105 protein-coding genes, 1 tRNA gene, 1 pseudogene and 1 riboswitch (2 of these 108 only partly in view) are annotated in these 113,627 nt (G+C 60.4%); of the genes and pseudogenes, 64 read left to right on the forward strand and 43 right to left on the reverse strand.

Annotated elements, in window-relative coordinates:
• Positions 1-59: transfer RNA gene (locus KOL70_RS01720), tRNA-Lys, on the forward strand (it extends 17 nt beyond the left edge of the window).
• Between the two features lie 416 nt (positions 60-475).
• Here the strand turns inward: KOL70_RS01720 and KOL70_RS01725 are convergent.
• Entirely contained in the window at positions 476-1,936 is a 1,461-nt protein-coding gene (locus tag KOL70_RS01725; RefSeq protein ID WP_215480927.1) for an AlkA N-terminal domain-containing protein, read from the reverse strand.
• A 158-nt stretch (positions 1,937-2,094) separates the two neighbouring features.
• On the opposite strand from KOL70_RS01725, the gene KOL70_RS01730 reads away from it, so the two are divergent.
• The 3 genes from KOL70_RS01730 (at position 2,095) to pnuC (ending at position 4,543) form a co-directional block, all read left to right on the forward strand.
• Positions 2,095-2,610: a methylated-DNA--[protein]-cysteine S-methyltransferase gene (locus KOL70_RS01730; RefSeq protein ID WP_021508524.1), complete on the forward strand. Its 516-nt coding sequence runs from the start codon at positions 2,095-2,097 to the stop codon at positions 2,608-2,610.
• A 126-nt stretch (positions 2,611-2,736) separates the two neighbouring features.
• The gene (nadA, locus tag KOL70_RS01735; RefSeq protein WP_215480112.1) at positions 2,737-3,798 is read left to right on the forward strand and encodes a quinolinate synthase NadA; all 1,062 of its coding nucleotides are present in this window, start codon (positions 2,737-2,739) and stop codon (positions 3,796-3,798) included.
• Positions 3,799-3,823: 25 nt separating this feature from the next.
• Positions 3,824-4,543, forward strand: a complete 720-nt coding sequence (gene pnuC, locus KOL70_RS01740; protein WP_215480928.1) for a nicotinamide riboside transporter PnuC — start codon at positions 3,824-3,826, stop codon at positions 4,541-4,543.
• Here pnuC and zitB read toward each other — a convergent pair.
• From zitB to KOL70_RS01760, 4 genes are all read right to left on the reverse strand, one after another.
• The gene (gene zitB, locus KOL70_RS01745; RefSeq protein WP_021508521.1) at positions 4,540-5,496 is read right to left on the reverse strand and encodes a CDF family zinc transporter ZitB; all 957 of its coding nucleotides are present in this window, start codon (positions 5,494-5,496) and stop codon (positions 4,540-4,542) included. The genes pnuC and zitB overlap by 4 nt on opposite strands.
• Positions 5,471-8,551, reverse strand: a complete 3,081-nt coding sequence (locus tag KOL70_RS01750; RefSeq protein WP_215480113.1) for an ATP-binding protein — start codon at positions 8,549-8,551, stop codon at positions 5,471-5,473. Before KOL70_RS01750 ends, zitB begins: the two co-directional genes overlap by 26 nt.
• Positions 8,533-9,117, reverse strand: coding sequence for a response regulator transcription factor (locus KOL70_RS01755; RefSeq protein WP_021508519.1), 585 nt, complete (start codon positions 9,115-9,117; stop codon positions 8,533-8,535). The genes KOL70_RS01750 and KOL70_RS01755 overlap by 19 nt, the downstream gene beginning before the upstream one ends.
• Positions 9,118-9,220: 103 nt before the next feature.
• Complete coding sequence (locus KOL70_RS01760; RefSeq protein WP_088516301.1) at positions 9,221-9,577, reverse strand: YbgS-like family protein; 357 nt, start codon at positions 9,575-9,577, stop codon at positions 9,221-9,223.
• Positions 9,578-9,874: 297 nt separating this feature from the next.
• On the opposite strand from KOL70_RS01760, the gene aroG reads away from it, so the two are divergent.
• A complete protein-coding gene (gene aroG / locus KOL70_RS01765) occupies positions 9,875-10,927 on the forward strand; it encodes a 3-deoxy-7-phosphoheptulonate synthase AroG (RefSeq protein WP_021508517.1) in 1,053 nt (350 codons plus the stop codon).
• 63 nt (positions 10,928-10,990) lie between these two features.
• Here aroG and gpmA read toward each other — a convergent pair whose 3' ends face one another.
• The 6 genes from gpmA to modE form a co-directional block, all read right to left on the reverse strand.
• Positions 10,991-11,743 carry a 2,3-diphosphoglycerate-dependent phosphoglycerate mutase gene (gpmA, locus tag KOL70_RS01770; protein ID WP_010616013.1) on the reverse strand — a complete coding sequence of 251 codons (753 nt, stop codon included), beginning with the start codon at positions 11,741-11,743 and terminating at the stop codon, positions 10,991-10,993.
• 152 nt (positions 11,744-11,895) lie between these two features.
• A complete protein-coding gene (gene galM, locus KOL70_RS01775; protein WP_058757860.1) occupies positions 11,896-12,930 on the reverse strand; it encodes a galactose-1-epimerase in 1,035 nt (344 codons plus the stop codon).
• On the reverse strand, positions 12,924-14,072 hold the full coding sequence (galK, locus tag KOL70_RS01780) for a galactokinase (protein ID WP_058775295.1): 1,149 nt from the start codon (positions 14,070-14,072) through the stop codon (positions 12,924-12,926). Before galK ends, galM begins: the two co-directional genes overlap by 7 nt.
• Positions 14,073-15,119: a galactose-1-phosphate uridylyltransferase gene (gene galT / locus KOL70_RS01785; RefSeq protein ID WP_215480114.1), complete on the reverse strand. Its 1,047-nt coding sequence runs from the start codon at positions 15,117-15,119 to the stop codon at positions 14,073-14,075.
• 262 nt (positions 15,120-15,381) lie between these two features.
• A complete protein-coding gene (gene modF, locus KOL70_RS01790) occupies positions 15,382-16,854 on the reverse strand; it encodes a molybdate ABC transporter ATP-binding protein ModF (protein ID WP_215480115.1) in 1,473 nt (490 codons plus the stop codon).
• Between the two features lie 76 nt (positions 16,855-16,930).
• Positions 16,931-17,713, reverse strand: coding sequence for a molybdenum-dependent transcriptional regulator (gene modE / locus KOL70_RS01795; protein WP_150361773.1), 783 nt, complete (start codon positions 17,711-17,713; stop codon positions 16,931-16,933).
• A 117-nt stretch (positions 17,714-17,830) separates the two neighbouring features.
• Here modE and KOL70_RS01800 point away from each other — a divergent pair, with 117 nt between their 5' ends.
• The 4 genes from KOL70_RS01800 to modC all read left to right on the forward strand — a co-directional run bounded on the left by KOL70_RS01800 (position 17,831) and on the right by modC (position 20,637).
• Positions 17,831-17,989, forward strand: a complete 159-nt coding sequence (locus KOL70_RS01800; RefSeq protein WP_021508511.1) for an AcrZ family multidrug efflux pump-associated protein — start codon at positions 17,831-17,833, stop codon at positions 17,987-17,989.
• A 127-nt stretch (positions 17,990-18,116) separates the two neighbouring features.
• Positions 18,117-18,890, forward strand: coding sequence for a molybdate ABC transporter substrate-binding protein (gene modA / locus KOL70_RS01805; protein ID WP_021508510.1), 774 nt, complete (start codon positions 18,117-18,119; stop codon positions 18,888-18,890).
• Positions 18,887-19,579 carry a molybdate ABC transporter permease subunit gene (gene modB / locus KOL70_RS01810; protein ID WP_104092706.1) on the forward strand — a complete coding sequence of 231 codons (693 nt, stop codon included), beginning with the start codon at positions 18,887-18,889 and terminating at the stop codon, positions 19,577-19,579. Before modA ends, modB begins: the two co-directional genes overlap by 4 nt.
• Positions 19,579-20,637: a molybdenum ABC transporter ATP-binding protein ModC gene (modC, locus tag KOL70_RS01815; protein WP_021508508.1), complete on the forward strand. Its 1,059-nt coding sequence runs from the start codon at positions 19,579-19,581 to the stop codon at positions 20,635-20,637. The genes modB and modC overlap by 1 nt, the downstream gene beginning before the upstream one ends.
• A gap of 107 nt (positions 20,638-20,744) precedes the next feature.
• Here modC and KOL70_RS01820 read toward each other — a convergent pair whose 3' ends face one another.
• Entirely contained in the window at positions 20,745-21,563 is an 819-nt protein-coding gene (locus KOL70_RS01820; protein ID WP_058757854.1) for a pyridoxal phosphatase, read from the reverse strand.
• Between the two features lie 148 nt (positions 21,564-21,711).
• Here KOL70_RS01820 and pgl point away from each other — a divergent pair, with 148 nt between their 5' ends.
• The gene (gene pgl, locus KOL70_RS01825; RefSeq protein WP_215480116.1) at positions 21,712-22,707 is read left to right on the forward strand and encodes a 6-phosphogluconolactonase; all 996 of its coding nucleotides are present in this window, start codon (positions 21,712-21,714) and stop codon (positions 22,705-22,707) included.
• A gap of 78 nt (positions 22,708-22,785) precedes the next feature.
• Here the strand turns inward: pgl and KOL70_RS01830 are convergent, their stop codons facing one another.
• Together KOL70_RS01830 and bioA are read right to left on the reverse strand one after the other, a co-directional pair.
• The gene (locus KOL70_RS01830) at positions 22,786-23,262 is read right to left on the reverse strand and encodes a kinase inhibitor (RefSeq protein WP_021508505.1); all 477 of its coding nucleotides are present in this window, start codon (positions 23,260-23,262) and stop codon (positions 22,786-22,788) included.
• 67 nt (positions 23,263-23,329) lie between these two features.
• On the reverse strand, positions 23,330-24,622 hold the full coding sequence (gene bioA / locus KOL70_RS01835; RefSeq protein WP_215480117.1) for an adenosylmethionine--8-amino-7-oxononanoate transaminase: 1,293 nt from the start codon (positions 24,620-24,622) through the stop codon (positions 23,330-23,332).
• Between the two features lie 88 nt (positions 24,623-24,710).
• On the opposite strand from bioA, the gene bioB reads away from it, so the two are divergent.
• The 4 genes from bioB to bioD are packed head-to-tail and all read left to right on the forward strand — an operon-like array spanning position 24,711 to position 28,298.
• The gene (bioB, locus tag KOL70_RS01840) at positions 24,711-25,742 is read left to right on the forward strand and encodes a biotin synthase BioB (protein ID WP_058757850.1); all 1,032 of its coding nucleotides are present in this window, start codon (positions 24,711-24,713) and stop codon (positions 25,740-25,742) included.
• A complete protein-coding gene (bioF, locus tag KOL70_RS01845) occupies positions 25,743-26,894 on the forward strand; it encodes an 8-amino-7-oxononanoate synthase (protein ID WP_215480118.1) in 1,152 nt (383 codons plus the stop codon).
• The gene (gene bioC, locus KOL70_RS01850) at positions 26,875-27,630 is read left to right on the forward strand and encodes a malonyl-ACP O-methyltransferase BioC (RefSeq protein WP_058757848.1); all 756 of its coding nucleotides are present in this window, start codon (positions 26,875-26,877) and stop codon (positions 27,628-27,630) included. Before bioF ends, bioC begins: the two co-directional genes overlap by 20 nt.
• Complete coding sequence (gene bioD / locus KOL70_RS01855; protein ID WP_215480119.1) at positions 27,627-28,298, forward strand: dethiobiotin synthase; 672 nt, start codon at positions 27,627-27,629, stop codon at positions 28,296-28,298. The genes bioC and bioD overlap by 4 nt, the downstream gene beginning before the upstream one ends.
• Positions 28,299-28,340: 42 nt before the next feature.
• On the opposite strand, the gene KOL70_RS01860 is transcribed toward bioD, so the two are convergent.
• Positions 28,341-29,057, reverse strand: coding sequence for an ABC transporter ATP-binding protein (locus tag KOL70_RS01860; RefSeq protein ID WP_021508499.1), 717 nt, complete (start codon positions 29,055-29,057; stop codon positions 28,341-28,343).
• A gap of 918 nt (positions 29,058-29,975) precedes the next feature.
• Here KOL70_RS01860 and uvrB point away from each other — a divergent pair.
• Complete coding sequence (gene uvrB / locus KOL70_RS01865) at positions 29,976-31,997, forward strand: excinuclease ABC subunit UvrB (RefSeq protein ID WP_021508497.1); 2,022 nt, start codon at positions 29,976-29,978, stop codon at positions 31,995-31,997.
• Positions 31,998-32,027: 30 nt separating this feature from the next.
• Here the strand turns inward: uvrB and yvcK are convergent, their stop codons facing one another.
• The gene (gene yvcK, locus KOL70_RS01870) at positions 32,028-32,930 is read right to left on the reverse strand and encodes a uridine diphosphate-N-acetylglucosamine-binding protein YvcK (protein WP_021508496.1); all 903 of its coding nucleotides are present in this window, start codon (positions 32,928-32,930) and stop codon (positions 32,028-32,030) included.
• A gap of 194 nt (positions 32,931-33,124) precedes the next feature.
• Positions 33,125-33,261, forward strand: a riboswitch (molybdenum cofactor riboswitch).
• Here yvcK and moaA point away from each other — a divergent pair.
• The 7 genes from moaA (at position 33,250) to KOL70_RS01905 (ending at position 37,892) form a co-directional block, all read left to right on the forward strand.
• Positions 33,250-34,236, forward strand: a complete 987-nt coding sequence (gene moaA, locus KOL70_RS01875) for a GTP 3',8-cyclase MoaA (RefSeq protein ID WP_058781280.1) — start codon at positions 33,250-33,252, stop codon at positions 34,234-34,236. Its footprint overlaps the riboswitch before it by 12 nt.
• A 17-nt stretch (positions 34,237-34,253) precedes the next feature.
• Positions 34,254-34,769 carry a molybdenum cofactor biosynthesis protein B gene (gene moaB, locus KOL70_RS01880; protein WP_215480120.1) on the forward strand — a complete coding sequence of 172 codons (516 nt, stop codon included), beginning with the start codon at positions 34,254-34,256 and terminating at the stop codon, positions 34,767-34,769.
• A 2-nt stretch (positions 34,770-34,771) separates the two neighbouring features.
• Positions 34,772-35,257, forward strand: coding sequence for a cyclic pyranopterin monophosphate synthase MoaC (gene moaC / locus KOL70_RS01885; RefSeq protein WP_058757847.1), 486 nt, complete (start codon positions 34,772-34,774; stop codon positions 35,255-35,257).
• Complete coding sequence (gene moaD / locus KOL70_RS01890) at positions 35,250-35,495, forward strand: molybdopterin synthase sulfur carrier subunit (protein WP_021508492.1); 246 nt, start codon at positions 35,250-35,252, stop codon at positions 35,493-35,495. The genes moaC and moaD overlap by 8 nt, the downstream gene beginning before the upstream one ends.
• A gap of 2 nt (positions 35,496-35,497) precedes the next feature.
• Positions 35,498-35,950, forward strand: a complete 453-nt coding sequence (moaE, locus tag KOL70_RS01895) for a molybdopterin synthase catalytic subunit MoaE (protein ID WP_021508491.1) — start codon at positions 35,498-35,500, stop codon at positions 35,948-35,950.
• Positions 35,951-36,032: 82 nt separating this feature from the next.
• Complete coding sequence (locus tag KOL70_RS01900) at positions 36,033-37,127, forward strand: DUF1615 domain-containing protein (RefSeq protein WP_215480121.1); 1,095 nt, start codon at positions 36,033-36,035, stop codon at positions 37,125-37,127.
• A gap of 57 nt (positions 37,128-37,184) precedes the next feature.
• Complete coding sequence (locus tag KOL70_RS01905) at positions 37,185-37,892, forward strand: Bax inhibitor-1/YccA family protein (RefSeq protein ID WP_021508489.1); 708 nt, start codon at positions 37,185-37,187, stop codon at positions 37,890-37,892.
• A gap of 136 nt (positions 37,893-38,028) precedes the next feature.
• On the opposite strand, the gene KOL70_RS01910 is transcribed toward KOL70_RS01905, so the two are convergent.
• From KOL70_RS01910 to KOL70_RS01920, 3 genes are read right to left on the reverse strand one after another with little or no spacing between them, the layout of a single operon-like run.
• Complete coding sequence (locus KOL70_RS01910) at positions 38,029-38,994, reverse strand: lysylphosphatidylglycerol synthase domain-containing protein (protein ID WP_021508488.1); 966 nt, start codon at positions 38,992-38,994, stop codon at positions 38,029-38,031.
• Entirely contained in the window at positions 38,994-40,238 is a 1,245-nt protein-coding gene (gene clsB / locus KOL70_RS01915) for a cardiolipin synthase ClsB (protein ID WP_215480122.1), read from the reverse strand. Before clsB ends, KOL70_RS01910 begins: the two co-directional genes overlap by 1 nt.
• Positions 40,235-40,996 (reverse strand): endonuclease/exonuclease/phosphatase family protein, encoded by a 762-nt coding sequence (locus KOL70_RS01920; RefSeq protein WP_021508486.1) that lies wholly within the window; start codon positions 40,994-40,996, stop codon positions 40,235-40,237. Before KOL70_RS01920 ends, clsB begins: the two co-directional genes overlap by 4 nt.
• A 176-nt stretch (positions 40,997-41,172) precedes the next feature.
• On the opposite strand from KOL70_RS01920, the gene KOL70_RS01925 reads away from it, so the two are divergent.
• From KOL70_RS01925 to KOL70_RS01940, 4 genes are all read left to right on the forward strand, one after another.
• Entirely contained in the window at positions 41,173-41,565 is a 393-nt protein-coding gene (locus KOL70_RS01925; RefSeq protein WP_021508485.1) for a YbhQ family protein, read from the forward strand.
• Between the two features lie 237 nt (positions 41,566-41,802).
• Entirely contained in the window at positions 41,803-43,209 is a 1,407-nt protein-coding gene (gene rhlE, locus KOL70_RS01930; RefSeq protein ID WP_021508484.1) for an ATP-dependent RNA helicase RhlE, read from the forward strand.
• Between the two features lie 4 nt (positions 43,210-43,213).
• Complete coding sequence (gene dusC / locus KOL70_RS01935) at positions 43,214-44,176, forward strand: tRNA dihydrouridine(16) synthase DusC (RefSeq protein WP_058775305.1); 963 nt, start codon at positions 43,214-43,216, stop codon at positions 44,174-44,176.
• Positions 44,177-44,350: 174 nt separating this feature from the next.
• Positions 44,351-45,550 carry an MFS transporter gene (locus tag KOL70_RS01940; protein ID WP_021508482.1) on the forward strand — a complete coding sequence of 400 codons (1,200 nt, stop codon included), beginning with the start codon at positions 44,351-44,353 and terminating at the stop codon, positions 45,548-45,550.
• Here the strand turns inward: KOL70_RS01940 and KOL70_RS01945 are convergent.
• Positions 45,534-47,141, reverse strand: a complete 1,608-nt coding sequence (locus tag KOL70_RS01945) for an inorganic phosphate transporter (RefSeq protein ID WP_215480123.1) — start codon at positions 47,139-47,141, stop codon at positions 45,534-45,536. The two genes, KOL70_RS01940 and KOL70_RS01945, sit on opposite strands and share 17 nt — an antisense overlap.
• A 166-nt stretch (positions 47,142-47,307) precedes the next feature.
• Between KOL70_RS01945 and KOL70_RS01950 the strand changes: the two genes are divergently transcribed.
• Positions 47,308-48,333, forward strand: coding sequence for a transporter (locus KOL70_RS01950; protein ID WP_058769476.1), 1,026 nt, complete (start codon positions 47,308-47,310; stop codon positions 48,331-48,333).
• Positions 48,334-48,431: 98 nt separating this feature from the next.
• Here the strand turns inward: KOL70_RS01950 and KOL70_RS01955 are convergent, their stop codons facing one another.
• Together KOL70_RS01955 and KOL70_RS01960 are read right to left on the reverse strand one after the other, a co-directional pair.
• The gene (locus tag KOL70_RS01955; protein ID WP_058775308.1) at positions 48,432-49,544 is read right to left on the reverse strand and encodes a L,D-transpeptidase family protein; all 1,113 of its coding nucleotides are present in this window, start codon (positions 49,542-49,544) and stop codon (positions 48,432-48,434) included.
• Between the two features lie 199 nt (positions 49,545-49,743).
• Positions 49,744-51,558 carry a glycoside hydrolase family 15 protein gene (locus tag KOL70_RS01960; RefSeq protein WP_058781285.1) on the reverse strand — a complete coding sequence of 605 codons (1,815 nt, stop codon included), beginning with the start codon at positions 51,556-51,558 and terminating at the stop codon, positions 49,744-49,746.
• A gap of 118 nt (positions 51,559-51,676) precedes the next feature.
• Here KOL70_RS01960 and KOL70_RS01965 point away from each other — a divergent pair, with 118 nt between their 5' ends.
• On the forward strand, positions 51,677-52,456 hold the full coding sequence (locus KOL70_RS01965) for an SDR family oxidoreductase (RefSeq protein WP_058757839.1): 780 nt from the start codon (positions 51,677-51,679) through the stop codon (positions 52,454-52,456).
• Here KOL70_RS01965 and KOL70_RS01970 read toward each other — a convergent pair.
• Positions 52,453-53,028: a DedA family protein gene (locus tag KOL70_RS01970; protein WP_021508476.1), complete on the reverse strand. Its 576-nt coding sequence runs from the start codon at positions 53,026-53,028 to the stop codon at positions 52,453-52,455. The two genes, KOL70_RS01965 and KOL70_RS01970, sit on opposite strands and share 4 nt — an antisense overlap.
• 164 nt (positions 53,029-53,192) lie before the next feature.
• Here KOL70_RS01970 and KOL70_RS01975 point away from each other — a divergent pair, with 164 nt between their 5' ends.
• From KOL70_RS01975 to KOL70_RS01985, 3 genes are all read left to right on the forward strand, one after another.
• Positions 53,193-53,780 (forward strand): Yip1 family protein, encoded by a 588-nt coding sequence (locus tag KOL70_RS01975; protein ID WP_059011173.1) that lies wholly within the window; start codon positions 53,193-53,195, stop codon positions 53,778-53,780.
• Between the two features lie 226 nt (positions 53,781-54,006).
• The gene (gene pbpG, locus KOL70_RS01980; protein WP_215480124.1) at positions 54,007-54,945 is read left to right on the forward strand and encodes a D-alanyl-D-alanine endopeptidase; all 939 of its coding nucleotides are present in this window, start codon (positions 54,007-54,009) and stop codon (positions 54,943-54,945) included.
• A 224-nt stretch (positions 54,946-55,169) separates the two neighbouring features.
• Entirely contained in the window at positions 55,170-57,611 is a 2,442-nt protein-coding gene (locus tag KOL70_RS01985; protein ID WP_215480125.1) for a DUF3772 domain-containing protein, read from the forward strand.
• A gap of 102 nt (positions 57,612-57,713) precedes the next feature.
• Here KOL70_RS01985 and dld read toward each other — a convergent pair whose 3' ends face one another.
• Entirely contained in the window at positions 57,714-59,423 is a 1,710-nt protein-coding gene (dld, locus tag KOL70_RS01990; RefSeq protein ID WP_058781288.1) for a D-lactate dehydrogenase, read from the reverse strand.
• 155 nt (positions 59,424-59,578) lie between these two features.
• On the opposite strand from dld, the gene bglX reads away from it, so the two are divergent.
• On the forward strand, positions 59,579-61,876 hold the full coding sequence (gene bglX, locus KOL70_RS01995; RefSeq protein WP_215480126.1) for a beta-glucosidase BglX: 2,298 nt from the start codon (positions 59,579-59,581) through the stop codon (positions 61,874-61,876).
• A gap of 160 nt (positions 61,877-62,036) precedes the next feature.
• On the forward strand, positions 62,037-62,918 hold the full coding sequence (locus KOL70_RS02000) for an oxygenase MpaB family protein (protein ID WP_021508470.1): 882 nt from the start codon (positions 62,037-62,039) through the stop codon (positions 62,916-62,918).
• On the opposite strand, the gene KOL70_RS02005 is transcribed toward KOL70_RS02000, so the two are convergent.
• Positions 62,909-63,202: a hypothetical protein gene (locus KOL70_RS02005; RefSeq protein ID WP_215480127.1), complete on the reverse strand. Its 294-nt coding sequence runs from the start codon at positions 63,200-63,202 to the stop codon at positions 62,909-62,911. The two genes, KOL70_RS02000 and KOL70_RS02005, sit on opposite strands and share 10 nt — an antisense overlap.
• Before the next feature lie 226 nt (positions 63,203-63,428).
• Between KOL70_RS02005 and KOL70_RS02010 the strand changes: the two genes are divergently transcribed.
• Positions 63,429-64,538 carry a suppressor of fused domain protein gene (locus KOL70_RS02010; protein WP_215480128.1) on the forward strand — a complete coding sequence of 370 codons (1,110 nt, stop codon included), beginning with the start codon at positions 63,429-63,431 and terminating at the stop codon, positions 64,536-64,538.
• Between the two features lie 51 nt (positions 64,539-64,589).
• On the opposite strand, the gene KOL70_RS02015 is transcribed toward KOL70_RS02010, so the two are convergent.
• Together KOL70_RS02015 and KOL70_RS23780 are read right to left on the reverse strand one after the other, a co-directional pair.
• Complete coding sequence (locus KOL70_RS02015) at positions 64,590-65,300, reverse strand: LysR substrate-binding domain-containing protein (protein WP_371824663.1); 711 nt, start codon at positions 65,298-65,300, stop codon at positions 64,590-64,592.
• A gap of 9 nt (positions 65,301-65,309) precedes the next feature.
• A pseudogene (locus KOL70_RS23780) lies at positions 65,310-65,483 on the reverse strand (LysR family transcriptional regulator); the annotation flags it as partial.
• 118 nt (positions 65,484-65,601) lie between these two features.
• On the opposite strand from KOL70_RS23780, the gene KOL70_RS02020 reads away from it, so the two are divergent.
• The 3 genes from KOL70_RS02020 (at position 65,602) to idi (ending at position 69,132) form a co-directional block, all read left to right on the forward strand.
• Positions 65,602-66,318 (forward strand): sulfite exporter TauE/SafE family protein, encoded by a 717-nt coding sequence (locus KOL70_RS02020; RefSeq protein WP_371824650.1) that lies wholly within the window; start codon positions 65,602-65,604, stop codon positions 66,316-66,318.
• A gap of 191 nt (positions 66,319-66,509) precedes the next feature.
• Entirely contained in the window at positions 66,510-68,405 is a 1,896-nt protein-coding gene (locus tag KOL70_RS02025) for a methyl-accepting chemotaxis protein (protein ID WP_215480131.1), read from the forward strand.
• Positions 68,406-68,598: 193 nt separating this feature from the next.
• Complete coding sequence (gene idi, locus KOL70_RS02030) at positions 68,599-69,132, forward strand: isopentenyl-diphosphate Delta-isomerase (RefSeq protein WP_058757829.1); 534 nt, start codon at positions 68,599-68,601, stop codon at positions 69,130-69,132.
• 31 nt (positions 69,133-69,163) lie between these two features.
• Here idi and KOL70_RS02035 read toward each other — a convergent pair whose 3' ends face one another.
• Entirely contained in the window at positions 69,164-70,630 is a 1,467-nt protein-coding gene (locus KOL70_RS02035; RefSeq protein ID WP_215480132.1) for an MFS transporter, read from the reverse strand.
• A 217-nt stretch (positions 70,631-70,847) separates the two neighbouring features.
• Between KOL70_RS02035 and KOL70_RS02040 the strand changes: the two genes are divergently transcribed.
• From KOL70_RS02040 to KOL70_RS02055, 4 genes are read left to right on the forward strand one after another with little or no spacing between them, the layout of a single operon-like run.
• A complete protein-coding gene (locus tag KOL70_RS02040) occupies positions 70,848-71,756 on the forward strand; it encodes an ABC transporter substrate-binding protein (protein WP_058775319.1) in 909 nt (302 codons plus the stop codon).
• A 3-nt stretch (positions 71,757-71,759) separates the two neighbouring features.
• On the forward strand, positions 71,760-72,926 hold the full coding sequence (locus KOL70_RS02045; RefSeq protein WP_215480133.1) for an ABC transporter permease subunit: 1,167 nt from the start codon (positions 71,760-71,762) through the stop codon (positions 72,924-72,926).
• Positions 72,919-73,854 (forward strand): ABC transporter ATP-binding protein, encoded by a 936-nt coding sequence (locus KOL70_RS02050; protein ID WP_021508457.1) that lies wholly within the window; start codon positions 72,919-72,921, stop codon positions 73,852-73,854. The genes KOL70_RS02045 and KOL70_RS02050 overlap by 8 nt, the downstream gene beginning before the upstream one ends.
• Positions 73,854-74,585 (forward strand): ABC transporter permease, encoded by a 732-nt coding sequence (locus KOL70_RS02055; protein WP_215480134.1) that lies wholly within the window; start codon positions 73,854-73,856, stop codon positions 74,583-74,585. The genes KOL70_RS02050 and KOL70_RS02055 overlap by 1 nt, the downstream gene beginning before the upstream one ends.
• A gap of 167 nt (positions 74,586-74,752) precedes the next feature.
• Here KOL70_RS02055 and KOL70_RS02060 read toward each other — a convergent pair whose 3' ends face one another.
• Positions 74,753-75,487 (reverse strand): MerR family transcriptional regulator, encoded by a 735-nt coding sequence (locus KOL70_RS02060; protein WP_031279872.1) that lies wholly within the window; start codon positions 75,485-75,487, stop codon positions 74,753-74,755.
• Positions 75,488-75,639: 152 nt separating this feature from the next.
• Here KOL70_RS02060 and KOL70_RS02065 point away from each other — a divergent pair, with 152 nt between their 5' ends.
• Both KOL70_RS02065 and KOL70_RS02070 read left to right on the forward strand, forming a co-directional pair.
• On the forward strand, positions 75,640-76,203 hold the full coding sequence (locus KOL70_RS02065) for a helix-turn-helix domain-containing protein (protein WP_215480135.1): 564 nt from the start codon (positions 75,640-75,642) through the stop codon (positions 76,201-76,203).
• Positions 76,200-76,718, forward strand: a complete 519-nt coding sequence (locus tag KOL70_RS02070) for a GNAT family N-acetyltransferase (RefSeq protein ID WP_021508452.1) — start codon at positions 76,200-76,202, stop codon at positions 76,716-76,718. Before KOL70_RS02065 ends, KOL70_RS02070 begins: the two co-directional genes overlap by 4 nt.
• A 166-nt stretch (positions 76,719-76,884) precedes the next feature.
• Here the strand turns inward: KOL70_RS02070 and KOL70_RS02075 are convergent, their stop codons facing one another.
• Positions 76,885-77,856: a LysR family transcriptional regulator gene (locus KOL70_RS02075; RefSeq protein ID WP_021508451.1), complete on the reverse strand. Its 972-nt coding sequence runs from the start codon at positions 77,854-77,856 to the stop codon at positions 76,885-76,887.
• 156 nt (positions 77,857-78,012) lie between these two features.
• On the opposite strand from KOL70_RS02075, the gene argH reads away from it, so the two are divergent.
• The 7 genes from argH to KOL70_RS02110 are packed head-to-tail and all read left to right on the forward strand — an operon-like array spanning position 78,013 to position 85,028.
• Positions 78,013-79,440 carry an argininosuccinate lyase gene (argH, locus tag KOL70_RS02080; protein WP_215480136.1) on the forward strand — a complete coding sequence of 476 codons (1,428 nt, stop codon included), beginning with the start codon at positions 78,013-78,015 and terminating at the stop codon, positions 79,438-79,440.
• A 9-nt stretch (positions 79,441-79,449) separates the two neighbouring features.
• Positions 79,450-80,328 (forward strand): amino acid ABC transporter permease, encoded by an 879-nt coding sequence (locus tag KOL70_RS02085; protein WP_021508449.1) that lies wholly within the window; start codon positions 79,450-79,452, stop codon positions 80,326-80,328.
• A gap of 13 nt (positions 80,329-80,341) precedes the next feature.
• Entirely contained in the window at positions 80,342-81,106 is a 765-nt protein-coding gene (locus tag KOL70_RS02090; protein WP_058757819.1) for an amino acid ABC transporter ATP-binding protein, read from the forward strand.
• Positions 81,107-81,124: 18 nt separating this feature from the next.
• A complete protein-coding gene (locus tag KOL70_RS02095; RefSeq protein ID WP_021508447.1) occupies positions 81,125-81,946 on the forward strand; it encodes an ABC transporter substrate-binding protein in 822 nt (273 codons plus the stop codon).
• Between the two features lie 11 nt (positions 81,947-81,957).
• Positions 81,958-82,803 carry a polysaccharide deacetylase gene (locus KOL70_RS02100; RefSeq protein ID WP_215480137.1) on the forward strand — a complete coding sequence of 282 codons (846 nt, stop codon included), beginning with the start codon at positions 81,958-81,960 and terminating at the stop codon, positions 82,801-82,803.
• Positions 82,796-83,683, forward strand: a complete 888-nt coding sequence (locus KOL70_RS02105; protein ID WP_215480138.1) for a polysaccharide deacetylase — start codon at positions 82,796-82,798, stop codon at positions 83,681-83,683. The genes KOL70_RS02100 and KOL70_RS02105 overlap by 8 nt, the downstream gene beginning before the upstream one ends.
• Positions 83,667-85,028, forward strand: coding sequence for an MmgE/PrpD family protein (locus KOL70_RS02110; protein ID WP_215480139.1), 1,362 nt, complete (start codon positions 83,667-83,669; stop codon positions 85,026-85,028). Before KOL70_RS02105 ends, KOL70_RS02110 begins: the two co-directional genes overlap by 17 nt.
• A gap of 246 nt (positions 85,029-85,274) precedes the next feature.
• Here the strand turns inward: KOL70_RS02110 and KOL70_RS02115 are convergent, their stop codons facing one another.
• Positions 85,275-86,360: an iron-containing alcohol dehydrogenase family protein gene (locus KOL70_RS02115; protein ID WP_215480140.1), complete on the reverse strand. Its 1,086-nt coding sequence runs from the start codon at positions 86,358-86,360 to the stop codon at positions 85,275-85,277.
• A 128-nt stretch (positions 86,361-86,488) separates the two neighbouring features.
• On the opposite strand from KOL70_RS02115, the gene KOL70_RS02120 reads away from it, so the two are divergent.
• From KOL70_RS02120 to ybiB, 3 genes are all read left to right on the forward strand, one after another.
• Positions 86,489-87,385, forward strand: coding sequence for a LysR family transcriptional regulator (locus KOL70_RS02120; RefSeq protein ID WP_104187046.1), 897 nt, complete (start codon positions 86,489-86,491; stop codon positions 87,383-87,385).
• 54 nt (positions 87,386-87,439) lie between these two features.
• Positions 87,440-89,575: an ATP-dependent DNA helicase DinG gene (gene dinG, locus KOL70_RS02125; RefSeq protein ID WP_215480141.1), complete on the forward strand. Its 2,136-nt coding sequence runs from the start codon at positions 87,440-87,442 to the stop codon at positions 89,573-89,575.
• 71 nt (positions 89,576-89,646) lie between these two features.
• On the forward strand, positions 89,647-90,615 hold the full coding sequence (ybiB, locus tag KOL70_RS02130; protein ID WP_215480929.1) for a DNA-binding protein YbiB: 969 nt from the start codon (positions 89,647-89,649) through the stop codon (positions 90,613-90,615).
• Between the two features lie 113 nt (positions 90,616-90,728).
• On the opposite strand, the gene KOL70_RS02135 is transcribed toward ybiB, so the two are convergent.
• The 3 genes from KOL70_RS02135 to hutH (KOL70_RS02145) form a co-directional block, all read right to left on the reverse strand.
• Positions 90,729-91,886, reverse strand: a complete 1,158-nt coding sequence (locus KOL70_RS02135; protein WP_215480142.1) for a M20 aminoacylase family protein — start codon at positions 91,884-91,886, stop codon at positions 90,729-90,731.
• A 467-nt stretch (positions 91,887-92,353) separates the two neighbouring features.
• Complete coding sequence (gene hutU, locus KOL70_RS02140) at positions 92,354-94,039, reverse strand: urocanate hydratase (RefSeq protein WP_215480930.1); 1,686 nt, start codon at positions 94,037-94,039, stop codon at positions 92,354-92,356.
• 10 nt (positions 94,040-94,049) lie between these two features.
• Positions 94,050-95,603 carry a histidine ammonia-lyase gene (gene hutH, locus KOL70_RS02145; protein WP_215480143.1) on the reverse strand — a complete coding sequence of 518 codons (1,554 nt, stop codon included), beginning with the start codon at positions 95,601-95,603 and terminating at the stop codon, positions 94,050-94,052.
• 319 nt (positions 95,604-95,922) lie between these two features.
• Between hutH (KOL70_RS02145) and hutC the strand changes: the two genes are divergently transcribed.
• On the forward strand, positions 95,923-96,678 hold the full coding sequence (gene hutC, locus KOL70_RS02150; protein WP_021508436.1) for a histidine utilization repressor: 756 nt from the start codon (positions 95,923-95,925) through the stop codon (positions 96,676-96,678).
• On the opposite strand, the gene KOL70_RS02155 is transcribed toward hutC, so the two are convergent.
• Together KOL70_RS02155 and KOL70_RS02160 are read right to left on the reverse strand one after the other, a co-directional pair.
• Positions 96,662-97,198 carry a HutD family protein gene (locus KOL70_RS02155; RefSeq protein ID WP_215480144.1) on the reverse strand — a complete coding sequence of 179 codons (537 nt, stop codon included), beginning with the start codon at positions 97,196-97,198 and terminating at the stop codon, positions 96,662-96,664. The genes hutC and KOL70_RS02155 overlap by 17 nt on opposite strands.
• Positions 97,195-98,550, reverse strand: a complete 1,356-nt coding sequence (locus KOL70_RS02160; RefSeq protein ID WP_215480145.1) for a formimidoylglutamate deiminase — start codon at positions 98,548-98,550, stop codon at positions 97,195-97,197. Before KOL70_RS02160 ends, KOL70_RS02155 begins: the two co-directional genes overlap by 4 nt.
• An 84-nt stretch (positions 98,551-98,634) precedes the next feature.
• Here KOL70_RS02160 and hutI point away from each other — a divergent pair, with 84 nt between their 5' ends.
• The 7 genes from hutI (at position 98,635) to hutH (KOL70_RS02195) (ending at position 105,592) form a co-directional block, all read left to right on the forward strand.
• Complete coding sequence (hutI, locus tag KOL70_RS02165) at positions 98,635-99,849, forward strand: imidazolonepropionase (protein WP_058769503.1); 1,215 nt, start codon at positions 98,635-98,637, stop codon at positions 99,847-99,849.
• Positions 99,846-100,637, forward strand: coding sequence for an N-formylglutamate deformylase (gene hutG / locus KOL70_RS02170; RefSeq protein ID WP_215480146.1), 792 nt, complete (start codon positions 99,846-99,848; stop codon positions 100,635-100,637). Before hutI ends, hutG begins: the two co-directional genes overlap by 4 nt.
• Positions 100,638-100,985: 348 nt before the next feature.
• Positions 100,986-101,837, forward strand: a complete 852-nt coding sequence (locus KOL70_RS02175; protein WP_058769505.1) for a transporter substrate-binding domain-containing protein — start codon at positions 100,986-100,988, stop codon at positions 101,835-101,837.
• Positions 101,838-101,849: 12 nt separating this feature from the next.
• A complete protein-coding gene (locus KOL70_RS02180; RefSeq protein WP_031279871.1) occupies positions 101,850-102,569 on the forward strand; it encodes an ABC transporter permease in 720 nt (239 codons plus the stop codon).
• Positions 102,570-102,580: 11 nt separating this feature from the next.
• Complete coding sequence (locus KOL70_RS02185; RefSeq protein WP_215480147.1) at positions 102,581-103,309, forward strand: ABC transporter permease; 729 nt, start codon at positions 102,581-102,583, stop codon at positions 103,307-103,309.
• Position 103,310: 1 nt separating this feature from the next.
• Positions 103,311-104,111 carry an ABC transporter ATP-binding protein gene (locus tag KOL70_RS02190; protein WP_215480148.1) on the forward strand — a complete coding sequence of 267 codons (801 nt, stop codon included), beginning with the start codon at positions 103,311-103,313 and terminating at the stop codon, positions 104,109-104,111.
• The gene (gene hutH / locus KOL70_RS02195) at positions 104,108-105,592 is read left to right on the forward strand and encodes a histidine ammonia-lyase (protein ID WP_215480149.1); all 1,485 of its coding nucleotides are present in this window, start codon (positions 104,108-104,110) and stop codon (positions 105,590-105,592) included. The genes KOL70_RS02190 and hutH (KOL70_RS02195) overlap by 4 nt, the downstream gene beginning before the upstream one ends.
• A gap of 33 nt (positions 105,593-105,625) precedes the next feature.
• Here hutH (KOL70_RS02195) and KOL70_RS02200 read toward each other — a convergent pair whose 3' ends face one another.
• Entirely contained in the window at positions 105,626-106,255 is a 630-nt protein-coding gene (locus tag KOL70_RS02200) for a flavin reductase family protein (protein WP_215480150.1), read from the reverse strand.
• Between the two features lie 179 nt (positions 106,256-106,434).
• Between KOL70_RS02200 and rlmF the strand changes: the two genes are divergently transcribed.
• Positions 106,435-107,361, forward strand: a complete 927-nt coding sequence (rlmF, locus tag KOL70_RS02205; RefSeq protein WP_215480151.1) for a 23S rRNA (adenine(1618)-N(6))-methyltransferase RlmF — start codon at positions 106,435-106,437, stop codon at positions 107,359-107,361.
• A gap of 66 nt (positions 107,362-107,427) precedes the next feature.
• Here the strand turns inward: rlmF and glnQ are convergent, their stop codons facing one another.
• The 5 genes from glnQ to rhtA form a co-directional block, all read right to left on the reverse strand.
• On the reverse strand, positions 107,428-108,150 hold the full coding sequence (gene glnQ, locus KOL70_RS02210; RefSeq protein WP_021508424.1) for a glutamine ABC transporter ATP-binding protein GlnQ: 723 nt from the start codon (positions 108,148-108,150) through the stop codon (positions 107,428-107,430).
• Positions 108,147-108,806 (reverse strand): glutamine ABC transporter permease GlnP, encoded by a 660-nt coding sequence (gene glnP / locus KOL70_RS02215; protein ID WP_021508423.1) that lies wholly within the window; start codon positions 108,804-108,806, stop codon positions 108,147-108,149. The genes glnQ and glnP overlap by 4 nt, the downstream gene beginning before the upstream one ends.
• A gap of 86 nt (positions 108,807-108,892) precedes the next feature.
• Positions 108,893-109,639 carry a glutamine ABC transporter substrate-binding protein GlnH gene (gene glnH / locus KOL70_RS02220; RefSeq protein ID WP_021508422.1) on the reverse strand — a complete coding sequence of 249 codons (747 nt, stop codon included), beginning with the start codon at positions 109,637-109,639 and terminating at the stop codon, positions 108,893-108,895.
• A gap of 311 nt (positions 109,640-109,950) precedes the next feature.
• Positions 109,951-110,454 (reverse strand): DNA starvation/stationary phase protection protein Dps, encoded by a 504-nt coding sequence (gene dps / locus KOL70_RS02225; RefSeq protein WP_021508421.1) that lies wholly within the window; start codon positions 110,452-110,454, stop codon positions 109,951-109,953.
• A gap of 295 nt (positions 110,455-110,749) precedes the next feature.
• Positions 110,750-111,658, reverse strand: a complete 909-nt coding sequence (gene rhtA, locus KOL70_RS02230; protein WP_166709838.1) for a threonine/homoserine exporter RhtA — start codon at positions 111,656-111,658, stop codon at positions 110,750-110,752.
• A 504-nt stretch (positions 111,659-112,162) separates the two neighbouring features.
• Between rhtA and ompX the strand changes: the two genes are divergently transcribed.
• On the forward strand, positions 112,163-112,675 hold the full coding sequence (ompX, locus tag KOL70_RS02235; RefSeq protein WP_031279869.1) for an outer membrane protein OmpX: 513 nt from the start codon (positions 112,163-112,165) through the stop codon (positions 112,673-112,675).
• A 146-nt stretch (positions 112,676-112,821) separates the two neighbouring features.
• On the opposite strand, the gene KOL70_RS02240 is transcribed toward ompX, so the two are convergent.
• On the reverse strand, positions 112,822-113,016 hold the full coding sequence (locus KOL70_RS02240) for a hypothetical protein (RefSeq protein WP_021508417.1): 195 nt from the start codon (positions 113,014-113,016) through the stop codon (positions 112,822-112,824).
• A gap of 264 nt (positions 113,017-113,280) precedes the next feature.
• Between KOL70_RS02240 and mntR the strand changes: the two genes are divergently transcribed.
• Positions 113,281-113,627, forward strand: the 5' portion of a protein-coding gene (mntR, locus tag KOL70_RS02245) for a manganese-binding transcriptional regulator MntR (RefSeq protein ID WP_021508415.1). It continues 112 nt past the right edge of the window; the window shows 347 of its 459 coding nt (coding positions 1-347); its start codon is at positions 113,281-113,283; its stop codon lies beyond the right edge, outside the window.

The raw sequence follows: 113,627 nt of genomic DNA on the forward strand, positions 1-113,627 counted from the left end.
GGTAGAGCAGTTGACTTTTAATCAATTGGTCGCAGGTTCGAATCCTGCACGACCCACCAGTTATGTAGAAAGGCGCCCTAAAGGCGCCTTTTTGCTTTTTTACGTTTTTTACAGTGTTAGATGGGTTGCTTTGAGATTGTGCACCGGCCAGATAAGGCGGGGCGGATCGCAAAGGAACCTCACATCCCTGTGGATCGGCCTCGCCATCCATGGCTCGGACGCTTCGCTCCTCCGCACCCGCCTTTTCTGGCTGTCAGGCATTTCAGCTGCTTTAGTTTTGCAGCGCTTTCAGCAAGGCGCAGAGAGTTAATATGAAGCCGAAGGGTACGGAGCGGTGGAGTAAAGCTTCCGGCGCATGGATGCGCCGGCAGAGCCTACAGGGATGTATTTACGGCGACTTTACGCAACCGCTCCGTACCTTTTGGCTGAAAGCACTATTACAGTTATTCTGGCAACCACATCATGCCAAATCTCACTACCGCTTTTCCAGCGTCAGGCTCTTCCAGATATGCAGCACCGCGTAACTGCGCCATGGACGCCACACCTGCGACATCTGCTCTGCGACCTTTGCGCTCACGCCGCCGAGATTATTGCGGATCGCAATGTCCTCTTTCGGGAAGGCATCCGGCCAGCGCAGGGCGCGCATGGCGATATAACTCGCTGTCCATGGCCCGACACCCTTCAGCGCCAGCAACTGCTGCTGCACCACGTCCGGATTAACCGCGCCATTGAAGCGCAGCGCTCCTGAGGCGCAGGCCCCGGCCAGTGCCTGGATCGCCTGCGCGCGGGCGCTCACAATGCCGAGGCTGGCGATATCATCGAGGGTGGCAGCAGCCAGTGATTCGGCCTCTGGCGGTAAGCGGGAGAGCGCAGGCCACGGTGTGGTGAGGGGTGCGCCAAAACGCTCCGCCACGCGACTGCTCAGCGTCGTCGCGGCTTTCACCGTCACCTGCTGGCCGAGGATGGCGCGGACCGCCAGTTCGAAGCCGTCAAACGCACCAGGAACGCGCAAACCCGGATAGCGCGCCAGACTCGCAGCTAATAGCGGATCCTGGCTGAGCTGCTCGCTGATGCGCTGTGGCTGGGCATCCAGATCAAAAAGATCGCGCAAGCGGCGCAGCAGGGCAGGCAGCACCGGCGTCAGCGTGGTGGTAAATTGCACCTTCAGCGCCTGCTTTTCCGGCAAATGGCTAATGCGCACCCAGCCACGACACTGACCGAGCGCCACAGTACGATGATAAACGCCCTCGCTGACCCACTCGACTTGCTTCATCACGCGCTGTTGCAGGAAATCGAGGATGGCGTCCCAGTCATAAGGAGGCCGGTAGCTGAGGCGCAGTTCGGCGCTCTCCTGCTCACCATTCAGGGCTTCCGTCTGAATCTGCTTACGCAGACGCGAAGGCGTCATGCGATAGCGAGCCTGAAACACGTCGTTAAAACGGCGCAGGCTGCGAAAACCGCTGGCATAGGCAATTTCGGTCACCGGCAATGCAGTTTCAGTCAGTAGCTGCTTCGCCAGCAGCATGCGCCGGGTTTGCCGCAGTTCAAGTGGCGACACGCCCAGCTCCTGCTGAATCACCCGTCTTAGCTGGCGTTCACTCAGGTCAAACTCGCTGGCGATCTCAGCCAGCGTCTCCTGTTCTTCCAGTAAGCCTTCTTCGATACGGCGAATCAGCCGGTCGGCGATGCGATGATGGCTATCGACCGGTGCCGAACCAGGTGCCAGCTCGGGACGACAGCGCAGGCAGGGGCGAAAGTGCGCCTTTTCAGCCGCTTCGGCACTGGTGAAAAACAGGCAGTTTTTCTGCATCGGCGCTTTCACCGGACAGATCGGACGGCAGTAAATACCGGTGGAGGTCACGCCGACAAAAAATACCCCGTCGAAACGGCTGTCGCGCGCCGTCAGCGCCTGATAGGCAATTTCAGGATCAAACATCATCGTCTCCGGCAAATAAACACCATCGTCGCGCAGGTGCGAATGGAAAACTGGCTGCTTTCGGACAGCTAACCAGTTTATGCTCATGGCCGAAAACAGCCAGTTTCGCCGCGCAAAAGTGCGATAATCATCCGCATAGCCCATGCCGGAGGTGCAACATGTATCACGCTAAAATCATTACCACGCCCGTCGGAGAACTGACGCTCATTGCCACGGATCGCGGTCTTTCAGCCATTTTATGGGAAAACGAAGGCGCGCAGCGCGTGCCGCTGAAACCGATCGCGCGTAACGACCAGCATCCGATTCTCTGTGAGGCTGAGCGCCAGCTGCGCCAGTACTTTGCCGGCGAGCGTCAGCAGTTTGACATGCCTTACGACACCGTTGGCACTGCGTTTCAGAAAAAGGTCTGGCAGGCGCTGCTCACCATTCCGTTTGGTGAAACCCGCAGCTATCTGCAAATCGCGGAGCAGATCGGCAACCCGAAAGCGGTACGCGCCGTCGGGGCTGCCAACGGTAAAAATCCGTTGTCGATCATGGCGCCCTGTCATCGCGTTATCGGCAGCAACGGTAAGCTCACCGGCTTCGCTGGCGGCCTGGCGGTAAAAGCGTTTCTGCTTGAGCTGGAGAGCCCACAACAGGCGCAGGCCGGCGCGCAGCTGGTACTTCCCGCATAAAAATCACACGACAGGCTCGGTGTAATCCGCTATTGTGTTTAGCATATAAAACACGATGGCGGATTTAATGCCGCATCATCGTCCTGATGGGCGATTTTGTTAAATCGATAAAACGAGAGCCGTGTCATGAGTGCAATGTTTGATGCTGAAAGCGCCATTTATCCCTTCCCGCCGAAACCGGCGCGCCTCAGCCCGCAGGAAAAAGCCGGTTACATCGAAGAAATTAAACGCCTGCTCAAAGCACGCGATGCGGTTATGGTGGCGCATTACTACACCGATCCGGAAATCCAGGCGCTGGCCGAAGAGACCGGCGGCTGCGTGGCGGATTCCCTTGAGATGGCGCGCTTTGGCAGCCAGCATCCGGCGCAAACGCTGCTGGTGGCCGGCGTGCGTTTCATGGGCGAAACCGCCAAAATCCTTAGCCCGGAAAAAACCGTGCTGATGCCCACGCTGCAGGCGGAGTGCTCGCTTGACCTCGGTTGCCCGATTGACGAATTTAACCGCTTCTGCGATGCGCATCCGGATCGGACCGTGGTGGTGTATGCCAACACGTCGGCGGCGGTAAAAGCACGCGCCGATTGGGTGGTGACGTCCAGCATTGCGGTTGAGCTGATTGAACACCTCGACAGTCGCGGTGAGAAAATTATCTGGGCACCGGACCGCCATCTGGGCCGTTACGTCACGCAGCAAACCGGCGCTGATGTGCTGTGCTGGCAGGGCGCCTGCATCGTGCATGATGAGTTCAAAACCCAGGCGCTGCAGCGCATGAAAGCGCTCTATCCTGACGCGGCGGTGCTGGTGCACCCGGAGTCACCGCAGGCGATTGTCGAACTGGCCGATGCGGTCGGTTCCACCAGCCAGTTGATTCAGGCCGCCAAAACGCTGCCGCATCCGCAGATGATTGTGGCGACCGATCGCGGCATCTTCTACAAAATGCAGCAGGCGGTACCGGATAAAGAGTTACTGGAAGCGCCCACCGCGGGCGAAGGAGCGACCTGCCGCAGCTGCGCGCACTGCCCGTGGATGGCGATGAATGGCCTGCAGGCTATCGCTGAAGGGCTGGCACACGGCGGCGAGCAGCATGAAATTCACGTCGATGCGGCACTGTGCAAGGCAGCGTTGCTGCCGCTCAACCGCATGCTAGACTTTGCAGCACAACTCAAACTTACGCTGAAAGGGAACGCCTGAGGCGGTTTTCATACAGGTGCAGATGATGGACTTCTTTAGCACACAAAATATTCTGGTTCACATTCCGATTGGCGTCGGCGGCTACGATCTGTCATGGATTGAGGCGATCGGTACGCTGGCCGGCCTGCTGTGTATCTGGCTCGCCAGCCAGGAAAAAATTATCAACTACCTGTTTGGTCTGATTAACGTCACGCTGTTTGCGGTGATTTTCTTTCAGATTCAGCTGTATGCCAGCCTGCTGCTGCAGCTGTTCTTCTTTGTTGCCAACGTGTACGGCTGGTACGCGTGGAGCCGGCAGACCAGCAGCCATGAAGCGGCGCTGAAAATCCGCTGGCTGCCGCTGCCGAAAGCCATCGGCTGGGGCGCCGCCTGCGTGATCGCCATTGCGCTGATGACGCGCTATATCGACCCGGTATTCGTTTTCCTCACGCGCACCGCGGTGGGCCTGATGCAGTCGCTCGGCCTTAACGTGGTGATGCCGCAGCTGCAGCCGGATGCCTTCCCGTTCTGGGATTCCTGCATGATGGTGCTGTCGATTGTGGCGATGATCCTGATGACGCGCAAATACGTCGAGAACTGGCTGCTGTGGGTGGTGATCAACGTTATCAGCGTGATGATCTTTGCGCGTCAGGGCGTGTATGCCATGGCGCTGGAGTACGCCATTCTGACGCTGATCGCGCTGAACGGCACGCGCCTGTGGATGCAGAGCGCACGGGAACAGGGTTCGCGCGCGCTGTCCCATTAGTGGTGGTGATGCGCGTGGCCTTCCAGCGCTGCGTGCTCGTGCTGCGTGCCGCTCTCCTCGCATAACTCGCAGTCCGGGCCGACGCAGGGCTGATACTCCATCTGCACCGTGGCATGGGCAATCTGATAATGCTGGTGCAGATACTGATGAATGCGTCGCAGCAGGCCGTCGTGATCGTACGGCGGAATCACCTGCACGTGCAGCGTCAGCACCGGCTTTTCGCCCACCTGCCACACATGCACATGATGTACATTGCGCACTTCATCAATGTGACGCGTCAGCGCCCGCGCCAGCTTATCCACGTCGATATGCGTCGGTGCGCCTTCCAGCAGCTCGTGCAGGCTCTCGCGCAGCAGCGCCCAGCCGCTGCGCACCACCAGCAGCGCCACCAGCAGCGACAGAATCGGATCGATCGGCGTCCAGCCGGTCAGCATGATGATCACCGCTGCCACGATCGCGCCTACCGAACCCAGCAGATCGCCCAGCACGTGCAGCGCGGCAGCACGCACGTTGAGATTCTTCTCTTCGCTGCCGCGGTGCAGCAGCCAGAACGACAGCAGATTCGCCAGCAGGCCGGCAATGGCGATGCCGAGCATCAGCCCGCCTTCAATCGGCTCGGGCTGGTAAAAACGGCGCAGCGCTTCCCAGACGATCAGGACGGTAATCACCAGCAGCGCGATGGCGTTCACAAACGCTGCCAGCGTGGTCAGACGCAGTAAGCCAAAAGTGTGACGCGCATTCGGTTTGCGCCGGGCGAACTGCACGGCCAGCAGCGCCATCAGCAGCGCGGCGGCGTCGGTGAGCATATGTCCGGCATCGGCCAGCAGCGCCAGCGAACCGGACACCAGCCCGCCGATGACCTCGGCAACCATAAACAGCGCGGTGACGCCAAACGCGGCGGCGAGACGCGTGCGGTTGCCGCCGTGCTCACTGTGAGAATGAGTGTGTGCCATAACGTTCCAGTTGGTTAAGTAGCCTGTTCGTTAATGATATCAGTAAATTGAGATTATCAGGGTCAGGCTGATGCTGTTTTGCCGCGTCGGCCAGCTGCTGGCAGCGGGCGGCTACGTCGTCAATGCCGAGCATCAGCCAGCTGCCTTTCAGGCGGTGCGCCGCGCGCGCCAGCTGGGGCCAGTCTGCGGCCGCGCTCGCCTGCAGCAGCGCATCATGATCCTGCTGCAGCGTACGCTGCAGGGTATGGCAAATACGCGGGATGAAAGCCGGATTGTGCTGCGCCAGAATCTGCAGGCTGTCCGGCAACACCTGCAACGGATCGCGCACCGCCTGCGCCAGCAGCGGTGCAATATCCCGCAGAGTCACCGGCTTGACCAGCTGCGCTTCGTGCGCCTGCAGCGGCAGTTTCAGCAGCTGTACGTCGGCGGAGCACAGTATGCGCAGCGCAGGCTGCACGCGCTGGCGCTGACGGCGGCGCAGGATGCGCAGCAGCGTCAGGCCATCCGGGCGTGGCATCATCTGGTCGATAAACAGCACATCAAACGGCTGCTGCGCATCGGCCCGCAGCAGTTCGCGGCCATCCTCAAACACCGCCGCAGTAATGCCAAAGCTTGCCAGCTGCTGCTGCATCACCAGCAGATTGGTCGGGTGATCGTCGACAATCGCCACGCGCAGCTGCGGATAGTGCGGCCAGTGCGTGGCGTCATCCGCCGCCGATGCCGCACAGGGTTCCAGCGGCAGGCGCACGCTCACCGTGGTGCCCTGCTGCGGCGCGGACTCCAGCGACAGCGTGCCGCCCATGCGCTGTACAATCTCGCGACAGATAAACAGCCCGAGGCCGCTGCCCTGCACCGCATGGCGCTTGCCCGACGGCGCCTGATACCAAGGTTCAAACAGCTGCGCCTGCTCGCTGAGCGGAATGCCGCTGCCGCTGTCGCTCACCGTCAGCGCGATATCCCCGTTGACCGCCAGCGTCAGGTGGATTTCGCCGTGGCGGGTAAATTTCAGCGCATTGGCCACCAGATTGTTCACCACCTGCTGCAGGCGATCGCTGTCGAGCATCACGCTGGCCGGCAGCGGGGTCAGCGCCGCCACGTGCAGCTGTGGCCCGCCATCGCGCATCAGCGGGTGATAAAACTGCTGTTGCTGCTGTAGCCACAACCTGAGATCGAGCGGGCGTGGCGTCAGGCGGAAGCTGTGATTCTCAATGCGCGCATGATCCTGCAAATCGTTCAGCAGCGTCATCAGCGACCGTGCGCTGCTGTGCATCAGATCGAGCCGCGCGCTCGGATGCTGCTGCTGCTCCAGCTCCAGCAGACCGAGAATCGCCTGCATCGGCGTGCGCAGCTCGTGACTGGCGGTGGCGAGAAACTGGCTTTTAGCGGCGTTGGCACGCTCCGCCTGCTCGCGCTGTAACCGCTCACGCCGCTGCTGCAGATAACGGCGCAGCAGCAATACCAGCAACAGCAGGATGATCACGGCGGCCGCAATTAAAATCAGCAGCGGCACATTGCGCATCGTCATGGTGGTGCCGGGCTGCGGCGGCTGCGACCAGCTGACGCGCATCTGGTTCAGCGTATCCGCCGGAATCTGCTGCAGCGCATGGTCGAGAAGGGCGCTCAGCTGCGGCTGCTGTGCGCTCACCTGCGGCGCCAGCGGCCAGGCGATATCGCTGGCCACAAAGGCGAGATGCACGCGGTTGCCCTCATGGCTGGCCATGCGCCAGCGCGCCGACAGCACGTTATCCACCACTGCATCAATCTGGCCAGTGTTGAGGGCCTGCCACAGCTGGGCGCGATCGTCGAACAGCTGGGGCGCGATCTCAGCCGGAAGCAGACGCTGCGCCAGATCGCCACGCAGCACGCCGACGCGCTGAGCGTGCAGCGCGGACCAGTCCATCGGCTGCCTGTCGGACAGCGTGTAAATGCCCCAGATGGCGCGCCACACCGGCAGCGCGGTGCGGTTAGCATCGTCCCCGTACAGCGGCTGTAACAGGTTGAGCATCACCTGCTGCTGCTGCAACAGACTGGCGGCCTGCTGCGGACTATTGACCCAGCGCGGCGTGAAACGCAGGCCGGTGCTCTGGCTCAGCGCGTTAAGCAGGTCAATACCGAAGCCGCGCGCGTTGCCGCTGGCATCGCGATAGCTCCACGGCGCGTTATCGCTCTCGGCGGCATAAGGGATGGCATCCTGCTGCGCCAGCCACTGTTTCTCTTCGCCCGTCAGCATCAGGGTTTGCGTATCCTGATAGCGCAGCAGCGGTGGACTCCAGCGCTGCTGCACGCGATTGCTGAACTCCGCTGGCAGCAAACGCAGCTGGCGGTTGAGCCAGGCAATCAGCGCCGGATCGCGCGTCAGTGCGCGCAGCGACAGCTCACCGGCACCGGGATCGGCGGTGATTTGATAAATCTGTCCCTGCTGCAGCTGGCTGAGCAGGAAACCGGCGCTGGCTTCATCGGCCACCAGATAGTCACTCTGCTGGTTCAGCAGCGCATACAGCGCCTGTAAATTGCCGGGCAGCGTCTGCCAACGGTGGCGATGTGCAAAGTTTTCCGGCAGCTGCGCCAGCGTGTCGGCGGCGATGGTCAGCTGAGCGTTGTCACTGTTGAACATCACCGCGCGCTGGTTGTCGCGATTGCGGTAGATGCGCATCGGGCTGGTGAACCAGCTATCGCTGGTCAGTACGTCGGCGGGCAGATCGCGCTGGCGGGTGCTCAGCACCATGTCCACGTCGCCACGCTGCAGCGCCGCCAGCTGGGCGGCAAAGTCAGGATAGCCGTGCAGGCTGAATGTGCTGCCGCTCAGCTGGCTGAGGGCGCTGAGATAATCGGCATCAATGCCCCAGATGCGATCGCCAATGCGCATCGCCCAGGGCGCGCTGTTTTGCGCCGGCACCGCCACGCGCAGCACCGGTCCTGGCCACGGCTCGGCGTGCGGCGCGGGCATCATGGCGGGCAGCATCACGCTGCTGGCGGGCTGCAATCCGGCGCGCGCCAGCAGACTGAAAAACAGCGCGAACAGCAGCAGCCAGCGTGTCACTGCTGCGCTTTCCACAGTTCTGCCAGCTCGACTACCGACTGCACACCGGTCTTCTCAAGGATATTTTTTTTGTGGGTGCTGACGGTTTTATTGCTGATGTGCAGCTGTTCGCCAATCTGAATATTCGACAGCCCGCGCACCAGCAGCGCGACAATCTGCTGCTCTTTCTCCGTGAGCGGTAGCGCAATGCGCTCCGGCAGCGGCGGAAACGCCTGCTGGCCGCCCAGCACCGCCAGAATCGCGCTCAGCAACTGCGCCATGCTTTGACTCTTCACCACATAGCCGGCCGCGCCGAGCGAGGCGGCGCTGAGCAGCGTGTGGCGGCTCTGCTGGGCCGAGTAAATCAGCACCGGACACTGCGGATGGCGCGCGCGCAGACGGCGCAACAGCTCCAGACCATCGCTATCCGGCAGGCCGATATCCAGCACAATCAGGTCAATATGATGCTGTTGCAGCAGCTGGCGCGCCTGGGCTTCGTCACCGGCGGCGTACAGCTGTAATGGAATAGGGGCGTTGAGGCAGGCCGCTTCCAGCGCGACTTCAACTAAAGGGTGATCATCGATAAGCAGCAGCGCGGCCATGAAACAGTTCCTGTGAATTTCATAGCGTTAGCATAGCGGAAATAGGGCAGGGGAAAAACAACAGGGCGAGCCGAAGCTCGCCCTGCATCACGCTCCGCGTGGATTACTGCGTGGTGCCGTCAGTTTTATGTTTGACGTGACCACCGCCTTCCTTGGTTTCAACTTTCTTATTCATATCCGGGCAGCGACCATCTTTACACATGGTATTTTTGTGTTCCTGGCTGGCCGACATATTGCCGGAGCTGGTTCCAGAAGTCGCGGCACCGTTGGTGTTCATGCTGCCATTATTAATGTTGCTATTGTCGACATTATTTGGCGGCAGATTCTCTTTCGCGCCGCCCGCGGCTGCGCCGGCTTCTGCTGACGCATTCGCCTGGCCGTTGTTGTTATCCGCAGCCAGTGCTGCGCCGCTGCCCAAAGTCATCGCTGCCGTCAGAAAAATCAATGCAAACTTATTCATCATTATGCTCCTGTAATAAATGGATAGTTGCCGCGTGACACCCGCTGGTGCTGTTTGACGAAAAAAGCGTGCCGCGACGGAATTTAATTCCGTCATGAGTGTTCGGCATGAATATAAATAGCGAAAGCACCTCATTCCTCAGTGCTTACGTTTAAAAAGCTTAGTTCAGAAACGAATAAATGCAAATCTGAGCGAGCCATTTGCGCACAGGACATAATTTACACCTGGTGCCTGAAGGGATACATTGGACGGGTTGCGCCCGGCGTACGCAGGGCCAGAAATTTGAATGGAATAAGTATGGATTACCAGAACGACGATTTACGCATCAGAGAGATCAAAGAGTTACTGCCCCCTGTTGCGCTGCTGGAAAAATTCCCCGCCACCGATAACGCTGCTCAAACCGTTGCCCAGGCCCGCCAGGCCATTCACCGCATTCTGCACGGTGAAGATGACCGCCTGCTGGTAGTGATTGGGCCATGCTCCATCCACGATACGCAGGCGGCCAAAGAGTATGCCGCTCGCCTGCTGACGTTGCGCGAGGAGCTGAAGGGTGAACTGGAAGTAGTGATGCGCGTGTACTTTGAAAAACCGCGTACCACGGTGGGCTGGAAAGGGCTGATCAACGATCCTTACATGGACGGTAGCTTCCAGATTAACGACGGCCTGCGCCTGGCGCGTAAGCTGCTGGTGGATATCAACGACACCGGACTGCCGGCTGCCGGTGAGTTCCTCGACATGATCACGCCGCAATACATGGCGGATTTGATGAGCTGGGGCGCGATTGGTGCGCGTACTACCGAATCGCAGGTGCACCGCGAGCTCTCGTCCGGGCTCTCCTGTCCGGTTGGCTTCAAAAACGGCACTGACGGCACCATCAAAGTTGCGATCGATGCCATCGGTGCTGCCAGCGCGCCGCACTGCTTCCTGTCGGTCACCAAATATGGTCATTCGGCGATTGTCGAAACCAGCGGTAATGAAGATTGCCACATCATTCTGCGCGGCGGCAAAGAGCCAAACTACAGTGCGGAACACGTTGCGGCGGTGAAAACCGGGCTGGAAAAAGCGGGCCTGCGTCCACAGGTGATGATCGACTTCAGCCACGCCAACAGCAGCAAGCAGTTCCAGCGTCAGATGGTGGTGGCCGCAGACGTGGCGCAGCAGATTGCCGGCGGCGAGCAGGCGATTACCGGCGTGATGATTGAGAGCCACCTGGTGGAAGGCAACCAGAGCCTCGACAGCGGCAAACCGCTGGTGTACGGCCAGAGCGTCACCGACGCCTGTATTGGCTGGGACGACACGGAAAAAGCGCTGCGTCAGCTGGCGCAGGCGATCAAAACCCGTCGCGGCTAACGGCAGCGCACGGCATAAAAAAAGGCCAGACTCGCGTCTGGCCTTTTGCGTTTCAGCGTGAACTTACTTCGCTTTACCCTGGTTAGCAACGGCGGCGGCTTTCGCTGCGATCTCGTCGGCATCACCCAGATAGTAATGTTTGATTGGCTTGAAGTTCTCGTCGAACTCATACACCAGCGGTACGCCGGTTGGGATGTTCAGTTCGAGGATCTCATCTTCGCTCATGTTATCGAGGTATTTCACCAGCGCGCGCAGTGAGTTACCGTGCGCGGCAACGATCACTTTCTCACCGCTCTTGATGCGCGGCAGAATGCTCTCGTTCCAGAATGGGATCACGCGATCGATGGTCAGTGCCAGGCTTTCGGTGGTTGGCAGCTGCGCGTCGGTCAGGGATTTGTAACGCGGGTCGTGGCCCGGGAAACGCTCGTCGTTACGATCCAGCTCTGGTGGCGTAACGGCAAAGCCGCGGCGCCACTGTTTCACCTGATCGTCGCCGTATTTGGCGGCGGTTTCCGCTTTGTCCAGACCCTGCAGCGCACCGTAGTGACGCTCGTTCAGACGCCAGGTTTTCTCGACCGGCAGCCAGGCCTGATCCAGCTCATCCAGCACGTTCCACAGAGTGTGGATGGCACGCTTCAGCACTGAGGTGTAGGCAAAATCAAACACGAAACCTTCTTTTTTCAGCAGCTGACCGGCTGCTTTGGCTTCGGTGCGACCCTTGTCGGACAGATCCACGTCGTACCATCCGGTGAAGCGGTTTTCCTGATTCCACTGGCTTTCGCCGTGGCGCACCAGAACCAGCTTAGTTACGGCCATAGCTTTACTCCTTAATGCTTAATGTTTCGATGATGATAGAAACCGGCTGCGGCCGCTGATTTCAGCGGCACACTGATAGCGCCATACCATAGCGGAAAACAGCGCACGGCGTAAGCCTGTCGGCACCGCAGTGCGCGTTTTTCAACCGGCGCTTAGTGCGGGGTGAAGCGATAACGCGTCACGGAGTGCCATGTGTCGCCGGGCTGCAGCCAGCAATCAGGCTGCGGCCACTCGCTATGGTTGGGCGAATCCGGTAAAAACTCACTCTCCAGAGCGATGCCCTGGAAAGCAGTATAGCTGCCCTGTTCACGGGCGCGCGTTCCCTCCAGATAGTTGCCGGAGTAGAACTGCAGCGCCGGCGCGGCGGTGAACACGCTCACGCTAAGTTTGTCGTCCGCTGACCACAGCTGCGCAGCAGGCTGGCTGCTGTCACCGGCGGTGGTGAGCAGAAACGCGTGATCGTAGCCTTTCACCGCGCGCTGATCGTCGTCGGCCAGGAACTCATCCGCCACGCGTTTCGGCTGGCGGAAATCAAAGCTGGTACCGTCTACCGCTTTCAGCGGTGCATTGGGAATGCCTGCGCTGTCCACCGGCAGATAACGATCGGCCTGCAGTTGTAAGCGATGCTGGCGCGCGTCGCCATGATGCGCATCAAGGTTGAAGTAAGCATGGTTGGTCAGGTTGACCGGACAGGCCTGATCGGTCTGCGCTTCATAGCGAATCGACAGGCAGTTATCGTCGTCGAGCTGATAAATCACATCGGCAATCAGATTGCCGGGATAGCCCTGGTCGCCGTCCGGCGAATCAAGACGATAGTGCACTTCGCTGTCGCTCTGGCTGAGGATCTGCCAGCGGCGCTTGTCGAAACCCTGCGGCCCGCCGTGCAGCTGGTGCGGACCCTGATTGGCCGCCAGCAGCCGGTTAAGCGGCTTCAGCTCAGCGAAGGCGATGCGGTTCGCGTAACGCCCGATGGTGGCACCGAGATAAGCATCCTGATGCAGATAGTCGGACGGCGTGGCGCAGCCGAGCAGCGCTTCGCGCACGCTGCCGTCCTGCATCGGCACGCGCGCCGACAGCCAGGTGGCGCCCCAGTCCATAAAGGTGGCGACCATGCCGTTGCGGTTGCGCAGCACGGTGATGCGCCACGGCTGGCCGTCCGGCGCATGAGAGTTGACGTCGCTTACCATTGGCCGGCTCCTGCTGAGGCTTTACACACGTAAAAGGTCTCTTTGATGCCGGTCTGCGCTTCGTACTGCTGCGCCACCGCCGCTTTCACCTGATCGACCAGATCGGTTGGCATCAGGGCGACAATACAGCCACCGAAGCCGCCGCCGGTCATACGCACGCCGCCGCGCGGGCCGATCTCCGCTTTGACGATCTCCACCAGCTGGTCGATGGGCGCGACGGTAATCTCAAAATCGTCGCGCATTGAGGCGTGCGAGGCGGCCATCAGCTCACCCATGCGTTGCAGATCGCCGCTGCTCAGCGCGTCCGCCGCTTCCAGCGTACGCGCATTTTCGGTGATCACGTGACGCACGCGTTTGGCCACCAGCGGATCGAGCTGCTGTTCTGCCGCCGCAAACTCCTCCAGCGTCACGTCGCGCAGCGCCTTTTTGTTAAAGAAGCGCGCACCGGTTTCGCACTGCTCGCGGCGGGTATTGTATTCGCTGCCCACCAGATTACGGCGGAAGTTCGAGTTGATGATCACCACCGCGACATCCTCCGGCATGGATACGGCGCGCGTGCCCAGCGTGCGGCAGTCCAGCAGCATGGCGTGATCCTGCTGGCCGAGCGCTGAAATCAGCTGATCCATGATGCCGCAGTTGCAGCCAACAAACTGGTTCTCCGCTTCCTGCCCGTTAACGGCAATCGCTGCGCCGTCGAGCTTCAGCTGATACAGCTGCTGGAACACGGTGCCCACCGCCACTTCCAGCGAGGCGGACGAGCTGAGACCGGCACCCTGCGGCACATTGCCGCTGATCACCATATCCACGCCGCCAAAGCTGGCGTCGCGCTGCTGCAGATGTTTCACCACGCCGCGCACGTAATTGGCCCACATCGGTTCGCTGAGCGGCTCAATCGGCGCATCCAGCGAGAAGCTATCCTGCTGATTGTCGTAATCCACCGCCACCACGCGCACCTGGCGATCGTCGCGGCGGGCGCAGGCAATCACGGTCTGATAATCGATAGCGCAGGGCAGCACGAAGCCGTCGTTGTAATCGGTATGCTCGCCGATCAGGTTCACCCGTCCCGGTGCCTGAATGCTGTGGCTCGGCGCGTAGCCGAAGGTGTCAGCGAAAACCTGTTGAGTGATCGATTTTAAAGACATTTATTGTTCCTCGCGGAAATGGATAGCGCTGACAGAGCGCAGACGTTCTGCTGCCTGTTCCGCCGTTAAATCACGTTGGGTCTCGGCCAGCATCTCGTAGCCAACCATAAATTTTCGTACCGTCGCGGAGCGCAGCAGCGGGGGATAGAAGTGCGCGTGCAGCTGCCAGTGATCGTTGGCTTCGCCGTTGAACGGCGCGCCGTGCCAGCCCATCGAATAGGGGAACGAGCACTGAAACAGATTGTCGTAACGGCTGGTGAGCTGCTTGAGCGCCAGCGCCAGATCGGTGCGCTGCGCCTCGCTGAGATCGGTAATGCGTTTCACGTGCGTTTTCGGCAGCAGCAGGGTTTCAAACGGCCAGGCCGCCCACCACGGCACTACCGCCAGCCAGTGATCGGTTTCAACCACGGTACGGCTGCCGTCCTGCAATTCGCGCGTTACGTAATCCACCAGCAGCGGCGTACCTTTATCGGCAAAGTAGCGGCGCTGATTGTCATCCTCTTTTTGCGCTTCATTCGGCAGAAAACTGTTGGCCCACACCTGACCGTGCGGATGCGGATTCGAGCAGCCCATCGCTGCGCCTTTGTTTTCAAATACCTGCACCCACGGATAGTGCTGACCGAGTTCAGCGGTCTGCTCCTGCCAGGTACGCACGATGTCCTGCAAGTTGTGCAGCGGCAGTTCGGGCAGGGTTTTGCTGTGATCCGGCGAGAAGCAGATCACCCGACTGGTACCGCGCGCGCCTTCACAGCGCATCAGCACATCATCGCTCTGCGGCGCGTCCGGCGTATCGGTCATCAGCGCGGCGAAGTCATTGGTGAACACGTAAGTACTTTTGTAATCGGGATTTTTGTCGCCGGTGATACGGGTATTACCGGCGCACAGGAAGCAGTCCGGATCGTGTGCAGGCAGTTGCTCCAGCGCCGGCGTCTCCTGCGCACCCTGCCACGGACGTTTGGCGCGATGCGGTGACACCAGCACCCATTGATCGATCAACGGGTTATAGCGGCGATGTGGATGATGATCGACCGGGTTAAATTTTTGCATAACAAGTCCTGGTAATCGGCAAACAGAAGAAAATCACTGCCTTCAACGTAGCATAACGGTGGCGCTGAAAGCGTGATCCAGTCTGGATAAATGGTATCGTTTACACAAGGTGACGATTCTCATTTTGTGGGTTTATGCGCAGCGTTTGCTGAATAATGCGGCAGGCTAGTGGTAGCGGTTACATTTTTAGGGAAGGAAATTTGTCAGGTGCGTACTGTTATCGCCGGGCCGCCATGGATGGCGACCCGCTCATGAATGAAAACTAACGCAACGTCTCCTGCTGATAAGCATAGCCCGCGCCCTGTTTTACAAAACTCAGGCGGTGGGTGATGCACTGCGGCGCGTCTTCGGCGTGGTGGGACACAAACATCAGCTGGGTACGGCCTTCGCCGATCAGCACATCAACAAAGCGGCGCACCAGCTGGCGGTTAATGGGATCGAGCCCCTGCAGCGGCTCATCCAGAATTAACAGCGTCGGGTGCTTCACCAGCGCGCGCGCAATCAGCACCAGCCGCTGCTGGCCCCACGACAGGCTATGAAACGGCGCATCGGCCAGCGCATTGTCCATGCCAAGCAGCGCCAGCCACTGGCGCGCCAGCGCTTTCTGCCGATCCGATACCACCTGATAAAGACCGATCGAATCAAAAAAGCCCGAGAGGATCACCGTACGCACATTACAGCTGACGCGGTAATCCAGATGCAGGCTGCTGCTGACGTAACCGATATGCTGCTTGATGTCCCAGATGGTTTCACCGCTGCCGCGGCGAATACCAAACAACGTTAAATCATTGCTGTAGCCCTGCGGATGATCGCCGGTGACCAGGCTAAGCAGGGTCGATTTACCCGCGCCGTTGGGGCCGATAATCTGCCAGTGCTCGCCGGGATTGACCTGCCAGTTCAGGCCGTCGATCACCGCATGATCGTTATACGACACCACGCCGTTGCGCAGGATAACGCGCGGCGCATCTGCCGCCAGCAGCGGCAGCTGATCCGGCTGGTCCGGCTCCGGCAGCGCCATGCCCTGCAGGCGTTCGCTGTGCGCCAGCTGCGCCACCAGCGCTTCGGCGAGAATCGCCTGGCGCGCGCCCACGTGCGTCAGCGTGCACTCCGCCAGCACGCCGACCTGCTGGACAAAATCCGGGATGTCGTCAAAGCGGTTCAGCACCAGCACCACGGTGTAGCCGTCGCGATGCAGCTGATGCAGCGTATCGGCAAGACTGGCGCGCGATGCCACATCCAGACCATCAAAAGGTTCGTCGAGGATCAGCAAATCCGGCTGCGCCATCAGCGCCTGACACAGCAGCGTTTTGCGCGTTTCGCCGGTGGAAAGGTATTTGAAGCGGCGAGTCAGTAGAGCGCTGATGCCGAACTGCTGTGCCAGCGCCTGCGCCCGCGCCTCATCCTTTACTTCATCCTGAATGATCTCCAGCGCGGTGCGGCCGGTGTCATCTTCGCCTTCACTCAGCAGATCGGTGTTGTTGCGCTCCCACTCCTGCGTCACCAGCTGTTGCAGCTGCTCCAGCGACAGACGGGTGCGGCGCTGAAAATCCTGCCGCAGCTCGCCCTTTGCCGCCGTCAGCTCGCCGGACAGCGCGCGCGCCAGCGAGGATTTACCGCTGCCGTTTGCACCGACAAAGGCCCAGCTTTCGCCGCTGTGCAGGGTTAAGTCCGGCAGGGTCAGGGTACGGCTATCGCTCAGGTGAAATATGCCTTGCGAAATTTGCAATGAGGCCATGATTTGTTCCGTTTTCTGCATCAAGTCGCTCAGTTGTAGCGAGCCAGCGAAATGAAGTCAAATCATGGCGGCCAGATCAGAGCAGTGTGGCGATGATGGCGTGTTCTGCATTAAAACAGGCGGTCACGGCGCTGCCGGGCTGCAGATTATGCTGGCGAAGCGCCTGGCTGGGGACGGTGGCGCACAACATTTCACCGCCCGCCAGCGCAATCAGCACTTCACTCTGCGTTTCGCCGGGTTCGATGGTGTGGACAAGGCCCGGCAGCTGATTATCGCCCTCTGCGGCGTCAGGCGTCAGGCGGATCCACGGCGCTTTGATCAGCACCAGCACCTCTTTACCGCTGTCGAGCTGTAGCCGCTCCGCGCTGCGTTCGGTCAGAGCCACCTGCAGGCGCGTCACGCCGTCGTTCAGCAGTATCTCAACATGCTGCTGCACCTGCTGACGATCGCGCGCCTGCACCGTGCCAAATAGCTGGTTGCGCGCGCTGGTTTGCAGGGAAAAGCGGGCGATCGCCGCCAGCAGGCTGTCAAGCGGGAGGCTGTCGTTTTGCAGCACGTCAAAGGCTTTTTGCTGGATCTGCTCCATCAGCTGAAACAGCTGGATTAATCGCTCGCCGTAGCGCGTCAGCCGGGCACCGCCGCCGCCTTTGCCGCCGGTCGCGCGTTCGACCAGCGTCTGATCCGCCAGCTGATTCATCTCATTGATGGCGTCCCAGGCGCTTTTATAGCTGATGCCCGCCAGTCTGGCGCCCTGGCTGATGGAGCCGGTTTCCTGCACGCGCCTGAGCAGCTCAATACGGCGCGGATCGGCAAACAGTTTCTGCTGAAGACGAATGTGAAGAGAGAGTTCTGCCTGCATGTCAGCTCCTTAGGTGAATGCGCCAATTGTAAGGCCTAAAGTAAAAGCACGAAAAGGGCAGTGCCTTTTTTTCTCCAGCCGTTACAATCACTTTTTTACTCTTTGCGCGAGGTTTCCATGCTGGAACTGTTAAAAAGCCTGGCGGTCGCCATCATCATGGTGCCCATCGTGATGGCGATTATGCTGGGTCTGATTTACGGCCTGGGTGAAGTCTTTAACGTCATCTCTAAATTTGGCCGCCGCGACGACCGTCCCGCCAATAGCTCACACCACTGATTTTTAACGCCCGCACGCTGCGGGCGTTTTGCCCTTAACTTCCCGCCGTTTTTGCCGATATAAAGCTCATGACAGCTTTCAGGCTCGCGTTGTATTATCAACTATATAACGTAACCTGGAGTTCTCTATGCAAAATACGCTTTATCACTGGGCGGCGGCGGCCGTGGTCACCGTGTCGCTGTCGGGTCAGGCGCTGGCGGCGGAGAAAATTACTGTGTTCGCTGCGGCCTCGCTGACTAATGCGATGCAGCAGATTGCCACGCAATATCAGCAAAAAAGCGGCGTTGAAGTGGTATCCTCGTTCGCTTCCTCGTCGACGCTGGCGCGGCAAATCGAGCAGGGCGCCCCGGCGGATCTGTTTATCTCTGCCGATCAGCAGTGGATGGACGATGCGGTGGCGAAAAACAGCGTGATCGGCAGTACGCGCTACACGCTGCTGGGCAACGATCTGGTGCTGGTGGCGGCAAAAAGCGCTAACGCGCAGCCGGTGACCATCAATGCGCAGACCCCATGGCAGAACCTGCTTAAGGGCGAGCGCCTGGCGGTGGGCGATCCGGATCACGTGCCGGCAGGTATTTATGCCAAAGAAGCGCTGCAAAAGCTGGGCGCGTGGGACACGCTGGCTTCACGGCTCGCACCGGCTAACAACGTGCGTGCCGCGCTGGCGCTAGTGGAACGCCGCGAAACGCCGTATGGCATCGTGTACGGTTCCGACGCGGTAGCCAGTGATAAGGTGCAGGTGGTCGGACGCTTCCCCGAAGCGAGTCACAAACCCGTAGAGTACCCGATGGCGGTGGTCAGCGATCACCAGAACGCAGCGGTGCAGGCCTTCTATGACTATCTGCAGGGGCCGGATGCCGCTGCCGTGTTTAAACAGTATGGATTTACGCCGAAGAGATGATACTGAGCGATCCCGAATGGCAGGCCGTATTCCTGAGCCTGAAAGTTTCCTGCGTGGCGGTGCTGTGCAGCCTGCCGTTTGGCATCCTGATGGCGTGGATTCTGGCGCGCTGTCGCTTTCCCGGCAAAACCCTGCTCGATAGCCTGATTCATCTGCCGCTGGTGCTGCCGCCGGTGGTGGTCGGCTATTTGCTGCTGCTGTCGCTCGGGCGGCGCGGCCTGATTGGCAGCTGGCTGTATGACTGGTTCGGCATCACCTTTGCCTTCAGCTGGCGCGGCGCGGTGCTGGCCTCGGCGGTGATGGCGTTTCCGCTGATGGTGCGCGCCATTCGTCTGGCGCTGGAAGCGGTAGACAGCCGGCTGGAACAGGCGGCACGTACCCTGGGCGCGGGCCGCTGGCGGGTGTTTTTCACCATCACACTGCCGCTGACTTTCCCGGGCATCATCGTGGGCACCGTGCTGGCGTTCGCCCGCTCGCTGGGTGAATTTGGCGCCACCATTACCTTTGTCTCCAACATTCCTGGCGAAACCCGCACCATTCCGTCCGCCATGTTTACCCTGATTGAAACGCCCGGCGCGGAAGGCACCGCGGCGCGGCTGTGCGCGGTGGCGATTGCGCTGGCACTGCTGTCACTGGTGGCTTCGGAGCTGCTGGCGCGCTGGGGCCGCAAGCGGCTGGGAGCGGCCTGATGCTGAAAATCAACATTGCGCAACAGCTCGGTGAGCATCAGCTCAACGTCGATGTGGAGATTCCGGCCAGCGGCATCACCGCTATCTTTGGCGTGTCCGGAGCAGGAAAAACCTCATTAATCAATGCTATCAGCGGCCTGACGCAGCCGCAGAGCGGCCAGATTGCGCTTAACGATCGTCTGTTGTTTGACCGCGACAGCGGCATCAATCTGCCGCCGGAAAAACGCCGCATCGGGTACGTGTTTCAGGATGCGCGCCTGTTTCCCCATTATCGCGTGCGCGGCAATCTGCAGTATGGCATGGCGCCTAAAATGAAAGCGCAGTTCGGGGCGCTGGTGACGCTGCTGGGACTGGATGCGCTGCTGGATCGCTATCCGGCCTCGCTGTCGGGGGGTGAAAAGCAGCGCGTGGCGATGGGCCGGGCGCTGCTGAGTGCGCCGGATATCCTGCTGATGGACGAACCGCTGGCGTCGCTCGATCTGCCACGCAAGCGCGAGCTGATGCCCTATTTGCAGAAGCTGGCGAAGCAGGTGGAGATTCCGCTGCTGTACGTGAGCCACAGCCTTGAGGAGATTGTCCAGCTGGCGAATCAGGTACTGGTGCTGGATAACGGTAACGTCAAAGCCTTCGGCGCGCTGGAAAAAGTGTGGGGCAGCAGCGCGATGCGGCCCTGGCTGCCGGCGGCCGAGCGCAGCAGCGTACTGCGCGTGCAGGTGCTGGAGCAGCATCCGGATTACCCGATGACCGCGCTGTCGCTTGGCGATCAGCACATCTGGGTCAGCCGGGTGAATCAGCCGGTGAAAAGCGTACTGCGCATCCGTATCGCCTCGGCGGACGTGTCGCTGGCGCTGCAGCCGCCGCAAAATACCTCGATCCGCAATATCTTACCGGCGCAGGTGGTGGAGCTGCTGGAGCTGGACGACCAGGTCGAAGTGAAACTGCGCATCGGCGTCAGCGAGCTGTGGGCGCGCATTTCACCGTGGGCGCGCGACGAGCTGAATATCCGGCCCGATCAGTGGCTGTATGCGCAGATCAAGAGCGTGTCGATTACCGCGTAACACAAACCGGACGACAGCGCGGTACGTCCGGTCTGCGGATCAGCGCGTTTTTTCGCGCTTTTTTCCGGTCAACCCTACAGATGCCTTGTGCCGCGACCAGCCTGGCGTTACAGCACTTCCTGATAGATCACCTGCGCAATGCCCGGCTCAAGGTTGGTACCGATCACTTTGCGCGCGCGTGCTTTGATGGCGTCATCGGCATTGCCCATCGCCACGCCCAGCCCGGCCTGCTCCAGCATGCTAAGATCGTTGTAATTATCGCCAAACGCCAGCACGTCCTGCATGCTCAGACCCTGGCTCGCCACCCACTGCGCCAGGCGTTTGCCTTTGCTGTTGCCGGCCTGGGCGATGTCGACCTGATCGTGCCACGACCATTCACACGCCAGACCCAGCTCGCGTTCGGTGCGCTCGGCAAACTGCTGCAGCGCGCGGGTATCCGGATGCGACAGGGCAAATTTCCAGATCGACTGCGCGTCGTGCGCCGCCTGCGCCAGGCTCGGCACCTGCACAAACAGCGGGCGCTGCGCTTCCGGCAGCGACTGCGCCCAGTTGAGGGTGCGCGTCACATGGCCGGTCGCTTCCTGGTACAGCATCGCATCATCGACATACAGCAGACCGTGAATATTCTCCTGATCGAGCATCTCAATCACTCGCGCCGCCTGACTTTTCTCCAGCGGATCGGCAGCCAGCACCCGTTGCGCCTGGTAATCGTACAGGTACGTGCCGTTACAGCAGATGGCGGGCGTTGTCAGCTGCAGCGCCTGATAAAACGGGTGAATCGCGCAGTGATGGCGACCGGTGACGATCAGCACCTGAACGCCAGCCTGTTGCGCGCGGGCTAAGGCTTCAAGGGATTCTGGCAGGATGGTTTTGTTTGGGGTTAGCAGGGTGCCGTCGAGGTCAAGGGCGATTACGCGGTAGCTCATTACACTTTCCGTCCGGAGTTAGCAAAGCATTAAGTCTACACCCGCCAGCGGCCCTGAGACAAAAAGCAGGGCACAAATCAGCCCAGCGCGCGGCGGTGAAACGCGCTACAGTTACTGTTTTTCATCAGGCAGCGAATAAGGAAAACGCATGAAACAAGTCGTGTATACCGCCAGTCCCGAGAGCCAGCAGATCCACGCCTGGCAGATGCAGGAAGATGGCGCACTGACGTTATTGCAGGTCACGGATGTGGCCGGCCAGGTGCAGCCGATGGTGGTGAGCCCGAAGAAAGATTTTCTCTATGTCGGCGTGCGTCCGAATTTTCGCGTACTGGCGTACCGCATTGCGGCCGACGGTACGTTAAGCCTGGCCGGTGAAGCGCCGCTGCCGGGCAGCCCGACTCACATTTCTACCGATCGTCAGGGCAACTACCTGTTCTGCGGCTCCTATAACGATGCCTGCGTCAGCATCAGCCCGATTGGCAGCGATGGCCTGCCGCAGGCGCCACTGCAGGTGATTAACGGGCTGGAGGGCTGCCATTCGGCGAATATCGACCTCAGCAACCAGACGCTGTTTGTACCAGCGCTGAAACAGGATCGCATCTGCCTGTATCAGCTGCAGGCGGACGGCACGCTGGCACCGCGCGCGCAGCCGCAGGTGACCACCGTAGAAGGCGCCGGCCCGCGTCATATGGCGTTCCACCCGAACGGCGCCTATGGCTATGTGGTTAACGAACTGGACAGCAACGTCGACGTCTGGGCGCTGAACAATGTTAACGGCCAGGTCGAGCGCGTGCAGAGTCTTGATATCATGCCGCCGGGCTTCAGCGATACGCGCTGGGCAGCGGATATCCATATCACCCCGGACGGTCGCTTCCTGTATGCCTGTGACCGCACCAGCAGCACGCTGACCGTGTTCAGTATCAGTGAGGATGGCTCGGTGCTGACGATTGAAGGTTATCAGCCGACCGAAACTCAGCCGCGTGGCTTTAACATTGATGGCAGCGGTCAGTATCTGGTGGCGGCGGGGCAGAAATCGCATCACATTGAAGTCTATCGCATCGGCGATCGTGGCCTGCTGCAACCGCTGGCGCGTTACGCCGTGGGTCAGGGCCCGATGTGGGTAGTGATTCACGCGCTGGACTGAGGAACGCGCTTCGGTCATGCAGGGTCGCCATCTACGGCGACCTCTGTCAGGGTGCGCAGCGATGCGCACCTTATGTCATCAGGCGTATTTCACCGTGATCGACGCGCTGGCCAGCGCATGGAAGTGCACGTTGAAGCCGACCATCGCGCCGCTGGCACCTTCGTCCACCTCAATTTTCTCCACGTCCAGCGCATGCACCGTAAAGATGTAGCGATGCGATTCGCCCTGCGGCGGCGCTGCACCACCGTAACCGTTCTGGCCGAAATCGGTGCGCGTCTGAATGGCACCCTCCGGCAGTTCCGCCACGCCGGAACCGGCGCCCTGTGACAGCACGGTCACCTCAGCCGGAATATTGGCGACCACCCAGTGCCACCAGCCAGAGCCGGTCGGGGCATCCGGATCGTAGCAGGTCACCACAAAGCTTTTGGTGCCGGCCGGCACTTCATCCCATGCCAGGTGCGGCGACAGATTATCGCCCTGGTAACCCATGCCGTTAAACACGTGGCGCTCGGGCATTTTATCGCCATCGTTAAAATCCTGGCTCACTACGCGCATGATCTCTCCTTTCCTGTTGTGTACTGCTCTCCATGATGGTGGAAAATGGCGGCGAGTGCCAGCGGTGTCAGGGCTGAAAGTGGCCGTCCACCGCCAGTGCAGCGCTTAGCGCCGCCGTCAGCTGCGTCAGCTGTGCGGCAGAAATCAGATAAGGTGGCATCAGGTAAATCAGCTTACCGAACGGGCGAATCCATACGCCGCGTTCCACGAAGAACTGCTGCAGCGCCGCCATGTTCACCGGCTGATGGGTCTCAATCACGCCAATCGCCCCCAGCACGCGCGCATCCGCCACCATCGGATGGCCGCGCAGCGGCAGCAGTTCCGTTCGCAGCTGCTGTTCAATCGCCGCCACCTGCGCCGGCCAGTGCCCTTCGTTAATCAGCTTCAGGCTTTCGACTGCCACCGCACAGGCCAGCGGATTGCCCATAAAGGTCGGACCATGCATAAAGCAGCCTGCCGCGCTGCGGCTGATGGTATCGGCGACGTCGCGCGTGGTCAGGGTGGCGGAGAGCGTCAGGGTGCCGCCGGTCAGCGCTTTGCCGAGGCACAAAATGTCCGGCGTGATGCCGGCGTGTTCGCAGGCAAACAGCTTGCCGCTGCGGCCGAAGCCGGTGGCGATCTCATCGGCGATCAGCAATAAACCGTAGCGATCGCACAGCGCCCGCACCTGTTGCAGATAGCGTGGATGGTAAAAGCGCATGCCGCCGGCACCCTGTACGATAGGTTCCAGAATTACCGCGGCAATGCTGCGATGGTGCTGTTCGGCCAGCCGGGCGAAATCGGCAATATCGTTGTCATCCCAGTCATCGTCAAAGCCACACTGCGGCGCGCGGGCGAACAGATGCTCGGGCAGGTAGCCGCGCCACAGGCTGTGCATGGAGTTTTCCGGATCGCAGACCGACATGGCGGCAAACGTATCGCCGTGATAACCGCGCTGCAGCGTGAGGAATTTCTGCCGCGTCTCTCCGCGACCCAGCCAGTACTGCAGCGCCATTTTCATCGACACTTCGACGGCGATAGAGCCGGAATCGGCGAGGAACACGCACTCCAGCGCCTCGGGCGTCATGGCGATCAGCTGGCGGCTCAGCTCCACGGCTGGCGGATGGGTGATGCCGCCGAACATCACGTGTGACATCTGCGCCATCTGCTGCTGCAACGCCTGATTGAGGCGCGGATGGTTATAGCCGTGGATCGCTGCCCACCACGACGACATGCCGTCGACCAGCTCACGTCCATCGGCCAGCTGCAGCGTGCAGCCGTGCGCGGCCACCACCGGGTAGCACGGCAGCGGATCGCGCATTGAGGTGTAAGGATGCCAGATATGCTGGCGGTCAAAGCGGAGGTCGTCCTGTGTGAACATCTGTCTTGTAAACCATTTTGAAAAGATTTAGTTTACAAGTATAACCACGTTAATCGTCAGGATGAACCCCCTTTTTTTGGAGTAAGCAATGGCTAATCGCTGGACACTGGCTCAGGCTCAGGCGCTATTTGATAAACCTTTTCTCGAGCTGATGTTTGAAGCACAGCAGGTGCACCGCCAGCACTTCGACCCGCGTCAGGTGCAGGTCAGCACGCTGCTGTCGATCAAAACCGGCGCCTGTCCGGAAGACTGTAAATACTGTCCGCAGAGCGCGCGTTACAAAACCGGGCTGGAAACCGAGCGCCTGATGGAGGTGGAAGCGGTGCTGGAATCGGCGCGCAAGGCCAAAGCAGCCGGCTCCAGCCGCTTCTGCATGGGCGCGGCGTGGAAAAACCCGCACGAGCGCGACATGCCGTACCTTGAGCAGATGGTGCAGGGCGTGAAAGCCATGGGCATGGAAACCTGCATGACGCTGGGAACGCTTGACCACGATCAGGCGCAGCGGCTGGCCAGCGCCGGGCTCGATTTTTACAACCATAACCTCGACACCTCGCCGGAGTTTTACGGCAGCATCATCACCACCCGTACCTATCAGGAGCGTCTTGATACGCTGGATAAAGTGCGCAACGCCGGTATCAAAGTGTGTTCAGGCGGCATTGTCGGGCTGGGCGAAACGGTCAACGACCGCGCCGGATTGCTGGTGCAGCTGGCCAACCTGCCCACGCCGCCGGAGAGCGTGCCGATTAACATGCTGGTGAAAGTCAAAGGCACGCCGCTGGCGGATAACGATGACGTCGAGCCGTTCGACTTTATCCGCACCATTGCCGTGGCGCGCATCATGATGCCGACCTCGCACGTGCGTCTGTCGGCCGGTCGCGAGCAGATGAGCGAACAGACCCAGGCGATGTGCTTCATGGCGGGTGCCAACTCGATTTTCTACGGCTGCAAGCTGCTGACCACGCCGAACCCGGAAGAGGACAAAGATCTGATCCTGTTCCGCAAGCTGGGCCTGAATCCGGAGCACACCGCAACGACTGCGGGCGATAACGAACAGCAGCATCAGCTCAGCGAGCAGTTGCTGCACGCCGACAGCGCGCAGTTCTATAACGCGGCCGTGTAAATGTGGTCTGAACGTATTGCGCAGGCGCTGACGGCGCAGCGTACCGCCGACGGCTGGCGGCAGCGGCGGCGCATTGAGCACAACAGCGTGCGTGAAATTACCCTCGACGGGCAGCGCTATCGCCACTTCTCCAGTAATGATTACCTCGGCCTGAGCCAGCATCCGGCGGTGATGGCCGCCTGGCAGCAGGGCGTGCGCGAGGCAGGCGTCGGTGCCGGGGCTTCCGGCCACGTCACCGGCTACAGCCGTCACCATGCGCAGCTGGAGCAGCAGCTGGCGTCCTGGCTCGGCTACCCGCGCGCGCTGCTGTTTATCTCCGGCTTTGCCGCCAACCAGGCAGTAATCCATCTGCTGGCGCAAAAGTCGGATCGCATTATCGCTGACAAACTGGCGCACGCCTCGCTGCTGGATGCCGCCAGCCACAGTCCGGCAACGCTGCGCCGTTTTGCCCACAACCAGCCGGCCAGCCTGGCGAAGCTGCTGGCGACGCGCGCGGAAGGCGGCACGCTGGTGGTGACCGAGGGCGTATTCAGCATGGATGGCGACAGTGCGCCGCTGGCTGAACTTGCCGCCGAAACCCGGCGCGCGGGCGGCTGGCTGCTGGTGGACGATGCGCACGGCATTGGCGTCACCGGTGAGCAGGGGCGCGGCAGCTGCTGGCAGCAGCAGGTGAAACCGGAGTTGCTGGTGGTGACCTTTGGTAAAGGCTTTGGCGTCAGCGGCGCCGCGCTGCTGTGTGATGACGCCACCGCAGATTACGTCGAGCAATTCTCGCGCCATTTAATCTATTCCACCGCCATGCCGCCGGCGCAGTGCTGTGCGCTGCTGGCGGCGCTGGCGCAGATCCAGCAGGGCGACGCGTTGCGCGCGCGGTTACAGCAAAATATTGCCCGCTTTCGCGCGGGCGCGGCGCAGTTGCCGTGGCAGCTGATGGCTTCTGACAGCGCCATTCAGCCGCTGATCGTTGGCGAAAACCGTACCGCGCTGGCGCTGTCACAGCGGCTGGCGCAGGCCGGTTGCTGGGTGAGCGCGATCCGGCCACCAACGGTGCCGCCGGGTACCGCGCGGCTGCGTATTACGCTCACCGCGGCGCATCATCCCGAAGATATCGACGCGTTGCTGGAGGCACTGTATGACGCTGCAGGTGAATAAACAGGCGGTGGCGCAGGCATTTGGCCGGGCGGCCGCGCATTACGAACAGCATGCTCAGCTGCAGCGCCAGAGCGGCGAGGCGCTGCTGGCGCTGGCGCCGGCCGGATTTGGCCCGCAGCTGCTGGATGCCGGCTGCGGCACCGGCTGGTTCAGCCGCTACTGGCGCGATCGCGGTCGCCAGGTCTGCGCGCTGGATCTGTCACCGGCGATGCTGCAGGCGGCACGCGAACAGCACTCGGCGCACGACTATTTACAGGGCGATATCGACCAGTTACCGCTGGCGGATAACAGCGTCGACGGCGTCTGGAGCAACCTGGCGGTGCAGTGGAGCAGCGATCTGCGCACCGCGCTGCTGCAGTTTCTGCGCGTGACGCGCCCGGGCGGCAGCGTGCTGTTCTCTACGCTGCTCGACGGCTCGCTGCAGGAGGTGCACCAGGCGTGGGCGCAGATCGATGGTCGGCGTCACGCCAATCGCTTCCTCAGCGGCGATGCCTTTGCCCTGGCGACCGCGGGCCTGCCGCTGCGCAGCCAGACGCAGATCGTCACGCTGCACTTCCCCAGCGCGCTCAGCGCCATGCGCTCGCTAAAAGGCATCGGCGCGACGCACCTGCACGATGGGCGACACGCGGCCCTGCTGACGCGCCCGCAGCTGGCGCAGCTGGAGCAGCACTGGCCGCAGGATGCGCACGGCTATCGTCTCAGTTATCACCTGATGTATGGAGTTTTACAAAAATGACACGCTGGTTTATTACCGGAACTGACACCGAAGTGGGCAAAACAGTCGCCAGCGGCGCCCTGTTGCAGGCGGCCAGCGCTGCGGGATTACGCACTGCCGGCTACAAACCGGTGGCCTCCGGCTGCGAGGTCACGCCCGACGGTGTGCGCAACAGCGACGCGCTGGCGCTGCAGCGCTACAGCAGCCTGGCGCTGAGCTATGAGCAGGTGAACCCGCTGGCGTTCATCGAACCGACGTCGCCGCATATCGTCAGCGCGGAAGAGGGCAGACCGATTGAATTTGCGCAGCTCTCCGCTGGCTTACGCGCGCTGGAGCAGCAGGCTGAATGGGTGCTGGTGGAAGGCGCAGGCGGCTGGTTCACGCCGCTGTCCGCGACGCAAACCTACGCCGACTGGGTCGCCGCCGAGCAGCTGCCGGTGATTCTGGTGGTCGGCGTGAAGCTCGGCTGCATCAACCACGCCATGCTGACGGCGGAGGCGGTGAAGGCGCGCGGGTTGCGCCTCGCCGGCTGGATTGCCAATGACGTTCAGCCGCCGGGTAAGCGACATGCGGAATATCTGGCGACGCTGCAACAGCGCATTGCGGCCCCGTTCCTCGGTGAGATTCCGTGGCTGAGCAGCGCGGCACAGCAGGCCGACTGTGGCCGTTACCTTACCCTGCCAGAGTAAATGGCGCGGCGGCGCAGCACTCTGCGCCGCAGGCTACCGACGCTAGGTGGCCGTTAACCACTTACTCACCGTTACATCATCCAGCTGCGCCACGCTGCCCTGCGCCACGTTGCGGCCGCGATGCAGCAGCAGAAAATAGTCCGCCACGCGGCGAATGAACGACACATGCTGTTCCAGCAGCAGAATCGTCAGGCCATAGTCGCGGTTCAGGCGGCGAATCAGATTCCCCATCTCCTCCTCCAGCCACGGCGACATGCCTTCGGTGGGTTCATCGAGGATCAATAGTTTCGGCTGCAGCACCAGCGCGCGCGCCAGGGCCAGCTGCTGCTGCTGATCCATCGGCAGTTCGCCGCTGCGCTGATGACGCAGCGAGTAGAGCGCCGGAAACAGATCGAATACCATCTCGGGAATGGCGCGGCTGCGATCATCCTGTGCCGCCATCAGCGCAATCAGCAGGTTATCTTCCACGCTCATCTGGGAAAAGATGTGGCGTCCCTGTGGTACGTAGCCGATGCCCATGCGCGCGCGTTGCTCAGCAGGCTGCAGCAGCAGGTTTTCCGGCGGCGCGCCGTCTTCCTGCCAGGTCATCGATCCACTATTAATGGGCAGACGACCCATAATACAGTTCACCAGCGTGGTTTTGCCCATCCCCGGGCTGCCCAGCACGCCGGTGCAGGTGCCTGGCGGCAGATCGAGATCCACATCCCATAAAATATGGTTCTGACCGTAAAATTGATTCACCGAACGTAAACTCAGCATCTGACATTCTCCTTCCAGATTATTCGCCTGAATGCTCCCGCTCTGTGTCGTCTGGCATACAGTCATGCACAATGGCTATTGGGACACTGCTGTCGCCGGCGGCGCTTGTTCATCCTGCCGGCATGGACTCGTCACTCCACCGTTAATTCACTGCAATTCTCAGGCCAGGTCCGCCAAAGCAGCCTCAACCGGGATAAAAGGCAGCGAAACTCGCCATAATTGATGAGAAAAGCTTAACAATTGCCCGCAGTAATAACTCGCCTGCACTTTGACGGTGCTGACTGCTTAACGTTTCTGGTGCATCTGTGCTGTCATAAGGCAGGGACTGAAGAAATAAGTGGCCTTAACGCTGGGCTTTTTCCCGTTACGGCACGATGGGGTACGCCAAAAGAATAGTTAAAGCCGCACGGGATGATGGAAAAATAATCGCAAAAAAATTTTTTTCGCACGGCAGGATAAGCGAGGGGAAAATTATACACAGCCGATGGACGTGGGGCTGGATTCAGTTATCCACTATTCCTGTGGATAACCTTGTGCATTAGCGACTGAAAACCGGGCGCAAGCGAGGAAATACGCGGGTTGCATACATAATGCTGCGAAACTGGGCTTTTGAGTCAATCTCTTTTAAATCAGCAGGTTATTTAAAAGCAAGCCTGAGAATTGTCTGGCTTGTCATCAGACTGCAATTTAATGACGCTCTATTGACAATTGTTAAAAGCGTTGCTCGTCTGGGGATAACCTTGCGCAACAAACGCTTCCGGATTACCGCATAAATTACGCTGAAGCGAATCGCGGCATCTCCCCATCATCGTGCAGTATATCTGTAATTATATCCAGTATTTTTTTCTGGCAAAATCGCTATAGCAGAGTAGAATTACCAGCCTGCCCGCCGACTTCTTCAGCAGGAACCGTAATACCATGAGTAAAGCCTTTAAACTCAACTCCGCTTTCAAACCTTCAGGCGATCAGCCTGAGGCGATTCGTCGCCTTGAAGAAGGGCTGGAGGATGGACTGGCGCACCAGACGCTGCTGGGGGTTACCGGTTCAGGAAAAACTTTTACCATCGCTAACGTCATTGCCGATCTCAACCGGCCGACCATGGTAATGGCACCGAATAAAACGCTGGCGGCACAGCTGTATGGCGAGATGAAAGAGTTCTTCCCGGATAACGCCGTCGAGTTCTTCGTCTCCTACTACGACTACTATCAGCCGGAAGCGTACGTGCCCAGTTCGGATACCTTCATCGAGAAAGATGCAGCGGTAAACGAGCACATCGAGCAGATGCGTCTCTCTGCCACTAAAGCGATGCTGGAGCGCCGCGACGTGATTGTGGTGGCGTCGGTTTCTGCTATCTACGGCCTGGGCGATCCCGATCTCTACCTGAAAATGATGCTGCATTTGACGCGCGGCATGATCATCGACCAGCGCAGCATCCTGCGCCGCCTCGCAGAACTGCAGTACACTCGCAACGATCAGGTTTTCCAGCGCGGCACCTTCCGCGTGCGCGGCGAAGTGATCGATATCTTCCCGGCGGAATCCGATGACATTGGTCTGCGCGTTGAACTGTTTGATGAAGAGGTTGAGCGCCTGTCGCTGTTCGACCCGCTGACCGGCCAGGTGATCTCGGTGATTCCGCGTTTCACCATCTACCCGAAAACGCACTACGTCACGCCGCGCGAGCGTATTCTGCAGGCGATGGAAGAGATCAAGGATGAGCTGGCGGTGCGGCGCAAAGTGCTGCTGGAGAACAACAAACTGCTGGAAGAGCAGCGCATCACCCAGCGCACCCAGTTCGACCTCGAAATGATGAATGAACTCGGCTACTGCTCGGGCATTGAAAACTATTCGCGCTATCTCTCCGGACGCGGACCGGGCGAGCCACCGCCGACGCTGTTTGATTACCTGCCGGCGGATGGCCTGCTGGTGGTCGATGAATCCCACGTGACTATTCCGCAGATTGGCGGCATGTATCGCGGTGATCGCGCGCGTAAAGAGACACTGGTGGAGTACGGTTTCCGCCTGCCGTCGGCGCTGGACAACCGTCCGCTGCGCTTTGAAGAGTTTGAAGCGCTGGCACCGCAGACCATTTATGTCTCGGCCACGCCAGGTAACTACGAGCTGGAGAAATCGGGCGGCGACGTCATCGATCAGGTGGTGCGGCCTACCGGTCTGCTCGATCCGATTCTTGAGGTGCGTCCGGTGGCGACCCAGGTCGACGATCTGCTGTCGGAGATCCGTAAGCGCGTCGAAATCAACGAGCGCGTGCTGGTCACCACGCTGACCAAGCGCATGGCCGAAGACCTCACCGAGTATCTTGAAGAGCACGGCGAGAAGGTGCGTTATCTGCACTCCGACATTGATACCGTTGAACGTATGGAGATCATTCGCGATCTACGTCTCGGGGAGTTTGACGTGCTGGTGGGGATCAACCTGCTGCGCGAAGGGCTGGATATGCCGGAAGTGTCGCTGGTGGCGATTCTTGACGCCGATAAAGAGGGCTTCCTGCGCTCCGAGCGCTCGCTGATTCAGACCATCGGACGCGCGGCGCGTAACGTCAACGGCAGAGCGATTCTCTACGCAGATAAGATCACGCCGTCGATGGCGCGGGCGATGGAAGAGACCGAGCGCCGCCGCGAGAAGCAGCAGCGTTATAACGAAGAGCGGGGCATTGTGCCGCAGGGCCTGAACAAGAAAATCACCGATATTCTTGAGCTGGGCAAAAACGTGGTGAAAACGCGCGGCAAAGGCAAAACGGCTTCACGCACTGCCGCCGAGGCTGAGGCCAGCTATCTGGCGCTCACGCCCCAGGCCATGCAGAAGAAGATCCACGAGCTGGAAGGGCAGATGCAGCAGCACGCGCAGAACCTGGAGTTCGAAGAGGCCGCGCGGGTGCGCGACCAGCTACACGAGCTGCGTGAACTGTTTATCGCCGCCTCTTAATCTGAAACCGGCGGTCGCGTTGCGCGCCGGCTAAACCGCCTGAATGGCATGTTCCAGCGCGCGGCGCAGCAGCTGGCGGTCGTGACGATAGCGGATATCGGCGGCTTCCAGCGGTTCGCGCACGATCAACCGCTCAGTGACGCCGCGCGTGTCTGCTGACGGGCCGACCACCACGGCGTCAATCACCCGTTTGCCAATGGCTTTTTCCATCATCGCCAGCTTGTCGGCGACCGTCAGGCTGGCCGCCGCCGGACTCAGTTCGCGCCCGAGATTTCCGATGAACACCATGGTGGCGGGCGTCCGGCGCAGCGCGCGTGCCATCTCCTCCATCAGCAGAATCGGCATCAGGCTGGTGTAAAAACTGCCAGGACCAATCAGGATCAAATCGGCCTCGGCGACGGCGTCCAGCGCTTCACGCGTCGGCACCACATTAGGGTGCAGCATCAGCTCTTCCGGCGCCTGCTTCATTTCGTCAATCGCCGTTTCACCGTACACCATATTGCCTTCGCTATCCTGCGCGACCAGGTCCACCGGCTGTTCCGACATCGGAATCAGAAACGCATCCACCTTCAGCAGGTTGCGGATAATGTTGATGGCTTCCAGCGGACGCACGCTGAGGTGATCGAGCGCTTTCAGGATCAGATTGCCCAGATTATGCCCGGCCAGTTCGCCGTTGCCGGTAAAGCGATACTCGAACATGGCAGAGGCCACGCTGGGTTCGGTGATCAGCTGGTTAATGCAGTTGCGCATGTCGCCCCAGGCAATGCCGCCTTCTGAACGGCGTATGCGGCCAGTGGATCCGCCGTTGTCGGTGGTGGTGACGATGCCGGTCAGGCGTGAGCCCAGCGGCGCCAGCGCCGACATCACGCGGCCAAGGCCGTGGCCGCCGCCGAGTGCCACCACGCGATCCAAATCTGCCAGGGTACGATTCATGCTGCTCCTTAAAGCGCCGCACGTGAGGTGCAGACGGCGTTCAACTGATGTGTATCAATATCTGTCGCGCATTTTACCGTATCCTGTCGCGAAAATGCGGTGAAATAACGTTATGTATCAATATATATAGCGATAAATGCCGATGGATGCGAGCGTCAAATCGCGCTACCATTTGCTTTAACCGTGTTGTCCACAATGACAACAGACTCCCAAGCCTTGCGTTCCTAAGTCGTGTGATATGGATGCCTGGCCGCAGCCGCGAGCTGCCAGGGTGCAGAAAGAAATGACTGCATCTCCCGTACTTTGGAAAGGTGTTCAGGTGCCACAATTTACAGATGCCTATGCGCGCAGCTTTTATTATCTGCGCCTGTCGGTCACGGATGTGTGTAACTTCCGTTGTACCTACTGCCTGCCCGACGGCTACCGGCCGAACGGCGTGCACAACAAAAGTTTTCTCTCGCTGGATGAGATTCGTCGCGTGACGCGTGCCTTTGCGGCGGCGGGCACCGAAAAAGTGCGCCTGACCGGCGGCGAACCCTCGATGCGGCGCGACTTCACCGATATCATTGCCGCCGTGCGCGACAACGCGGCAATCCGCCAGATCGCCATGACCACCAATGGCTACCGCATGGCGCGCGACGTCGGCGCCTGGCGTGCGGCAGGCCTCACCCATATCAATGTCAGCGTCGACAGCCTCGACGCACGGCAGTTTCACGCCATTACCGGGCAGAACAAGTTTCACGAAGTCATGGCGGGGATTGATGCGGCCTTTGATGCCGGTTTCAGCACCGTCAAAGTCAACAGCGTGCTGATGCGCGACGTCAACAGCCACAATCTGGAGACCTTTCTGGCGTGGATCCGCACCCGGCCGATTCAGCTGCGCTTTATCGAGCTGATGGAAACCGGCGAGGGCGGCGATCTGTTCCGCCGTCATCATGTGTCCGGCGAGGTGATCCGCGATCAGCTGATCATGCAGGGCTGGCAGCGCCAGCCGCGCGGCCGCAGCGATGGCCCGGCCCAGGTGTTCCGCCATCCGGATTATCAGGGTGAAGTTGGCCTGATCATGCCGTATGAAAAAGATTTCTGCGCCAGCTGTAATCGCCTGCGCGTATCGGCGATCGGTAACCTGCATCTGTGCCTGTTTGGCGACGGCGGCGTGCCGCTGCGCGACCTGCTGGCTTCAGACGATCAGCAGGCCGAGCTGCAGGCGCGCATCGCCCACAGCCTCGGGCAGAAGAAGCAGACGCATTTCCTGCATCAGGGCAATACCGGCATCACGCAGAACCTCTCCTTCATTGGTGGCTAAACACAGGAGTTACGGCCATGGGTAAACCTTCCGGCGATTTTGTCGCCTTAAATGCGGCGGTGATGACCGTCTCTGACAACCGCGACGCCAGCAGTGACAGCTCCGGCGACTATCTGCGTGAGGCGCTGACTGAAGCCGGGCATCAGGTGGTCGATCACGCCATTGTTCCGGACAACCGTTATCGCATCCGCGCCACGGTGTCGCGCTGGATCGCCAGTGAAGATGTGCAGGTGGTGCTGATTAACGGCGGTACCGGCTTTAACAGTAAAAACAGTACGCCGGAAGCGCTGCTGCCGCTGCTGGATCGCGAAATTGACGGCTTTGGCGAACTGTTTCGCATGATCTCCTACGAGGAGATTGGCAGCGCGACGCTGCAATCACGCGCGGTGGCCGGTCTGGCCAACCAGACGCTGCTGTTTGCCGTGCCGGGCTCAACCGGTGCCTGCCGCAGTGCATGGGAGCGGATCATTGAAGCCCAGCTGGATGCGCGTACGCGTCCGTGTAATTTTGTCTCACATTTGAAGAAGTTATAAGCATGTCCTCGTTAACCCATATCAACGCGGCCGGCGAAGCCCACATGGTGGACGTCTCCGGCAAAACTGACACCGTGCGAGAAGCGCAGGCGGAAGCGCTGGTGCTGATGCAGCCGGCCACGCTGCAAATGATCCTCGACGGCAGCCATGACAAAGGCGATGTTTTCGCCACCGCACGCATTGCCGGCATCCAGGCAGCGAAGCGCACCTGGGAACTGATTCCGCTGTGCCATCCGCTGATGCTGAGTAAAGTCGAGGTGACGCTGGTGGCTGAGCCGGAGCACAGCCGCGTGCGCATTACCTCGCGCTGTCGCCTGAGCGGCAAAACCGGCGTGGAAATGGAAGCGCTGACCGCCGCGTCGGTTGCGGCGCTGACCATCTACGACATGTGCAAAGCGGTGCAGAAAGATATCGTCATCGACCAGCTGCGGCTGCTGAGCAAAAGCGGCGGTAAATCCGGTGATTTCCAGGCGGTGCGCCATGATTAAGGTGCTGTTTTTTGCCCAGGTGCGCGAACTGACCGGCACCGCCGCGCTGGATCTGGCGGCAGAGTATGCTGACGTCGCCACGCTGCGCGCTGCGCTGGCGCAGAAAAGCGATCGCTGGGCGCTGGCGCTGGAGTCCGGCAAGCTGCTGGCGGCGGTGAATCAGACGCTGGTGCCGATGAACCATCCGCTGCGCGCCGGCGATGAAGTGGCGTTCTTCCCGCCGGTTACCGGAGGCTGAGCATGACAACCCGAATTCGCGTCGGCAGCGCGCCGTTTAATGTTGGCGACGAGTATGCGCTGCTGGCGGCGCATGACAGCGACGGCGCGGTCGTCACCTTCACCGGCAAAGTCCGCAATCACAATCTCGGCGACAGCGTGGCCGCGCTGACGCTGGAGCATTATCCGGGTATGACGGAAAAAGCGCTGGCGGAGATTGTGGCGGATGCGCGTCAGCGCTGGGCGCTGCAGCAGGTGACGGTGATTCATCGCGTGGGCGAACTGTTCCCCGGTGATGAGATCGTGTTCGTTGGCGTCAGCAGCGCCCATCGCGGCAGCGCCTTTGCCGCCAGTGAATTTATTATGGATTACCTGAAAACCCGCGCGCCGTTCTGGAAGCGCGAAGCCACCGCGCAGGGCGATCGCTGGGTCGATGCCCGCGACAGCGACCACCAGGCCGCTGAACGCTGGAACTAGCGCGCAAAATCCGCCCGCGCTGATAGCCGCCAGACCACGAAAACGGTAAGGTACGGTTTTTGCTGGCTTATCAGGGAGCAGGATGAACACCAACACGATATTACGCGGCGCAGCGCTGCTGGCTGCGCTGGTGCTGGCCGGATGCAGCACCAAAAAGGAGCCGCAGCTACCGGCCCGCCAGCCCGCTGACGTGAAAGCGCAGATTCAGCAATTGCTGCCCGCCCATGTGACGCAAAAATCGGCCTGGGCCGACGACATCTATACCGCGCTGCGCGTGCAGCACATCGACGCCAGCGCCAGCAACATTTGCGCGGTGATCGCCGTGACCGATCAGGAATCTAACTTCAGCGCCGATGCCACCGTGCCGGGTCTGCCAAAAATCGCCTGGGCTGAAATTGACCGCCGCGCCGCCAGCGTGCACGTGCCGGCGTTTCTGGTGCGCACCGCGTTACTGATCAAATCCTCCAACGGCGAGAGCTACGCGGCGCGTCTCGATAAGGTGCACAGCGAGAAAGAGCTGAGCGCCATTTTCGATGACTTTATCGATATGGTGCCGATGGGGCAGAAGCTGTTCGGTAATCTCAACCCAATCCACACCGGCGGGCCGATGCAGGTCAGCATTGCCTTTGCCGAAGCGCATGCGCAGGGCTATCCATACCCGATTGACGGTTCAATCCGGCGCGAAGTGTTTAGCCGGCGCGGCGGTATCTACTTCGGCACGCTGCACCTGCTGGGCTATCCGGTAGACTACAGCCAGCCGCTGTATCGCTTCGCCGACTTCAACGCCGGCTGGTACGCCAGCCGCAACGCCGCGTTCCAGGCTGCGGTGGCGCGTGCCAGCGGCATCAAACTGGCGCTGGACGGCGACCTGATCCGCTACGGCAGCGAACAGGCGAGCGCCACCGAACTGGCGGTGCGCACGCTGGCGAAGCAGCTGGACATGAGCCCGCGGGAAATTCGCCGCGATCTGGAGAAGGGCGACAGCGAAAGCTTCAGTGACAGCACGCTGTGGAAACAGACCTTTATCCTCGCCGATAAGATGGTGGGAAAACGTCTGCCGCGCGAAGTGCTGCCGGGCATTAAGCTGGAGAGCCCGAAAATTACCCGTAATCTCACCACCGCGTGGTTTGCCCAGCGGGTTGACGGGCGATATCAGCAGTGTATGACGCGCCGTTGACGATCGGTGGTGTACACTTCACACTGACGTTATCAGTAACTTTTAAAGAGGTGCATCATGGATCGATATCCACGTAATGGTTCAATCGTGCAGCAGGCGTCGACCGGGCTGCAAACCTATATGGCGCAGGTGTATGGCTGGATGACCTGCGGTTTACTGCTGACGGCATTTGTGTCGTGGTTTGCCGCGCGCACGCCTGCCGTCATGGAACTGGTGTTTGCCAATCGCATCACCTTCTTCGGCCTGATTATCGCGCAGCTGGCGCTGGTGTTCGTGCTTTCCGGCATGGTGCAGCGCATGAGCGGCGCCGTGGCGACCGGGCTGTTTATGCTCTATTCCGCGCTGACCGGGCTGACAATGGCGAGTATTTTCCTTGTTTATACCTACTCGTCGATCGCCAGTACCTTCTTCGTTACCGCGGGCATGTTTGGTGCCATGAGCTTTTACGGCTACACCACCAAACGCGACCTGAGCCGCTTCGGCAGCCTGCTGTTTATGGCGCTGATCGGCATTCTGCTGGCGTCGCTGGTGAACTTCTGGCTGAAAAGCCCGGCACTGATGTGGGCGATTACCTATATCGGCGTGGTGGTGTTTGTGGGCCTGACGGCTTATGACACGCAGAAGCTGAAAGCCATCGGTGAGGGCATTGATGTTAACGATAAAGAGAATCTGCGCCGCTTCTCCATCATGGGCGCGCTGACGCTATATCTCGATTTCATCAACCTGTTCCTGATGCTGCTGCGGATTTTCGGTAACCGTCGCTAAGAGTAACCAGCCATTAAGGCTGTGAAAATAATCGCGCCGCTACGGCCAGGTGAACGGTTTGTACTTATCAGCCCGTTTCACCTTCTCCGCAGCGGCGCAATGTATTACGCGTTCTTCATCCTCCACCTGGCACGCCTTATCGCGCCGCCATCTTGCGCTCATTCTTCTGTCGTAAATGCTTCGCGCGGCTCTCCAGCCACAGATACAGCACCAGTGCCAGCAGCAGCGGCAGAATAAAATAGAGCACGCGATAAGCCAGCAGCGCGGCGATAATCTCACCGTGCGAAGCATGCTGGCCGCTGAGCAGCGCGAGGAACACCGCTTCCAGCACGCCAATGCCCGCCGGAATATGAATAATCACCCCGGCAATACTGCTGATTAACAGCACGCCCAGCACGATGGGATAATCCACTTCACGCGCCAGCAGCAGCCAGATAATGGTGCCCATCACCATCCAGTTGGCGCAGGAAACGGCAAACTGAAACAGCGCCATGCGCAGCGAGGGCAGTTGCAGATGCTGGCCCTTCACCGTCCAGCGGCGCTTCTTCGCGAAAGCACAGGCCCACAGATAAACCGCCACCATCGCCAGCAGGACCGCACCAATCACCCGTAGTGTGCCTTCGCCGATGAACCAGCCGGGCGGAATCGGCACCATGCCGGCGACAAACACTACGCCGCCAAGCAAAATGTAGCCCAGCCAGTTGGTGGCAATACTCAGTGAAAAGATGCGCGTGATGGTGCCGCCGGGCAGGCCGAGGCGCGAATAGAGGCGATAGCGCATCGCCACACCGCCCACCCAGGTGCTCAGCGTCAGGTTAAAGGCGTAACAGATGAATGACACCAGCATCACCTGACGTTTCGCCAGCTTATGCCCGCAGTAGGCGCGGCCAATCAAATCGTACAGACCGTAGGTGAGGTAGCTCACCACCACTAACGCGGCGGCGCTCAGCACCACGTAGCGGTTATAGCCGACGATGACCTTGTACACGTCCTCCCAGTTCACCTTGCGTGCGTAAACCACCAGCAGCACGATCACCGCAATGAAGAACAGCCAGGTAAGAATTTTTTTCGCTAACTGCCAGCGCGGGTTCTTTTTGCTCATCAGGGTTTCGCTCCTTCGTTATCGGCTTCAACCCGGTCCTGGGTTTCCATTTCCGGCTGCACCGGCGGATCGACCTGAGACAAGTGGGGCGTATGGGCAGGCAGCCAGCCGGCGATGGCCGGGAAATGGCGCAGGAAATGGAACACGACGACGCTTTTGGTCAGCTGCCACCAGGTGCGCGGCGGCAGCTTGTCTTCATCAACGCGCACGCAGTCCGCAGCCAGCAGCTGCTCGAGGTTATCGCGCAGCGTCTGGTTGAAGGCGTGGTCGTGGATAATCAGGTTGGCTTCGAGATTCAGCGACAGGCTGAGCGGGTCGAGGTTGCTGGAACCCACCGTTGACCACTGCTGATCCTGCACCGCCACTTTGCCATGCAGCGGGCGACGGCAGTATTCGTACACTTCAACGCCAGCATCCACCAGATAGTTGTACAGCAGCTCGGCGCCGACTTTGACAATCGGCATGTCCGGTTCACCCTGCACAATCAGCCGCACGCGCACACCGCGCTGGGCCGCGCTGCGCATTTCCCGCAGCAGGCGATAGCCGGGGAAGAAGTAGGCGTTGGCGATAATCACATCCTGCTTCGCCTTGCGCAGCATATCGAGATAGTGCTGTTCGATGTCATCGCGGTGCTCATCGTTATCGCGGTAGACAAACAGCACCTGCGCATCACCGGGCAGGGCGTTCACCGCCAGGCGCTGGGAGCGCGCGCCCCACCAGCGGCGCGTCACCTGTTCGCTGCCGATCGCCTGCTGTACATAGCGTGCGATGTCGAGCACCACCGGCCCTTTCACCTCCACGGCGTAATCCTGCTTGGCTTCCGGCCCGTAATCGGTGTTGTGCTCGGCGGAGAAATTGATACCGCCGACAAACGCAATCTCCTCATCAATCACCACAATTTTGCGATGCAGACGGCGGAACACGTTGGTGCGCATGCCCATCACCAGCGGACGCGGATCGTAATAGATAAAGCGCACGCCTGCTTCGGTCAGGCTGTTGATGTACTGGCTGGAAAGATCCGGCGAGCCGTAGCCATCCACCATCACTTCCACCTTAACACCGCGCTGCGCGGCGGCCAGCAGATCGCGGTGCAGCGCCTTACCAACCTCATCTTCAAACAGGATAAACGTCTCCAGCAGCAGCGTACGCTGGGCGCGCTGAATCGCACCGGAGACGCGCGGAAAGAATTGATCGCCATTTTCCAGCAGCCGCAGCTGGTTACCTTCGCGCCAGCTGAAATTCATAGAAAGATCTCCACGGCCAGCGGGGCATGATCGGACAGATGTGACCAGGGTTTCACCGGCAGCGCCCACGGCTGGCTCACCGACGCATTACGGATATAGATGCGATCGAGACGCAGCAGCGGAAAGCGCGCCGGGAAGGTGCGCGCCGGGCGACCGTTTTTCATGCTAAACACCTCCTGCAGACCGGCTCCGCGCTGTAAAAATCGATTAGCGCGTACCTGCCAGTCATTAAAATCGCCGGCCACCACCAGGGGCGCATCCGGTGGCAGCGACTCAATCAGTTCACACATCATGCGCATCTGCGCCAGACGATGCTTCTCTTTCAGGCCGAGGTGCACACACAAGGTGTGAATCGGTTCCGGCCGATCCGGCAGGCTGATCTGGCAGTGCAACATGCCGCGTTTCTCACTGCCGGCGACAGAAATATCGCGGTTTTGGTATTCGGTGATCGGAAAGCGTGACAATATCGCATTGCCGTGATGGCCCTCGGGATAGACCGCGTTGCGGCCGTAAGCGAAATCGTGCCACATGGTGTCGGCAAGATATTCGTAGTGCGAATTTTCCGGCCAGTTTTCAATGTGAGCGGAGTGGATGGCGTGCGTGCCCATCACCTCCTGTAAAAAGACGATATCCGCCGAGGTGGCGCGCACTGCGTCGCGCAGTTCCGGCAGGATAAAGCGACGGTTAAAGCTGGTGAACCCCTTATGGGTATTGATCGTCAGGACTTTAAATGAAGATCCTTGCGTGTTTTGTGGCATACTGCGACGCGCTCCTTTTCATCATCAACAGAACAAAGTGTAGTCTTTGTCACAAATGGGTGGTGCTGGAGACAGAAAATTAGGGTGTTATCCGAAATTTGCTTTACATTGAGGAAATCCGTCTGGCTGCGGTCAGATACACTTGGGCGACCTGTTGGGTCTGCCAGGAGAAGAGAATGAAATGGTCTAATCGTGTTCAGATTGTTACCGGTCAAACCTGCCTGCATATTGCGACCCACCTGCTGGTGATCGCGGCGCTGGTGTGGGGCTGGAAACATAAGGCACTGGTCGAAGTGAGCAGTACCCTGGTGGCAGCTTATGCGCTGGTGTTCATCACCATGCTGGCCCTGCAGCGTAGTGCCCGTTTGCGCCGCTTTGGTGACTCTCTGGAAGAAGTGACGACGACATACTACTTCGGCGCGGCGATGCTGACGCTGTTCCTGATTTCACGCTTCATCCACAACAATCTGCTGATTGGTTGTCTGGGCGTGGTGATGCTGGTAGGCCCGGCGCTGGTGTCGCTGCTGGCCAAAGAGCCACCGCAGCGCGTGCAGAAAAAACGCAGCTAAGCGGACGTGCCAGCAAGAAGAGGAGCCCACTGCGGCTCCTTTTTTATGCGCTACCGCGCAGCGGCCCATCGCCCTCACGTTTTGCTGGTCGCGGTTCTTGCGGAAAGCTGCTACACTGCCGCTCTTACGCATGGTAGTTTGTGCCCTTTTCACACGCAGGCCTTGAGGCTGCGTCATATCCCCCCTGAAAACTACATCGCGCAGCGCGATCAGGGCGGTTCGGAGTAATACACCTGCATGTCTTTTGACTCTCTCGGCTTGAATGCCGATATTTTGCGTGCGGTAGCAGAACAGGGCTACCGTGAACCGACGCCAATCCAGCGTCAGGCGATTCCCGTGGTGCTGGCCGGTCGTGACCTGCTGGCGAGCGCCCAGACCGGCACGGGTAAAACCGCCGGTTTCACGCTGCCTCTGCTGCAGCGTCTGTCAGAAAAACCGGCAGCGGCGCGCGGTCGCCGTCCGGTACGTGCGCTGATCCTCACGCCAACCCGTGAACTGGCGGCGCAGGTTGGTGAAAACGTACGTGAATACAGCCAGTACCTCAACATGCGTTCGCTGGTGGTGTTCGGCGGCGTCAGCATTAATCCGCAGATGATGAAACTGCGCGGCGGCGTTGATGTACTGATCGCCACGCCGGGGCGTCTGCTCGATCTGGCGCACCAGAACGCGGTCGATCTGTCGCAGGTGGAAATCCTGGTGCTGGACGAAGCGGATCGTATGCTCGACATGGGCTTTATCCACGACATTCGCCGCGTGCTGGCAAAACTGCCGGCCAAACGGCAGAACCTGCTGTTCTCTGCCACCTTCTCGGACGAGATCAAAGCGCTGGCGGAAAAACTGCTCACCAACCCGGAACAGGTGGAAGTGGCACGCCGCAACACCGCTTCCGAGCAGGTGTCGCAGCAGGTGCATTTTGTCGATAAGAAGCGCAAACGGGAACTGCTGTCGCTGATGATTGGTCGCGACAACTGGCAGCAGGTGCTGGTGTTCACCCGCACCAAGCACGGTGCTAACCACCTCGCTGAGCAGCTCAATAAAGATGGCATCACTGCCGCCGCGATCCACGGCAACAAGAGTCAGGGCGCGCGTACCCGTGCGCTGGCCGACTTCAAAACCGGCGGCATTCGCGTGCTGGTGGCGACGGATATTGCCGCGCGCGGTCTGGATATCGAAGAGCTGCCGCACGTGGTCAACTACGAGCTGCCGAACGTGGCGGAAGATTACGTGCACCGTATTGGCCGTACCGGTCGTGCTGCGGCCACCGGTGCTGCGCTGTCGCTGGTGTGCGTGGACGAGCACAAGCTGCTGCGTGATATCGAGCGCCTGCTGAAGCGGGAAATTCCGCGCATTGCGCTGCCGGGCTTTGAGCCGGATCCGAGCATCAAGGCGGAGCCGATTCAGAATGGCCGTCAGCAGCAGCCACGCGGACGTGGCCAGGGCCGCGCGCCGGGGCAGGGTGCTGACGCACCGCGCAGCCGCAGCGGCGGCAATGGTCAGCGTGCCAGCGCCGGTAACGGCGGCGCGCGTCCACAGGGCGAGGCGCGTGCACCGCGTCGTCCGGGCAACAACGGCCCGGCGGCAGGCAACGCGGGTAAACCGGCGCGCTCACGTCGCCCGGCAGCGAAGAGCAACGGGAACGCGTAACGGTATGCGGGTTTTACTGGCGCCCATGGAAGGCGTACTGGATTCGCTGGTACGTGAACTGCTCTCCGGCGTGAATGACTATGACCTGTGCGTCACTGAGTTTTTACGCGTGGTCGATCAGCTGCTGCCGGTAAAATCCTTCTATCGTTTGTGTCCGGAACTGCACCATCACAGCCGGACGCCCTCCGGTACGCGCGTGCGCATGCAGCTGCTGGGCCAGTATCCTGAGTGGCTGGCAGAAAACGCCGCACGCGCGGTGGAGCTGGGTTCGTGGGGCGTTGACCTCAACTGCGGCTGCCCGTCGAAGCTGGTGAACGGCAGCGGCGGCGGTGCGACGCTGCTGAAAGATCCGGAGCTGATCTATCGCGGTGCCAGAGCAATGCGCGAGGCGGTGCCCGCTCATCTGCCGGTCACGGTGAAAGTGCGGCTCGGCTGGGACTCGGGCGCGCGGCGTTTCGAGATCGCCGATGCGGTGCAGCAGGCCGGTGCCAGCGAGCTGGTGGTGCATGGCCGGACCAAAGAGGACGGCTATCGCGCAGAGAGCATCAACTGGCAGGCGATTGGTGAGATTCGCCAGCGTCTGACAATTCCGGTGATCGCCAACGGCGAAATCTGGAACTGGCAGGATGCGCAGGATTGCCTGCGCATTACCGGCTGCGACGCGGTCATGCTCGGGCGCGGCGCGCTCAATGTGCCTAACCTGGGGCGCGTGGTGAAATACAACGAAGCCCCGATGCCGTGGTCGCAGGTGGTTGAGCTGCTGCTGCGCTACACCCAGCTGGAAAAGCAGGGTGATACCGGCAACTACCACGTTGCGCGCATCAAGCAGTGGCTGGGCTATCTGCGCAAAGCCTACCAAGAGGCCGACGGCCTGTTCAGCGAGATCCGCACGCTGCGTGTCTCCGCCGAGATCGCCAGCGCCATCGAACGCCATGCCGCACGCATGGCCCAGGTGTCCTGCATCTGAACCTGAGCGGTGGTACCTGAACCGTCAGGTCCGCCGCGTTAACGGGCAAGCCAGCGATCACCCGGTGAAAGCGTGCGCTGCCGCCATGTTTTATAACAAAAAAAGCCGCGATCCTTAGTCTGCTAACCGGTATAGTGAATCTTCGCTTTCACCACGTTTCTGACGCCATCTTCCATGTCTGACGCCGCTGTACTGAGTAATGCTCAGTTAAATAAACGCATCCTCTCCGTCATCGTTTTCACCTTCTTTTGCTACCTGTCCGTCGGGTTGCCGCTGGCGGTGCTGCCGGGGTTTGTGCATAACCAGCTGGGCTTCAGCTCGTTTATCGCCGGGCTGATCATCAGTCTGCAATATTTCGCCACGCTGCTCAGTCGCCCGCACTCTGGCCGGCTGGCCGATCGCTACGGCCCGAAACGCGTGGTGATGATGGGGCTGGTGTGCTGCGGCATGAGCGGCGTGCTGTCGATCATTGCCGCGCTGTGCAGCGGTGCGCCGCTGCTGAGCCTGACGCTGCTGGCGCTGGGGCGGCTGTTTCTCGGTGTCGGGGAAAGTTTCAGCAGTACCGGCTCGACGCTGTGGGGCATGAACATTGTCGGCCCGCGGCAAACCGCGCGGGTCATTTCGTGGAACGGCGTGGCGACTTACTTTGCCATGGCGATTGGTGCGCCGCTGGGTGTGCTGCTGAATCAGATTTTTGGCATCAGCGGCTTTGCCGGTCTGGTCGCGCTGATGGGGGCGATCGGCTTCTGGATGGCCTCCGGCAAGCCGGCGGTCAGCGTCAGCGCCGGCGTGCGCATTCCGTTTCATCGCGTGGTCAGCCGCGTCTGGCTGTTTGGCCTGGCGCTGGGATTTGGCACCATCGGCTTTGGCGTGATCTCCACCTTCATCACCCTCTATTTCGCCAGTCGCGACTGGAGCGGCGCGGCGTTCGCGCTGACGCTGTTCAGCCTCGGCTTCGTGCTGGTGCGGCTGGCGTGCGGGCGCTATATCACGCGCTTCGGCGGGCTGCAGGTCTCGCTGATCTCCTTCGTGCTGGAGGGCGCTGGTCTGCTGCTGATCTGGCAGGCGGATAGCAGCTGGCTGGTGGATATTGGCGCCTTCCTCACCGGCGGCGGTTTCTCGCTGGTGTTCCCGGCGCTGGGCGTGGAAGCGGTGAAGCGGGTACAGCAGCAGGATCAGGGATCGGCGCTCGGTACCTATTCGGCGTTTCTCGATTTGGGGCTGGGGTTGACCGGACCAGTGGCGGGGTTGTTAATCGGCCACTGGGGGATGCAGTCGGTGTATCTGGCGGCAGCACTGATGGTGCTGGGCGCGTTCCTGATTACGCTGCGCCTGCACCAGCAGTCTTCAGAGCCTATCAGGCCAGATGAATAAACAGCGCATACAGCAGCCCTGACAGCAGCACCGATACCGGCAGCGTCAGCACCCACGCCAGCGCCAGATTACGCAGGGTGGCAAGCTGCAGGCCGGATCGGTTGGCTGCCATGGTACCGGCCACGCCGGACGACAGCACATGGGTGGTCGACACCGGTAAACCAAAGGCATCGGCCGCACCGATAGTAGCCATCGCCACCAGCTCCGCACTGGCACCCTGCGCATAGGTGAGATGGGTTTTGCCGATGCGCTCACCCACCGTAACCACAATCCGGCGCCAGCCGACCATGGTGCCGAGACCCAGCGCAATCGCCACCACCACTTTGACCCACATCGGGATAAAGCGCGTGGCCGCGTCCAGCTCGTGCTTCACCGCCGTCAGGTTGCGCGCCGTCTCTTCCGGCAGCGCGACGTTGGCCGATTGCAGATGCTTGATGGTCTCCGAGGCGAGATACATATCGTTGCGCGTATTGGTGACCGCCTGCGCCGGAATATTTTCTACCGAACCGTACTGGCGAATCTGTTCGCCGATATCGCCGAGCATCATACCGAGCGCCGGCAGCACCTGCGGCCGGTTCTGGCTGGTGCGTACATATTCCGTCAGCACCTCACGCGCTGCCGGCATTGCGGCGGGCGGTGGCTGCAGCGTCAGCAACTGCTGTTCGGTCACCTGGGTTAACGCCGCCACGCGCGGAATTTGCTCCGGCGGCAGCGAGCGGTTGAGCGCATAGGCGATCGGCATGGTGCCAACCAGGATCAGCATAATCAGCCCCATGCCTTTCTGACCGTCGTTCGAGCCGTGGGCAAACGAAACGCCGGTACAGGTGAGGATCAGCAGGCCACGAATCCACGCTGGCGGCGGCTGATTGCCTTCCGGCGCCTGATACAGCTGGCGATTGCGCACCAATGCCTTCATGGCCAGCAGCAGCACGGCGGCGCAGATGAAGCCAATCACCGGCGACAGCAGCAGGGCGTAACCGACTTTAACCGCCTGATCCCAGTTGACGCCGCTGGTGCCGCTGCGGCCGTGCAGCAGCGCATTCGCCACGCCTACGCCGATAATCGAGCCGATCAGCGTGTGCGAGGAGGAAGAGGGCAGGCCGAAATACCAGGTGCCGAGGTTCCAGACAATGGCCGAGCACAGCAGCGCGTACACCATAGCAAAGCCGTGACCGCTGCCCGCCTGCAGAATCAGCTCCACCGGCAGCAGCGAAATAATGCCAAACGCCACCACGCCGCTGGAGAGCAGTACACCAAGGAAATTACACAAGCCGGACCACACCACCGCCACGCCCGGCGACAGCGAGTGGGTGTAGATCACCGTGGCGACGGCATTGGCGGTATCGTGAAAGCCGTTAACAAACTCGAAGCCGAGCGCAATCAGCAGCGCCACGCCAAGCAGCAGAAACGGCGTATAGCTGGTGACGACCGCGCCGGTCTCTTCCACGTCGTTGAACAGATTGATACCGGTGAACACCAGCCCGGCCACCAGCAGCAGCAGAAAGAGCACGCGCGACGCGCGACCGCTGCGCGGGTGCAGATTGGGCCGTCCGCGGTCGGACGATGATGCAGGGAAACTGTTTTCAGCCATAACACACCCCCCGGGGTGAATTAACGATGCACGAATGGCACCCGTTAACTGCAGTGTGATACGGGTTTTGTATGACAGAATGATGATGCCAGCGCGGGCTGTCATCATGCTGTAACAGACCTGTCGCAGGCTGTGGATCTGACCGCTCTGGGATCTTCACGCCGCTATGCTCCAGCCTGTTCTGCCGCTTGCCTCGCTGCCCGACTTCAACAACGAAGTTGCCGGACTGATTCACGGTTACCTGTTCAACCCGGATGCGCCGCCACAGCGGCTCAACGCCCGCGAGGCCGCGCAGCTGGCGCGGCACACCCTACCCGACGGCTGCTTTCTCTGGCTGCACATTAACCTGAATCATGCCCGCGCCGAGCGCTGGGTTCAGGACCACTTCAGCGTAGATGACGATTTTTTCGATGAGATTCATTCGGCCTCGCCGCGCACCCGGCTGGCGCAGCAAAACGATGCGCTGCTGGCGGTGCTGAATGACGTCACCTTTAGTAAAGAGGAGCGCAACACACAAAATGCGACGTTGTGGATCTGGTGCCGGCCGCAGGTGATGGTCAGCGCGCGCTATCGCCCGGTTGGCATGATTGAACGTATGCATCAGCAGATTGATCGGCTGTGCTTCAGCGCGCCGGATGCGATGCTGCTGTGGCTGCTCGGCGAACAGGAAGCGCAGCTGGAGCAGGTGGTGCGGCGCTCCAGCCAGGCGGTGGATGCGATAGAAGAGCGGCTGCTGAGCGCGGCGATCAAAGCCAACCGCAGCGAGCTGGGCCATCTGCGCCGCATGCTGCTGCGCGTCCAGCGGCTGCTGGCGCCGGAGCCGGCCGCGCTGTTTCGCCTGCTTAACCGGCCGCCAAACTGGCTCAACCGGGAACCGCTCAGTGAGCTGCGCATTTTCACCGAGGAGTTCAGCGTAGCGCTTAACGACCTTGCCAGCCTGATGGAGCGCATTCGCCTGCTGCAGGAGGAGATTGCTGCCCGCCTGATGGAGCAGAGCAACCGAACGCTGTTTTTGCTCACCTCAATCACCGTGCTGGCGCTGCCCATCAATATCGTAGCCGGTTTTTTTGGCATGAATGTGGGCGGCATTCCGCTGGCGAACAATCCGCACGGCTTTCTGCTGTTAGTGCTGGTGGTGCTGGTGTTTACCCTGGTGGCGGGCTGGCTGGCGTTACGCCGACCGCACGATTGAGTGCGCAACTGCGCCGCGACACAACCGCACAATGATCCCGGCGATCGGGCAATAAAAAAGCCAGCCCTGCGGCTGGCTTGATCATCGACAGCGAACCCTTACAGGCTGTTGCCGTTGCTGGCAGGCTGTGCCGGCGCGGCCTGCTCAACCGGAGCGGCTTCAGCGGGCTGCTGTGCATCGGCCTGCGGCGCGACGGCGGTGGCACCCTGCGGCGTCATCGGCTCTTCTTTCGGCATCGCGTCAGAAGACTCCTGCACCATCACCGGCGCAGGCTGGGCTTCGCCCGGCTGACCGTTGATTTTGGTCGGCATACCGGTACGTGCCTGGATGGCGTTGTTCACGGCATCCTGATTGGTGCTGGCATCGGCCACCACTTTGGTCACGGCGGACGTCAGGCTGATTGGCACCAGTTCACGTGAGTTGAACTGCTCTTCAGTGGTCGACAGCGGGTTGTGAACCTCGATGTAGCGCGAACCGTCTGGCTCAACGGTGGCTTTTACCGGCTGGTCAATGAACTGCACGCGCGTACCCACTGGCACGTTGTCGAACAGCCATTTGATGTCGTCCGCACGCAGACGCACGCAGCCGTGGCTCACGCGCAGGCCGATACCAAAGTTGGCGTTGGTGCCGTGAATCGCATACAGACGGCCAATGTACAGCGCGTACAGACCCATCGGGTTATCCGGACCTGCCGGGAACACGGCCGGGATGCTCTCGCCGCGCGCCGCGTACTCTGCGTGCATCGCTTTGGTTGGCGTCCAGGTTGGGCCATTCTTCTTGCGCTCAACCGCGGTGGTCCAGTTAACCGGCGTATCTTTACCCAGCTCGCCGATACCGATCGGCAGCACCACGACAGTTTTGGTGCCTTTCGGGTAGTAATAGAGACGCATCTCGGCGCTGTTGATCACGATGCCTTCACGCGGTGCGTCAGGCAGAATCAGCTGCTGTGGGATCACCATTTTAGTGCCTGCTTTCGGCAGGTAAACGTCCACGCCCGGATTGGCTTCCAGCATGTTGCTGAGGCCCATCTGGTACTGCGCCGCAAACGCTTCCAGCGGCAGTTTGCTGTCGTCTGGCACGGTGATTTCAATATTTTCGCCAATCAGGCGGCTATTCGCTGGAGGCAGCGGATAGACGACTGCAAAGGCCGACTGGCTGAACGCCGCCAGTACGAGGGCGAGTGAAGCGAACGCGCGAATGCTTTTTTTCATGTTTTTACAAGTCGTTATGGCCATTTTCATGGCTTGTCAGTGTGTCGAACCCATCAGGGTCAGAATAACCCGCTGCGCATTATATGTGCATAGGCGCAATGATGGGAATCAGGATTTTCGCTGGTTGAAGATACTTTACGCAAAACGCGGCGTTTCACAGACTATTCTCTTTGCCACGCCGCCCAAAATGTGAATTTTCTTACGGTTGCCACAGCGTCACTTCGCCGCTCAGTTTACGGTTAAGGAAAAACGCGGCACTGATCAACGCCAGATGGGTCAGCGCCTGCGGCATGTTGCCCAGCGCGTTGCCGTGCGCGGTAAACTCCTCGGCGTACAATCCCAGCGGATTGGCGTAGCTCAGCAGCTTTTCAAATTCGAAGTGCGCCTCATGCACTCGCCCGGCGCGCGCCAGACACTCCACATACCAGAACGAACAGGCGGCAAATGCGCCCTCGCCACCGGTCAGCGCATCGGCGGGCGTCTCACTGATGTTATAACGCCGCACTAAACCGTCGCTCACCAGATGGGTTTTAATGGCATCCAGCGTGGCGATCCACTCCGGATCGGTCGAGCTGACAAAGCGCACCAGCGGCATCAGCAGCATCGACGCATCCAGGTATTTACCGCCGCGCGTGGCGGTGAAGTGGCCGAGTTCATCGTTCCAGAAGTTCTGCCAGATGTCGTCGCGGATCTCACTGCGCACCCGATCCCAGCGATCGTACGGCATTGGCAGCGAACGCTTCATACCCAGCCGCAGCGCGCGGTCCAGCGCCACCCAGCACATCAGGCGCGAATGCAGAAAGTGCTCCGGCTCGCCGCGCATCTCCCAGATACCGGCGTCCGGCTGGTTCCAGTTAACGCAGACGTAGTCAATCATGCTGGATACATGGCGCCAGCCGCGCTGCGAGATGGCTTCGCCGTATTTATTGGCAAGATAGACCGCATCCATCAGCTCGCCATAAATATCCAGCTGCGTCTGGCGCCAGGCATCATTGCCGATGCGCACCGGGCGCGAGTTGGCGTAACCGGAGAGGTTGAGCAGTTCGGTCTCGTGCAGCTCGGTGCCGCTGTCGAGGCGATACATCACCTGCAAATGCGGCGTATCGTCGTGGCTGTGTTCAACGCAGCGGCCGACCCAATGGGTGAAGTCACGCGCTTCTTCCACATAGCCGAGCCGCATCAGCGCGTACATGCTGAACGAGGCATCGCGGATCCACGAGGCGCGGTAATCCCAGTTACGCTCGCCGCCCAGCTCTTCCGGCAGGCCAAAGGTGGCGGCAGCCGCAATCGAGCCGTGCTGGTGCGAGGTGAGCAGCTTGAGCGCCAGCGCCGAGCGCGTCACCATCTCACGCCAGCGACCGCGATAGGAGCTGTGGCTGCTCCAGCGCCGCCAGTAATCCACGGTATCGCGAAAGCAGCGCTCGGTCGCGATATGCTGCACCTGCGGATCGTCATCGTTGCCAAACACAAATTCGGCATGCTCACCGGCCTGCAGGGTAAACTGCGCCACCGCGCTGTCCGGTTCGCGCGTCATCACCACCGTGGCGCTCAGGCGCAGCGACGGCTGGCCTTCGGCGACAAAGGCGATACCGCCGGGGCGCGTCTCCGTGCGCGTTTCCGCACGGGCATAGTCGTGGCGCGGCGCGCAGCGCAGATCAAAGGTGGCGGTGCCGCGGATCATTTTTACCCGCCGCACCAGGCGCGGCACTTTGCTGCGCTCATCGCAGATCGGCATGTAATCGGTAATTTCCGCCACGCCGGCCTCATCAAGCCAGCGGGTTTGCAGAATATTGGTATCGGGCAGGTAGAGCTGCTGCTGGCGCGCGTTTTGCCACTGCGGTGCCAGCGAAAACAGGCCGGCTTCGTCGCTGTCGAGCAGGGCGGCAAACACGGAGGGGCTATCGAGTTCGGGCCAGCAGAGATAATCAATGGTGCCGTCGTTCGCGATCAGGGCACAGGTGCGTAAATCACCGATGACGCCGTGGTCGTCAATTCTGCGTTTAATCTTGCTCATCCTGCCTCCTGAACGATATCCGATTGTTAACTATAGACGAAACGGCAGAATCGGCTGCGACGTGGCACAGAACGATAACTTCTATACTGTGAAGACACCCATCAGGCAGGAGAACGTTATGACACTGGGCAAACAGAAAGTCGCCGTAGTGACCGCTTCAGATTCGGGGATTGGACGCAGCTGCGCCGTGATGCTGGCTGAGGCCGGCTACACCGTCGGCATCACCTGGCGCTCGGATGAAGAGGGCGCGCAGGAGACCGCGCGGCTGGTGGAGAGTAAAGGCCAGCTGGCCCAGGTGCGGCAGCTCGATCTGTCCGATCCGCAGGCTGGCGGGCAGCAGCTGGCGCAGCTGATCAATTCGCTGGGGCGCATTGATGTGCTGGTGAACAATGCCGGCGTGATGACCAAAGCCGATTTCCTTGATGTGACCTTTGAGGACTGGCGCAAAGTCTTTACCGTTGACGTAGACGGCGCCTTTGTCTGCGGACAGATTGCCGCGCGTCATATGGTGGATCAGGGCGACGGCGGGCGCATCATCAACATCACCTCGGTGCATGAGCATACGCCGCTGCCGGATGCCGCTGCCTATACCGCAGCCAAACATGCGCTTGGCGGGCTGACCAAATCGATGGCGCTGAGCCTGCTGCCGCATCACATTCTGGTGAATGCCGTGGCGCCGGGCGCCATCGCTACGCCGATGAACGACATGAGCAACAGCGAGGCGCACAGCCGGCGCATGCCGGAAATCCCGATTGGCCGCCCTGGCGATACGCGCGAAATCGCCAGTCTGGTGGCGTGGCTGTGCTCGGAATGGGCCACTTACACCACCGGGCAGTCATTCGTGGTCGACGGCGGCTTCATGCTGGCCAACCCGCAGTTCAAGGGTTACCACAGTTAACCGGCGCGGCGGCGGTTCCAGCGGCGAATCACAAAGCGCAGCACGATGCCGAACACAATTGCCGCCGCCAGCCAGATGAAGTGCTTGAGGTGCTGATCAAGCTTGTGCAGCCACGGCGTGATGATTTCACCGGCGAAGTAGCCGAGGGTGACAAAAATCAGCGCCCACAGCGCGGCGCCAATGACGTTAAGCACGAAAAAGCGCAGCGGCTTAAGGCGGCTGGTGCCAATAATAATCGGCCCAATCAGGCGAAAGCCGTACATGAAGCGCACGCCAATCACAAACAGGCTGGGGTGCTTCTGAATCAGCCGGTTAGCTTTTTTAATGGTGTCCTGATGTTTGCGGAAGCGCCGCAGAATGCGCGTGCCATAGCGGCGGCCAAGCCAGAACAGCAGCTGATCGCCAATAATGCCGCCGCCCATCGCCGCCAGCACCACGCCGCTGAAGTGCAGCAGGCCCTCGTGCGCCGCGACGCCGCCCAGCAGGGTAAAGGTTTCCCCTTCGGCAATGCAGCCAATCAGCAGTGCCAGGTAACCGTACTGGGTGATTAATCCATTGATATCGATGTGCAATTGCTCCTCCCTGGGTAAGCGATACAGCTAACAGTCTAGCTGGCTGCGGCTTTTTTTGTGCCGCTGGCCGCAAAAACAGCCGCGCCGATTATACTTGAACTGAAGCTGCCTGCATTGGACAGCCTGATCGCTGGGGCAGCCCGTCGCATCAGAGGAGTGATTGTATGAATCATGTCTGGGGTCTTCTGGCGCATCCCAATCAGGAGATGCGTGATATCAAGCAGGAAAACGAGAGCGTTTCGCACCACTACACCCATCACGTTCTGCTGATGGCGGCGATCCCGGTGATCTGCGCCTTTATTGGCACTACGCAGCTGGGCTGGAATCTGGGCGAAGGGCAGTTCGTGCAACTCAACATGCTGACCGGTATTGGTCTCGGCATTCTGTTTTACCTGATCATCTTAGGCGGTGTGGCGGTGATGGGCCGCGTCATTCACTGGATGGCGCGCGACTATCCGCAGCGTCCCAGCATTCAGCGCTGTACCGTATTTGCCGGCTATGTGGCGACGCCGCTGTTTATCAGCGGGCTGGTGGCGCTCTATCCGCTGGTGTGGCTGTGCGTGCTGGCCGGGGCGATAGCGCTGATGTACACCGGTTATCTGCTGTACGTCGGCATCCCGGTGTTCCTCAATATTGACCGTGAAGAGAGCCTGCGCTTCTCCGGCTCGACGCTGGCGATTGGCGTGCTGGTGTTCGAGGTGCTGCTGGCGCTGACGGTGATTCTGTGGGGTTACGGGCCACGCTTGTTCTGACCGTGATAAAGGTCAGGTCGTCAGCCATGGCGACCTGACTGATCCCGCTGCGCCTGGCAGCGTTTGTCATGCCCGCCTTTTTTTTAACGCCCGGAAACAATCTCCCTAAGAAATTTCGCAGACGAGCGCGTATGATAGCGCAGCCAGCCCGCGTCGCATCAGGCCTGACGCCGGCGGCCTGTGTTTCGACACAGCGCAAACCTCCTCACCGGATTTTTTTGACACGATGTCTGTAAAAATGCGTATTTCTTTGCTGTCGCTGGCGCTGTTTGTCGCCGCGCCAGCTGCGATGACTCCGGCGCTCGCCGCCGCAGCAAAACTGTCCGATCTGGCGCCGATTGCCCAGCCGCAAATCGCCTCCGGCAGCGCGCTGATTGTCGATCTCGATAATAACAAAGTGCTGTTTTCCAGCCATCCGGACCGGGTGCGGCCTATCGCGTCGATCACCAAAGTGATGACGGCGATGGTGGTGCTGGATGCCCGGCTGCCGATGGACGAAATGCTGTCGGTGGATATCAGCCAGACGCCCGAAATGCGCGGCGTATTCTCACGCGTGAAGCTCAACAGTGAAATCAGCCGCCGCAACATGCTGCTGCTGGCGCTGATGTCCTCGGAAAACCGCGCGGCGGCCAGCCTGGCGCATCACTATCCCGGCGGTTACGATGCCTTTATCCGCGCCATGAACGCCAAAGCGCGCGCGCTCGGCATGACGCACACCCACTATGTGGAGCCGACCGGTTTGTCGCTGCACAACGTCTCCAGTGCGGAAGATCTGGTGAAGCTGCTCAGGGCCACGCGCCAGTATCCGCTGATTGGCCAGTTGAGCACCACCAAAGAGGAGACGGCGGTGTTTAAACACCCCAGCTACGTGCTGCCGTTCCGCAACACTAACCACCTGGTGTACAAAAATGACTGGCGCATTCAGCTGACCAAAACCGGTTACACCGACGAGGCCGGTCACTGCCTGATAATGCGTACCATGATTAATAACCGTCCAGTGGCGCTGGTGGTGCTGGATGCGTTTGGCAAATATACCCACTTTGCCGATGCCAATCGCCTGCGCGACTGGCTGGAAACCGGCAAGGCGGCGCCGGTGCCGGCGGCCGCGCTGGCGTACAAAAAGCAGAAAGCGTCGCAGCTTGCCAGCAGTGCGGACGTGGAGTAACGCAACCCGTTACTCAGCGTAGCGGCGCAAAGGAGTGCGCCGTGTATTGTGGTGGCGCGTGACTGACGGTCAACGGCGCTTAAATGAACAAAATTTCTTATCGTTAGCACCAATGTTTTACGCCACCATTCCTATAGTTTCCCTGACGGCAAAGTCCTACACTGGCGACCATTCACGGTTAACCTTGCGTTTATAGGCTGTTATTGCGCTGGAATCTCACTCATATGTTCAAGTTTCGTTCTCTGTTTACCCCGTTCCTGCTGCTGCTGGTGTTATTCACGCCGGCGCTCAGCTATGCGGATGACAACGCCGCGCCCGCGCAGCAGGAAGAAGACGCGGCACCGAAGGTCAATCCGGCGGTTGAACTGCCGAAGATGCAGAAAATCCTCGACAAAATTAAGGGCCAGGTGTCTGGCGATACCAATGAAAACCAGCTCAACCAGCTCAATGAGATGGCGCTGGAGCTGTCAGGTAATGCGGAAACCCTCGGCCAGGCGCTGATTCCGCAGCGTCAGCAGCTGGATGCGCAGCTGGCGGTGCTCGGCCCGGCGCCGAAGGCGGACAGCGGCGTGAAAGAGACGCCGGAAGTGACGCGCAAACGCGCCGCGCTGGAGAATCAGAAGGGCAAACTGGATGATCAGATCAAGCAGGCCGACGGCATCAAAAACGGGGCGCTGGTGCTATCCTCGCAGATCGTCAACCTGCGGCGCGATCAGCTGAAAAGCCAGCTGGCGCTCAACTCCGGCAGTATTTTAGGACCGCGCTTCTGGTCACCGCTGTTCAGCCGTCAGGACCTGGATGGCGAAAAAATTGGCGACTTTATCAGCGAGCTGCAGGATACCGCCGCGCTGTCGTGGGAGCCGGGCTGGCGCGTGGGCACGGTCGGCTGGCTGCTGGCGGCGCTGCTGGTGATGACGCTTGGCCGGCGTTACAGCGAAGAGTTTCTGGCGTGGGTCAGCATTCACAAACTGCCGGAAGGGCGGCTGCGCCGCAGCTTCCTCGCGGCGGCGATTGCGCTGACTACGCTGGCGGCCGTGGTGCTGACTTTTAACTTTCTCTCGCTGGCATTTGTGCGCCGCGATGAAGTGTCCAGCGACGTGCAGGATTTTATCAGCCGTCTGGTGCAGCTAAGCGTTTACTGCGGACTGATCGCCGGTCTCGGCCGCGCATTTCTGTCAACGCGCCGCCCGAGCTGGCGTCTGCCGAGCATCTCCAGTGAAGTGGCGCTGGCGCTGAAGCCGTTCCCGCCGATTACCGCCGCGCTGGTGTTTATCTTCCAGACCGCCGAGTCGTTTAACTACACGGTCGGCACCAGCCTGAACACCACCATTTTTGCCAACGGCCTGACGGCGCTGCTGATTGGCAGCACCGGGCTGGCGATCAGCATGCGCACCAATCGCGTGCGTCGTCGCATGGCGCAGGCCGGCAATCCGCCGGAAGCGCGTCCGACAATCGTCGGCCTGGTGCAGCTGGCGCTGACGGTCACCGCCGTGGCGATTCTGGTTTCGCTGATTGTCGGCTACGTCACGCTGGCGCGCTTCCTCAGCTATGAAGTGATCTGGTGCGGCATCCTGTTTGGCTCGTTCTACTTCCTCAGTCATCTGATCAACGACGGTTGTGAAAGCCTGTTCTCCACCAACAACGCGACCGGCAAGCGGTTGCAGACCTCGCTGAATATTGACGAGCGCTACCTGCAGCAGGCCGCAACGCTGCTCAGCGCCGTGGGTAAAACTCTGCTGGTGGCATTTGTTGCGCTGGCGCTGCTCAACGGCACGTTTGCCTCGTCCACGCCGATTGAGCTGATCCAGAAAGTCATTGAGTTCTGGGGTGGCAAAGGGCTGGAGTCGCTCAACATTGTGCCGGCGCACATGGTGAACGCCATTCTGTGTCTGGTGGTGGGTATCTACGTGCTGCGCTCGGTGCGGCGCTGGCTGGACAAAGAGTTCCTGCCGAAGACCACCATGGATATCGGCATGCGCGTGTCGCTGGTGACGCTGTTCAGCAATATCGGCTACGTGCTGATTATCCTGCTGACGCTGTCGATTATGGGGCTGCAGTGGAACAAGCTGGCATGGATCGTCAGCGCCCTGTCGGTGGGTATCGGTTTCGGCTTACAGGAGATTGTGAAGAACTTTATCTCCGGTCTGATCCTGCTGACCGAGCGTCCGGTGAAGGTCGGCGATCTGGTGAGCATCAGCGGTATCGAAGGGGATATTCGCCGTATTAACGTGCGTGCGACTGAGATTCAGCTGGGCGATAAATCTACGGTGATTGTGCCGAACTCGCAGCTGATTTCGCAGAACGTGCGTAACGCCACCATGGGCAATGCGCAGGGCGTGGTGACGATTCAGCTGACCTTCCCGCTGGATATCGATCCGGTGCAGGTGCGTGAACTGTTGCTGGACGTCTATCGTGAAAACGAGCGTATTCTCGAAACGCCGGAGCCGTCGGTTTCGTTTAAAGATTTGACGCCGGCCGGCATTGTGCTGAGCGTGACCGGCAACGTCGCCAGCCAGCGCCAGATTTCCGGTGCGAAAAGCGATCTGCTGTTCGATATCCTGACGCGCCTGCGTAAAGAGGGCATCGTGCTGTCGACGCCACAGACCATGATCATCGAACGCCGCGCGCTGCCGGCGCCGCAGAATGAAGGTGAAGCGTTGCCATAATGGCATGAGACCGTAGCGGCGCAATTCATTGCGCTAAGGTTTGCCTCTGATGCAGCAAACCCGCGCGATAAATCGCGCCGCTACGGGTCCGGCAGATCTGACTCAGGCTTTCACCGCCCAGCCTTTCTGCTTACTGGTTTTCCCGATGCCCGGGTTAAAGGTATTGGTCGGATCGAGCTGGCGGTAAAACGCCTGCAGCTGCGGTTTGGCCGCATACAGATGTCCAACGTTATGCTCTGCCGGATACTCCGCGCCGCGCGCCGCGAGGATCGCCAGCATCTTCTCCTTCAGCGCATGGGCATCTACGCCTTTCTTCACAATGTAATCCTGATGAAACACGTGGCAGAAGAAGTGGCCGTAGTAAAGGCGATGAATCAGATCGTTATCAAACTCCGGCGGCAGGCGCTCAAACCACTCCTGATCGTTGCGGCGCAGCGCAATGTCCAGCGCCAGAATATCCTCCACTTCGTCAGCGTGCACCGCGTGATAGCGCACGGCGGCACCGGCTGCGGCAAAACGATGCAGAAAGGCGTGCGCGCCCTCTTTGGCGTCGCAGGCAAAGAACTCACCGCCGCCTTCGCGGAAATACTCCTGCAGATACGCCTGCGCTTCGGCCACGCCGTCGCCGGACATCTTCAGCATCAGGTGGTGCTCGTATTTGTCACGATACTGCTTCAGGCGCTTCGGCAGGTGCGCCGGGAACCAGCGGCTGATGCGTTGCAGCAGGCGATCGGTCAGGTGCGGCTTAACGAAGCTCAGCTTGCTGAGCCAGGCATCCACCCGGCCTTTGAGGGTGAAAAACAGTGGCATCTTGTCGGTGCCGAGTTTATCAATCATCACAAAGGTGTCTTTGCCGTAGACCTCGGCGATGTCGAAAATATCGCGGTGCATGTACTCACCGGCGACCGGTAAATGGGTAAACTCCGCCAGCATGTGGCGACGCAGCTCGCCGAGCGTCGCCGGGTCGTTGGTGCCAATGTAAAACACCTGCTGCTTTGGCTCGGTGGGGAAGGTGTCGAGCCGCACGGCAAACACCGCCAGTTTGCCGGCGCAGCCTGACGCCTCAAACAGGCGCCGCTGGTCGGCGTTGAAACGCGCCGGCGTATCGGCGTGAATGTCCCGCACCCGCTCGGCGTATTCGTGGTCGGACGCGTGGCGCGCATCCCAGCGCACATCATCCGGCTGCCAGCGCTCGTCGTCCAGCCGGCCGAGAATCTCTTCCGGCGAATGACCGAGGTCGATGCCCAGATGGTTGACCAGCCGGAGCTTGCCGTCGGCGTCCACCTGCGCAAACAGCGCCATTTCGCTGTAGGCCGGGCCGCGTTTGATCAGCGAGCCGCCGGAGTTATTGCAGATGCCGCCCAGCACCGAGGCGCCGATGCACGAGGAGCCAATCACCGAGTGCGGCTCGCGCCCGAGCGGTTTGAGGGTTTTCTCCAGCTGATACAGTGTGCTGCCGGGGAAGGCGAGAATCTGCCTGCCGCCGTCGATCAGCTGCAGTTTGTCGAGACGCAGGGTACTGATGATCACCACCGGGCGATCGTAATCGTTGCCGTTGGGCGTTGAACCTTCGGTCAGGCCGGTATTGGCGGCCTGCATCAGCACGATGGCATCGGCCTGTACCAGCGCCTGCAGCACGCGCCACAGCTCCAGCAGCGAGCCGGGGAAAACCACCGCCAGCGCATCGCCTTCGCCGGAACGGAAACCCTTACGATAGCGTGCGGTCTGCTCCGCGTCGGTCAGCAGCTGTGATGCGCCGACCAGACGGCGCAGCTCGGACAGCAGGGCAGGGTGTGAGGTGTTGTTATTCATTAGCCTATCCTTGTCGTTAACGTGGCGTTTCTACTGTAGCACGCGTCGGCCACGGGGGCGCAGTGTGACAATGGCGGCTACCTGCTATCCTCATCTTGTGGCACACTGCCCCGGTTATTTCGATATTGCGCAGTTACTTAAGAGAACCCGACCTGATGAAATGGATTTACTCTGTTAGCCTCGCTGTTTCCCTTGCCGTGCAACCCGCGTTTGCGGACTACCTGTTCGGCCCCCATCCAATGACGGAACAGGCGCGCGACGCCTTTGTTAATCAGCTGCTGAGCAAAATGACGCTGGATGAAAAGATCGGGCAGATGCGCCTGATTAGCGTCGGTCCGGATACGCCAAAAGAGGCGATTCGCGACATGATTCAGCACGGCCAGGTCGGGGCGATTTTCAATACGGTAACGCGTCCGGATATCCGCGCCATGCAGGATCAGGTCATGCAGCTCAGCCGCCTGAAGGTGCCGCTGTTCTTTGCTTATGATGTGGTGCACGGCCAGCGCACTATTTTTCCGATTCCGCTTGGCCTCGCCGCCAGCTGGGATCTGCAAGCCGTTAGCGAAGTGGGACGCATCTCCGCCTATGAAGCGGCAGACGATGGCCTCAACATGACCTGGGCACCGATGGTGGATGTGTCACGCGAACCGCGCTGGGGCCGCGGCTCTGAAGGATTTGGCGAGGATACCTATCTCACCTCGCAGATGGGCAGTGCGATGGTCAAAGCCATGCAGGGCAAGAGCGCCGCTGACCGCTACGCCATCATGACCAGCGTTAAGCACTTTGCAGCTTACGGCGCAGTGGAAGGCGGTCGTGATTACAACACCGTCGACATGAGCCCGCAGCGCCTGTTCCAGGATTATCTGCCGCCGTATAAAGCTTCACTGGATGCCGGCAGCGGCGGCGTGATGGTGGCGCTCAACTCGCTGAACGGCACCCCGGCCACCGCCGACAGCTGGCTGCTGAAAGATATTCTGCGCAACGACTGGAAATTCAAAGGCATCACCATCAGCGATCACGGTGCCATCAAAGAGTTAATCAAACACGGCGTCGCCAGCGATCCGCAGGATGCCGTGCGCATTGCGCTGAAATCCGGTATCGACATGAGTATGAGCGACGAGTATTACAGCAAATACCTGCCGGGACTGGTGAAAAGCGGCGCGGTGAGCATGGCGGAAATCGACGATGCGGCCCGTCACGTGCTCAACGTTAAATATGACATGGGCCTGTTCAACGATCCGTACAGCCATCTGGGTCCGAAAGGCAGCGATCCGCAGGACACCAATGCGGAAAGCCGCCTGCACCGGGCGGAAGCGCGCGACGTGGCGCGCCGCAGTATGGTGCTGCTGAAAAACTGGCATGAAACCCTGCCGCTGAAGAAAGAGGCCACCGTGGCGCTGGTGGGACCGCTGGCCGATAGTCAGCGCGATATCATGGGCAGCTGGTCGGCTGCGGGTGTGGCGAAGCAATCTGTCTCGCTGCTGCAGGGCATGCGCAGCGCCATGGCCGGCAAAGGCACCGTGCTGTATGCCAAAGGGGCCAATATTTCTGATAACAAAGGTATCCAGAACTTCCTCAACCTGTATGAGCAGGCGGTCAGCGTCGATGCCCGTTCGCCGCAGCAGCTGATTGACGAAGCGGTCGCGCAGGCGAAAAAAGCGGACGTGGTAGTGGCGGCAGTGGGCGAGGCGCAGGGCATGGCGCATGAAGCGTCGAGCCGCAGCGATCTGGTGATCCCGCCGAGCCAGCAGAAGCTGCTGGCGGCCCTGAAAGCCACCGGGAAACCGCTGGTGATTGTGCTGATGAATGGCCGTCCGCTGGCGCTGGTAAATGAGGACCGCATGGCGGATGCGATGCTGGAGACCTGGTTCAGCGGTACCGAGGGCGGGAACGCCATCGCCGATGTGCTGTTCGGTGATTACAACCCATCGGGCAAACTGCCGGTGTCATTCCCGCGCTCGGTCGGACAGATTCCGATTTATTACAATCATTTGCCAACCGGCCGTCCGTACAATTTCGAGAAGCCGAACAAGTACACCTCGCACTACTACGACGCGGTCAACGGTCCGCTCTATCCGTTTGGTTACGGTTTGAGCTATACCCAGTTCAGCGTGTCGCCGGTGAAGATGTCTGCCCCGACCATGCCGCGTAACGGCACGGTGGAAGCCAGCGTGACGGTGACGAATACCGGCAAACGCGATGGTGCCACGGTGGTGCAGCTGTACCTGAACGATCCGGTTGCCAGTATCAGCCGTCCGGTGCAGGAGCTGCGAGGCTTCCAGCGCATTATGCTGAAGGCCGGCGAGTCGCAGACCGTGCGCTTTAAGATTGATGTCGATGCGCTGAAGTTCTGGAATCAGAAGATGCAGCACGTCGCCGAGCCGGGCAAATTCAACGTGATGATCGGTCTGGATTCAGTCAGAACCCAGGATGCGCAGTTCGATTATTTGTGAGTCTTAGGGTCAGCATAAATGCTGACCCTACAGGTTATGCTGTCGTAGCATTCCGGGGGCGGTATTCATGCCGACCAGATCAACCTGTACATGTTATGCTGACGTGACATTGTAGGGTCGGCATTCATGCCGACCAGCTTAACCAGCCTGACGCGTCAATATGATGAATCTCCGCCACCGCATCGAACAGCAGGTCTTTCGCCTTAACGGCCTGTCGCTCAACGAATTTGACATCTCTCAACCGCCGGGCGATCCCGGCCTGTTCGGTCCTGACCACATCATCTGGCAGGTGCACGGCGACTTTCCCGCGATGCTGTGCGGCGGCATCAGCGCGCTGATGCTACAGATGCTGCATCCGGCGGCGCTGGCGGGCGTGTGGGATCACTCCAGTTTCCGCCAGGACATGCTCGGCCGGCTGCGGCGCACCAGCCAGTTCATCGCGGTCACCACCTTCGGCAACACCGCCGATGCGCATACGCTGATTGAGCGGGTCAAACGCATCCATCTGCGCGTCACCGGCATCGATAACACCGGCAAACCCTATGCCGCCAGCGATCCGCATCTGCTTACCTGGGTGCACGTTGCAGAAACCAGCCGCTTCCTGGCCGCGCATCTGCGCTACAAAAATCCACAGCTCAGCCTCGCCGATCGCGATCGTTATTACGCCGAAGCGGCGCGGGTGGCGGAAGCGCTTGGTGCGCAGCAGGTGCCGAAAAGCGTAGAGGCGGTTGAGGCCTATTTACAGGCGATGCGGGCAGAGCTGGTTTACGATGCGCGCACTCACGAAGTGATGCAGCTGCTGCTTAATGCGCCAGCACCCAGCTGGCAGGCGAAACCGGCGATGCGCGTCATGCTGCGGGCTGGCTGTGGTCTGCTGCCCGACTGGGCGCAACAGCTGATGCAACAGCCGATCGGGCCAGTGGCGCAATGGCGGATTGATAAGCAGATCGCGTTGATTGCCGCCCTGTTGCGCTGGTCAATCCAGCGTGGCGCCTGGGCGCGTGCCATGCAGCGCATGGGGCGCGATCCGCGTTACAGGTGAAATTCATCCTGCTTGCTGGTATAGCTACGCGGCGTGCGCGCCTCGCGTTTCAGCAGGAGCTGGCGCTGCTGATAGTGATGCAGCAGCATGCCCAGGCCAACGCCCAGTAGCGCCAGCGGCACCAGCGTGTAGTAGATATCCAGCGGCAGCAGCACCAGCAGCGCGATGGCAGCGACGATCAGCGTCAGGGCTGCCATCACCCACGTATAGCGGACAAACAGCCACAGCAGCAGGGCGAGAATCACGATTTCGCGCAGATTGAGATCGAGGGTTTGCAGCACCATGACGACAGCTCCGCAACAGAAGAGTGCGCTGACAATAGCATGCGAAGCGGTAAAAGAATCGCAAAAAAATCTGAAGCTTCGCCGCCGCTGCCCCCGCCATTCTTAAGCCGGGCTGAACGATGGCTTGGCGCACTTTGAGAGTTTTACCCTTGTGTCACATGGCGCGAGTGCCGATCCTGCTCTATTCTCGGGGAAAATGGATCCCTCCAGGCATTGTCGAGGCGTTATGACACACCAACCTCTGATTGCTGAGGTGCCGAATCAGCAACACACTTTAACCGCCATCGTCGAACAGGATGCGCGTACCGCCTATTTTTATATCTGGCCGAACGACCTGTTCCGCAGTCAGTACGCCGTGCGCGGCTGCTGGTTGCGCAATCTGCTGCCGGCACCGGCGCAGGAAGATCGCGAAGCGATGGAGCAGGGTATTGCGCCGCTGCTCAGCGCCAGCTATTGCCGCACGCTGGAAGCGGAGCCGATGCTCGATCCGGCCGGCCTGCAGATTCTGTGGGAGCCCAGCGACGACGGTGCCGCGCTGTGGTATTACGGCCAGCTGCTGGCGGTGATCCCTGGCTGGAGCCTGTATCAGGACAAGCAGGTCAGCTTCTCGGCGGGCTGCATCAAAGAGAACCGTCTCACCGCGCCGCTCGGTTCAGCCTCCACCAACGATTACTACGCGCGCGCCGAACAGCAGCGTCATTTCTGGCGTGACTGGCACGATGGCCAGCAGTGGGATCGCGTGCAGAGCGAGCTGCTGCAACGTTACCAGGCGCAGTTTGGTGAGTCGGTAAAATATTACGCCATCGACCAAGGCAACTGGCCGCCGATGGCGATTTCGCAGCACTGGCATAACGGCGTGTGGTATTTCTTCACGCTCGGCATGAGTATCCGGCCGATGCCGCAGGTGGATTACCTGTTTGACGAGCTGGCACCGCAGTACCGGCGTGTAGAGCTGGCGATGGCGGTGGATGGTGAAGTGATGACCGAGGCCAACGCGGTACAGATGGCCAGCGCGCTGGCGGAGTTTGCTCATCTGCCGTGGGCGCGGCTGACGTGGATTGGCGAAGGGCACACGCTGGCGTCGGAAGTTGCGCCGGTCGGCTTTGAAAGCTTCCTGCTGGCCAACGGGCTGGCGGGCGAAAACGCGCAACTGCGGCTGCCGAAGCGCGACGGCGATCGGCCAAATCTGCTGTGGGCGACGCCGATTACCGAAGCCGAGCGGCTGTTTGCCCAGGCGGACGATCGCGGCGGCCAGCAGCTGCTGCAGCGTTTGCTGGCGCAGGGCAGCAATCATGTATTCCGTCCGCGCCAGGAAGTGGTGGAGTCCGCACCCTAGTGCCTGCCGAAAAAGCCCCGACATACCCCTCTGGCAGCGACCAGGCGGGTATTAAGCGGATGCTTCCCGTTCCAGCCATGCGATAAAGCGGTTTAGCGAGGATGATTTATCCACGTCAGGCGCAATTAACGCCACGTAGCGGCTCCCCTTCGCCTCAATAGCTAACGGGGTGACAAGCCGGTTGCCCTGCAGATCATGTCCCAGCATTTGTATTCCACCGATACCCACACCGACGCCATCAATAATCGCCTGCAGGCTGATATAATTGTGTTCGAATCGCTGAAAACGTTCCGGACGCACCTCCCCGACGCCAGCCTGCTTCATCCACTGCTCCCACTCGCCTGACCGCGTACTGGATAACACGACAACGTGGGACGCCAGGTCTGCAGGGGTGTTCAGCGCTTTTGTGGCTAACAGTTTCGGCGCGGCAATCAGGGTGAGTTTTTCCTCAAATAACGCTTTCTTCTCAAAGTAACGCCATTCAGGTTTGTTCAGCGCATCCCGGCGAATCAATACGTCAAAGCCAGATAGCCCTTTCACCTCCGAACTGTTTGAGGTGGATACCGAGATTTCAATGTCAGGATATTGGCGGTGGAATGCCGGCAGGCGCGGGATCAACCAGTGCATCGCAAAGGTGGTTTGCGCATTGACGCGTATCGTGCGGGTGTTCGGTGTTTTGCCAAAGCGCACTGCAGCATCGCTGATGATGTCAAAAGCGGTGCTGATCTCTGCGGCAAAAGCCCGGGCATGTTCCGCCGCCACGCTGCGCTGTCCCTGACGTTCAAATAACGGTTGTCCCAGCCACGCTTCAAGCAATTTGATCTGACGGCTAACGGCACCGTGGGTCACCCCTAATTCCTCAGCCGCGTCACTCAGGCTGTTGGCGTGCGCGGCCGTTTCGAACAGCCGCAATGCATTCAACGGTGGCAGGTTACGTTTTTTCATCTGTGACTTTTAGTATCAGTGGTGGGCAATATTTATCGATATTATGATCGAATTGCCCTCATTAATATGCGTGCTTTGCCGTTGAAAATGAGGAAACTCAGTGGGTGAATATCTCTTTGTGACGCTGATCGCGATCCTCTCCGGAGCGCTGAGTGGCATCATCGGCACCGGTTCTTCGTTACTGCTGCTGCCGCTGATGGTCAGCAATTTCGGCCCCAGAGTGGCGATGCCGGTCATGGCTATCGCCGCAATCCTGGGGAATCTCTCGCGCATCGCGGTCTGGTGGCGTGAAATCGACTGGCGCGCCACTCTGGCCTATAGCCTGCCTGGCGTGCCAGCTGCGTCGTTAGGCGCGCATGTGCTGCTCTCTTTACCCGCCTGGATCATTGATGGCGCGCTGGGTCTGTTTTTCTGGGTGATGATTTTGGTCAGACGCAGCCTGAAAAACAGTCACTGGATACTCTCGATAAAGCAGTTAGGGCTTTGTGGTGGCGTGGTGGGTTTTCTGACCGGACTGGTTCTCTCCACCGGACCGGTGAGCGTGCTGATTTTTACCGCCTATGGATTGAGTCGTGGCGCATTTATTGGCACGGAAGCATCGAGTGCCTTGCTGTTATATTTCAGCAAGGTCAGTACGTTCGCCTTCCAGCAGGCGCTCTCAATGCAGGTTGTGCTCACCGGTGTGTTAGTGGGCAGTGGCATTATGCTGGGCACCCTGAGCACGAAGGTGATAGTCCAGAGACTGTCAGTCACTCAATTTGCCGTGCTGATAAACGCCATTCTGTTTATTTCCGGCGCAGGATTGATCGTTAATGCCTGGTCAGGAGCACCCTAGCGTTACGTTTCATTCTTTGCAGTCTCTTCATTGCTGAGGAACAGCAGGGTAAGGCCGGTGACAATAAGCGCTCTTATGGTCACGCTATTCAATCAGTTAACCATTTTGTGATCTGGCGCACCTCAAGTTCCTCTGTAACAAGCCGTTAACCTCGATCAGGCAACTCGCCACACCAGGGTAAGGGCACACCGATGTTAAAAACCACACAATCCCGTTTTACCGCGACCTTAGTCGCATTCTTCGTTGTTCTTATGCTGGTCACCGTCCTGGTGATCAATCAGTTCATCGCGCCACAGCTTAGCCAGAACGAAAGCCGGCTGGTGCGCTATGAGGTGGATGGTCTCGCCGGACGTATCGTCGAGCAGATGAACCGCGTGCAGGCGCAGCAGCGTGCGATTACCGAAGCGGCGGGCGTGATGGACAGCGCCGCCATTGATACGCTGCTGCCGGCGCTGGTTAACCAGTATCAGGACAGCAACGTGTTCGGCGGCGGTATCTGGCCGTTACCTAACCGGCGCGATCCGGCGAAAGAGAAAGACAGCTCGTTCTTTGCGCGTAACGCCAGCAACCAGCTGCAGGTCAACACCTACTGGAACTCCGATGCTGCCGACAAATACTGGGAGCAGCCGTGGTACAAAGATGGCATGGCCGCAGAAAAAGGCCAGTGCGCGTGGGCGAAGGCTTATCAGGATGCCGCCAGCCCGCAGCCGCGCACCAACTGCGCCATGGCGATTTACCGTAACGGCACTGTGTGGGGTGTCTCAACCATTGACGTCACGCTCGGCTTTTTCAACCAGCTGGCGCAGCAGATGGGTGAGGCGATTCATGGCCGCGTACTGATTGTCGAAGCGGACGGCAAAGTGGTCGGCAATGCCGCGCTGCTGGAGGGGACGCCGAAGCTGGAAAATCTGGCTGATACCCAGCTGCCAATGGCGGCGGCGCTGAAAGGGCTGCTGGCACAGGCCGGTTCTCAGCCGTCGCAAACCACCTTCAGCGGAGAAGATGGTGAGCACACGCTGTTCCTGCAGGCCATTCCCGGCAGCCCGTGGTATCTGGCCAGCGACGTTCCGTCCGCGCTGCTGGATGCGCAGACGCACAGCATGCTGACCCGTCTCGGCCTGGTCCAGATCCCGCTGGCGATTCTGCTGCTGCTGGTGCTGCTTGGCTTTGTCCGCGCGATGATGAAACGCCTGAATCTGCTGCATCAAAACATCGAAGCGCTGTCGACCGGTGGCGCGGATCTGACGCAGCGTCTGCCGGCCAGCAATAGCCCGGAATTCAACGCTGTGGCGCAAAGCTTTAACCAGTTCATCGCCCATTTGCAGGGGCTGATGCGCCAGGTGGGCGACAGCGCACTGGCGATTACTGCGGCTTCACGTGAAATCGCCAGCGGCAACGCCGATCTCTCGGCGCGGACGGAATCGCAGGCGAGTTCCATTGTGCAAACCGCCGCGTCGATGGAAGAGCTGACCGGCACGGTGCGTCAGAACGCCGACAACGCCACGCACGCTAACCAGCTGGCAGATGGCGCGTCCCAGGTGGCGGCGCGCGGCAGTGAAGTGGTGTGTCAGGTGGTCAGCACCATGGGCGAAATCCATCACTCCTCGCGTAAGGTGGTGGATATCATCAGCGTCATCGACAGCATCGCCTTCCAGACCAATATTCTGGCGCTCAACGCGGCGGTAGAAGCGGCACGCGCCGGTGAACAGGGTCGCGGGTTTGCCGTGGTGGCTTCGGAGGTACGCAATCTGGCGCAGCGTTCCGCCAACTCGGCGCGCGAAATCAAGAAGCTGATTGAAGAGTCGGTAGCTAATATCGACACCGGCAGCCAGCTGGTGGAGCAGGCCGGACAAACCATGGACGAGCTGATGCAGGGCGTCAGTAGCGTCACAACGCTGATGAGCGAAATCATGTCCGCCAGCCGCGAGCAGAGCATGGGGATCGAACAGGTGAACGTGGCGATTACCCAGCTCGACGGCAGCACCCAGCAGAACGCGGCGCTGGTGGAGCAGGTCTCGGCAGCGGCGCGCGCCATGGAAGAGCAGAGCGTGCAGCTTGAGCAGGTGGTGCACGGCTTCAAACTGTAATTCATCCCGTCAGAGAGCACAGCGGCGCGTTTTTTGCGCCGCTGTCACGCTTTTCCCCGCCTTTTTCTGCTGAATTATCTGCTGGCTGCTAAGCTTACTGCTTATCGCGCCAGCGCACGGAATGTGCGCGATTTTCTCCGCTGCCGCTTCCGCTATTGTGTACAATAGTGGGGATTTTTCCGAAGGAGTTGTCATGCCCGCCATTGAAGTTATCCTCGTTGACCACCTCGATCGTCCCACCGGCAAGATGGAAAAGCTGGAAGTGCATGAGAAAGGATTGCTGCATCGTGCGGTAACGGTTTACGTGTTCAATTCGCGCCATGAACTGTTGCTGCAGCGCCGGGCGCAAAGCAAGTATCACTGCGGCGGTTTGTGGAGCAATACCTGCTGCAGCCATCCCTACCCGCAGGAGCCGACGCGCGATGCGGCTGAGCGCCGCCTGCGTGAAGAGATGGGACTGGATCTGGCGTTAACGCCGGTGTTTGAACTGAGCTATAACCTGCCGCTCAGCAACGGTCTAATCGAACACGAGTACGGTCACGTGTTTTTCGCCATCAGTGACGAAGTGCCGGTGCTCAACCTTGATGAGGCTGACGACTGGTGTTACCGCTCAGTCGAACAGATTCAGCAGGAGATGCGCGACAATCCGGCAAAATTCACGCCGTGGTTCCTGCACACTTTTCCGCGCATCCCCAACACGCTGGGCGATTTCCGCCTCACCGCCTGAGCCAACGCCTCATCGCTGAGGCGTTATCCGCTTACTGAAAATCTTCCGCATCGACATCATAGCCTGACGGTTCCCAGCGAATCGCCAGCAGCGCCAGTAATCCGGCCAGCGGTGCGAGCAGGATCACCCAGAACACGCCGGTGCCGAACGCCGCCACCAGCAGCGGAAACACAAACAGGGATACCGTCGAACTGGCGCGCATCAGCGTCTGGTTAAAGCCGACGCCCACGCCGCGCAGCGAAGCCGGATAGCTCAGCGAGGCAAACGTCATAGTGTGCGAACCCGGACCAAACCCCTGGCCGAACAGGAACAGCGCCAGCATGGCAATTGCCAGCGCTGCTTCCTCGCCGCCGGCCGGGCGACCAATCAGCGCCAGACCCAGCAGCGCCGCACACTGGCAGGCGTAACCGGCCACCGACATCTTCCACGCGCCCAGCCGTGGCACCAGCCGCACCGCCAGCAGGCCGCCAACAAACGCAAATAGCAGGTTAAGCGCCAGCGAGACCAGAATGGTGGTCAGCATCGACTGCGCGAGGAAACTGGAGATGATCACCGGCAGGCCAAAGGCCACGGCGTTATAGGCGAACGACGATGCAATCGAGGTTATCGTTGCCAGCAGCGTACGGCGGCGGTAAACGCCCTGCAGCAGCGCGCCGTAGTTGCGCCAGCTGGCTTTACGTACTGGCTGTGCGGCAGTGAGCTCGGCATCCTGCGCGACCTCCGCGTTGATGTTATACGACCGCCGCAGGATTGCCGCTGCACCCTGCAGGTTGCCCTGATTTGCCGCCCAGATCGGTGATTCGCTCATGTAACGACTGCGGATGGCGATGATCAACAGCGCCGGTACCGCGCCAAAGCCGAGGATCAGCCGCCACAGCCAGTCAGTATGGCTCTCTGGCAGCACCGCATACAGCAGCAGCACCAGCAGATAGGAGATGCTGATCGCCGCGTACCAGGAGGGACACCACATCGCGACGCTGGCGGCCTTATTGCCCTGACCGCGCAGTCGGGAAAACTCCGCCAGAAACGCCATCGCCACCGGCAGATCGATGCCGACGCCGAGCCCCATCACAAAGCGCGCCGCCGCCAGCACGTACTCGTTCGGCGCAAAGGCACAGGCCAGTGCCGCCACCACGAAGAAGAACATATCGGCCATGAAGACCCGATAGCGGCCAATTTTATCGGTGAGATAGCCACCGATCAGCGCGCCAACAATCGCGCCAAAGGTGATAGCCGACGCCACCATGCCGGTGCCGGCGGGCGTCAGATTGAATTCGCGCGTGACATCTTTAATACCGAAGGCCAGCGCACCAAGGTCGTAGGCATCGAGAAAAACCCCGCCCAGCGCAATGGCGATGACGATGCGCGCATTGCTGCGCGAGGCGTTACTGTTGTTGACCAGCCGCGTCACGTCGGCCGCGCTGCGAATCCACTGCGTCTCGCCCTGCGGCGTATTCCCTGCCAGCGCCACGTGCGCCGAAGAAGTTAAGTCAGACATGATGTTGTGTGATTTATTGTAATGATTGGGGCTATGAGCATAAGCCGCGCCACGGATGTGAAAAATTCTATTTGGTTATAAGTGCAACCAAAGCGTTCTATAAAACCGGCAACGGATAGCAGAAAAAGAACGAATTGCGCCGCTTGACCGCACCCATCCCGTTTCGCCAGGCTACGCTTGATAATCACTGAAAGAAAATAATGCTGAGGAAAGCGCCATGATTAAGCAGGGTTTATTGGGGATGATCGCATTCGCGATGAGTGTCGGGGCCGTGCAGGCAGCGGACCCGGTCAAGGTAGGTTCCAAGATCGATACTGAAGGTTCGCTGCTCGGCAACATCATTCTGCAGGTGCTGAACCAGCATGGGGTAAAAACCGTGAATAAAATCCAGCTCGGTACCACGCAGGTGGTGCGCGGCGCAATCACCGCCGGTGAGCTGGATATCTATCCGGAATATACCGGCAACGGGGCGTTCTTCTTCAATGATGAGAAGGACGCGGCGTGGAAAAACGCGCAGCAGGGCTATGAGAAGGTGAAAAAGCTCGATGCAGAGAAAAATCATCTGGTGTGGCTGACGCCAGCACCGGCTAACAACACCTGGACCATTGCGGTGCGCGGCGATGTCGCGCAGCAAAATAACCTGCAATCCCTCGACGATCTCAGCGCTTACCTGAAAAAAGGCGGCACCTTTAAGCTGGCGGCGTCGGCGGAGTTCATCGAGCGCAGCGATGCGCTGCCGGCGTTTGAGAAAGCCTACAACTTCAAGCTGAGCCAGTCACAGCTGCTGTCGCTGGCCGGCGGGGACACCGCTGTTACTATCAAAGCGGCCGCCCAGCAAACGTCCGGCGTCAATGCGGCGATGGCTTACGGTACCGACGGCCCGGTCGCGGCGCTCGGCCTGCAAACCCTGAGCGACCCTAAGGGCGTACAGCCGATTTACGCGCCCGCGCCGGTAATCCGCGCCAGCGTGCTGCAACAGTACCCGCAGATTGCCGACTGGCTGCAGCCGGTATTCAGCAAGCTGGATGAGAAAACCCTGCAGCAGCTCAACGCGCAAATCGCCGTTGACGGTCAGGACGCCAGCCAGGTAGCGCAGCAGTGGCTGCAGCAGAATAAGTTGCTGTAAGCGGTGCTGTCACGGATAAACCGACCGCGCCAGCAGCCGGTGCTGCTGGTGCTGACGCTGCTGATCACGCTGGCGCTGGGAGCGCTACCGCTGCTGAGCTATGCGGCCAACCGGCTGGTCTCCGGACAGCCCTTGATGCTTTGGCAGGTAACGGCGGGCTGGCTGCTGCTGCTGCCGCTGTTATGGCTATGGCTGGGATTGTGGTGGCCGCCGGGACGCGGTGCGGCGCTGGCGCAGCTGCTGGGCGCGGAGCTACTGTTCGCCCTGCTGATTGGCATCGGCGGCCACGCCGCCAGTGAGCTGGCCCGCAGCGGCAGCCCGCTGGCGCGCACCGCGCTGGGCAGCGGCCTCTGGTGTGCGGCAGGATTAGCGCTGCTGCTGACCGCCGAAGCGATTCGCCAGCTTAGCCAGCAGACGCCGCTGCGTATTCTGCTTAATCTGCAACTGTGGCTGCCGCCGCTGATACTGCTGCTGAGTGGTCAGCTGGACGCGCTGTCGCTGCTGAAAGAGTACAGCAATCGCACCGCTGTCTTTAACGCCGCGTTCAGCCAGCATCTGCTGCTGCTGGGCGGCACGCTGTTGCCCACCTTGCTGATTGGTCTGCCGCTGGGACTCGCCATCGCGCGTCGCGCCCGCTGGCAACATGCCGCCTTCAGCGTGCTGAATCTGATCCAGACCGTGCCGTCTGTGGCGCTGTTTGGCCTGCTGATTGCACCGCTGGCCGGACTGGCGGCGCATTTTCCGCAACTGGCGCGCCTCGGTATCAGCGGGATTGGCGTCGCGCCGGCGCTGATTGCGCTGGTGCTGTATGCACTGCTGCCGCTGGTGCGCAGCGTGGTCGCGGGGCTGCAGCAGGTGCCGCAGGAGGTGCGTGAAACCGCGCGCGGTATGGGCATGAGCGCCTGGCAGCAGTTCTGGCACGCCGAGCTGCCGCTGGCGCTGCCGGTGTGGCTCTCCGGACTGCGCGTGGTGGTGGTGCAAACCGTCGGGCTGGCGGTGGTCGCCGCACTGATTGGGGCCGGCGGCTTCGGCGCCATTGTGTTTCAGGGATTGCTGAGCAGTGCGCTGGATCTGGTGCTGCTGGGCGTGATTCCGGTGGTGGCGCTGGCGGTGATATTCGATGCGCTGCTGCGATTGCTGTCGGCGCTGCTGGAGAGAGGACATGATTGAATTTCATCAGGTGAGCAAAGCGTTCGCCGGTAAAGAGGCGATTCGCAACCTGTCGCTGAAGATTGAGAAGGGCAGTTTTACCGTGCTGATCGGCACATCCGGCTCGGGTAAATCCACCACGCTGAAGATGATTAACCGGCTGGTTGAGCATGACAGCGGCGAAATCCGTTTTGCCGGTGAGCCGATCGAGCAGATGGATGCGCGCGCGCTGCGGCGGCGCATTGGCTATGCCATTCAGTCCATCGGCCTGTTTCCACACTGGAATGTGGCCAAAAATATCGCCACTGTGCCGTCGCTGCTCGGCTGGCCGCGGGAAAAAATTGCCGCACGGGTTGAGGAGCTGCTGGCGCTGCTCAATCTCGACAGTCAGCTGGCGTCGCGCTATCCGCACCAGCTCTCCGGCGGTCAGCAGCAGCGTGTTGGCGTGGCGCGCGCGCTGGCGGCCGATCCGGAACTGCTGCTGATGGATGAACCGTTCGGCGCGCTCGATCCGGTCAACCGGCAGGCGCTGCAGCAGGAGATGCTGCGCATTCAGCAGCTGTCGGGGCGCACCGTGGTGCTGGTGACGCACGATATCGACGAAGCGTTAACCCTCGCCGATCAGCTGGTGCTGATGGACGGCGGAGAGATTGTGCAGCAGGGACGGCCGATTGACCTGCTGACGCAGCCTGCCAGTGATTTCGCGCGCCAGTTCTTTGGCCGCAGCGAGCTGGGCGTGCGTCTGCTGGCGCTGGGGCGGGCCGGCAGTGCGGCACGACGCGGTGAGTGGCTGGAGGCGGAACCGATCGCCGCCGGGCTGACGCTGCGCGAGGCGCTGTCGCAGTTTATTGCGCGCCGCACCGACAAATTACCGGTTGTCGATCAGCATCAGCAGCCGCTGGGCGTACTGCACTTTAGCGATTTGCTGCGACAGCAGGAGGCGGGCTGATGCGAGTGCTGCGCGATCCGCTCTACTGGCTGCTGGGGGTATTTCTGCTGTTGCTGTGGGGGTTACCGCACAGTGCGCCGCTGTTTGCGCACTGGTTTCCGCAGCTGGAGCGTCCGCTGTACCAGCAGGAGAGTTTCTGGCAGCTGGCGCTGGCCCATCTGCTGCTGGTGATCAGCGGTAGCACGCTGGCGATTCTGGTGGGCGTTGGCTGTGCGGTCTTCGCTACCCGTCACGGCGGCAGGGCGTTCCGCCCGCTGCTGGAGACGCTGGCGGCTGCCGGTCAGACCTTTCCGCCGGTGGCGGTGCTGGCGATTGCCGTGCCGGTCATGGGCTTTGGCGCTGCGCCGGCGGTGATGGCGCTATTTCTGTATGGGCTGTTGCCGATTCTGCAGGGCACGCTGGCGGGACTGGACAGCGTTCCGGCCAGCAGCCGTGAGATCGCCGTCGGTCTGGGAATGGGACCCTGGCGGCGTCTGTGGCAGATAGAGCTGGCGCTGGCGGCACCGGTGATTATGGCGGGCGTGCGCACCTCTGTGATGATCAACATCGGCACCGCGACCATCGCCTCAACCGTCGGGGCGGAGAGTCTGGGTTCGCCGGTGATTATCGGTCTGAGCGGCTTCAATACCGCTTATGTGATTCAGGGCGCGCTGCTGGTGGCGCTGCTGGCGCTGATCTGCGACCGGCTGCTGGAGCGGTTGCAGCACGCACTCAGTGGGTATGCAGAATAAGGCTGTAGCCAACCAGCATCATGCCGCCCATGCCGCCAATCGCCATGATGGCAAACAGGGTGCCAATGAGAATTTTATTCCAGTTCATAGGTAAACCTGAGAAAAGTCATGAAGTGCGGCATGATAACGCGCACATGCGGTAAGGCAAAGGCCGCATGTGCGATTTTTCAGGTCGGTTCGTGGACGTGAATCGAGAAGCCCTGAGCCTGCCAGTGTTCGAACTGCTCCAGCTGGCGGCGCGTCGGCTTTTTACCGGTCCAGATGAACAGATGCTGGCCGGGAAACAGCTCCGGACGCGGCATATCCAGCGGTTCCGCCAGCACATCAATGCGCCAGCCCTGCTGCGCTAAGCGCCAGGCTTCCAGCCAGATGCGGGTGCGATCTTCTACGCCCCAGCCAATCATTAAGGCATCTTTGCCGGCTTTTTTTCGCGCGCCTGCCAGACAGAACGCGACATAATCAATCAGTGCGCCGTCCAGCAGACTGCACATGGTGCGGGCGGTATTTTGATCCAGCCCGAGACGCTGGCGTACCGGTACAAAAACGTGGTCAATCAGCGCATCGACCGGGTGTTCACGGCCAATGGTGGCGATTTTGGTGCGCAGTTTGGAGGCGCGCACGTGGCGCAGCACGCTCATCAGCTCTTCCTGCAGCGCCGTCCAGCCGTCATGCACGTTGAAGGTCTCTCCTTCAAGCAGGGCTTTGACTTTGCCAACAGGCACACCGCTCTCTATCCAGCGTTTGATCTCTTCGATCCGCTGAACATCTTCATCATCAAATTGTCGATGACCACCCTCAGTGCGCTGCGGCTTTAACAATCCATAACGACGCTGCCAGGCGCGCAGGGTTACCGGGTTAATTCCACAGCGCTCGGCAACATCACCGATACTGTATAAGGCCATGGCATCCTCTAAAATTCTGACCTGCATAACAACACCTTAACCGCCAGAGTGAGCTTGTACAATGATTATTTTATTGTACAACTTGACCCACTGCACGATTTCGGGCTTTATCTCTTATATGGGATTAATTTCCCGAAAATGAGAGGTTAAAGATGTCTGCTCTAAATACGGAAGATCGGCTTGCGGCACGTCTGGCGGAATTACGCCAGCAGCGCGGCTGGTCGCTGGATGAACTGGCTCTGGCAACCGGCATTAGCCGGGCATCATTGTCGCGCATTGAGCGCGCCGAGACCAGCCCTACCGCCGCTTTGCTTAATCGCTTGTGCGTGGCCTACGGTTTAACCATGTCGCGACTGCTCAGCGAAGTAGAAGAAGAAGCGGTGCTGCTGCTGAAAGCGGAGCAGCAGCCGGTCTGGCAGGACACGCTCAGCGGCTTCCAGCGGCGCAACGTCTCGCCGCCGGCCAGTCAGTTTAAAGCGGAGCTGGTGGAGGGCGTGCTGCGTCCGGGCGCGCGCATTGATTATGATGCGCCGCCGGTACAGGGTCTGGAACAGCATATCTGGCTGCAGTCGGGCGAGCTGACCCTCACCATGGAGACGCAGAGCTGGACGCTTCAGGCCGGCGATTGCCTGCGCTTCCACCTCAGCGGACGTTCCTCTTTTCAGGCGCATGCCGAAGGCGGCGCGCGCTACATTCTGGTGGTGTGCAAACCATGATTGAAATCGACTCTCTCAGCGCCACCCAGGCGCAGCCGCTGCTGGCGTCACTGTGTGAGGTGCTGCACGGCTGCGTGGCAGACGGTGCCAGCGTCGGCTTCATTGACGCGGACGATCGCGCAGTGATGGCGCGTTTCTGGCAGGACAAAATTTACAGCCTGGCGAGCGGCGATAACCAGCTGCTGGTGGCCTGGCAAGCGGGCGAGATAGTGGCCACGGTGATGCTGGGCTTCAGCAGTATGCCCAACGGCCGCCATCGTGCGGAGATCAGCAAGCTGCTGGTGCATCCGCGTGCGCGACGTCAGGGCATTGCGCGCCGTCTGATGTTACGTGCCGAACAGCTGGCGCAGCAGCAGGGGAAAACGCTGCTGGTGCTGGATACGCGCAGCGGCGATGTTGCCAGCGCGCTCTATCTGTCGCTCGGCTGGCAGGTGGCGGGTTCGATTCCGTACTATGCCGAATCCACAGCCGGCGAGCTGGATGCTACCACGGTGATGTATAAGCGGCTGACATAAGCGTTCTGGTTGCTGTTACCGGACGCCACGTTTCCCTTGTCCACAGGCTGCCTCTCCCTTGTCCGCAGGCTGCGTCTCCCTCTCCCGGTGGGAGAGGGCCGGGGTGAGGGCATCAGCGTACACATTCCCATCCCGTGCCAGCAGAAACCCGGTCACATGCACCAAATCAGTGCGCCGCCGCCGCATCGCTCAACCCCAGCGCCTGCATAAACAGCCGGATGATCGGATTTATTTTCCGGCCTTTCTTCATCACCAGACAAAATGCGGTTTCGCGCCGCAGCGTGTCATCGCCCAGCTCACACAATTGTCCGCGGGCAATAAACGGAGCGGCATAATGTTCCGGTAAATACCCAATAAAGTGACCGGTTAAAATCAGCATGGCCACCGATTCCACCTGCACCGCCTGCACACCGCTCTCCTGCACCGGAATCAGGCGGCGTTCATCGCGTGGGGTAACATATAAATGATTAATAATTTTCTGCTGACGTAATACATCCACCGAAATATTTTTATCGCAAGATCCGCAATAGAGAGGATGTGACGCAGCGCAATATAATTTTGCGTATTCTTTATAAAGTTCGAAGTAATCAAACTCATTTTTCATTTCATACACGGGAGCGATGCCGCAATGAAAACGCCCTTCGCTTATGCCGCGTTCAATATCATCCAGCTGTGCGGTCTGCAGACGAATCTGCACCTTTGGCGCTTTCTGGTGCAACTGTTGCACCGCACTGGTGACCGGCGAGTGCGGATCGCTAATGGTGTTATCCACCACGCAAATCGCGATGTCGCCCAGCAGCTCGTTGCGACTATTGTGCAGCCGCTCGCGAAACAGGTTGAGCGATACGAACAGCTCCAGCGTGGCCTGATAAACATTGATGCCGTACTGCGTCAGCTCAAAACCTTCACGGCCGCGGCTGCACAGCGTCATGCCCAGCCGAATCTCCAGGTCAGAAACCTGTTTACTGATCGCCGCCAGGCCAATATTTAATTCGTGACTGGCAGCGGTTAATCCGCCGGCTTCCACCACGCATTTAAATACCCGCAGCAATTTTAAGTCGATATTACTCAGCGCCAGAACCGCATTATCGCCGCGATTATTCGCATTGTTTCCAGACTGGGAAACTTTACTTTCCATTTTTGCTATTCAACTCCGGAATAATTGCGGTGAAAGTACAGTGAATCTGAAATACCACCTATTTGCCAGCGTGGCAATAAAATAAGTTTTTATTATCGCTGCCGGCTGAATCCAAACTTTTTCATATTGCTGCGGCTGATTTGTGAGGGAAATAGCATGTCTGAGAATGCCGAACTGTTATGGGGCGCACGTTTTAAAGCGGCTCCGGCAGCCAGTTTAACCGCGCTGTCGCGTAGCCCGGATTATTACTTTGCGCTGGCACCGTACGACCTCGCCGGTTGCCGCGCCCATGCGCGCGAGCTGGCGCGGGCCGGGCTATTGAGCGCTGACGAGCTGGATACCATGCTGGCGGCGATTGACGCGCTGGACGCCGATTATCGCGCTGGCCAGCTGCAGCCGATTGCCGCCGATGAAGACGTGCATACCTTCATCGAACGCGCACTGACAGAACGCCTCGGCGCGCTGGGCGGCAAGCTGCGTGCCGGCCGTTCACGCAACGATCAGACCGTCAACGATCTGCGCCTCTACCTGCGGGATAACGGCCGCAAGCTGGTGAGCGCGCTGTTGCAGCTGCAGCAGGCGCTGGTGACGCAGGCCGTGCAACACACCGACAGTGTCGCGCCCGGCTTCACCCATCTGCAGCAGGCGCAGCCGATTGTGTTTGGCCATCAGTTGCTGGCGCACGCCCAATCCTTCGCGCGTGACATCGAGCGTATGCAGGACTGGGATCGCCGCAGCGCGCGCTGTCCGCTGGGCGCGGCGGCGATGGCCGGTTCGGCAATTGCGCGTCAGCCAGAGCTGGCCGCAGCCGATCTCGCTTATCTGGCGCCGTGTGAAAACTCGATCGATGCAGTCGCCAGCCGCGACTACGCCGCGGAATTCCTGTTCGTCACCAGCATGATCGGCATCAACCTGTCCCGGCTGTGTGAAGAGGTGTGCCTGTGGGCGTCACGGCAGTTCCGCTGGGTGGAGCTGCACGACAGTTATGCCACCGGCAGTTCGATCATGCCGCAGAAGAAAAATCCGGACATTGCCGAGCTGACGCGCGGCCGCAGCGGCCGGCTGGTCGGTAACCTGATGGCGCTGCTGACCACCATGAAAGCCATGCCGCTCTCTTACAACCGCGATCTCAGTGACGACAAACGTAACGTGATTGATGCGGTCGACACGCTGCTGATGGTGCTGCCTGCCATGGCCGGCATGATGGCGACGCTGAAATTCAATACTGAGGTGATGCGCGAGCAGGCGCCGGATGGCTTTACGCTGGCGACCGAAGTGGCCGACTGGCTGGCAATGCGCGGCGTGCCGTTCCGCGAGGCGCACGAGATTACCGGCCAGCTGGTGCAGCTGTGTGAACGCGAAAACTGCGGCCTGGCCGATCTCAGCGATGCGCAGCTGCACGGCGTCGATGCACGGCTCACGCCCGAGGTGCGTCAGGCGTTGACGCTGGAAGCGGCGCTGGCAGCCCGCAGCGGCTACGGCGGCACCGCGCCGGCACGGGTGCGCGAGCAGCTGGCCCGTCTGCAAACCCTGATGCAGGACCAGCAGCGCTGGGCCGATGATTACGCCGGACCGCGCGCCTGAGGAGAGCCTATGTCACACACCACACCGGTTGAACCGTCGGTCAACAATGGCCGCGTCCAGCCCCATTACGATCTCGATCGCTATCAGGTGGTGCCGCGCCGCTATTATGGCCGCATCACCGCATCGGCAGTGATCCTCGTGCTGCTGGCGCTGCTGGTTAATGCCTTTGCGCATGGCAATATTGAGTGGTCGTTCGTCGGCCAGTTCTTCACCGCGCAGGCGATCCTTAACGGCGTGGTTAACACGCTGATTATGTCGGTGCTGGCGATGGCGCTGGGCATCCTGTTTGGCGTCATCACCGCCATCATGTACATGTCGCCCAATCCGGTGCTGCACTATATCGCGGTGGGCTATGCGTGGATCTTTCGCGGCACGCCGCTGATTCTGCAACTGCTGCTGTGGTTCAACCTGGCGCTGGTATTTCCCACCATCAGCATTCCCGGTCTGTTCAGCGTGCAAACCGTCACGGTGATGACGCCGTTTCTCGCCGCGCTGCTTGGCCTGAGCATCAATCAGGGCGCGTACACCTCAGAAGTGGTGCGCGCCGGGCTGTTATCGGTAGATACCGGACAGTATGAAGCCGCCAAAGCCATCGGCATGCCGCGTTTGCAGGCGCTGCAGCGCATCATTCTGCCGCAGGCGATGCGGGTGATTCTGCCGCCGGTCGGCAATGAGTTCATCAGCATGATCAAAACCACCAGTCTGGCCAGCATGATTCAGTACTCCGAGCTGCTGTACAACGCGCAAACCATCTACTTCGCCAACGCGCGCGTGATGGAGCTGCTGTTTGTAGCGGGTATCTGGTACCTGATTATCGTGACGCTGCTGTCGTTCGGGCAGAGCCAGCTGGAACGCTACTTCTCACGCGGCCATCGTCGTCGCCAGTAACCGGGAGTGAGAGATGAGAAACATCGTGCGCGCCGTCAAGGTGAACAAATATTTCGATCAGTTCCACGCGCTGAAGGACGTCAGCCTGGAAGTGAACTACGGCGAGGTGATGTGCATTCTCGGCCCGTCGGGTTCCGGTAAGAGCACCTTTCTGCGCTGTATCAATCAGCTGGAGAAAGTGGATCAGGGCGGCATCTGGGTCGACAACGAACTGGCGGGCTATCGCATTGCCGGCAACAAGCTGCACCCGCTGAGTGACAAACAGATTGCGCGCCAGCGGCTGCAGACCGGCATGGTATTTCAGCGCTTCAACCTGTTTCCGCACAAGACCGCGCTGGAGAACATCATCGAGGGGCCGTGTCGCGTGCTGCTGCGCCCGAAACGCGAGGCCAGCGAAGAGGCGATGGCGCTGCTGGATCGCGTCGGACTGGCGCACAAAGCACACGACTATCCACAGTCGCTCTCCGGCGGTCAGCAGCAGCGCGTGGCGATTGCCCGCGCGCTGGCGATGAAACCCAAACTGATGCTGTTTGATGAACCGACCTCGGCGCTCGATCCGGAGATGGTCGGTGAAGTGCTGGCGGTGATGCGCCAGCTGGCAAAAGAAGGCACCACCATGCTGGTGGTGACCCACGAAATGGGCTTTGCGCGTGAGGTCGCCAACCAGGTGGTGTTTATGGATGAGGGACGCATTATTGAGCAGGGCGCACCGGAAGAGATTCTGCTGAGCCCGCAAAACCCACGGATGAAAAACTTTATCAACGCGATTCTTCTTTAACGTGACCGGGGTGAATAGATGAAAAAACTGTTATTGAGTGCCATCAGTGCCGCGCTGCTGCTGCAATCCTCTGCCTGGGCGGAGATTGCCGTACCGGCCAGTATCAAAGAGAAAGGGCTGACCGTCGCCATCATGCCGAACTACCCGCCGATGGATTTTAAAGATCCGGCCACCAATCAGCTGAGCGGCGTCGATTATGAGCTGGGCCAGGCAATTGGCGAGAAGCTCGGCGTGAAGGTTAACTGGCAGGAGATCGCGTTTGAACAGATGGTCAACGCGGTGGTGACCAAACGCGTCGATCTGGTGATGTCCGGCATGACCGACACCAAAGAGCGGCAGAAGGTGGTTAACTTTATCGACTACTTCAAAACCGGTCCGCAGTTTTACACCCTGGCGGCGCGCAGCGACATCAACAGCGCCACCGATCTGTGCGGCAAAAAAGTAGGCACCAGCCGCCGCACCACCTTCCCGCAGGAGATTGCTACCTGGTCAAAAGCGCACTGCGAAGCGGCCGGTAAACCCGCGATTATCGTGGTGGGCGCGGAAGGCACCGCCGATGCGCGCACGCAGCTGCGTCAGCGTCGTCTGGATGGTGCGGTACAGGGCAGCGAAACCCTGCCGTACATCATGAATCTGGAAAAAGGCACCTTTAAGCCGCTGGATAAAGCCTTCTCCTTCCAGTACACCGGCATGGCGCTGGGTAAAGATGCCGGTGAGCTGACCACGGCGATTCAGGCAGCCATCAATGCCATGATTGCCGATGGCAGCTACCAGAAAATCCTCAGTAAATGGGGCCTGAGCGACAACGGCATTGCCGAAGCCACGGTGAATCAGGGCTAAGGAGCGGGCGTATGCAACAACCGGGCGCAGTGCGCTGGCCGCAGGGCAAGCGTGGCTGTATGGCGCTGGCGTTTGATCTTGATGGTCCCACTGGCGATGCCATGCTCAATGGCAGCCTGTGGTCAACACCAGAGTATTTCACCTTTGGCGCCTACGGGCCGTTTCGCGCGCTCGGTCGGCTGCTGGATCTGCTGCGCGCCTTCCAACTGCCGGCCACGTTTTTTGTGCCGGCGTGGGTGGTGGAGCAGTGGCCGCGGCAGTGCCAGGCGATTATCGAACAGGGCCATGAAGTGGCCTATCACGGTTATCGCCACGAATCGTTCTGGGCGATTACGCCAGATGAACAGCGCGTCGTGATGGCGCGCTCTGCCGCCATCTTTCAGCAACATCTTGGTATCCGCGCCTGCGGTTTCCGCACCCCTTCCGGCGACTGGCACGCCGAAACGCCGCAGATTCTGCGGGAAGCCGGGGTGATTTACTCCAGCAGCATGCGTGGTGACGATCGGCCGTACAGCATTGCCGTCGCCGGGCATACGCCGCTGGTGGAGATTCCCGGCAAATGGGAGATGGATGATTACGCCTCGCTGGCCTACACGCGCCAGCCGGATTTTCCACAGGGCGGCGACCGCATCGCCAGCTATGCGCACACCGGTGACAACTGGCAGCGCGAATTTGACGGCGCGATGGCCGAAGGACTGTGCCTGACCACGCTGTTCCACCCGAAAATTTCCGGGCAGCCCGGCCGTTTGCTGTTGCTGGAGCAGCTGTTTGCCCACATGACGGCGCGCGACGATGTGTGGTTTGCGCGCTGTGATGCGGTGGCCGCGTGGTATTTGCAGGAGCAGCAACATGACTGAACATTCACGCTGGCCGTCGGGCAAACAATCGGCGGCCATCATTACCATCGACTATCACGATATTCACGGCATCCTGACGCAGGCGCCTGCGGTTGCCGGGCGCGATAAAACCCTGTCGGTGTGGCGCTATGGCACGCTGCGCGGCGTTGATCGCCTGCTGGATCTGCTGGCGGAGAAACAGCTGCTGGCCAGCTGGTGCTTACCGGCCATCGTCGCCGAAGAGCAGCCGCAGGTGCTGCAGCGTATTGTCGCCGCCGGCCATGAGATCGCCTGCAGCGGTGAGCGACACGAAGACTTCTCTGCGCTGACGCTGGCGCAGCAGATTGCCAGCGTGACGCGCGGCTGCGAGCGGCTGGCGCAGCTGACCGGCCAGCCGATTGCCGGGTTTCGCACGCCGGCCGGCCAGTGGAAACCGGGCCTTGCTGCGGCGCTGGCAACGCACGGCATCCGCTGGTCCTCCAGCTGGCGCGGTGATGATTTACCCTATTTTCACCCCGGCACCCGGCTGGTGGAGCTGCCCATGCACTACACGCTGGAGGATGCGCCCTATTTTGCCTTCAACCTCAGCCCGGCGATTCCGCCCGGACAGTCGCGCATCGCGCCCTATGGCGAAACGCTGGCTAACCTGACGCAGGATTTCCACGGTTTTCACCGTTTCGGCCTGTGCTACCTGTTGCGGCTGCACCCGGAAATTATCGGCACCGCCGGACGCATTGGCCTGCTGCGTCAGCTGCTGGAGACGCTGCAGCAGCATGACGTGTGGATCGCTACTGCCGGCCAGGTGGCCGCGCACTGGCAGACGCAGCCGGATAACGATGCCGATCATCCGGCAGAGGTGTTTGCCCGGCTCAGCGGAGGCGAACATGGACACCACGCTTGATCGGCTGGCGGACTTCATCGCGGCCACCCGCTTTGCCCAGCTGCCGGAACCGCTGGTAGCGCAGGCGAAGCGCCATCTGCTGGATACGCTCGGCGCGGCGCTGGCGGGCTGTGACAGCCCGATCTGGCGCGAATGCCGGGCGCTGGTGGCCGAAGAGGGCGGCAGCGCCGTGGCGCAGCTGTGGGGCTGTGCGCAGCAAGCTTCCCCGCGCCAGGCGGCGTGGCTCAACGGCGTGGCGGCGCACATGTATGAACTGGACGACACCGGCGGCTGCGATCACTCCGGTGCCGTGGTGTTACCGGCGCTGCTGGCGGCGCTGCCGCTGGCGACGCAGCCGGTCGACGGACGGGCATTTCTCACCGCGATGGTCGTGGGTTATGACATCGGCCGCCGCGTGCTGGAAGCCTGCGGGGGTTATGCGGCGCACAACGGTGCGGGCTGGCACTCAACTGCCAGCTGTGGCGTTTTTGGCGCGGCTGCCGCCGTCAGTTGTTTGCTGCGGCTGCCGGCCGCGCAGTGTGCCTCAGCGCTGGGCATCGCTGCCAGCTTCAGTGGTGGCCTGTGGGGCTTTATTCATGATGGCTCACACACCAAAAAGCTGCACGCGGCGCGCGCGGCGGAAGGGGGCGTACAGGCGGCGCTGCTGGCACAGCGCGGCATCAGCGGACCGGCCGCGGTATTTGAGGCGCGCTGGGGCGGCTTTCTGCAAACCCTGGCCGGTGAAACGCAACAGCCCGCCGCGCTCACGGCCCAACTGGGCGAGGTGTGGAAACTGGCGCGCTGTTCCATCAAGCCTTACGCCGCCTGTCGCGGTACGCATGCGGCGATCGATGCGCTGGGTCTGCTGCTTGAGCAGCATGCGGTGGCGACCGGGGATATTGCACGCATTGTGGTTGGGCTCAATCCGTTCCTGCTGGAGATGTGCGGCACGCGTGAGCTCACCAGCCTCGCCGCCGCGCAAATGAGCCTGCCGTATGCGCTGACGGCGCGTGCGCTGTTCGGCTCTGCGGAGCTGGCGAGTTATGACGACAGCCGTCGCCTGAGTGCGGAAGCTGCCGCGCTGATGGCGCGTATTGAGCTGGAGATTGACCACCAGCAGGGGCGCGATGATGAGCCGTGGGTTCGGCTGGAGACGGTGCAGGGCCAGCAGTGGCAGCAGCACGTCGCGGTGCCGTCCGGATCGCCGGCGAATCCGCTGAGCGACGCGGCGCTGCACGCCAAATACCGCAGCCTCGCCGCGCGCGTCTTGCCGGCGCCACAGGTGCAGCAGCTGGAAACGCTGTGCCTGACGCTGGATAACGTGGCGGATGTGCGGCAAGTCGCGGCGATGCTGGCGACCCGGTAAAAGTGGGGCGCCAGCCATGGCGAAATGCCGCTCGGTCAGGCCAGCGCGACCTGATGATGACGGTGCGCATAAATGCGCACCCTACAAAAACGCGCGCTGGCCCGTAGGGTCGCCGTTTACGATGACGGTGCGCATAAATGCGCACCCTACAAAAACGCGCGCTGGCCCGTAGGGTCGCCGTTTACGGTGACCTGGGATTTGCCGTTCATGGTGACCTGGGATTTACCACATCCATTGCGACCGCAATCAAACCCGTTCCGCCAGCCCTTCAATCCGCGCCATCGCCGCCCGCAACCGCGCTTCGTTGACCGGTTCGGCCATGTTCGCCATATCCGGCGCGTGGACAGACTCACGTATAATCAACGCCAGCTCGCTCTCATCCAGCGCGGCAATCTCGGCCAGCGTCAACGGTACGCCGCAGTCGCGCGCCAGGCGCATCTCATCCACCAGCTCTTCGTCGCTGCGATCCTCCAGCGCCAGCAGGCACAAATTGCCGTAACCCACCAGCAGGCCGTGACCAAACTCGCGCGTTTTGTCGCAGAAGGTGAAGCCTTCGTAAATGGCGTGCGCAGCGGCGGCGTGGGCGCCATTGCTCATCAGCGAGGTCAGACCGGCCCAGGTAAAAATCGCGTCCAGCACCTGATCGAGCGAAGTGCCGCTCTCACCGCGCAGTACCGCTGCGTAAGCCGCCGGACCGTGCTCCGTGATCACCTCATAGCAGATCTGGCTGTGCGCCAGCGATGACAGCGCATTGCCGGTGCGCGCCGGATGGCGCGTGCTTACCGCCCGGAACTCATACCATTTAGCCAGCGTATCGCCGAGGCCCGCGGCCAGCCAGCGGGCAGGGGCGGCTGCCAGCAACTCACTGTCGATGATCACCGCCGCCGGTGCCTGTGGCAGCGGGAAAATATCAAAGAAGTTGCCGTTATCGTCGTAGCGAATGGTCAGCGGGGTCACCGCAGCGCAGGTGGCGGCAATCGTCGGGACGGTTATCACCGGCAGCCCGAGCTGTGCGCCCACCGCTTTAACCGTATCCAGCGCCTTGCCGCCGCCCGCACCGATCAGCACCTCTGCCTGTTGTTCAATCGCTAACACCGCCAGCCGTTCGATATGGTTAAGCGAGGTTTCGCCACCAAACCACACCGGTGCCAGCAGCGTGACGCCAGCGGCGTCGAGTTGGGTCTTCACCTGCGTCGCCACCGCCTGCATCGCGCGCTGGCCGCCAATCAGCAGTGCGCGCTGGCCCAGCCCGGCGCAGATGGCCCCCAGTTGGTTAATCACACCCGCACCACGCAGCACGCGCGCCGGGAACACCAAATTTTGTTGCGACATAGCGAAAGCTCTCTTTTTCAGGGAATGGCTGCATCATCGCCAAAGCGGCTTGCAGAAAAAATCCCTGTCAGCCGATAATCACTTCAGCGATTCGTTAACTATTGTCAGCAATCCCTGAAGGAAGTGCGGTGCCAACCTTACCCAATCTGAAACTGCTGCAGGTGTTCGCCAGCGTGGTGGAAAACCAGGGCTATTCGCGTGCGCAACAGGCGCTGAACATGACCACACCGGCCATCAGCGCCTACATGAGTGAACTGGAAAGCCAGCTGGGCTTTATTCTGTGCCAGCGCGGCCGCGCGGGGTTTGCGCTGACCAGCAAAGGCGAACAGTTCTATGCCTATACCCGGGAAATGCTGGCGACCCTGAGCGGCTGGCAGTTGCAGGTGGAGACGCTGAAAAGCGCGCAGGGCGGCACATTTGCGCTCGGCGTGGTCGATGCCACCGTCACCGACAGCACGCTGGATCTGCCGGCGGTTATCGCCCGTTTTAATCAGCGCTTTCCGGCGGTGTTTCTCACCCTCAGCGTGTGCGAGCCCAACGAACTGCAGCAGCAGGTGCTGGAAGATCGGCTCGACCTGGCCATCGGACACTTTCCGCTGCGCGCCAGCAATCTGGTGACGCTACCGCTATACGAGGAGCAGCAGTGGCTGTACTGCAGTCCGCAGCATGCGCTGGCGCAGGGCGATGCGGATGTGCGTCGCGTGCAGCAGACCGGCATGGTAACGCGGCGCTACTGGAACCAGCAGGAGCTGAACAAGCGCGGTTTCCGCCACAGCACCGCCTCGGTGGAGAGCATTGAAGCGCAGCTGACGCTGATTCTCTCCGGGCGCTATATCGGCTTTTTGCCCGAGCATTACGCGCGCAGCCGCGAGCAGCAGGGCCAGTTGCTGCGCCTGCTGCCCCACCATTTTCACTTTCGTGCGCCGTTTTCGTTCGCCTTCCGGCGCGGCCGCGCGCGCGAGCCGCTGATCCGCGCGATGCGCGAAATTCTGAATCCAGCGCGAAAAACTGAGCGCGAAAGCTGACGCTGTGGCAATACTGTGTAAAAATACAGGCCGGTTTAACCAACAGTATTCACTATGGCCCTGACAGCAGCGATAAAAAGCCAGATTGCGCAATGGTATAAGGCGCTGCAGCAGCAGGTTCCTGACTTTATCCCACGCGCGCCGCAGCGCCAGATGATCGCCGAAGTGGCGAAGAGTCTGGCCGGTGACGAGGGTCGCCATCTGGCCATTGAGGCGCCCACCGGCGTCGGCAAAACCCTGTCCTACCTGATTCCCGGCATTGCGGTCAGCCGCGCCGAAGAGAAACGTTTAGTCATCAGCACCGCCAACGTGGCGCTGCAGGATCAGATCTTCAGCAAAGATCTGCCGCTATTAAAGAAAATCATTCCTGACCTCACCTTCACCGCGGCTTTTGGTCGCGGACGCTATGTCTGTCCGCGCAACCTGACCGCACTGGCAGCCACGGACGATCAGCAGGGTGATCTGTTGCTGTATCTCGACGAACAGGCGGTGACCGGTTCGAAAGAGGAGCAGAAATTCTGCGCGCGGCTGGAGAAAGACCTCAGCAGCTATAAGTGGGATGGCCTGCGCGATCACAGCGACGTGGCGATTGACGACAGCCTGTGGCAGCGCCTCTCCACTGATAAAGCGAACTGCCTGGCACACCATTGCCGCTGGTATCGCGAATGCCCGTTCTTTGTGGCGCGACGCGAAATCGAGCAGGCCGATGTGGTGGTGGCGAACCATGCGCTGGTGATGGCGGCAATGGAGAATGAGTCGGTGCTGCCGCCGGCCAAACACCTGATGCTGGTACTGGATGAAGGACACCATCTGCCGGAAGTGGCGCGGGATGCGCTGGAGATGAGCGCGGAGATCACGCCGGGCTGGAGCAGCCTGCAGCTCGATCTGTTTGTGCGGCTGGTGGAGACCATCATGGCGCAGTTCCGGCCGAAATCCCCGCCGCCGCTGAGCAATCCCGAGCGTCTGAAAGGACACTGCGATGAGATGCGCGAGCAGCTGCAGACGCTGTGCAACGCTCTCAATCCTCTGCTGCCGTGCGATAATCAGCCAGGCGAGTTTCGCTTTGTGCTCGGTGAGCTGCCGCCAGAACTGCTGACCCTGTGCGCGCGGCTGTTTAAGCTGAGTGATGCGCTGCGTGGCCTGAGCGAAGGGCTGCTCAACGAGCTGGGCGAACAGACCGGCAAGGCCGATATCATGCGGCTGCACAAAGCCATCCTGCAGCTCAATCGCCACTTCGGCTGGTTTGAATCCATCAGCAAACTGTGGCGGCTGGCGGCGATGGAAAAAGCGTCCAACGCGCCGGTGTCGAAATGGGTGACGCGTGAAATTCGTGACGGCCAGGCGCATCTGCTGTTTCACTGCGCCGGGATTCGCGTCAGCGACCAGCTGGAAAAGCTGCTGTGGCGCAAAATCCCGCACGTGGTGGTGACCTCGGCTACCCTGCGTTCGCTGAACAGCTTTAATCGCCTGCAGGAGATGTCCGGCCTGAACCAAAAGGCCGGCGACCGCTTTGTGGCACTCGACTCGCCGTTTAATCATGTCGATCAGGGCAAGCTGATCATCCCGCAAATGCGCTATGAGCCGCTGCTGGCCAGTGAAGCGGAGCACATTGCTGAGATGGCGCGCTTCTTCCGCCAGCAAATGCAGGCGCAGCAGCACAAAGGCGTGCTGGTGCTGTTTGCCAGCGGGCGTGCGATGCAGCAGTTTGTCAGCCTGGTGCCGGAGCTGCGTCTGTCGATGCTGGTGCAGGGCGATCAGCCGCGTTCACGGCTGGTGGAGCTTCACCGGCAACGTGTGACCGCCGGACAAAGCAGCATTCTGGTTGGCCTGCAATCTTTTGCCGAAGGGCTCGATTTGAAAGGCGATCTGTTGTCGCAGGTGCACATCCATAAAATTGCTTTTCCGCCGGTGGACAGTCCGGTAATTTTGACCGAAGGGGAGTGGCTGAAGAGCCTCAAACGCTACCCGTTTGAAGTACAAAGTTTACCCAGCGCATCGTTTACGCTGATCCAGCAGGTCGGGCGTCTGATCCGCAGCCATCAGTGTTTTGGTGAAATCGTCATTTACGATCGCCGGCTGCTGAGCAAAACCTACGGCAGCCGCCTGCTGGCCGCGCTGCCAGTGTTTCCGATTGAACAACCGCCGGTGCCGGAAGCGGACAAACCGGCGAAGCGCAGCAAGAAATCCTGAGTATGCGGCAACAGCCGGATGCACGATTGTTGGCCGCCGGGTGACGGCGCGCCCTGGAAGCGGGAAGTATGATGGAACTGAATAAGATCATTAAAGAGATTGGCCGCGGCAAGAATCACGCACGCGATATCGACTTTGACACTGCCGTGGCGCTTTACAGCGCGATGCTGGCGGACGAGGTGCCGGATCTCGAACTGGGTGGCGTGCTGATTGCGCTGCGCATCAAAGGCGAAGGGGAAGCAGAGATGCGCGGCTTCTACCACGCGATGCAGCAGCGCATGATGCGGCTGCAGGCCCCGGCACAGCGTCCGATGCCCGTCGTGATCCCCAGTTATAACGGCGCGCGTCGCCAGGGCAACCTGACGCCGCTGCTGGCGCTGCTGCTGGTGAAGCTCGGTTTTCCGGTGTTGCTGCACGGCGTCAGCGACGACCCAACCCGCGTGACCAGCGAAGCGGTGCTGGCGGCGCTGGATATTGCGCCGGTGACCAGTGCACAGCAGGCGCAGGCGAAACTCGACGCTGGCGAGCTGGCGTTCATCACCATCGATAATTTATGTGCGCCAATGGCTAAACAGCTGGCGCTGCGCTGGCGCATGGGCGTGCGCAACAGCGCGCACACGCTGGCCAAGCTGGCGACGCCGTTTGCCGAACGCGCCGCGCTGCGGCTGGCGAGCGTGTCGCATCCGGAATATGTGCCGCGCGTGGGTAAATTCTTCCAGAATATCGATGCACCAGCAATTCTGCTGAACGGCACTGAAGGTGAGGTCTATGCCAATCCGCAGCGCTGCCCGGCGATTAATTATATTCGCGGTGCCGGCGCAGAAGCGGAAGTGTGGGTTGAGCGGCAGCCAGAGGTCGCGCTGGCGCTGGCCGAGAGCAAAGGGGCCCAGGATACCGCAGCGTGGATCCGCCAGGTGCTTGCCGGTGAACGCGCCGTGCCGCAGGCGCTGCGCCTGCAGCTGGCGTGCTGTCTGGTGGCGACCGGCGAAGTCGCGACGATGGCTGATGCCGAAACGCGGTTACAGCAGGCGGGAATTTAACCGGGCTGCCCGGCCGGCCATGCACGAGAAACCTGAGCGGTGACGGCGGTCACCGCAGCGGTTGCGCAGGGGGGCACGCCTGCGCAGCTGAAAGGGCTTACTGAGCAGCGCCATCAGCGTTTAATCAGTACGCTCTCCACCAGTTGCTGCCAGAAGGTAATACCAATCGGCAGCAGCGCATCGTTGAAATCATAGTTGGCATTGTGCAGCGGCGCTGAAGGCGTGGCACCGTCAGCGCCGAGCCAGAAATAGGCGCCGGGACAGGCTTCCAGCATGCAGGCAAAATCTTCAGACGCCATCGACGGGTTAACCTGCCAGTGCACCTGCTGTTCACCCAGCAGCTGGCACGCCACGTCACGCACCTGCTCCGCCGGGGCGACATGGTTGGCGGTAACCGGATAACCGGGATACCAGTGAATCTCGCCGCTGACGCCAAACGGGCGCGGCAGGGTGGTGACAAAATCTTCAATCAGACCGCGCACGCGATTGCGCACGTCGGTCTGCAGACATCGCACCGTACCGCGCAGCGTGATCTGCTCCGGAATGACGTTAATGGCCTCGCCACCGTGAATCTGGGTGACGCTGACCACCGCCGACGCCAGCGGTGACAGGCGGCGCGACGGGATGGTTTGCAGCGCCAGAATCAGCTCGGCGGCGACCACCATCGGGTCGGCACCGCTTTCCGGCATCGCCGCATGGCAGCTTTTGCCGTGCAGCGTAATCTCAAACGAATCCAGCGATGCCATCATCGCGCCCGGATTTACCGCCAGCGATCCCACCGGCAATCCCGGCCAGTTGTGCATCGCGTACACTGCATCCATCGGGAAGCGCTGAAACAGACCTTCTTCCACCATTTTGCGCGCACCACCGAGATTCTCTTCGGCTGGCTGAAACAGGAAATGTACCGTACCTTTGAAATTACGCGTGGCGGCCAGCTGACAGGCTGCGGCCAGCAGTACCGCGGTGTGGCCATCGTGACCGCAGGCGTGCATCACGCCAGGCCGGCTCGATTTCCACTGCGGCTCGCCTTTTTCGGTGATCGGCAGGGCATCCATATCGGCGCGCAGCCCGATGACCGGACCGGGACCATTTTCCAGCGTGCCGATCACGCCGGTGCCGGCGAGACCGCGAAACACCTGCAGTCCGGCATCGGTCAGCACCTGAGCTACCAGTTCGTTGGTCTGCTGCTCCTGGTAACCCAGTTCAGGGTGTTGATGTAACTGACGACGCCAGGTGAGGGCGTTTTCCAGCAGGACAGCAGGCAGGCTCATAAGGTAAGGCTCCATCAGCAGCGTCAGCTGCGCAATCTCCGACGCGGGAAGTTAAGTGTCCACTGTAGTGGTAAGCGTGGGGGGCGTCTATCGTGGAAAGGAATAATTTGGCTATAGGCTATAGCGGATTGGCATAAGCGCATGGGGGCAAGGTCGGCATAAATGCCGACCCTACAGGGCGCGATAGGATACCGCCGTGCTGGTGCTGCACGCGGTCGGCATGAATGCCGACCCTACAGAGCGCGATAGGATACCGCCATGCTGGTGCTGCACGCGGTCGGCATAAATGCCGACCCTACAGGACTCGATGGGATGCTGCCGTGCTGGCGCTGCACGCGGTCGGCATCAATGCCGACCTTGTACAGTGCAACCTTTGCGAACAGTGTTAAGGCTTAACAGACCGCACATTGCGGCATTGCCCAGCCGGGGTAACTTCCCGTAGGGTGCGCATTGATGCGCACCTGGAACTACTTCAGCATCGGCAAATTGAGACCGTGCTGCTCTGCGCAGGTCTGCGCCAGCTCGTAACCCGCATCGGCATGACGCATCACGCCGGTGGCCGGGTCGTTCCACAGCACGCGACCAAGGCGCGCATCCGCTTCAGCCGTACCGTCACAGACGATCACCACCCCGGAATGCTGCGAGAAGCCCATTCCGACGCCGCCGCCGTGGTGCAGGCTCACCCAGGTGGCCCCGCCGGCGGTGTTCAGCAGCGCGTTCAGCAGCGGCCAGTCCGACACCGCATCCGAGCCATCCTTCATCGCCTCGGTTTCACGGTTAGGTGACGCCACCGAGCCGCAGTCGAGGTGGTCACGACCAATCACGATCGGCGCTTTCAGCTCGCCGTTGCGCACCATCTCATTGAATGCCAGCGCGGCTTTGTGACGCTCGCCCAGCCCCAGCCAGCAAATACGCGCCGGCAGGCCCTGGAAGGCGATGCGCTCCTGCGCCATATCCAGCCAGCGGTGCAGGTTTTTGTGATCCGGGAACAGCTCTTTCAGTTTGGCGTCGGTTTTATAGATATCTTCCGCATCGCCAGACAGCGCCACCCAGCGGAACGGGCCTTTGCCCTCGCAGAACAGCGGACGAATATACGCCGGCACGAAGCCCGGGAAATCAAAGGCGTTTTTCACCCCTTCATCCAGCGCCACCTGACGAATATTGTTGCCGTAATCCACGGTCGGCACACCCATGTGGTGGAAGTCGAGCATCGCCTGCACGTGCTGCGCCATGGAGGCGCGTGCCGCTTTCTCTACCGCTTTCGGATTGCTGACGCGCTCGGCTTCCCAGCGTGCCACGTCCCAGCCCACCGGCAGATAGCCGTTGATCGGGTCGTGCGCGGAGGTCTGATCGGTCACGATGTCAGGCTTCATGCCGCCCGCTTTCGCGCGCTGCACCAGTTCCGGGACCAGCTCGGCCGCGTTGCCCAGCAGGCCCACGGAGATCGCCTGGCCGGCTTCGGTGGCGTCTTTGATCAGCGCCAGCGCCTCATCCAGGCTGTAGGCTTTATGGTCGAGGTAGCGGGTGCGCAGACGGAAATCGATGCGCGACTCCTGGCACTCAATCGCCAGCACGCAGGCACCGGCCAGCACGCCCGCCAGCGGCTGCGCGCCGCCCATGCCGCCCAGACCGGCGGTAAGGATCCAGCGGCCGGTCAGGTCACTGTTGTAGTGCTGGCGACCGGCTTCGGCGAAGGTTTCAAAGGTACCCTGCACGATGCCCTGCGCGCCGATATAGATCCATGAACCGGCGGTCATCTGGCCATACATCATCAGCCCGGCCTTATCCAGTTCGTGGAAGTGATCCCACGTTGCCCAGTGCGGCACCAGGTTGGAGTTGGCCAGCAGTACGCGCGGCGCATCGGCATGGGTGCGGAACACACCGACCGGCTTGCCGGACTGAATCAGCAGCGTCTCTTCCGGCTGCAGCGCACGCAGCGAGCGCAGAATCTGCTCAAAGCACGCCCAGTTGCGCGCGGCTTTGCCGATTCCGCCATACACCACCAGATCCTCCGGGCGTTCGGCCACGTCAGGATCGAGGTTGTTCTGAATCATGCGGTATGCCGCTTCAATCAGCCAGTTGGCGCAGTGCAGTTCATTACCGCGCGGCGCACGGATTTCACGGGCAACAGCCTGAGGCAAAGTTTCGCTCATCATCGGTTCCTTAATTAGCAGTAGAACGCTGGCTTGGCAGCAGCGCAGTAAGGGTTTCAGGCCAGACGTAACTGCTGGCCCACAGGCGCATGGCATCAATGTCCGGCGCCAGTAAACGGTCCTGATCGAGGAAGGCGACCTGCGCACGAATGCGGCTCATCTCCTGTTCGATCGCGGCAGAGCTTTGCAGCGGGCGGTGGAAGTCGATGCCCTGCGCCGCCGCCATCGCTTCAATGCCGACCACGGCAGCGGTGTTGAAGCACATCTCGCCCAGGCGCCGTGCCGCGTAGGTGGCCATCGATACGTGATCTTCCTGATTGGCTGAGGTCGGCAGGCTGTCGACGCTGCCCGGGTGCGCCAGCGATTTGTTCTCCGAGGCCAGCGCGGCAGCGGTAACCTGCGCAATCATGAAGCCCGAGTTCACACCGCCGTCGCGCACCAGGAAGGGCGGCAGGCCGGAGAGGCCGGTGTCGAGCAGCAGCGCCAGGCGGCGTTCGGATATAGCACCGACTTCGGCAATCGCCAGCGCGATGATGTCGGCGGCAAAGGCCACCGGCTCGGCGTGGAAGTTACCGCCGGAGATCACGTCGCCGCTGTCGCTGAAGACCAGCGGGTTGTCAGAAGCGGCGTTGGCTTCAATCTGCAGCACGCGCGCGGCGTGGCTGAGGTTATCGAGACAGGCGCCCATCACCTGCGGTACGCAGCGGATCGAGTAGGGATCCTGCACGCGTCCGCAGTTGCTGTGCGAACTGAGAATTTCGCTGCCTTCGAGCAGCGTCGCCACTGCAGCGGCGACGGCAATCTGCCCGTGCTGGCCGCGCGCCTGATGGATGCGCGCATCAAACGGTTTAACCGAGCCTTTAATTGCTTCCAGCGACAGCGCGCCAGCCATCAGCCCGGCGGCAAACAGATTTTCGGCTTCAAACAGACCACGCAGCGCCAGCGCGGTAGAGACCTGGGTGCCGTTGAGCAACGCCAGACCCTCTTTTGGCCCCAGCACAATCGGCTGCAGGCCGACGTGGGCCAGGCCTTCGCTGGCGGGCACCAGTTGACCGTCAATGCGCACCTGGCCTTCACCGAGCAGCATCAGGGAGAGGTGCGCCAGCGGCGCCAGATCGCCGGACGCGCCAACCGATCCCTTCGCCGGGATGCACGGCATCACACCGGCGTTGAACAGCGCCAGCAGCGCGTCAATCAGTTCCATGCGGATGCCCGAGTGGCCGCGAGCCAGGCTGATGATTTTGCTGGCGACCACCAGGCGGGTGACGTTGTCCGGCAGCAGATCGCCGAGGCCGACGCTGTGTGACAGCACCAGGTTACGCTGCAGTTCCGCCAGGCGTTCGGCGGGGATCTGCGTCTGCGCCAGCTTGCCGAAGCCGGTGTTGATGCCGTACACCACCTTGCCCGAGGCGACGATGGCCTCGACGGTTTCACGTGCGCGGTCAATATCCGCCCGCGCTTCCTCTGCCAGCTGCAGCGTCACCTTCTCCTGATAAATACGGCGTAAGGTGGCGAGGTCCACTTCACCGGGAACGAGGCGAATTGCCTGAACCGAACCTGACATAGTCTACTCCTGTCTATACAAGTTATCTGCCACGTTGTGGCGGTGCTCAAGATGCGATGGCATCCGCCAGAGGCGCTATAAGTGTTGTGAGTGAAGCATAAGTGTCTAATCTTGTCTATACAAGTAGCAAGCGCTGTGCCAGATTGATCGTATTCTGTGAAACGTGCCGCAATGCGGGTGCGGCAACCTTCAGCCTGGTACGCTGCACCAAAAGCGGGCGGCAGCTGCACCACTCCGGCAGGCTTTGCACCATTGGATGTATATACATTTAGGCGGCGAGACAGTAAACTTCACTCATCATTCGGAAAAGGAACAGGAAATGGCGGAGCAAACGGCAATCGCACAGCTGGCGGCAGCGATGGGGGATGAACCCGCGCCCATTTACCAGCGCGTTAAGCAGGCAATCGTCAGCCAGATCCGGGAAGGTCACTGGAAAGCCAACCAGCGGGTGCCGTCCGAGAGCGAGCTGGTGAATGAACTGGGCGTCAGCCGCATGACCATCAACCGTGCGCTGCGGGAACTCACCAGCGAAGGGTTTCTGGTGCGCATGCAGGGCGTCGGCACCTTTGTCGCGGAGATGAAGGGCTATACCGCAATGCTGGAAGTGCACAACATCGCCGATGAAATTGCCCAGCGCGGCCACACGCACAGCTGCAAAATTCTCTCGATTGGTCAGATGAAGGCGGATCCGGAACAGGCGGCGGTGCTGGGATTGTCCACCGGCCAGACGCTGTATCATTCGCTGATCGTGCACTATGAAAATGAGCTGCCGGTGCAGCTGGAAGATCGTCTGGTCAATCCGCTGGTCGCGCCTGATTATCTCAGCCAGGATTACCACAGCCTGACGCCGTACACCTATCTGATGCGCGTCGCCCCGCTGACTGCCGGTGAGCATATCGTTGAAGCGGTACTGCCGGATTTGCGCCAGCGTAAGCATCTGGCGCTGGACGAGCACGAGCCGTGCCTACTTATCCGTCGCCAGACGTGGAGCGACAACAAAATCGTCACCTATGCGCGCCTGCTCTATCCAGGCTCACGCTACAAATTGCTGGGCCGCTTCAGGGGACACGGCTAAGCGCGATAAACAGCAGGCTGGCCTCTGCCGTTTGCGGCACCAGCTGCTGCTCCTGCAGCCACCACATTCCCTGCTGCGCCTGCAGCGTCTCGCCCGCACTGCTGCGCCATGTACCGGCCAGCACATACGCCACGCCATGCAGGCTGCTGACCGCCAGCTGCTCCACGCTTACCGCCGCGCGCCATGCGTCGCGCCGCGTCATGATATTGAAGTCCTGACAGCTGCCGCTGACCTGCGCCTCTATCGCCCATTCGCCGGGAAAGGCCCACGGCTGATGGGGCAGTAACGGCTGTTCGGCCTGTTCACAGCGCAGCAGCACGCTATCGCCATGCAGCAAAGTGATCACCCGATCGACACCGGGGAAGGGCGAGAATGGCCCGTCGGCGTCGATGGTGGCGATGCTGGCGCGCCACTCGAACTGCGCTGCGCCCGGCGGATAGCTGATAATTTCGCGCGTCTCCCCGCCGCCGTTGCGCCAGCGGCTGACCGGCAGCTGCGCGTAGTCAAAGCGCGCGATCATTGCAGCGCCCGCATTGCCCGGGCGAAGCCAGCGGCGGCCGCTTCTTCCGCCACGTGGTGGCCCTGCTGAATCACCGCCTGTCCGGCAACAAACACGTCTCGAATTTGCTGGCTGCTGCCGGCAAACAGCCAGCGATTGAGCAGCGCGGCGGAACTGACGCTGGCCAGCAGCGCATCCTCCTCCAGAACCAGCCAGTCGGCGCGTTTGCCCACCGCCAGCTCACCGCTGGCAATGCCACAGGCCTGCGCGCCGCCCTGCGCCGCCTGCTGCCACAGCAGATCGCCGACCGAGGGTTGATCGGCCAGCGTGATGCGGTTGCGGCGACGATCGCGCAGCCGCTGGCCATACTCCAGCCAGCGCAGCTCCTCCAGCGCACTGAGCGAAACGTGGCTGTCAGAGCCAATGCCCCAGCGCCCGCCGCGCCCGATGTACTCCACCGCCGGGAAGATGCCGTCGCCGAGATTGGCTTCGGTGGTGGGACACAGCCCGGCAATCGCGCCGCTGTCCGCCATGCGCGCGATCTCCTGCTGATCGAGATGGGTGGCGTGAATCAGGCACCAGCGCGCATCAACGGCAAAGCGGTTATACAGCCACGCCACCGGCCGTTCGCCGCTCCATGCCAGACTGTCATTAACCTCTTTTTCCTGCTCGGCAACGTGAATGTGTACCGGCAGATGCGTAGCGCTGGCGGCCAGCACCTCATGCATCTGGGCTTCGCTTACCGCCCGCAGCGAGTGGAAACACAGGCCGTGGTTGATCAGCGGCTGCTGCGCGCTCCACTGCGCGACACGCTGCTGCTGCTGCAGATAGGCATCGGTGTGCTGAATAAAGCGTCGCTGACCGTCGCTGGCCGGCTGCGCACCGAAGCCGCTGTAGCCGTACAGCACCGGCAGCAGCGTCTGGCCGATACCGGCGGTGTGCGCTGCCTGCATCAGCTGGTGCAGCATCGCATCATCAGCGTAGGGCTGGCCGTGCGGATCGTGATGCAGATAGTGAAATTCCGCCACCTGGCTGTAGCCGCCCTTGAGCATATCAATGTAGAGATGGGTGGCGATGGCACCGACCTGCTCAGGCGACAGGCGCTGCACCATGCGGTACATCAGATCGCGCCACGTCCAGAAGCTGTCCTGCGGATCGCCTGCCACTTCCGCCAGCCCGGCCATGGCGCGCTGGAAGGCATGGGAATGCAGGTTGGCCATTGCCGGAATCACCGGGCCGGCCAGACGAACGGCATCGCCGGGCGTACTGTCGGCGGTAAGAGCGCGAATAAATCCCTGATCGTCGGTTGCGATCAGCACGTTTTCCTGCCAGCCGTCGGCCAGCCGTGCGCGTGGGGCAAAATAAACTGCCATGGTTGATCCTCAATGGCGGAAAGTTGTATATACATATACATACTTTGAGGCGCAGTGTAAATCGCCAGACAAAAGGGGAGTGGGATGGCAAGTAAACAGATCGACAGCCTGTGGCTGGGGGCCGATGTGGTCACCATGCGTGACGGTCGCTATAACCTGATTGAGGATGGCGCCGTGGCGGTGGATAACGGCGAGCTGGTGTGGGTCGGCCCGCGCAGCGCGTTACCGGACTTTGCCCCGCGCCGGCAGCAGCAGTTTGACGGCGGCATCATTACGCCCGGTCTGGTGGATTGCCACACGCATCTGGTGTTTGGCGGCGATCGCAGCCAGGAGTTCGAACAGCGGCTCAACGGCGTGAGCTACGCGGAGATCGCCGCGCAGGGCGGCGGCATCCTGTCGACGGTGCGCGCCACGCGCGCGGCCAGCCAGCAGCAGCTGGTGGATTCGGCGCGCTGGCGGCTCGATCGCCTGCTGGCCGAAGGCGTTACCACGGTGGAGATCAAATCCGGCTACGGGCTGGACGAGGAGAGCGAGCTCACTCTGCTGCGCGCTATCCGCGAGCTGGCGCAGTCGGTGCCTGCCGATGTGCAGGCCACCTGCCTGGCGGCGCACGGCTTCCCGCCAGAGTTCAGGGATAACCCGCAGGGCTGGATTGATATCATCTGCCAGCGCCTGCTGCCGCGGGTGAAAGCGGAAGGGCTGGCGGATGCGGTCGACGCGTTTTGCGAACACCTGGCGCTGTCACCGCAGCAGGTGAGCGCGGTATTTGATGCCGCCAAAGCGCTCGGCCTGCCGGTGAAGCTGCACGCTGAACAGCTGTCGGCACTCGGCGGTGCCGCACTGGCGGCGCGCTATGGTGCGCTCTCAGCCGATCACCTCGAATACGCCACGGAGGACGATGCCCGCGCGATGGCGGAGCATGGCACGGTGGCGGTACTGCTGCCCGGAGCGTTCTATCTGCTGCGCGAGACGCAGCGTCCGCCGGTCGAACTGTTCCGCCAGCACGGCGTGCCAATGGCGCTGGCCAGCGATGCCAATCCGGGCACGTCACCGGCGCTGTCGCTGCGGCTGATGCTGAACATGGGCTGTACGCTGTTTGGCCTGACGCCGGAAGAAGCGCTGGCCGGCGTCACGCTGTGGGGCGCGAAGGCGCTTGGCCTGCAGGCCACGCACGGCTCGCTGGAGCCAGGCAAAGTAGCCAATTTTGTCCACTGGCCGCTGGCTCGGCCGGCTGAGCTGGTTTACTGGCTGGGCGGCGAACTGCCGTGCCAGGTTATCTATCGTGGAGAAGCGCAATGACCCCTTTTCATTTCACCGCCGGTAAGCTGCCGCTGCTGGTCAGTATTCCGCATGCCGGTACCCAACTGACGCCGGAGGTTGACGCCGGGCTGAGCGAGGCCGCGCGCGGCCTGCCGGATACCGACTGGCATATTCCGCTGCTGTACGACTTTGTGCGCGACCTCGGTGCCAGCGTACTGATCGGGCACTACTCGCGCTTCGTGATCGATCTCAACCGTCCGCCGGACAACCAGCCGCTGTACAGCACGGCCACCACCGGGCTCTATCCTGAAACGCTGTTTGATGGCACGCCGACCTTCATACCCGGCATGACGCCGGACAGCGGGGCGCGTCAGCGCTATCTGGAGACTATCTGGCAGCCCTATCATCAGCAGATTCAGCAGGAGCTGGCGCGGCTGAAAGCCGAACATGGCTATGCGCTGCTGTTTGATGCGCACTCCATCGCTTCGGTGATTCCGCGCCTGTTCGACGGCCAGCTGCCGGACCTGAACATCGGCACCAACGATGGCGCCAGCTGTTCGGCGGCCAGCATCGCGGCGATTGAGCAGGTGTGCGCCGCGCAAAGCGACTACAGCTGGGTGGTGAACGGACGCTTTAAAGGCGGCTACATCACGCGCGCTTACGGCCAGCCAGCGCAGGGCGTGCAGGCGGTGCAGCTGGAGCTGGCGCAGCTGAATTACATGGATGAGGCGCCGCCGTTTGCCTGGCAGCAGAATCGCGCCACGCGGTTGCAGCACGTGCTGAAGCCGCTGCTGCAGGCGTTTCTGCAGGCGGGGAAAGCCGTTTAATTGATGCGGGTCGCCATCACGGTGACCCCGTTTCTCATTTGGCGGATGTACATCCGCTGCCTCACTCCCCAATGCTGTGCAACCCCTGCCCTGAAAGGGTGCACGACGCGTTCCGCCTGACGCCGATCCCCTCCGTTTACCGTCTTTGCCGATCTGGCACAGCCCTTGCTAGCTTGTATGTACAAGTAAAGACCGCGCGGCAATGATGACTATTTATTCTGGCTGGCTCACAAAAAGCTTATGCCGACAATGATCTGCCGCAAGCTAATTTGTATATACATGAAATGTCATTTGCGCTGTATCAGCCAACAGAGACAGCCAGATTTGTTAACCACCAGGAGAAGACGTATGACACACCGTGCCCCGTTTCGCCGTTTTTGCCTTACCACGCTGTTTGCCAGCCTGATGCTGGCCGGCGTGGCTGCCGAGGCTAAAGAGTGGAAATCCATCACCATCGCCACTGAAGGCAGCTATGAGCCGTGGAACCTGACGCTGCCGGGCGGCAAGCTGGGCGGCTTCGAACCTGAACTGATGGAAGATCTGTGCAAGCGCATGAGCATTCAGTGCAAGCTGGTGGTGCAGAACTGGGACGGGATGATTGCCGGACTGAACGCCGGGAAATATGACGTCATCATGGATGCGATTGTGATTACGCCGGACCGGAAAAAAGTGGTCAACTTCACCACGCCGTACGCGTCAACGCCGGCGACCTTCATCACCAGCAAAGATAACCCGCTGCTGCCGGCCGATAAGAACATCATCAAACTGCACGACGACGAGGCGGCCATCAATGCGGCCATCGCCCCGCTGAAGGCGGCGCTCAAGGGCAAAACCATCGGCATTGCCTCCGGCACCGTGTATACGCCGTTTATCGATAAATACTTCAAAGACGTGGCCGACGTGCGCGAATACACCGCTTCGGCGGATGCGATTCTCGATCTGCAGGCGGGCCGCATTGATGCGGTGTTTGATGACGTGACCTTCGCGCAGTCGATGCTGGCGCGTAAAGAGAACAGCAACCTGACGTTCAGCGGCCCGCAGCTGGGCGGTCCGATCTGGGGGGAAGGCGAAGCGATGGGCGTGCGCATGGCTGATAACGACCTGAAGGCCAAACTCGATGCCGCCATTCACGCTGCGCTGGCGGACGGCACGGTGAAAAAGCTGAGCGAGAAGTGGTTTAAAACTGACGTAACGCCGTAAGTGAGGTGAAAGATGATGAGCCTGCTGAGTTTTGGTGCAGATGGCTGGGGTCGCCTGATTCTGAGCGCCGCCGGTACCACGCTGCTGCTGTCGCTGGCGGCGCTGATGATTGGCGCCGTGGTCGGTTCCGGCGTGGCGGCGGCGAAACTCTCGCACCAGCGCTGGCTGCGCTGGCTGGGTGAAAGCTATTCGGTGGTGTTTCGCGGCATCCCGGAGCTGCTGGTGATCTACCTGTTCTACTTCGGTGGATCGGGGTTGATCACGCTGGTCGGCCAGCTGTTTGGTGCTGACGGCTTTATTGAAGCACCGCCGTTCCTGATTGGCGCGCTGGCTATCGGGCTCATCTCCGGATCCTATCAGGGTGAAGTGTATCGCGCTGCGCGCCTGGCGCTGGCGAAGGGCGAAGTCGAAGCGGCGGTAGCCATCGGGATGCCGCGCTGGCGTATCGCCCAGCGCATCCTCGTCCCGCAGATTGTGCGCTACGCGCTGCCGGGGATGTCCAACGTCTGGCAGATGAGTCTGAAAGATTCGGCGCTGGTGTCAGTGACCGGCATCGTCGAGCTGATGCGCGCCAGCCAGGTGGCGGCCGGTTCAACGCGCGATTACTTCACCTTTTATCTGATTGGCGGTGGCTGCTATCTGCTGCTGACACTGCTGTCGAACCATGCGTTTCGCCGCGCGGAATCGCGCCTCGGCCGCGCATGGCAAAGTCGCACTGCGGCACAGCACTAAGGAGCAGCAGCATGATCGACTTCGCTTTTCTTGCCGACACTTTTCTTAAGCTGAGCGCGGCGCTGCCGGTGACGCTCGGGCTGTTTATCAGCGCCTTTGTCTGCGGCGGGCTGCTGGCGCTGGGCATTCTGGCGCTGCGCATGAGCCGCTGGCGGCTGCTGAGCGGTTTTGCCCGCGGCTATATTCTGGTGTTTCGCGGCTCGCCGCTGCTGATTCAGCTGTTTCTCATCTACTACGGGCTCGGCCAGTTTGGCGTGATTCGCCACAGCTTCGTCTGGCCGTTTCTGCGCGAGCCGTTTATCTGCGCGGTGCTGGCGCTGTCGCTGTGTACCGCCGCTTACACCGCTGAGATCCTGCGCGGTGCGCTGCTGGCGGTGCCGGCAGGTCAGGTCGAAGCCGGGCTGGCCTGCGGCATGTCACGCTGGCTGCTGCTGCGCCGCATCATCGCGCCGATCATGCTGCGCTATGCGCTGCCGGCGTACTCCACCGAGGCGATTCTGCTGGTGAAATCCACCGCGCTCGCCAGCCTGGTCACGGTGTGGGATGTCACCGGCGTGGCGCAGCAGATCATCCAGCGTACCTATCGCACCATGGAGGTGTTTGTCTGCGCTGCGGCGATCTACCTGATTCTCAACTTTATTATCGTCCAGCTGTACGCGCTGTTAGAGCGCCGTCTGACCCCGGTGCACCGCGCTGAAAAAAAGCCGCTGCCCGCCGTTAAACCGCTTGCCGGAGACTAATATGCATTCCACTTCATCAGTCACCTTGTCCGCCACTGATATCCATAAATCCTTTGGCGCTATGGAGGTGCTCAAGGGCATCTCGCTGCAGGCGCATCAGGGCGATGTTATTTCAATTCTCGGTGCCAGCGGCTCGGGCAAAAGTACCTTGCTGCGCTGCATCAATCTGCTGGAAACGCCGGATGCCGGCGTGGTGAGCGTAGGCGGCGAAACCATTGAAATGAAGCGCCACGCGCGCGGCCATCAGCTGGCGGCGAATCCTAAGCAGATTGAACGCCTGCGTTCGCGGCTGGGCATGGTGTTTCAAAGCTTCAATCTGTGGTCGCACATGACGGTGCTGCAGAACGTGATTGAAGGTCCGCACTATGTGCTGAAGCGCGATAAAAAGAGTTGTATCGCCCAGGCAGAGCAGTTGCTGGATCGCGTCGGGCTGCTTAACCGCAAGGATTTTTATCCGGCGCAGCTCTCCGGCGGCCAGCAGCAGCGCGTGGCGATTGCCCGCGCGCTGGCGATGGATCCGGAGGTGATGCTGTTTGATGAGCCAACCTCGGCGCTCGACCCGGAACTGGTCGGCGAGGTGCTCAAAGTGATGCGCAGCCTGGCGGAAGAGGGGCGCACCATGCTGGTGGTGACGCACGAGATGGGCTTCGCGCGCAACGTCTCTAATCGCGTGGTGTTTATGCATCAGGGCAACATTGATTGCGAGGGCACGCCGGAAGCGATGTTTGGCGCCAGCGGTTCATCGCGCTTTAAGCAGTTTATCTCCAGCCATCAGAGCCATCACGCGGAGCAGCCAGTATGACCGTCGTCTGGGGCGATGCGCCGCTGACCTGGCAGGCGCTGGTACAGGTAGCGCGACATAACGCCGAACTGACGCTGAGCGCCGCCGCCTGGCAGCGCATTGCGCGCGGTCGCGAGATCGTCGAACAGATCGTTGCCAGCGGCCAGATTGCCTATGGCATCAACACTGGGCTGGGGGCGCTGTGTAACATCACGCTGCCGGAAGACCAGCTCAGCCAGCTGTCACGCAATACGTTGCTGAGCCACGCCTGCGGCGTCGGTCCGCTGCTGACGCGCGAGCAGACGCGCGCCATTCTGTGTGCGGCCATCGCCAATTACAGCCACGGCAAATCCGGCGTTTCGGTGGCGCTGGTGCAGCATCTGCTGGCGCTGCTCAATCAGCAGATCACGCCGCAGGTGCCGTCGCAGGGTTCGGTCGGTTATCTCACCCACATGGCGCATATCGGGCTGGCGCTGATTGGCGTGGGCGACGTTGAGTACCAGCAACAGGTGATGCCGGCGGAGCAGGCGCTGCGGCTGGCCGGTTTACAGCCGTATCGCCCCGGTGCCAAAGAGGGCCTGAGCCTGGTCAACGGTACGCCGTGCATGACCGGGCTGAGCTGTCTGGCGCTGGACGATGCGGCGCGGCTGCTGGATTGTGCGGATGTCACCGGCGCGATGAGCTTCGAAGCGCTGCGCGGTCAGCTGGCGGCCTTTGACGCCGAGGTGATTGCGCTGAAAGCCAGCCCCGGCATGCAGCACAGCGGCCAGCGTCTGCGTGCGCTGCTGAGCGACAGCCCGTTGCTGGCGGCGAGCTGCGGCATACGCACCCAGGATGCGCTCAGCCTGCGTTCGATGCCGCAGGTGCACGGCGCCAGCCGCGATCAGTTCGCCCACGCGGCGCGTCAGCTTGAGATCGAGCTGAATGCCTGCACCGACAATCCGCTGGTGCTGGGCACGCCGGACGACTGGCGCGTGGTGTCGCAGGCCAATCCGCACGGCGAATCGGTTGCCATGGCGGCCGATCTGCTGGCGATTGCCATGGCGGAGATTGGTAGCATTGCCGAGCGCCGGCTGGATCGGCTGGTCAATCCGCTGGTCAGCGGGCTGCCGCCGTTTCTGGTGGCGCAGCCGGGCGTCAACTCCGGCATGATGATCGCACAATACGTGGCGGCTTCCCTGTGCGCGGAGAATCGTCAGCTGGCGCAGCCGGCGGTGCTGGACAATTACGTCACCTCGGGACTGCAGGAGGATCACCTCAGCCTCGGTACCGGCGCGGCGCTCAAGCTGATCAGACTGCTGAATAACCTCTGGCAGGTGCTGGCGATTGAGTACCTGCTGGCGGCGCAGGCGCTGGATTTTCACGGTGAGGCGCAGCTGGCCAGCGGCACGGGCCAGGCGCTACGTGCGCTGCGTGCTGAGGTTGCCACCTGGCAGGAGGATCGCTGGCTGGCACCGGAGATAGCCCGGACGGTGAAGGTGTTACAGACGCTGGCCTGCTAGCGGCGCGAGGGGGCGCGCCGCCAGTGGCCTGATTTAACCGCGGCGCGCGTCCGGGCGCACCAGATCAAAACGCTGATCTTCGCTGATGGCGTAATAGGCGGAAGGACCGCCAGCGCGCAGAATCGGCTGCGCTTTGGCGGTCTGGGAGATGCCGTTCTCCAGCAGCGCTTCATCGATGTGAATCGCCACCGCTTCGCCCAGTACCAGCCAGCTCTCCAGCTCGCCTCCCTGTGCATCCTGCAGGCGAATCAGCTGCGTCAGGCGACACTCAAAGTTGACCGGGCTTTCTGCCACCATGCTGACGTTAACGTGGGAAGCGGCCAGCGGCGTCAGGCCGGCGAGGGCAAACTCGTCGTGATCGGGCGGTACTGAGGCGGAACTCTCATTCATGGCTTCTGCCAGCGGACGCGTCGCCAGGTTCCAGACAAACTCGCCGGTTTCACTGATATTCTGCACGCTGTCTTTCCAGCCGCTGCTGGCAAAACCAATGATTGGCGGATGGTAGTTAAAACAGTTAAAGAAACTATAGGGCGCCAGATTGCGCTGGCCGCTGGCGCTTTGCGAGCTGACCCAGCCAATCGGGCGCGGGCCGACGATGGCATTGAGCGGATCGTGAGGCAGACCGTGTCCACTGCGTGGCTGATAAGTGTAACGTTGACGCATTTGCGCTCCTGATTCGTCCTGGATACTGCGTGTTCCGGCGGCGCTGGCGGCTGGACGCAGTATTGCGGATGCAGTTTTAGGGAGAATAGATTTAAATTCGTTGCACTAAATTTTCCTGGCGGATTGTGCGCTGCCGTCATCCAGCGTATCTTACGCGCGCATTAATGTCCGGAGAATCTATGAACAAGCCTGCCGCTACCGCGCTCTTTCATCCGCGTAACCGCCATCAGGGCCGTTATGATTTTGCTGCCCTGACTGCCGCGCATCCGCCGCTGGCGGACAAAGTGCGCCCCAACGGTTACGGTGAGCTGTCGGTTGATTTCGCCGATCCGCACGCGGTGCTGCTGCTGAATCAGGCGCTGCTGAAACTGTTTTATAACCTGAACTGGCAGCTGCCGGAAGGCTATCTGACGCCGCCGGTGCCGGGCCGCGCTGACTATATCCATGCGCTGGCGGATCTGCTGGCCAGCGATAACGGTGGCGTGCTGCCGCGCGATCTCGACGTGATGGATATTGGCTGCGGTGCCAACTGCATCTATCCGCTGATCGGTTACGCAGAGTATGGCTGGCGCTTTACCGGCACCGACATCAGCGCGGACGCCGTTAACGCCGCCAGTCAGATTGTGGCCAGCAATCCCGGCCTGCAGCGCGCCATTCGCCTGCGCCGTCAGAAGCACGAGAGCGCGATTTTTGCTGGCGTGGTGCACAAGAACGAACGCTATCACGCGGTACTGTGTAATCCGCCGTTTCATGCCTCGGCGGCCGATGCGGCGGCCGGCAGCCAGCGTAAAGTGCGCAATCTCGGCCTGAGCAGGCAGGCGCCGCTTAACTTCGGCGGTCAGCATAACGAGCTGTGGTGCGACGGCGGTGAGCGTGCGTTTATCGGCCGGATGATCGATGAAAGCGTCGCATTAGGCGATCGCATCGTCTGGTTTACCTCGCTGGTGTCGCGCAAAGAGCATCTGCCCGAGCTGCGCGATCGGCTGAAGGCGCACGACGCTTATCAGGTACGCATCGTCGACATGGCGCAGGGCCAGAAGCAGAGCCGCTTTATCGCCTGGACATTTTTACCGCCCGCCACGCGCGCGCAGCGGCTGGCACGCTAAGCGCTGCTCAGGTAAAAAAAAAGCCGCTACGGGGATCCGCAGCGGCTTTGTTGTTTTTACGCCGTATTAAGAGACGTGCTGCAGGAACTCACGCAGACGGTCGCTCGGCGGGTTAGTGATCAGATCGTCCGGATTGCCATCTTCCGCGATGGTGCCTTTGTCGATAAAGATCAGGCGCGACGCTACTTTCTGTGCAAAGCCCACTTCATGGGTCACGATCACCATGGTCATGCCTTCTTCCGCCAGATCCTGCATCACTTTCAGCACTTCGTGACGCAGCTCGGGATCGAGTGCCGAGGTAGGCTCATCGAACAGCATCATCTTCGGCTTCACCGCCAGCGCACGCGCAATCGCCACGCGCTGCTGCTGGCCGCCGGACAGCTCAGAAGGGAAGTGGTGCGCGCGCTCGGCGAGGCCGACCTTGCCCAGCAGCTCACGCGCCAGTTTGTGTGCGGCGTCTTTCTTCGCCCCGCGCACGCGGATCGGACCAAAGGCCACGTTGTCCAGCGCGCTCATCTGCGGGAACAGATGGAACTGCTGGAACACCATACCGGCTTCCTGACGGATCAGGCGTTCATCCACTTTTGGATCGTTAACTTTCATGCCATCGACAATCAGTTCGCCGCTGCTGATCTCTTCCAGCTTGTTGATGCAGCGCAGCAGGGTAGATTTACCGGAGCCGGACGGCCCGATGATTACCACCACTTCACCCTGATTAATTTTCAGGTTGATGTCGTGCAGTACCTGAGTCTGGCCGAAGTTTTTCGAGACGTTTTTAAATTCAATCACAGGATTTTCACCCTTTTCTCAATACGGCGCAGCACAAAGCTCAACACCAGCGTAATAACCAGGTAAATGATGGCAACGGCGCTCCAGATCTCCAGTGCGCGGAAGTTACCGGCGATGATCTCCTGGCCCTGACGGGTCAGTTCCGCCACGCCAATCACGATGAACAGCGAGGTGTCTTTGATGCTGACGATCCACTGGTTACCCAGCGGCGGCAGCATGCGGCGCAGCGCCAGCGGCATGATCACGTAGCGCAGCGTTTCGCGGCGCGACAGGCCAAGCGCCAGGCCGGCTTCACGGAACCCTTTGTTGATCGACAGCACCGCACCGCGGGTAATCTCCGCAATGTAGGCACCGGAGTTGATCATGATGGTCACGACGGCGGCGGTGAACGGGTCGATGCGCAGGTCCGGGAAGGCCATCGGCAGGGCGAAGTAGATGAACATCACCTGCACCACGATCGGCGTGCCGCGAATCAGTTCAATGAACACTAACGCGATGTTGTTGGTGATCCAGCCGCCGTAGGCGCGAGCGAAACCGGCCACCAGGCCGATAACCAGGCCGCCAATCAGGCCGAGGATCGAGATAAGCAGGGTCATTTTGGCGCCTTCAATCAGGATCGGTAAGGCGGGCCAGATGACGCTCCAGTCAAACTCCATGGTGTGACTCCAGAATCTGTTGCAGTGGAAATGTAAAAAGCAGGGAGAACAAAGCTCCCTGCTGATAAAAAGGCCTCAGGCCTGAATTATTTAGGTTCGCTGCCGAACCATTTTTTATAGATAGTGTTGTAAGTACCATTGTCGTGCAGGGTTTTTAGCGCGCCATTCACTTTCTCACGCAGGTCGTCGCTGCCTTTCGGGAAAGCGATGCCATACTGTTGCGCTTCGATGGAGTCACCGACGGCTTTGAAACGGCCTTTGCCAGCGGTGTGGATGAAGTACAGGATGTTTGGCGTGTCGTGCAGCACGGCGTCAGCACGGTTAGTACCTAACTCCATGTACGCGTTATCGATGTTCGGGAACTGGCGCAGGTCTTTAGTTTTGATATGCGCTTTGGCGTAATCCACCGAACCGGTGCCGCTTTTCACTGCGACCACTTTACCGTTCAGATCGTCGATGCCTTTGATGTCATTTTCGTTGTTACGCACCATTACCAGCAGGCCGCTTTTGTAGTAGCCGTCAGAGAATTCGATGGCTTTTTTACGTTCTTCGGTAATGGTGATGCCGGCCAGCGCCAGGTCAACGTTTTTGGTTTGCAGCGCCGGAATGATGCCGCTGAAATCCATCGGCTTCAGGGTGTAATCCAGCTTCAGCTGTTTAGCGATAGCGTCCCACAGGTCGATATCAAAGCCGACGTACTTGTCGCCCTGTTTAAATTCAAACGGAACGAAGGCGGTGTCGGTAGCGACCACCAGTTTTTTGTCTGCTGCAGTGGAGGAAAGCGAGAAGGCCAGCGCCAGCGCGGCCACGGAGACTTTAATCAACGACTTCATCATTTTTTTCCTTATTACCCGTCAGGCCTGGTGGCCTGATGTACGGCTCATCATATGAAAAAATTATGCCAACTTTTCTCAAACGCGAAAATCAATAGATTGCCGGGGCAGGCTGACACGATTCTGCACGCCGGGAAAAGTTTGCACCAGAATGAATCACCAAAATGGTGCATTGTGCTGTGGTGGTGCAGGCACAGTGTGCATCAGAGTGATAATAAGGGAAAGAAAGGATTAAGGAATTGTTAACGGCGTCAAAAAAGCCGGGCGGGTAGCAGGCATAAAAAAGGCGGGATAACCCGCCTGTCTGAGCATTACTCGATATTTGATTCGATAAACCACAGGAACTTATCAAGGTCACGCGATGCGGCAGTAAAGATATCAGCCGTATCTTCGTCTTTCACTTCACTGATGGCTTTACGCGTATCGTTAGCCACGACGGCGTAACGATCGGCCAGCGCTTTCAGGTGATCCTGTACGCTGTGAATGTTCAGCGGGTAGCTTTTCAGCGGTGACTTGTCGTTAACCACCTGCGTGGTGCCCAGCGCCACGCCGCCCAGCTGCACCACACGTTCTGCGATGGTATCCTGGTGGTCGGTAATCGCGGTGCGGAAGCCGTCCAGCATTTCATGTACACCGATAAAGTTTGCGCCGCGCATATTCCAGTGCGCCTGCTTGGTGATCAGCGACAGGTCAATAAATTCCACGACCAGACGGTTGAGCACCTCGATGGTAGCTTTCTTCTCGCTATCAGCCACGTCATTGCGGGTATAAATCAGATCGGAAGATTTTGTTTTAACCAGTTTTGCGGTACTCATCATTAATGTCCTCTTATTGATAGTTGTCCTAATCAAGCACGGGAATAAGTATAGCAGCAGTTTTTGACTCTGCAGGATTGATTAAATCAATGACAGGAATAGTTAAAGCCGAAGGTGGGTTAAGAAATAAGGTTAATAGATTTAACGTCATGTAAATAAAGGAATTATCTGGTTTGTTAAATATTTACTCATCATGTTGCAAAATAATAATAACCGATCGTTCACATAGCAAAGAAATGATAATGAGAATGTTTCTATATTCAGCCTGTTAAATAACCGGCTGAACCCGCACTGTTTATTGCGGCGCGTTGATATCGACTTCGTTTATATGTGCCGCTTTCTGTTTCATGGTCAGCGTCGAGCCGGCCGACGCGGCAATGATCGCCAGCAGCGCCAGCCACTGCTGCAGCGTCAGCAGTTCGCCGAGGAACAGCATGCCGGAGAGTGCGGCCATCGCCGGTTCCAGACTCATCAGCGTGCCGAAAATGCGCGCCGGCAGACGCGTTAACGCCATCATCTCCAGCGAGTAAGGAATGGCGCTGGAGAGCAGGGCGATAAGCAGCGCCAGCGGCAGGATTTCCCATTGCCAGATGCCGGGCGCGGCGAAGGTCAGACCGAGCGGCACAAAAATCACTGACGCAATCAGCGACCCCATCGCCACCGTGGCCGGGCCGTGTTCAGCACCTGCCCGCTGGCCCGCCAGAATATAGACTGCCCAGCAGGCACCCGCGCCCACCGCCAGCAGTGCGCCTGCCGGATCGATATGGCTGAGGCCGTGACCAATCGGCAGCAGGAACCACAGGCCGGTGACCGCCAGCAGCACCCAGAGAAAATCCAGCGGACGGCGCGCGCCGGCCAGCGCCAGCGTCAGCGGACCGAGAAACTCCAGCCCTACCGCGACGCCCAGCGGCACGGTACGAATCGAGAGATAGAACAGATAATTCATGCAGCCCAGCGCCAGTCCATACATCAGCAGCGGCTTGCGCTGCGCGGCGCTAAAGCGCAGACGCCAGGGTTTGAAAATTGCGCACAGGATAAGCGTGCCCAGTCCCAGACGCAGCGCGGTAATGCCCGGCGCACCGACGGTGGGAAACAGCGATTTCGCCAGCGATGCGCCGCCCTGCAGCGACAGCATGGCGATCAGTAATACGGCAACCGGCAGCACTACCGGCGCCAGTTTGGGGTGGGAAAGAGGTGCAGACATCCTGTGATCAATTCCTGTGATGATGAATAACCAGGCAACGGGCAGCCAGTGTAAAGCAATCGGCGGGAAATAAGGAGGCGGCTGAGGCAATGATGCAGGGTTTCTGTCACCGCTTTATCATCGGGCGCGGTCGCCTCGCATTATCCTGGCGTCAGTGACGACTCATTCACACCGCTTTTCGGGCGAAATTTCCGGCGAATAAAGCGCGACGGCGGAAAAAATGCGCCAGCGACTGGCTGAAAAATCACCGTTTTCAGGGCCATTTCCGTAAAGAAATGTCAGGTTAGTTTAGGAATTTACTTAAACCGATAATTTTCTGTGCGCAGGATTATTGCAGAAAGATGATGCTTTTTATAAGAAAAATGAATGACATACGAAAGTTCATTAACTTTCTGTTACACCAAACAATCTGTTAGACAACAAAATGCGGGCAGAGTTTCTTGCTAAGTTTTGTTATATTTTTAGCGTTGTCAGGAGAGAAGTATATTCACATTTGAGGTGGTTATGAAAAAAATTGCATGTCTTTCAGCACTGGCTTGTGTACTGGCAGTTTCCGCTGGTTCCGCCATGGCACAGAGCACCGTTTCTGCCGGCTACGCGCAGAGCGACTATCAGGGCGTTGCTAACAAAGCTAACGGCTTCAACCTGAAATACCGCTACGAAGACGGTTCTAACCCACTGGGTTGGATCGGTTCTTTCACCTACACCGAAAAAGATCGCACTGAAGATGGCGTGTACAACAAAGGTCAGTACTACGGCATCACCGGTGGTCCGGCTTACCGTCTGAACGACTGGGCCAGCATCTACGGCGTAGTAGGTATCGGCTACGGCAAATACCAGCAGAACCAGACTGCCGGTCAGTCTAAAACCGACAGCAGCGACGTAGGCTTCTCTTACGGCGCAGGTATGCAGTTCAACCCAATCCAGAACGTTGCTCTGGACGTGGGCTACGAGCAGAGCCGCATCCGTAACGTCGACGTGGGCACCTGGATTGCTGGCGTAGGTTACAGCTTCTAAGTTTTTGCTTAGACCAGAGTTGCACAGAAACGGCCCTTTACGGGCCGTTTTTTTATGCCTGAAAACACTGCCGTGAAGGGCGTTTTTCGCAGGCAAAATAAAACCCGCTGCAGGCAGCGGGTCAGACTGTGAAGCCCTGAGGAAACTCAGCCGCGCCAGATCAGATTCGGGCAGGGCTGTGCGGCGATTTTTTTGCCGGTCAGTTTCTCAAGCAGCATCAGGCGCAGGGCAAAAGGCGAGCGGCTAAACAGACACAACAGCGACTTCAGCTCAAAAGCCGGTTTGCTTTGTACGGTCTGGAAGCATTTGCCGCAGTCGAGGCAGCTTTTCATCGTGCTCATCTTTACCTCCTGGAAAACGGGTAACCCAACAGTAAGCACAGCCCTGCAATAAACAGCAGGAAAAGGAGCAGCAACAGCCAGGGTTCGTTCATCGTTGCCTCCTTTGTAGGCTATTCGCTTACAACATGTACAAAGATAGCACTGGCTATACTCTTTAGCCAACACTATTCAGGAAAAATTTGTGCTTATTTGTGCCTGGTTTACAATGAGCGCAGCCAGCCCGCACCGCAGGTAAAGTGCGGCAGATAATAAAGAGGAAGCTGAATGAGTCGTCGTGCGAAAAGCGCCACCCACATGCCCCAGGGGCCGCTGAAAGATATTGAGGAGCATGTCGAAGGATTTCGCCAGGTACGCGAAGCGCATCGCCGTGAGCTGATTGATGATTACGTTGAGTTAATCTCTGATTTAATTCGTGAATTTGGCGAGGCGCGCCAGGTTGACATGGCGGCACGCCTGGGCGTCTCGCAGCCGACCGTGGCCAAAATGCTGAAGCGTCTCAGTACCACCGGTCTGGTTGAGCAGGTGCCGTATCGCGGCGTGTTCCTCACCCCGGAAGGCGAGAAGCTGGCTGAAGCCAGCCGCGTGCGCCATCATATCGTTGAAACCTTTCT

Origin of the sequence: Pantoea sp. B270 (assembly GCF_018726825.1) — a bacterium.
Taxonomy (GTDB): domain Bacteria; phylum Pseudomonadota; class Gammaproteobacteria; order Enterobacterales; family Enterobacteriaceae; genus Pantoea; species Pantoea dispersa.

Bases quoted from the DNA above. Each gene is read 5' to 3' on its own strand.
- dinG (WP_215480141.1), top strand. From the start codon at position 87,440: ATGGCCCTGACAGCAGCGATAAAAAGCCAGATTGCGCAATGGTATAAG.
- ompX (WP_031279869.1), top strand. From the start codon at position 112,163: ATGAAAAAAATTGCATGTCTTTCAGCACTGGCTTGTGTACTGGCAGTT.
- KOL70_RS02065 (WP_215480135.1), top strand. From the start codon at position 75,640: ATGTCTGCTCTAAATACGGAAGATCGGCTTGCGGCACGTCTGGCGGAA.
- hutI (WP_058769503.1), top strand. From the start codon at position 98,635: ATGGCAAGTAAACAGATCGACAGCCTGTGGCTGGGGGCCGATGTGGTC.
- glnH (WP_021508422.1), bottom strand. From the start codon at position 109,639: ATGAAGTCGTTGATTAAAGTCTCCGTGGCCGCGCTGGCGCTGGCCTTC.
- gpmA (WP_010616013.1), bottom strand. From the start codon at position 11,743: ATGGCCGTAACTAAGCTGGTTCTGGTGCGCCACGGCGAAAGCCAGTGG.
- KOL70_RS02060 (WP_031279872.1), bottom strand. From the start codon at position 75,487: ATGGCCTTATACAGTATCGGTGATGTTGCCGAGCGCTGTGGAATTAAC.
- KOL70_RS01820 (WP_058757854.1), bottom strand. From the start codon at position 21,563: ATGAGCTACCGCGTAATCGCCCTTGACCTCGACGGCACCCTGCTAACC.
- KOL70_RS01955 (WP_058775308.1), bottom strand. From the start codon at position 49,544: ATGAAAAAAAGCATTCGCGCGTTCGCTTCACTCGCCCTCGTACTGGCG.
- KOL70_RS01730 (WP_021508524.1), top strand. From the start codon at position 2,095: ATGTATCACGCTAAAATCATTACCACGCCCGTCGGAGAACTGACGCTC.
- KOL70_RS01950 (WP_058769476.1), top strand. From the start codon at position 47,308: ATGCTCCAGCCTGTTCTGCCGCTTGCCTCGCTGCCCGACTTCAACAAC.
- KOL70_RS02200 (WP_215480150.1), bottom strand. From the start codon at position 106,255: ATGCGTCAACGTTACACTTATCAGCCACGCAGTGGACACGGTCTGCCT.
- clsB (WP_215480122.1), bottom strand. From the start codon at position 40,238: ATGAATTTCAGCTGGCGCGAAGGTAACCAGCTGCGGCTGCTGGAAAAT.
- rhlE (WP_021508484.1), top strand. From the start codon at position 41,803: ATGTCTTTTGACTCTCTCGGCTTGAATGCCGATATTTTGCGTGCGGTA.
- KOL70_RS01800 (WP_021508511.1), top strand. From the start codon at position 17,831: ATGCTGGAACTGTTAAAAAGCCTGGCGGTCGCCATCATCATGGTGCCC.
- KOL70_RS01965 (WP_058757839.1), top strand. From the start codon at position 51,677: ATGACACTGGGCAAACAGAAAGTCGCCGTAGTGACCGCTTCAGATTCG.
- KOL70_RS02050 (WP_021508457.1), top strand. From the start codon at position 72,919: ATGATTGAATTTCATCAGGTGAGCAAAGCGTTCGCCGGTAAAGAGGCG.
- modE (WP_150361773.1), bottom strand. From the start codon at position 17,713: ATGCAGGCAGAACTCTCTCTTCACATTCGTCTTCAGCAGAAACTGTTT.
- KOL70_RS01975 (WP_059011173.1), top strand. From the start codon at position 53,193: ATGAATCATGTCTGGGGTCTTCTGGCGCATCCCAATCAGGAGATGCGT.
- KOL70_RS02085 (WP_021508449.1), top strand. From the start codon at position 79,450: ATGTCACACACCACACCGGTTGAACCGTCGGTCAACAATGGCCGCGTC.
- KOL70_RS02180 (WP_031279871.1), top strand. From the start codon at position 101,850: ATGATGAGCCTGCTGAGTTTTGGTGCAGATGGCTGGGGTCGCCTGATT.
- moaD (WP_021508492.1), top strand. From the start codon at position 35,250: ATGATTAAGGTGCTGTTTTTTGCCCAGGTGCGCGAACTGACCGGCACC.
- bioB (WP_058757850.1), top strand. From the start codon at position 24,711: ATGGCTAATCGCTGGACACTGGCTCAGGCTCAGGCGCTATTTGATAAA.
- nadA (WP_215480112.1), top strand. From the start codon at position 2,737: ATGAGTGCAATGTTTGATGCTGAAAGCGCCATTTATCCCTTCCCGCCG.
- dusC (WP_058775305.1), top strand. From the start codon at position 43,214: ATGCGGGTTTTACTGGCGCCCATGGAAGGCGTACTGGATTCGCTGGTA.
- moaE (WP_021508491.1), top strand. From the start codon at position 35,498: ATGACAACCCGAATTCGCGTCGGCAGCGCGCCGTTTAATGTTGGCGAC.
- rhtA (WP_166709838.1), bottom strand. From the start codon at position 111,658: ATGTCTGCACCTCTTTCCCACCCCAAACTGGCGCCGGTAGTGCTGCCG.
- KOL70_RS01860 (WP_021508499.1), bottom strand. From the start codon at position 29,057: ATGCTGAGTTTACGTTCGGTGAATCAATTTTACGGTCAGAACCATATT.
- KOL70_RS02100 (WP_215480137.1), top strand. From the start codon at position 81,958: ATGCAACAACCGGGCGCAGTGCGCTGGCCGCAGGGCAAGCGTGGCTGT.
- KOL70_RS01910 (WP_021508488.1), bottom strand. From the start codon at position 38,994: ATGAGCAAAAAGAACCCGCGCTGGCAGTTAGCGAAAAAAATTCTTACC.
- dps (WP_021508421.1), bottom strand. From the start codon at position 110,454: ATGAGTACCGCAAAACTGGTTAAAACAAAATCTTCCGATCTGATTTAT.
- moaB (WP_215480120.1), top strand. From the start codon at position 34,254: ATGGGTAAACCTTCCGGCGATTTTGTCGCCTTAAATGCGGCGGTGATG.
- KOL70_RS01725 (WP_215480927.1), bottom strand. From the start codon at position 1,936: ATGTTTGATCCTGAAATTGCCTATCAGGCGCTGACGGCGCGCGACAGC.
- KOL70_RS02040 (WP_058775319.1), top strand. From the start codon at position 70,848: ATGATTAAGCAGGGTTTATTGGGGATGATCGCATTCGCGATGAGTGTC.
- pgl (WP_215480116.1), top strand. From the start codon at position 21,712: ATGAAACAAGTCGTGTATACCGCCAGTCCCGAGAGCCAGCAGATCCAC.
- idi (WP_058757829.1), top strand. From the start codon at position 68,599: ATGCCCGCCATTGAAGTTATCCTCGTTGACCACCTCGATCGTCCCACC.
- modF (WP_215480115.1), bottom strand. From the start codon at position 16,854: ATGGCCTCATTGCAAATTTCGCAAGGCATATTTCACCTGAGCGATAGC.
- ybiB (WP_215480929.1), top strand. From the start codon at position 89,647: ATGGAACTGAATAAGATCATTAAAGAGATTGGCCGCGGCAAGAATCAC.
- KOL70_RS01830 (WP_021508505.1), bottom strand. From the start codon at position 23,262: ATGCGCGTAGTGAGCCAGGATTTTAACGATGGCGATAAAATGCCCGAG.
- hutH (WP_215480143.1), bottom strand. From the start codon at position 95,603: ATGTCAGGTTCGGTTCAGGCAATTCGCCTCGTTCCCGGTGAAGTGGAC.
- KOL70_RS02005 (WP_215480127.1), bottom strand. From the start codon at position 63,202: ATGGTGCTGCAAACCCTCGATCTCAATCTGCGCGAAATCGTGATTCTC.
- modA (WP_021508510.1), top strand. From the start codon at position 18,117: ATGCAAAATACGCTTTATCACTGGGCGGCGGCGGCCGTGGTCACCGTG.
- KOL70_RS02155 (WP_215480144.1), bottom strand. From the start codon at position 97,198: ATGATCGCGCGCTTTGACTACGCGCAGCTGCCGGTCAGCCGCTGGCGC.
- galT (WP_215480114.1), bottom strand. From the start codon at position 15,119: ATGCAAAAATTTAACCCGGTCGATCATCATCCACATCGCCGCTATAAC.
- KOL70_RS01905 (WP_021508489.1), top strand. From the start codon at position 37,185: ATGGATCGATATCCACGTAATGGTTCAATCGTGCAGCAGGCGTCGACC.
- KOL70_RS01985 (WP_215480125.1), top strand. From the start codon at position 55,170: ATGTTCAAGTTTCGTTCTCTGTTTACCCCGTTCCTGCTGCTGCTGGTG.
- dld (WP_058781288.1), bottom strand. From the start codon at position 59,423: ATGAATAACAACACCTCACACCCTGCCCTGCTGTCCGAGCTGCGCCGT.
- KOL70_RS02135 (WP_215480142.1), bottom strand. From the start codon at position 91,886: ATGAGCCTGCCTGCTGTCCTGCTGGAAAACGCCCTCACCTGGCGTCGT.
- uvrB (WP_021508497.1), top strand. From the start codon at position 29,976: ATGAGTAAAGCCTTTAAACTCAACTCCGCTTTCAAACCTTCAGGCGAT.
- KOL70_RS02240 (WP_021508417.1), bottom strand. From the start codon at position 113,016: ATGAGCACGATGAAAAGCTGCCTCGACTGCGGCAAATGCTTCCAGACC.
- modC (WP_021508508.1), top strand. From the start codon at position 19,579: ATGCTGAAAATCAACATTGCGCAACAGCTCGGTGAGCATCAGCTCAAC.
- KOL70_RS02035 (WP_215480132.1), bottom strand. From the start codon at position 70,630: ATGTCTGACTTAACTTCTTCGGCGCACGTGGCGCTGGCAGGGAATACG.
- moaC (WP_058757847.1), top strand. From the start codon at position 34,772: ATGTCCTCGTTAACCCATATCAACGCGGCCGGCGAAGCCCACATGGTG.
- KOL70_RS02055 (WP_215480134.1), top strand. From the start codon at position 73,854: ATGCGAGTGCTGCGCGATCCGCTCTACTGGCTGCTGGGGGTATTTCTG.
- pbpG (WP_215480124.1), top strand. From the start codon at position 54,007: ATGTCTGTAAAAATGCGTATTTCTTTGCTGTCGCTGGCGCTGTTTGTC.
- bioD (WP_215480119.1), top strand. From the start codon at position 27,627: ATGACACGCTGGTTTATTACCGGAACTGACACCGAAGTGGGCAAAACA.
- KOL70_RS02075 (WP_021508451.1), bottom strand. From the start codon at position 77,856: ATGGAAAGTAAAGTTTCCCAGTCTGGAAACAATGCGAATAATCGCGGC.
- zitB (WP_021508521.1), bottom strand. From the start codon at position 5,496: ATGGCACACACTCATTCTCACAGTGAGCACGGCGGCAACCGCACGCGT.
- KOL70_RS02105 (WP_215480138.1), top strand. From the start codon at position 82,796: ATGACTGAACATTCACGCTGGCCGTCGGGCAAACAATCGGCGGCCATC.
- yvcK (WP_021508496.1), bottom strand. From the start codon at position 32,930: ATGAATCGTACCCTGGCAGATTTGGATCGCGTGGTGGCACTCGGCGGC.
- KOL70_RS02115 (WP_215480140.1), bottom strand. From the start codon at position 86,360: ATGTCGCAACAAAATTTGGTGTTCCCGGCGCGCGTGCTGCGTGGTGCG.
- glnP (WP_021508423.1), bottom strand. From the start codon at position 108,806: ATGGAGTTTGACTGGAGCGTCATCTGGCCCGCCTTACCGATCCTGATT.
- KOL70_RS01945 (WP_215480123.1), bottom strand. From the start codon at position 47,141: ATGGCTGAAAACAGTTTCCCTGCATCATCGTCCGACCGCGGACGGCCC.
- KOL70_RS01920 (WP_021508486.1), bottom strand. From the start codon at position 40,996: ATGCCACAAAACACGCAAGGATCTTCATTTAAAGTCCTGACGATCAAT.
- bioC (WP_058757848.1), top strand. From the start codon at position 26,875: ATGACGCTGCAGGTGAATAAACAGGCGGTGGCGCAGGCATTTGGCCGG.
- KOL70_RS02110 (WP_215480139.1), top strand. From the start codon at position 83,667: ATGGACACCACGCTTGATCGGCTGGCGGACTTCATCGCGGCCACCCGC.
- galM (WP_058757860.1), bottom strand. From the start codon at position 12,930: ATGGTAAGCGACGTCAACTCTCATGCGCCGGACGGCCAGCCGTGGCGC.
- bglX (WP_215480126.1), top strand. From the start codon at position 59,579: ATGAAATGGATTTACTCTGTTAGCCTCGCTGTTTCCCTTGCCGTGCAA.
- rlmF (WP_215480151.1), top strand. From the start codon at position 106,435: ATGAACAAGCCTGCCGCTACCGCGCTCTTTCATCCGCGTAACCGCCAT.
- modB (WP_104092706.1), top strand. From the start codon at position 18,887: ATGATACTGAGCGATCCCGAATGGCAGGCCGTATTCCTGAGCCTGAAA.
- KOL70_RS01900 (WP_215480121.1), top strand. From the start codon at position 36,033: ATGAACACCAACACGATATTACGCGGCGCAGCGCTGCTGGCTGCGCTG.
- KOL70_RS02190 (WP_215480148.1), top strand. From the start codon at position 103,311: ATGCATTCCACTTCATCAGTCACCTTGTCCGCCACTGATATCCATAAA.
- argH (WP_215480136.1), top strand. From the start codon at position 78,013: ATGTCTGAGAATGCCGAACTGTTATGGGGCGCACGTTTTAAAGCGGCT.
- hutU (WP_215480930.1), bottom strand. From the start codon at position 94,039: ATGAGCGAAACTTTGCCTCAGGCTGTTGCCCGTGAAATCCGTGCGCCG.
- KOL70_RS01925 (WP_021508485.1), top strand. From the start codon at position 41,173: ATGAAATGGTCTAATCGTGTTCAGATTGTTACCGGTCAAACCTGCCTG.
- KOL70_RS02025 (WP_215480131.1), top strand. From the start codon at position 66,510: ATGTTAAAAACCACACAATCCCGTTTTACCGCGACCTTAGTCGCATTC.
- galK (WP_058775295.1), bottom strand. From the start codon at position 14,072: ATGTCTTTAAAATCGATCACTCAACAGGTTTTCGCTGACACCTTCGGC.
- KOL70_RS02070 (WP_021508452.1), top strand. From the start codon at position 76,200: ATGATTGAAATCGACTCTCTCAGCGCCACCCAGGCGCAGCCGCTGCTG.
- KOL70_RS01960 (WP_058781285.1), bottom strand. From the start codon at position 51,558: ATGAGCAAGATTAAACGCAGAATTGACGACCACGGCGTCATCGGTGAT.
- pnuC (WP_215480928.1), top strand. From the start codon at position 3,824: ATGGACTTCTTTAGCACACAAAATATTCTGGTTCACATTCCGATTGGC.
- KOL70_RS01940 (WP_021508482.1), top strand. From the start codon at position 44,351: ATGTCTGACGCCGCTGTACTGAGTAATGCTCAGTTAAATAAACGCATC.
- KOL70_RS02090 (WP_058757819.1), top strand. From the start codon at position 80,342: ATGAGAAACATCGTGCGCGCCGTCAAGGTGAACAAATATTTCGATCAG.
- hutC (WP_021508436.1), top strand. From the start codon at position 95,923: ATGGCGGAGCAAACGGCAATCGCACAGCTGGCGGCAGCGATGGGGGAT.
- KOL70_RS02010 (WP_215480128.1), top strand. From the start codon at position 63,429: ATGACACACCAACCTCTGATTGCTGAGGTGCCGAATCAGCAACACACT.
- KOL70_RS02000 (WP_021508470.1), top strand. From the start codon at position 62,037: ATGATGAATCTCCGCCACCGCATCGAACAGCAGGTCTTTCGCCTTAAC.
- bioA (WP_215480117.1), bottom strand. From the start codon at position 24,622: ATGTTCACACAGGACGACCTCCGCTTTGACCGCCAGCATATCTGGCAT.
- KOL70_RS02185 (WP_215480147.1), top strand. From the start codon at position 102,581: ATGATCGACTTCGCTTTTCTTGCCGACACTTTTCTTAAGCTGAGCGCG.
- KOL70_RS02160 (WP_215480145.1), bottom strand. From the start codon at position 98,550: ATGGCAGTTTATTTTGCCCCACGCGCACGGCTGGCCGACGGCTGGCAG.
- KOL70_RS02095 (WP_021508447.1), top strand. From the start codon at position 81,125: ATGAAAAAACTGTTATTGAGTGCCATCAGTGCCGCGCTGCTGCTGCAA.
- KOL70_RS01755 (WP_021508519.1), bottom strand. From the start codon at position 9,117: ATGGCCGCGCTGCTGCTTATCGATGATCACCCTTTAGTTGAAGTCGCG.
- hutH (WP_215480149.1), top strand. From the start codon at position 104,108: ATGACCGTCGTCTGGGGCGATGCGCCGCTGACCTGGCAGGCGCTGGTA.
- bioF (WP_215480118.1), top strand. From the start codon at position 25,743: ATGTGGTCTGAACGTATTGCGCAGGCGCTGACGGCGCAGCGTACCGCC.
- aroG (WP_021508517.1), top strand. From the start codon at position 9,875: ATGGATTACCAGAACGACGATTTACGCATCAGAGAGATCAAAGAGTTA.
- hutG (WP_215480146.1), top strand. From the start codon at position 99,846: ATGACCCCTTTTCATTTCACCGCCGGTAAGCTGCCGCTGCTGGTCAGT.
- KOL70_RS01760 (WP_088516301.1), bottom strand. From the start codon at position 9,577: ATGAATAAGTTTGCATTGATTTTTCTGACGGCAGCGATGACTTTGGGC.
- KOL70_RS02175 (WP_058769505.1), top strand. From the start codon at position 100,986: ATGACACACCGTGCCCCGTTTCGCCGTTTTTGCCTTACCACGCTGTTT.